The organism is Akkermansiaceae bacterium (genome assembly GCA_024233115.1).
Classification (GTDB): domain Bacteria; phylum Verrucomicrobiota; class Verrucomicrobiia; order Verrucomicrobiales; family Akkermansiaceae; genus Oceaniferula.
On record JACKQB010000003.1, the window covers coordinates 576,715 to 692,057 of the forward strand.

A 115,343-nucleotide genomic window follows, 5' to 3' on the forward strand; every position below is an offset into this window, starting at 1 on the left:
CGGCATGATTTCCGCTGGTTACCTCGGTGGACCCGGCATCGGCTACAAGCAAGACTACTTCGCTACCCAATACATCAAGGAAAAAGCACCCCAGACCTACGAGCGGGTCAAGGCTCCTGACGAAAACGGCTTCTTGCTTTTCCCGAAAGTTGTCGCTGTCGATGGTGCCAAGGCGGGTATGCTCGCTGACAACGCAGAGCGCGTTCTGAACGATGTTAAAATCGCGGGCGACGCCATTGAAAATCCCGAGTTCAAAGGGCTCCGTGCCCAACGCGACTGGTGGATTGCCAACAAGCAATTCGCCGAGACTGATGCCGGCCCGGTCGGAGAAGCCACTCTCCACGGAAGCCGCATGGCCATCAGGTTCACCGCCCTCGTCCCGGCCGCCATGGCCGTGCTTTACATCCTCCTCATCCTTCTGGGCAGAACCAGACCTATTCAAACAGAGGAATAAAACGATGTTCCTGGGACTCGATTGTTCTACACAAAGCCTTTCCGCGCTCATCATGGACGCGCGGGAAGGCTCCATCCTCCATGAGGTGTCGGTCAATTTTGAAAAGGACCTGCCTCATTACCAGACCACATCCGGGTTCGTCCACGGTGACGCCCCCGGCGAGGTCTTTTCCGATCCGCTGATGTGGCTCGAGGCCCTCGACCTGCTCTGCGCCCGTATGGTCGAACAAAAAATCGACCTCTCAGCCATCGAGGCCATTTCCGGCTCGGGCCAGCAGCACGCAACCGTCTATCTCAACGACAAGGCGGCGACCACCCTGCCCCGTCTCGATAGCGCCCTGGGCTTGAAAGAGCAAATCGCCCCCTGCATCAGCCGCGCTCTCTCGCCGATCTGGATGGACAGCTCCACCCAAGACGAGTGCGATGAAATCGCCCGGGCGATGGGAGGCAACGATGAAGTCTGCCGCAGAACCGGCTCCATTGCGACCCAACGCTTCTCCGGCCCGCAAATCAGACGTTTTTCAAAAACCGACCCCGAAGGCTGGGCGAACACCGCCACCGTCCACCTCAACAGCTCCTTCCTCGCGTCCATCCTCGCGGGTGCATCCGTGGCTATCGACCACGGTGACGGCGCCGGCATGAACCTGATGAACCTCGCCACCGGAAACTGGGACAGCGGTCTGGTCGAGGCCACCGCGCCCGGCCTGGCCGACAAGCTCCCGCCCCTCGCCCCCTCCAACACCATCACCGGCACGGTCAGCCGCTATTTTGTAGAAAAATACCAGTTCAACCCCGCCGCCAAGGTCGCTCTCTGGTCGGGTGACAATCCGTGCAGCCTGGTCGGCATGGGGGCGGCATCCAGTGGCAAGATGGTCATCTCGCTCGGCACCAGCTACACGCTCTTCGCCGCCATGGAGAACCCGCTCACAGATCCTAACGGCTTCGGTCATGTCTTTGGCAACCCCTGCGGCAAGTTCATGAGCCTGATCTGCTTCAGCGACGGCGCCCTCTCCCTTGAAAAACTCCGCAGCGAGCTCAACATCACCTGGGATGCGTTCAGCGACATGGCTCTCGACCGGAAGAATCCGGACGGCAACCCCGTCCGCTCCCTGCTCCATGCCCAATTCTCCAATATGAAGAAGCACAGCGACTGGATGGGCGAAACACCCGACACCATCTACGTCACCGGTGGAGCCTCCCAAAACGAGGGCATCTGCCAGACCATCGCCGACATCTTCAACGCCAGGGTCCAGCGCATGGGCACCAGCGCATCGGCCTCCCTCGGCGCCGCCATGCGCGCCGCCCACGCAATCGGCCACTTCCCCCTCAGCCAGCTTGAGGAAAAATTCACCCGCCCCGCGCCCAATTCCCTCATCACCCCAACGCCACCCCCTTACCCTATTAACAATTAACCAATAACCATTAACCCAACAACCATCATGTCCAGACCCGTCACACTCTTCACCGGCCAGTGGGCCGACCTCCCGCTCGCCGATCTCCTGCCGAAAGTCTATGAAATGGGCTACGACGGCGTCGAACTCGCCTGCTGGGGCGACCACTTCGACGTCGATGCCGCCCTTGCCGACGATTCCTACATCGCCGACAAATGGAAGCTCCTAACCGACAACGACCTCGATTGCTACGCCATCTCCAACCACCTCGTCGGCCAGGCGATCTGCGACAACATCGATGAGCGCCACAAGGCCATTCTCCCCCCCGCCGTCTGGGGCGACGGTGACGCCGAGGGCGTACGCACCCGCGCCGCCGAGCACATGGCGAACGCCGCCCGCGCCTGCCGCAAGTTCATGGACGCACGTCCCGGCGGCAAGCACCCGATCACCCCGGTGGTCAACGGCTTCACCGGCTCGTCCATCTGGCACGCGCTCTACTCGTTCCCGCCAACCTCACAGGAATACCTCCAGGCCGGCTTCGACGACTTTGGCAAACGTTTCACCCCGATCCTCGATGCTTTTGAGGAAGTGGATGTCAACTTCGGCCTCGAGGTCCATCCCACCGAGATCGCCTTCGACATCGCCTCCACCGAGCGCGCCATCGAGGCGGTCAAGGGACACAAACGCTTCGGTTTCAACTACGACCCCTCACACCTCGGCTACCAGGGCGTCGATTACGTCAAGTTCATCCGCACCTTCTCCGGGCGCATCTATCACGTCCACATGAAGGACGCCTGGTGGGGCCACGGCGACGGCACGGTGGGTGTCTTCGGCGGCCACACCGACTTCGCGGACGCGCGCCGCTTCTGGGACTTCCGCTCCGTCGGCCGCGGCGACATTGATTTCGAGGAAATCATCGTCGCCCTCAACGACACCGGCTACGAAGGCCCCCTTTCCGTCGAATGGGAGGACGCCCGTATGGACCGTTTCCACGGCGCCACCGAGTCCTGCGAATACACCCGCGGCCTCGATTTCCCGAGAAACTCCGGCGGCCTCTTCGACTCCGCCTTCGACCAGGACAACCAGTAATCATCCCTCATTTCTTCATTCATCCATTCATTCAATCATCCATTAAAAAAATGTCTTCTCCACAACCACTCAAAGTAGCCATGATCGGTGGCGGTGCCGGCGCATTCATCGCCAACCCGCACCAGAAAGCCATCCACTTCGACGGCACCCGCAGGGTCCACTCCGTCGCCCTCCACCCGGACCCGGAAATCGCCATGAACGAGGCCAATAACTGGCCCTACCCCGTCAAAGGCTACAAGTCATACGACGATCTGTTTGCCGACCAGGCGAGCTTGCCCGAGGACCAACGCGTCGATTACGTGCTCATCGTGACCCCCAACTTCGTCCACTTCGACCCCGCCATGAAGGCGCTCGAACTCGGACTCCCCGTGATGTGTGAGAAACCCCTCACCGTCAACCTTGAGGAAGCCGACCTCCTCGTCGCCAAGGCGCGCGAGAAAAACGTGCCCTTCGCCGTCGCCCACACCTACCTCGGCCACTGGAGCAGCTGGTTCAGTCGTCACATCGTCCAGAGCGGCCTCCTCGGGGAAGTCCGCTGGGTGGATTCCTACTACATCCAGGGATGGCTCGCCGACAAACTCGAGGACTCCGGCCAACAGCAAGCCGCATGGCGCACCGACCCTAAAAAAGCCGGCGGCAGCGGCTGCGGCGGCGACATCGGCACCCACGCTCTGATGCAACTTCGTTTTGTCACCGGACTCGACGTTGAACGTGTCTCGGCCAGACTCGACAAGTTTGTCCCCGGACGCCCGATCGACGACCACTTCACCACCTACGGCGAACTCTCTAACGGCGGCAAGTGCCTCGTCCGCGCCTCGCAAATCTGCATCGGTCATAAAAACGACCTCGGCATTATGATCGCCGGCACCAAGGGCGCGCTCAAGTGGAGCCAGGAAGACCCCGAGAAAGTCACCATCTTCCTCCAGGACCAGCCGGACCGCACCTACTGGCGCGGCGCGGTTTCCGCCAACGACGGATTCCTGGGCGACGTGCCCCAGTGGCTGCTCGACGAACCCACCATCCCCAGCGGCCACGGCGAAGCCTTCCACGACGCCTATGCCCGACTCCACCGCGAGTTCGAAAAAGACGTCCGCGCCTATCAGGCGGGTGAAGCCTGGAGCTGTGACGGCAGCAAATACGCCAACATCGACGACGGTCGCATGGGCCTCGCCTTCATCGACGCCGCTCTCAAGTCCGACGCCGCAGACGGTGCCTGGGAAGTGGTGACCAAGGGCTGACAAAAGGTAGGACAGCTTTGCAAGCTGTCGACAAGCCAAGCACACATCCTGCCAACAGCTTACAAAGCTGTCCTACTCGGCTGAGCATTCAACTCCCCGAGTATATCCCGTCCCGATATTTCACCTAACATTTCAAGCTCGGCAGCCAATACCTGCCGGGCTTTTTTTCCATCCTCATCTGGTCGACCACAATGGGTGCATGACGCGAAGCCTGGATACCCTTCCGTTTTTTGTGGGTCATTATCGGGTGCAACCAGGGTCAGCAGAGGCCTTGACCGACTGTGGTTTGCCGGCATCACCACAATCGGATGAATCCAACAGGTCAGTGGTTTATCAAACCACGGCTGCCTACCCAGCTCCATCGATAAACGCTGAATGCCGCACCGCCCTTCGCGATCCAGAAAAACACATCTCGTTGTTGGAAAATGATCCGGGAAATCGGTAGCCAATTCCCCGTCTTCAACGATACGCGTAGCGGTCTTCCATGACTTCCCTCCCCTTACCGCGACCACGGGTTCCGTGGGTAATGACAATCCATACTCTGCGAGTTTCTCCCCATGCTGATCCAGGATGGCTTCAATGCCTTCCGCCTCTTCCGGTGACAGATACACGCCATCGTGACAGCACGTCGCCCGGCAATTTGCCAATTCACACGGTTTTATCCTCTGTTCGAAAGCCTCATGATCCACCTGAGCCTCGCGCAGCTGCGCAGCCAGTATTCCAGCTGTTTTTTGATACGCGGTGTTCTTCTTGCTCACGGGATGACTTTTTATGTGAATAGGTGGGCTTGTAAATAAGTTAGTATCCATCCACAGAGCTCACTTCCCTCTCAATCCGTTTTTTGACCTTTCGTTCAACTTATACTTGACCGATCGGTCAAACCAGCTACTTTGCCGCCCGAGACGAACAACCCGATGCCTGGACGCCCGAAACATTTTGATGAAAACCATGCCCTGGAACAAGCGATGGAGCTGTTCTGGGAGAAGGGATACGATTGCACGGGTATCCGCGATCTCGAGAATACTCTCGGGATCGGCCGCCAGAGTATCTACAACACCTTTGGTGACAAACGCAGCTTGTTCATCAAAGCCTTCCACCACTACGCCCAGAGTAGAAGTGGTGCCATGATCTCCATCTTGCAACAAGACGGATCGGCTGAGGAAAAAATCGACCATTTCTTTACCACGCTGATCAACGCACAATGCAGCGACAAGCGCTCGGGCTGCCTGCTGGCCAATAGCGTCAGCAGCTCCATCCAGGCGGACCCTGAAGCCGCGGCCATCGTCAATAACTCCCTGAAACGCCTCCATCAGGCGCTTTCCGCCTGTCTCGAAGCAATAGCTCCTGATGCCACTGAACGAAAAAAAACCGCCTGGTTGTTGGTCAACACAGCGCAAGGACTCTGCATCCTTTCCAAGTCGGGACTATCAAAAAACATCCTCAACGGCATCAAAAACCAAACCCTCTCACTCTTCTTCCATGTAACCAATCACCCCGCGTAAAAAAATTTCAGATATTTTTGACCGTTCGGTCAAGTCTGATCAACCCGGTCATCAAGACCAATAACAAGAACCCAAGTAACCATACAATACCATGAACAACACCATATTCACCGCCGAAACAGCACCCGAAAAAAGCCGCCCTCTGCTCGAAGGGGTTAAAAATAAAATGGGCATGGTCCCTAACATTCTAGGTGGAATGGCTGTCGCACCAGCCACCCTCCAAGCCTACATCGGACTGTCAGGAGCCTTTGCCCAGACCTCCCTGAGCCCGGCCGAACAGCAGGTCGTGGCACTCTCCATCAGTCACGTCAATGGCTGCGACTACTGCATGGCAGCCCACACCACGATGGCCAAAGGCGCTGGTGTCGCCCAGGAGGTAGTGGATGCTGTCCGCAACGGCACAGCACTTGAGCCCAAGCTCGAAGCTCTCCGCACCTTTGCCCTCCGCATGCAGGAATCCAAAGGCCATCTCGAAGCGGGTGAACTGGATGCTTTTCTCGGAGCCGGCTACAGCGAAGCCCAGGCCTACGAAGTCATCGTGGGCATTGCGCTCAAGGTGATCACCAACTACAGCAACCGCCTGCTCAACACTCCTGTTGACGCCGCCTTTGCCGCCAATGCATGGAAAAAGCCAAGCTGTGAAACTGCCTGCGGGTGCAGTGCCTAGGCACCAAATGATTTCGGGTTAAGAGAGAAGCCCATCATGACAAAAGTGGCTCCGGGAAACCGGAGTCGCTTTTTCTGTTTTCCCTCAATGGCTATTTGGAGTTTGGTTTTTGGTATTTGGAGTTTAAGATCAAAGCATGGCCCTCCCTCTGAAAAAAAGTGAAGTGATCTGTTTCTACGATCTCCAGTACCGTTGGACAAAACGCAGCACGGAACGTGGTGTCGAAGTAAGGATCGAGCTCAACGAGAACCCTGACGGGCAAATGATCATCGCCCAATGCCCCCGCGTCTTCCGCCCCGACATGGTCGAAGACGTCATCGAACATGGTCGCAAAATGGGTTGGAAACCCGAGACCAAGGGCGAAGCAATGACCGTCAGGCTCACCAAACGTGGGTTAACGAAAATAGAACCCAGTTGATCGGCATGCATTGCTATGCAGTGCGGATGGCTTGCCTACGCTTTGTGGCCGGGTGGAGCTTGCTCCATGCGGCGGGGGGTCAACGGGCCCGGGGTGAAGATAGAAAGGTAGCCAGCTACTTAGGGCGAACATTTTTTATATCCTGGTTCACTACTGTGAGCAACGCCCCCAGTTCCTTGAACAACTGCTCGGTGACCTGGGATTCGGTCGTTGAAAAAGCGGTATATTCAGGGTTTAGATCGAATAGCTTATTCTCCGCTACCCAGTGTTTTTCCATCGCATGATAAACGGGAATCTGCAGAGCCATCACCACTGAGGCTAACAGATACACCTTGATAATCAACTGACCACGCACCGCCTTTGCAATCGAATACTGCACCTCAATCGGCTTTCTCAGCATGGCGACAAACGGAGTCGCTAACAGCAGGAGCATGGCCATTCCTTGAAAACTGAACACGCACATCAGGTTTTTCTGCACGCCAAAATCGAATACACCCACAAGTCCGAAGAGCGGTATGGAAACAAGGATAAGTATCACGGCCGCCCAGATCATCCGTGGTGCCGGCATGACCTGAAGGGGCAGCACCTTCTTCAATCGGTGTGAAATGGCGAGTATCGGAGCTAACACTAACAGCAAGAGCAGGCCAGCGGACTGCCCTGCCGGCATCAGCATGGCAGTGTATCCCGGATTGTATCGCCGCACACTCATCACAGTATCCGTGCCATTCACAAGCCAGTAAAATCCGACCGGGGCAAGCACTCCCCAGCACACCACGCAGGTCCAGTCGCGCCACGAAAACAAGCACGCAAGCCTCTGGCCAAGCTTTCGGATCAAGCCATTGCTGCGGTAGCGCCAGAGGGCGGCAAACAGGCTGCACAACAACATCAATTTCCATTGGACCGCGGAAACCATCCTGCCCCAGAAGGCATGATCTGAGAGTCTGTCCGGTTGTGTGTCGGGTATGGGGATTGCACTGGCGTCGTTGACTTGCTTATGCAATACGGGTAGCCCCATAGCAGAAAGCATCCCACCCTCTTTGATCAACCCATCACCCCAATCGTCCAGTTTTGCCTGTTCGTCACGGGCATCCTTTTCATCTAACATCCTAGTATCGAGGTCCGTAAAGTACTGCTCCAATGCACCCAGTCCACACGCTTTGGCAGCAGCCGCAAAATCCTTGCATGGCGATTGGATGGTGGCCCGCAACACCAAGCCATCGATCAAACTTTGCCCTGATCTTTGCAGATGCCGGCAGTAAAGCAGCCAATCGGCGATCAGTCGCTGCAAGGCGGCGGCATCCTTCTCCTGCTCGCACCGGTAAGCCTCCGCTCGAATAACATCGGTGACCTTCATCAATGGCAAGCTAGGGGTCATCTGGGATGACAGGTAGACAACAGGCAAAAGCCGGGACACCCAGTCGTGACCATCCCTCTGCAGCAATGGCAGGCGTCGCTGCATCATCTCTTTGGTATAATTGTTACACATCGGCATGCTTGCCACCTTGTGGAACATGGCCACCGCCTCGCGATGCAGCTCTACATCCGTGATCGCCTGATGCGTCCTGGCTACCGCAGGAGCGGCGGGCGGTGTTGGGACAGACGCCCCGCGACGACCACGCCTTGTGCTTCGTGAACGACTTCTTGATGGATAAACCCGCTCCGTACAATCATCAGCTACCACGCCGATGTGCAAGAGCTGGAAAATCGCGTTGTCCGGGTCCAGCGCTTTGCCGGTTTCCAGCATATCTTCAGGGTAGGCGCTATACTCCGACCGGTAAGCGGACAGGTATTCGATATAAGCCCCCACGTTCTCTGGCTCGGCATGCCAAAATGCCTCACGCCGACCAACCTCGTCCGGCACATCCGTATCCCCGAAAAGCAACAGCCTTTCCTCCTTGCCCAGATCATGAAAATAGTAAGTCCATGGCTCATACTCACGTGATGGTATCGGCATCCCCATAAAGCTGTCACCACCTATGATCCCGGCCATGCGGTAGAGGTGATAGGCTGGAACCAACACCATCAACAACCCGGCGACTATCAGTGCCACGGGAATTGCCCATCCCCACCACTGGGGCCGTCCGTCAGAGGCTTCCATCTTCCCGGATGCCTCGGCCATGAGCTTTTCATCATTGGAAAGCTGGCTCTCCAGCAGACTTTGTGCAGAATACCTCTTTTCGATATCCTCTCCAGAAACCTGGCTCGCCCGATCAAGAAACCTGGATTGAGTTTCGCTCATGTTTTTAGATCTATCCGCTGTCCCTTTAAGACTCAAGGCGTAAAGAGTCCACTACCGCCAAAACCAACATGATGGGCCGGGCAACAAGGGGGACCCTGATAGAAAAAAACGCCGCCGGGAGTGACCTCCCGACGGCGTGATGATTGAATGATTGTCAGTAGCGTTATGCTTACTTCTTGTCAGAGCTCGGGCTCCATTCCTCGGATGATCCAGTGGATGCGAGGTTGAAGGCGTGCTCGAGACCAACGAGGTCACCAGACGGACGCAGGGTCTCGAAGCTGGCGGACTCTTTCTCGAGTTGCTCTGGGTCGTAGTTGACTGCCTTGATGGAAAGACCGATGCGACGCTCGACTTTGTCCACCTTGATGACGCGGGCTTCGATTTCGTCGCCCACCTTGATAACATCCTTGACCTTCTCCACATGGTCCTCGCTGAGTTGCGAGATGTGGATGAGGCCGTCGATGTCGTTCTCAAGGTTCACAAAGGCACCGAAGCTGGCGATCTTGGCAACCGATCCCTTAACGAGATCACCCACCTTGAAGCTGTTTTCGATTTCCGACCATGGGTCGCCGTCAAGCTGCTTGACACCAAGGGAAACACGCTGGTTTTCCTTGTCGATGCTGAGCACGATAGCCTCGACCTCGTCGCCCTTCTTGATGACCTCGGACGGATGGTTGATCTTGCGGGTCCATGAGAGGTCGGACACGTGGATCATACCGTCGATACCTTCCTCCATACCGAGGAACGCGCCGTAAGGTGTGAGGTTGCGCACCTCGCCCTTGACGGTTGCACCGATTGGGTACTTGGCTTCGAGTTCGTCCCATGGGTTGACTTCGAGCTGGCGTACGCCGAGGGAGATCTTCTGTTCCTCGATGCTGATACCGAGCACAACGGCCTTGATTTCCTGGTCGAGTTCGAGCACGTCGCTCGGGCGGTTGATCCGCTTGACCCAGGAGAGTTCGGAGACGTGGACAAGTCCTTCGACACCGCTTTCCATCTCGATGAATGCACCGTAGGGAAGAAGCTTGGTGACCTTTCCGGTGACTTCGGTGCCGATCGGGTAACGGGCTTCGATGTCTTCCCATGGGTTTTCCTCCATTTGCTTGAGGCCGAGGGAGACTCGCTCCTTGTCGCGGTCGACGTCGAGGATAAGCACCTCGAGTATCTGGCCGATGTGGAGAAGGGCGGACGGGTGGCTGATACGCCCCCAGCTCATGTCGGTGACGTGAAGCAGGCCGTCCATGCCTTGAAGGTCGACGAATGCACCGAAGTCGGTGATGTTCTTGACCTGCCCCTCCACCTTGTCGCCCACCTTGACGGACTGGAGGAAGTTCTGGCGCATTTCAGCACGCTCGCTCTCGATCACTTCACGGCGGGAAAGAACGATGTTCTTACGCTCGTCGTTGACCTTGACGATTTTAAATTCGTAAACCTTGCCAACGTATTCGTTGAGGTCCTTGGGCGGGATGATGTCGACCTGCGAGCCGGGAAGGAATGCTTCGACACCGACGTTGACCATCAGGCCGCCTTTGACAGCGCTCTTGATCTTGCCTTTGACGAGTCCACCTTCGTGGTAAACGGCGACGATTTTTTCCCAGTTCTTGCGGTGTGCGGCTTTCTCTTTGGAAAGCACGACCATTCCCTCGTCGTTCTCGAGTTTCATGAGAAGCACTTCGACTTCGTCACCTACTTCGATTTCCTCGTCTTCAAATTCGGAGGATGGGATGGCCCCCTCGGATTTGTATCCGATGTCCACGAGGACAACCTGGGGTTTGATAGCGATAATGGTTCCGTTGACAACGGATCCTTCTTCGAATACGCGGAACTTTGAGTCGATCAAAGATTCCAGTTCTGCTGTAGCAGTCATTTTGTTTTTTGTTGGGTTAAGGTTAGGTTCCTTGGTTAATTTCTTTCCAGTTTTCCTGCTTCCGTATGTTAAACTTGGCAGGTGCCCCGGGGAATGCCGATGGGAACGGGGCGCCAACACCCACCGGCTGAAAGAAAATCAGAGGCGGGAAGTTACAAAAATCCCCCTGATTGGCAAGAAGAATGCCCGTCTTTCTGAAAACGCGCGAAATACGACAACTCGTTCACCCTCAGCCACTTCATAAACTTAACCCGACTATTCACCTGTCACATTGCGAGCCAAGGTCAGCCGAATCCTGATTTTAACGTCCTTTCCGTAGCGTTTTCTGGCAATCACGCGAAACTGCTCCACCATGCCGCCAGGTGGGAACCCGGGGCCCCAAGGTGGATCTCCAAGTAACCCGGCTGGTTGTTTTTATGAATCATCTGAGCCGAAACGACCGTGTATTCCATCCCGGAGACGGAGCTTTGCAGGTTAACTTTTGCCAACCTATCCCAGCTTGAGCAACCACGTGCGCCCTTCCTTTGTTTCGCGCGCCCATTTTTTGGCCGCGCTGACATTACTCCTATGGCCCATATGGAGCATTCCTGCGATCCACTCGGTTCCCACCAGCGTTTGCGTAGCAAGCCAAGCGGCCAACGCCTGTTTTTCAGGCGAGAGTTTCAACATGCCTTCCAGTTGCTCTGGCTCTAGACCGAGCTTCTCCATTCCTTCATCAAGCAGTTTGACAGCCTCCGCCTCTCCGTGTTCTCTTACCGCTGCACCCATAAGGCTTTCACGCTTTTTATCCTTCAAGACACTCTCCGCCTTATCTAACATTCTTTGCCTGAAGCCTCCGTCTCCAAGACACCAGCCACGCCTCAGCTCCTCGTAGCCGATACCAGGCTCCGCTCCCTGCACCTCCTCTCCACGCGCGTCCATATACTTGCCGTAAGACTCGCGTCCCGCGGTGTTGTCTTTGAAGCTGTAACTTTCCAACACCTTGTCCACCACCAGCCAGCTCGGGCGTTTAGCCTTCCAGCCACAATACAAATCGACACTGCTCCATGGATAGTCGCGCAACCTCTCCCAGCGTTTGCCCTCACCTGTCATCCCCGCTCTAGCAGGATTGAGATGGATGTAATCAGAGACGACTTGAAAATAGTTCTCGTCGCGTTGCTCGCTGTTAATGAGCTGTGCCTTGTAACGCCCCTGGTAAAGATGCCCACGCCTTCCCTGCCATGCGTTGATCCTCTGTGTGTAGGTGCCTTGAAACCATTTCATCCCGTCCACAAGGTTCCCCTCGGGCGTCTCCAGCATCATGTGGTAATGGTTGCCCATCAGCACATAGGCATGCACTAACCAGCCTGATCGTATGCACGCCTCGTCGAGGGTATCGAGGAATTTTTTACACCCATCATCACCAAAGAAAATGTCTCGTCCGTTGTTGCCGCGACACATCACATGATACATCGCTCCTTCGTATTCTATCCTTATCGGTCGCGCCATGCACAACAATCAATCAGGGTTTTGCTGCCCCGTCAATCCACAATCCACGGACTGACCCCTCTCCGGACTGACCCCTCTCCGAAACAAAATCCCCCTGCTGAACCACAGCCTGAGCGGTAAACACTCAGCTCATATCTGAATCGTTCAAGATGTGAGGCGGTCTCGGCTTGTATGACTTTGCATATTTTGCTTTATTGGGATCATCGAAAACCACTCCCTGCTATGTGCCGATTACTATTCCTCCTGTTGTCTCTTTCTCTTTGTTTGCAGACCCTCGCTGCGCCACCAGTCATTACCAATGTCCGGGCTTCCCAAAGGCCGGGGACGAAGCTGGTGGATATTTATTACGACTTGTCTGATGCGGATGGCGACTTGCAGGAGATTCGAGTCCAGGTTTCAGGTGATGGTGGTTTGACCTACACGATTCCTGCTTCCACTTTCACAGGTGCCTATGGGCTAGGGGTCTCTCTCGGGGTCAATCGTCATGTCGTGTGGAATGCTGGAGCCGACTGGGACGGCAACTTCATGGATACCACAAAGGTCCGTGTCACCGCATTTGATGGTACAACCCCGCCAGCGCCTCCAGGGATGGCTTACATCCCGCCAGGCCAGTTTCAGATGGGTGATACCTTTCAGGAAGGTGATAGCGATGAACGGCCACTCCACATGGTGACTGTGTCCGGTTTCTTCATGGAGTTGAAGGAGGTGACGTATCAATTATGGAGCGACGTCTCGACTTGGTCCCGCCTACATGGATACAATTTTTCTGGGCCTCAAGGCGCAGCGCTGCAACCTGAGCAGGCGGTAACCTCTCTCTCATGGTACAGTGCTGTGCGGTGGTGCAACGCTAGATCTGAGATGGAAGGATTAGAGCCGGTCTACTACCTTGATGCCTCCTTAACGGAAATAATGAGATCCCAATCAGGAAGTATTTGGCACGCCCACATGCATCCGACGGCCAATGGATACCGACTACCGACGGAGGCGGAGTGGGAGCGCGCTGCGCGAGGTGGACTTCATGGGAAACGGTATCCAAACGGAAATAGCATCGCGCTTGATGATGAGAATTTCCTTGGAAGCGGCGACCCCTGGGAGTCTTTCGACCCGCCGGTCTCGCCACCTGCTCAGTACGCCCCTAATGGCTTCGGAATCTTTGATTTGGGAGGTAATGTCTCCGAACACTGCTTCGATCTCTACGGAAGCGATTTCTATGGGTCAGACGAGAACATTGACCCAACCGGTCCGTCAACTGCTTCGGTGAAGATCAACAACAGTGGATCTAGAGCCCACGTCGCGCGTGGAGGGAACTTCCGAGGTGCACCCGATTCCGCTCGAGTTGCGGGACGATTTTGGACGGACTCCCCAAACTGGAGTGAGTTTGTCGGGCTTCGATGCGCTCGAAGCGTGGCCCCTAATCCGTAAGAACATGGTTGGTTAACCATGGCAAAGCAATGATAAGATTTCACACCATGAACACGGCCATTGTAATAGCTACTACCACAGCAGAGATTGTTAGCGTAGGGGAGTTTGTAGTTGTTTAACTTCGCATATTTTGCTTTGTTGGGATTGTAGAAAACCACCCCCTGTTATGTACCGATTGATATGCCTCCTGTTGCCTCTTTCTCTTTGTTTGCAGACTCTTGCTGCGCCACCAGTCATTAACAATGTCCGTGCTTCACAGAGGCCGGGGACAAAGTTGGTGGATATTTATTATGACCTGTCTGATGCCGATGGTGACTTGCAGTTAGTGCAGGTGGCCGCATCATCGGACGCTGGCCTGACTTACGGGATTCCCTGTGTGACGCTGACTGGTGCGGTGGGAGCCAATGTTAGCCAAGGCACAAACAGGCACATTGTTTGGAATGCGGGTGCCGACTGGGATGGCAACTGGGTGGCCCAGTGCAGAGTCCGAGTGACGGCGCATGACGGCACGACTCCGCCGGCTCCTCCTGGGATGGTATATATTCCACCAGGGCCGTTTCAGATGGGGGATAATCTCGATGATGGATCAACAGATGAGCTTCCAGTTCACACAGTTCAGCTCAGTGGCTACTTCATGGATAAGAAGGAGGTGACCAAAGAATTATGGGAGCAAGTCAAGGCATGGGGGAATAATAATGGCTACTCAATCGCTGGAGGTGCTGCCAAGGCAAGCGGTCATCCTGTGTATGGGGTAAATTGGTATAACGCGGCAATATGGTGCAATGCTAGGTCGGCAAGGGAAGGGCTGACTCCGTGTTATTACACGGATGAAGCACAGACGATTATTTACAAGGGAGGCTCAGTCAACCTAACAAATACCATGGTAAAGTGGAGTGCTAATGGATACCGCTTGCCCACAGAAGCGGAGTGGGAAAAGGCCGCTAGAGGAGGCAGAACTGGACAACGGTTCCCTCATGGAAACACTATAAGCCACTCAGATGCAAATTTTGCCAATAGCGGGAACGAGCCTTATCAGTCAGGAACTACCGGTTTCCATCCGGCATATGTCCCCTACTCCCCGTTTACCTCGCCAGCTGGTTCATTTCCGCAAAACGACTATGGCCTTTTCGATATGGCAGGCAACGTTCCTGAATGGGTTTGGGATTGGTACGATGGAGCATTTTATGGAAACTCTGATAGTCTAAATGACCCCGTAGGTCCCCAAACGGGTTCAAGTCGGGCGATACGTTCCGCCGACTGGAGAGACTATGCGACAAATTGTCGATGCTCAGATCGGTATGCCCTTATCCCTTCGTCAAGCAGCTGGAATACTAACAGTCCCCGCCGTCTTGGTTTCCGAGCCGTCCGTAAGTAAGTAATCACAATCTGTATCAGGATACCCATGAGAATCGATCTGCTAGTCGTTACATTGCTTGTGCTGGGCCGTGTTCATGGGGGGACAACAGAAGCGGAGTCGAGTGTGTTCTCATTCGACACCCGTGACTCGTCAGGAACCACTGCGTCCGTATCGAATGTCTTTGGGGTGGATGCACGTGACCTTGGTAATGGAGACAGCCAGGCATCAGGTACGTTTGCCCTGAATACGGTAAGCGGTGCTCCTGTAGAACTGGAAATTGTCGGGCCCTCCCAAGTTGCCTCTGGCAGTGTGACCAGCTATGCGGTGAAATGGCACACCGCGACATCGGTGCTGGATGTGACAGACAATGTGCGCTGGAAATTCCTGACGGGGGCGCCCGGGAATACGGGAATGGTTCCGCCTAATTTCTATGCAGGGGAAACGCCGATAGGTGCAGCCACGACGATTGTGGCGTCCTACATCGGCCCCAATGGTAAAGGTATGCAATCAGCCCCATTCACCATCACCATCCTACCCCGAATGCAAGTGGCACTGGGAACAAGCAACCCGGGAGGGCAGCAGGGAGTCCGGCTGTTGGATGCCGGCGTGGAAGGAGCCTCAGGAGCAACGACCATCAACTGGGATTTAGACGGTGACGGCCAGTTTGACGATGCCACAGGGGCAACTGTAACCCGTGATTACGGCACATGGACAGGAACCACAACGGTGAAGGTAGAGGTGGTGGATGCCCAGGGAAACCGCAGGATCGAGGAACGGCAGGTGGTTCTAAACAAGGCACCTGTAGCGAATCAACCGGTTGTTAAACCTGCCTACGACCCCACAGGCTTTGACCTTTACCTGCCCGATATTGCGAAATCTAATTTTGTGTTTAATGCTGGGGGTATTACTCGGCGCGATAGCGGTCTGGTGGTGATTGCCCATGGACTGTATTCGGGTGCAGACAAAGCTTGGCTTGGGGAGATGGGGCGAGCCATTGAAAATAGATGTGGGTATGAAGGGATAGATCCTCCAGATATTGCGCTTATGGACTGGTCGTCGCTTGCGGGGAACCCCTCGGAACTTCCTTTTTGGCTGAGGTTTTCAATCCAGACATTAGTAGAAGAGAGTATAAAGAGCGGCGATGGCCTTACCGCAGCTGTCGGCGTGGGTACTGGCGCGGCAAGTACCATTATTAACTTTGGTTTCGATCTCTACTGGGTCAGGGAATTTGGTCTCATTACCGGGCAGCAACTAGCAAACTGGATCTATATGAACAGCTCGATAGGTGGGGCTCCCCAAATCAACAAGACCAAGCCGATTCACCTGATCGGCCATAGTGCAGGAGGCTTTGTAGTGGGGGAGGCAGCCAAATTTCTCAAACATCCAGCCAGTGGTCATGCCCAAGTGTTGGTGGATAGGGTGACCATGCTTGATACACCATTTGTAGAAAGATCCCATATCGCTTCAGGTGCGAAAAATTACCCTAATCCCGGAGTTGCCGAGCGCTATATTTCATCCAAGTGGGGAGGGCTGAGTTTGGGAGGGCTGCTTACTTTTCCAAACAGTTATTACCGTCGTGTCAATGTATGGAGTGCGGGGGTGCCGCTCTTTAATCTGGCATCACATGGGTATGCGCATGACTGGTACACGAAGCACACAATATGGGGTGATACGATATTGGATCGTCTCGAAACAGACGGATTTTATCATTCCCCTATCATAAATGAGAATACTAGAATACAGAACAAAGGCTCAGCCTCAGCGTCATCTTTGACTGTCCAGTCATCCATGAAGCAGCAAGCGGCTGCCGTAGCCTTGCCTGATGTCTTACCAGCGGCATGGCAGACATTTGGCAACGCCGTCGAGTCAGCAGGGACGTGGACGGCGACGGAAGCCGATGATGCGGGGATGTGGTCGGATATTTCAATCACAGCAACGAGTAAGACGCTGGCCTTCGACTTTCATTTCAGTGGATCGGGCGATGGAGATTTTCTGGCAGTGCACCTTGGTGATCTGCCGGTCTTGTTCCGTGGGCTCGATTTAAGTTTGTCGCGTGACTCGTGGTTGCCTGTAGAGATACCTCTGGATTTGATTCCGGTAATGGATGGCAAGCTGGTGTTCACCTTGGTAAGCCGGGGCGAAGTCAATGCCCAGGTGCAGGTGCGTAACATCCGTATCATCCAGAGCGACGACGCCGATGAAGACGGGTTGACGGTGGATGAGGAAACCCTCGCCGGAACCGATCCTCGCTCATACGACAGCGATGGTGATGGCCTGAGCGATGGCGAAGAAGTCAATACCCACCTCACTGATGCAAACCGGAAGGACAGTGATGGTGATAATCACTGGGACGGTGATGAGCTACGTGCAGGTACTGACCCGCTGCAGAATGGTTCCTATTTCCGTATCCATGCTCTTACACGTGAGCCAACCGGGACTATAACCATTCGCTGGCCCGGCAAGGTGGGGAATCGTTACACAGTGTATCGATCTCAGGAACTAGGGACTGGAAATCTGGATGTCATGGAGACAGGAATAGAAGGTGAGGAGCCGGAAATGACGTGGTCGGATGACAATCCCCCTGCGGGTCATGCATTCTACTGGGTGAAGTATGAGTAGCTTTTGAGCATAGTGCCATTCAAGCCTAACTGATCAATACATGGTTCGTGTCTTTAGGTATTTAGGCAAATGGCCCAAAATATATTTGCGTGGAAATACATAGAGGCTATTTGTGGTAGTAAATGGCAACGGTTTACCTTAGAAATGGGATCTACTACGCTAAATTCGTTGATGAGAACGGGAAGCGTACGAGTAGGAACACCGGGGTGTCTAGGAAGCGTGAGGCGCAGCGTATTGCGGCGGGGATGGAAGCTGATGCTCTTGAGTTGCGTCGAAATGGCCAGAAGATGCAGCGGGCAGTAAGCGATCCGTGAAGAGCCTTCTGAGTAGGCTTGATATTCACGATGAAAGTGTGGTATGTGTGACACTTTCAGTTTTTTCCGATAGCCGCTATCAAGCTGCTGCTTCTTTTTCTTCGTCCAGTGTCTTCACCCACGCAGCGGGGAGCAGTTTGTGCAGGTCGTCCTGGTTGGTCATGGTCAGGAGTTTTTCAAAGACCCATTTCAAATGCGCGTAGGGGTCTTTGCCGAGGATGCGGCAGTTCTCCACCATGGTGTAGAGCACGGCACTGCGCCAGCCGGTTTCCCCGCCTCCGATGAAGAGCCAGTTCTTGATGCCTATTTTTGTGGGACGCACGCCGCGTTCGACGGAGTTGTTGTCGATGTGAACCTCCCCGTGGTGAAGGTAGACGATGAGTTTGCTCCACTGGTTCAGTGCATACGCCGCCGCCCCACCCAGGCCGCTTTTGGGCAGGTGTTTGTTTTTAACTTTGGTGATGAGGTGGTGGAGGCGTTTGGTGATCAGGCGGCTTTGCCGTCGTCGGTAGTATTTGCGGACTTCAGGAGCCGAGTCCTTATATTTTCCTCGATCCGGTAGAGTTGCTGGATGAGGCGCAGGATCTTTGCCGCAAGCAGGGGTCTTCCTCCAGTTGTCGTAAAATTTGCGACGGGCGTGTGTCCAGCACCCCGACTGGGTGATGCCTTCGTTGTCGCCGGCCCATTTGTTGTAGGCACCGTGGCCGTCGCTCTGGAGGATGCCCCGGAAAGTATCTTCTTCGTATGCGTTTCCGAGGATGGCGGCGAGGCAGCTGGAGTCGCGGCCTGTCTGCCAGTCGTAGACGATGGTGTTGTGCGCGGGGTTCTGGTAGAGCCAGAGGTAGCCTTTTCTTGTACTGCCGTGTCCGGGGCTGAGGTAGTCGATGGGGGTTTCATCGGCTTTGACGTAGCTGCTTTTCCGGAGGTCGCTGACGAGGAGTTTCCAGAGGGGCTGGAGGAGGTCTGCGCCGACTTCCATCCAGTGGCTCATGGTGTTGCGGGGGATGTTGATGCCGTAGCGACGCGACATGATTTACTCCCTGCCGCAGAGAGCGGGAGGTGGTCGCAGTATTTGCCGGTGACGATGTGGGCCAGCAGCGAGGGGGTGAGGATGCTGCCCTCGAGGATGGTGGGCGGCAGGGGCGCGGTGTGGATGCTTGGTATGGCCTCGTTCTTTTTGACGTAGGTGGGCCGGATGATGAGTCGGCGGGTGTAGCGGCCGGGTTCGACATCGAGCCGCTCGCTGGTGCGCTGGCCTATGCGGCGGTAATCCCCCGGGTTGGCGCGGACTTCATCGGGGATGATGACTTCCTCGACGGTGGGGAGGTTGGCGGGCAGCCGGGGTTCGCGGGGCTTGCGCTTACAGACAGGTTTGAGCTCGCGCTTGAGTTCTTCAGCCGCCTGTGCGTCCTCTTCGCAGTCGGCGGCGCAGGGCTTTTTTGCCGCGTCGGGGTCGAGAAGGAGTTCAAGCTGGGCGGGGTCGAGCTTTTCGCTTTTGCTGCCGTAGATGATGCGGATGAGATGGTCGACCTTTTTTTCAAGCAGGGCGATTTGCTCGCGCTGGCTTTCTATAATCTCACGCTGTGAGGCGATGATTTTGTCTTTGTCCTCCTCCGTTTGGCTCACATACTAACAACGTAAGCGGTAATGGGGTCAGGCATAGAAATGGTGCATCTTAGGAAAGGGGTCAGTTGGCATGAAAGGCGGTAGCGAAGAAGCCCGATAGCTGCGATAATGGTAGTGAAGGACTAACAACCACCTTCGCACAGAAACCATGAACCAGCAAAACTACTACAGCATGGGCATCGACGCGCATAAGCGTTTTTGCCAAGTCCACGTCCAAGAAGCCCGGGCGACCATTTCTTTTCGACCGAAAGAACCGTGAGGTGACGGCTCCGGGTGGCGATCATACAGACATTGACATCAAGTGTGCCGCTGTCGGCGAGAGCATCCGATATCATGGCCCACTGTGGATCATTTCCAACCATGGCAGCACTCCATGGCAGCCATACAAGATCATCTGCCCCCCTGTGTTCGGTGCCTGATTCCACCCAAAGGATATGCAGCACCGCGCCAGTGGCTTTCGCGATGCGGACACCCCAGCGTGCCATGGCAGCCGCCTCGGATTGTTTTCTAATAACTAACAGCATGAGGACATCACTTGCCGAATTTACGGTCGAGTTCGTTGAGGGAAATATGGATCAGGGTAGGCCTTCCATCCGGGGTGCAGTAGGGCAGATCACAGGCGAACATCGAGGCTAACAGAGCCTCGGCATGGTCAACCCTGCATGGTTCCCTACGCCCAATACGCCGTGCAAGCCCCGCCGCAAAGGCCTCGTAGGCCATCGCCTTTCCCTTGCGGGTCCCCGCTGTTTCGTGAAGCTCATCGACGAGTTCCAGAAGAAAGCCCCTCACATCAGAGACTTTGAGAAAGCCTGGCAGGCTGCTTACCTTGACCGTACTTCCGCCAAAGGACTCCACGGTCATACCGGCATCGGCAAAGTGATCCGAATGTCGCATCACAAGATCCGCATCCAGTGCTTCCAGCTCCAGTAATTCGGGGACAAGCAAGCCCTGGGAATCGATTCCCCCGCCATGTTCTGAATGACCTCCCCTATTGAGAAGCTGCTCATAGACCACGCGTTCCCTGGCTGCCACGGGATCGAGGAGCACCACTCCCTGCTCGCCTTCAAGCACAATATACCGGTCGTGCAAGGGGCCTATCAGATTAAACGCAGGCCTCTCCACCCACTTCCGGCCTGATTGGTTGGCGAGATCTTCCTGCCGCTCGGTTTTGTGTGGAAATGGGCGGGGGGCGGATGCCGGAGAAAAGGGTGCGGGTGGATGATACGGGGGCGGTTTCCCGACATCCCCCCCATCAGCACGCCTACCTTGAAACACAGGATCAGGCTGGGGTGGGACAGGGGGAAAAGGGGAAAAAGGGGGGGGAGTTTGGTTTTGGTGCTCAACAGGAGCCACCGGCTTGGGTGGCTTTGGCTGCAGAGCCTGCTCGACGGCACTCGCCACCAGAGCACGAACTTCATGGGGGCGATGAAAGCGCACCTCACGTTTGGCAGGGTGCACATTGACATCCACCAATGCGGGGTCCATTTCCAGCCATAGCCAAGCGGCGGGATAAGAGCCATCCGCAATCGCACCACGATAGCCGTCCCGGATGGCGCGTGACACGGCAGCATCCTCGATGGGCCGTCCGTTGAGGAACACAAACTGCTGTCGGCGCCCCTTACGCGCGTATTCGGCTGGAAGCAGGTAACCTTTGAGCATCATTCCCCTACCCTCAGTATCCGGAACCTCGATCAGTTTCCCCGCTGCATCAGAGCCGGCCAGACCGGAGATCCGCACGCGCCAGTCCTTGGTGCCCGCCAGATCAAACACAGTGCGACCGTCCCTGACCATCGTGAAGCGAACCCCGGGAGACGCCAACGCATGAAGCCTGACCTGGTGCTCGACGTGGGCGGACTCCGTGGTCTCGGCGCGGAGAAACTTGCGTCGGGCCGGGACGTTGAAAAAGATTTGTTTCGCCTCCACGGTGGTTCCCTCGGGCACACCGGCATCGCGGACGTCCTTGAGGGTGCCACCATCAACGACGATTTCCGTACCGGCCACACTGCCTTTTTCCCGCGTGCAAATACGGAACCTGGAGACACTGGCAATACTGGGAACCGCCTCACCACGGAAGCCCAGGGTAAGGATTGTCGCCAAGCCCTCACTATCTTGCAACTTGCTGGTTGCGTGGCGTTCGAGCGAGAGCAGGGCGTCCTCGCGGCTCATGCCGCAGGCATCATCGGTGACGCGCACCAGGGCCGCCCCGCCGCGCTGGATCTCCACGGTGATGTGCCGGGCACCGGCATCAAGGCTATTTTCCACCAGTTCCTTCACCACACTGGCCGGGCGCTCAACAACTTCCCCGGCCGCCACCTGGCTGGCGAGGATGTCATCGAGAACGCGGATCTTGGGCACTTCGGGAAATGGGTGATTAAAAATTGAACAAATGAACAATTGCCTGCGGCAACAAGAGTCTAAGTGGAGCCTGTGGCAATAGCCAATAGTAGTTTTTCACTTCATTGGATTTTTTCATTGTCGATTGTCGGCGATCCACTATCCATTGACCCACAATCCGCAATGGCACGAGATCCACAACCCACATTCATGGAACGTATGGCCAACAGCAGGCCCCCGTGGTTCTGGTGGTTTCTGACGCTGATACTGGCATCATGTTTCGCCACACTGTGCTGGTCGCTGTGTATTGCCATATTCAACAATCCAGAGGAGCCCCGCAATTATGAGATCCTGCGGAAGCTGGGTCGGCTCCCCGAGCACAAGGCATACACGTCCCAGACCGCGCCCAAGCACCCGACCACCTCGGCACAGACGCTGAGAAAAAGCTACCTTGTCTTCTCTGATGAAGAGCTGGCAACGATCAACCGCAGTCTCTTGCACAGCTACCTGACCAATTTCCGTGAAACCACCTTCTGTACTTACTTGGAAGGCGATTACCAGGTTGTCGGCACGCGCAAGCTAACCAAGGACGATTTTATCAGCGAGGGTTTTGCCGTGGAACTCCGGGCCTACATCCAGCCGGATGAATTCAGCGATCCGGCACCCTATCCCGTGATTGCGGAAATCATTTTCCCCACCCCTTATGCCAATTCCTACAAAGGGTTTCACAAGGGAGACATGCTTGAGCTGGGTATCACCCCTCAATTTGCCTCCCTGCTGCATGTGGGAAAGATCATCCAGGAAAATGATGATACCATCGTCGTAGTCACGGCGGTCAGTCTGGCCAGCAGGTTGCGCCCGCCGCACGAAGGCCCGTTTGATCTGGTGCCGCCGAAGGAAGTGAACCTCGATGCGAAGTTCCCCGTGTTCGGGAAATAAAAAAGCCTCCACCCTCTTGAGGATGGAGACCTGGTTGATGGATGGATGCGGGCAGGGATGCCCACGCTCCCTTCTAGCCGTAGATGGCCTCTTCACAAAGAGCTTCCTCGATACGGAGCAGCTGGTTGTATTTGGCAATCCGGTCGGAGCGGCTCATGGAGCCGGTCTTGATCTGGCCGGCGTTGGTGGCCACGGCGATGTGGGCGATGGTGCTGTCCTCGGTCTCGCCTGAACGGTGCGAGATCACGGAGTTATAGCCATTGACCTTGCCAAGCTCGATGGCATCGAGAGTCTCGGTCAGGGTTCCGATTTGGTTCACCTTGATGAGGATGGAGTTGCCGACACCGAGGTCGATTCCCTTCTGGAGGAAATCCACGTTGGTGACAAAGAGATCGTCGCCGACGAGCTGCACTTTGTCGCCAATCTTGTCGGTGAGAACCTTCCAGCCATCCCAGTCGTTTTCATCACAACCGTCCTCGATGGAGTCGATGGGATATTTCTCACAAAGCTCGGCGAGGTAAGCCGCCTGCTCCTCGGAGTTACGCTTGGCGCCGCCTTCGCCTTCGAACTTGGTGTAATCGTATACACCGTTCTCGAAGAACTCGGAGGAAGCACAGTCGAGCGCAAAGGTGATGTCTTTGCCGACAACGTAACCTGCTTTTTCAACCGCAGTGCAAAGTGTGTCGAGGGCGTCTTCCGTGCCTTCGAACGTGGGAGCAAAACCACCTTCGTCACCGACAGCGGTGCTGAGGCCGCGGTCGTGGAGGACTTTCTTGAGGTTGTGGAAAACCTCGGCACCCATACGGATGGCCTCTTTGAATGAAGGGGCACCGACAGGGCGGATCATGAACTCCTGGAATGCGATGGGAGCGTCGGAGTGCGAGCCACCGTTGATGATGTTCATCATCGGCACGGGAAGCACCTTGGCATTGGGGCCACCGAGGTATTTGTAAAGAGGCAGACCGACAGCGGCTGCCGCGGCACGGGCGCATGCCAGTGACACACCGAGAATGGCGTTCGCTCCGAGGTTCTTCTTGTTAGGTGTGCCATCGAGCTGGATCATGGTCTTGTCGATGAAGGTCTGGTCGGTGGCGTCCTGCCCGAGCAGGGCTGGTGCGATTTGTTCGTTGACGTTGGCGACAGCCTTGAGAACGCCTTTCCCGAGGTAACGGGCTGGATCTTCATCGCGCAGTTCACATGCTTCATGCTCACCAGTGGAGGCACCGGATGGGACGGCAGCGCGGCCAAAGCCACCTCCTGCGAGGTGAACGTCAACTTCTACAGTGGGATTTCCGCGCGAATCGATGATCTCGCGGCCAATAATGTTAGTAATAGTCGTGTCGGACATTAGTTTGTTTTTTGTTAGGAAAAGAGATAGTGGACGGGCACGCGCCTCATTCGATCGAACCGGGCGTGCGGCCCCGGAGAGCAGCATCGTTTACTTGTAGGCCTCGATACTTTTCAGGGTTAGGTAACGGTATTTTTCCGTTTCCATATCGCGGACCTCCATACGGTCGCCTGGCTTGGCGCCCATGAGGGTCATACCGATTTCAGAGAGGTAGGAAACGATGTTTTCTTCCGCCACGGAGTCCCACGCACCAAGGATGGTGTAGGAAACCGGCTGGCCTGCGTCATCCTCGAGATGGACGATGGTTCCGATATTCACGCTGGAGGTATCCGCACCTGAGAAGTCGGTGGCCTGCACGTGGGCAAGTTCTTTCTCCAGCTGGGACTTCCGGCGCATCAGCACAGCCTGCATCTGCTTGGCCGCCTTGAATTCAAAGTTCTCACGCAAGTCACCGTAGGAGCGGGCCACGGCGATCTCCCTGGTATTCTCGGGAATTTTCACCTTGGCCAACTCATCGAGATCCGCTTCGCGCTTGGCGATACTTTCGTGTGAGGAAATGACCCCCTCGATCTTCTTCTCGAACTCACCGGTCACCAGATCCTGGGTTTCAGGACGGGCTTTGATCACCCGGGCCATCAATGATTTGCGATCCAGGTCGGTAAAGACCGGGCTAGCGTAAAGCTTGCGACCAAACTGGCGGGCCTCCGCCTCACCGGCGTCAGCCAGGAGGTCGGCGATGAGTGTTTTATCATTCATCAGCATGGTGCGGAGCCTGGCGCTCTTGCTTGGGCCGTCGGCGACGTGGTCACGCTCAAGCAGGTTGAGGACCGAGTTACCGACCTCGAAGGTAAACACCTCGGCGGATGATTTTTCGCGTTCACGGCAGATCCAGATCAGGGCGTCAGGTCCCAGGCTGCGGTTGGCGATCGATTTTCCCAGATGGGAATGAAACTCCTCGTCCGCCCCGTTTTCCTGGAGATACTTGGCGATCTCGGTGACTCCTCTTGAGCCAACCTCGTCGAACACCTTGAGCATTTCCTCAGGCCATGTCTCCCCAAAGGCACTAGGAAAGCTTTGGAAAATACTGCGTTGGGTGGCGGCGGAGCGCCCCTTCAGACTACCGACCAGGCGTTCTTGCTCGGTATGAATGACATCGGCCAGGCGGAGGTCGCTATCGGCAAGTTCGATACCGGCGAAATGATGGGTAATCTCGTCGCGGGCTACCAGGAACTCGAGCACCAGACTGAGATGCAGCTTGCGTCCCTTGAGGCAGAAGGCATTGATATCGTCAATGAGGCCCTTGATCTGGGACTGGTCCTCCTCGAAAACCGACAGGTTTTTGCGGATGTTCTCCAGCGCCTTGACCTTGACCTTGGGGTCGCGTGTATCGGTGAAATCGGCCACCAGTATCTCAGCCGGGCTGAGTGATTCCCCACGGAGGACAAGCGGGTCCGTGCGTTTGCTGGGTACGGAGAAGATATGGCTTTCGCGCAGTGCCTTTTTGGCTTTTTCCCACCATTTCTTGTAATGTTTTTCGGGGACCACGCTGCCGCAGAGTTCACGATCCAGTTGATCGAGCATCATGCTGTCACCGTGGCTGGCGAGGGTTCGCTTGACGAGTTCGGCGGGATCGTTGTCGACCAATTCCCGTAATTCCTCGATATTCTCGAGTTTGCGAGCACTGAAGTGCTCCGGTTCAAGGGGTTCGGTTTTCTGGATGGCAAACTGGAGCGCCATCTCCTGGTCGGGTTGTTTTTCAAAATCGATGACGACTTTGCCACGTGACAAGTCCCAGCTTTTGACTTTTCCCGCCCCCCAATTTTTATGAGTGCAGAAGTTTCCGGGAGATATTTCTGACAATCTCTCTCCAACGGCCTGCGGGATTCTTCCCGCCTCTACGAGCTTCGCTACGTCTGGATGCATGGCTCCAGCATGGAAAGGCCAAGCCGAAATAGCAACCCTATTCTCTTGTTCTGATGAATCAAGATTATTATTCTCTATTCGGATCCTGCTTTGGCGGCCTACTCACCACCCGCAATCCGCTGTTTGGGGGTCGGGACACGGCGGACGCGGGGCAATCGGCGGAGCCTGATAGACTCCTCCAATGACCGCTGGAGTATGGGTAAACGGCTGCGCCAGGCGATCGGAACCCGCGAGATGGCCTCGGCATCGCCCACCGGACCGTTGTAGGTCTCCACGCCTTGGCTGGTTTCAACGTGCAGCCATGGTTTGCCTTCCCTGAATATCAGGGTGGCCGTGCCATTGTTGTCGCTGATGGATGCGGAGCGGTCCTCGTAGCTGATGACACGCATTGGCAGGGCGGGGAAATCGGCGGCATGACCGTTTGAATCCCCCTTTGAGTATCCCCCCTGGGAAGCCTCTGCCGGGGCGCCGGGAAACGGAGGGGTGATCGCGATGTCACCTGGTTGCATGTGGGCCGGTTTGCTGGCCTGAAGCAGAAGTGTCGCGCTCTTCTCCACCCCCGAGTGGAAGTAAGAGACAGTGACCTCATCGCCCGGGCGGTGGAGCGCGAGCAGGGTCATCAGTTGGTTTTCATTGATCAACAGCTGGTCACCCAATTTCCAGATGACATCCATGGGCTTCAGGCCGGCCACATCGACCGTGCCTCCAGCGGTGACGCTCTGGAGAAGAAAGCCGGTTCCACGCGGCAACCCGGGGAGCTGGGCGTAGACAGCGGCACCGGGTTTTGCGACGGTGACACCGAGTTGCACAGCCTTGGTTTGCAATGGATTCAGCTGGCCCGGGATGGGGGGGACAGGAGCCGTCGACTGGGCGGCCAGGGTAAAAACACTGGCGCACCACACAGCGAATACCTGCCGCCATGGTTTGACGAGGGAAGTGGAATTCATTCGTTTGTTGGGGTAAAGGCTCATATTAAAACTCGGTTACGGGGATGGTGACCACTTCCTGGCGAGGTTGGCGAAGTGTGATGACGGTGCCTGTTTCCGGATCGCGGACCAGTTCTTCGTCGGTAACATGGTAGCGGTAGCGGAAATGGGGAATACTGCCGTCGTCGGGAATAATCAGTCCGTCATCCTCACTCCCGTCGATCCGGTTGGTGGTTTTTAAAACAACAAGAACCGGGTTATTCCAGGCCTCCGCCGCAGGATGGTTGCTTGCAAGAGATGGGTTTGACGGCGCTTCCCCGGGCTTGAACATCACCGCTGGCACAGCAAGCAATGCCAGTGCGGCAGTCGCCTTCCATGGCCAGTTGCCCGTTGTGTCGGCCGGGACGCCCCCTGGTTCCACGTCGGGATGAGGGGTGACCCTCGCGAGTTGATCGATGGTTTCCTCAAGCCTCCCTTGTCCGGCTTCGCTGACGGAAGGTGGAACCAGACGGTTCAGCTTATCTTCGATGGATTGGAAATTACCCATGGCCTTGGTGTTTGAGGATTTCAAGTTTCCGTTCCAGTTGCTCCAGTGCGTAGCGATATCTGGAGGCTGCGGTGTTGGGGGATATGGCCATGGTCTCGGCGATCTGGCCGAAGGTGAGGCCACCCCATATTTTCAGGGTCACAACCTCGCGAAGCTTCTCGCCCAGGCCGTCGACAGCTTGGCGCAACATGACTGACTCCTCGTCATCCTCAGCGCTGGTATCGAGCCAGTAGTCCTCACGGTCATGGAGGAAAACAATCGTCTCCTCCTTGCGTTTTTTCCGCCCCTGTTTCTTGCCGTGGTCCATGGCGACAAAGCGCAGTACGGAATAGGCCAAGGGCAGGTCGGGAGGGGCGTTGTCGCGCTCTTCCTGATAACCCCAAAGCCGGACCAGGGCATCCTGGATCATATCTTCCGCATCCTCGCGGCACGAACAACGCTGACGGGCGTACATGTAAAGACGTGAGCTGTGCTCCCTGAGCCAGTCCTTCCATGCAGAGCTGCAATCCAGCCTTGCCTGGTATCCGTCGCTATCGGCCATCTAGTCTAATAATGCCATCAACCGGCTTATTTGTCTGTTATTTTATCCCGCCCTATTATCGCCAGAATCGCGCCATAAACATCCTCTGCCGATCTGATTTCACTATCATGCCGTGCAATCAACACCGGCTGTTCGGATACCGGCACCTTGTCCCTGCCGTGGGAACCTTTGACCAGGCCGGCATCCAGCGGAATCACATCAAGCAGTGCCCGGAAGCCCAGTTTTTTCTTGAGTAAAAACGCCGCGATCCTCGCTTTCGGAAACGGGAGTCCGGGATCGAGGAACAGCTCCACTGGATCATATCCTGGCTTGCGGTGGATATCGACACAGCGTGCGAAGTCTGGGGCCTTGGCATCATCGTTCCAATAATAATAGGTAAACCACGCATCCGCCTCAGCGACGGCGATCAAGTCCCCCGCCCTGTCCGTAGCCACCCCCTCACCCCACATGCCGGACGGTGTGCGCACCTCTTCCACGCCTTCCAATTGATCCAATAACCCGACGACCTCTGTGCGAATCGACGGATCGTTGATGTAGATGTGGGCTACCTGGTGGTCGGCCACCGCAAAGACCCGGCAGCCCCCGCAGTCGAGCGTTTCCAGACCAAGTTCATCCTTCACCTGGATCCAACCACGCCTGCGGAATTCCCGGTTGAGGTGGATCGCGCGATCCACCCGGGAAATACCATACTCGGAAAGCAGCACCACCTCGACACCATGATTCTGGTAGAAGGAAATCAAATCGCCTACGATCTGATCAATCGCCGCGAGCTCCGGAACGACCTCTACCGCATCAGGACCGTATTTCTGGAGGCAGTAATCGAGGTGTGGCAGGTAAACCAGGTTCAGAGTCGGACGCTCATGGTTTTCGATCCACTTGGCGGACTCCGCGATCCATTGCGACGATGCAATACCCGCCGCCGGTCCCCAGAATGAGGGAAAGGGAAACTCGCCGAGGTCGGACTTCATCCGCTCGCGCAGATCCATCGGCTGGGTATGGATATCAAACACCTTCCTGCCGTCCGCCGGATACATCGGCCTCGGGGTCACCGACCAGTCGGCGGTGGAATACATGTTATACCACCAGAACATCTTGGCGCAGGTGGCACCAGGATTTTCCGCGTGGAGCCGATCCCAGATCTTCTCTCCCCGCACCAGGTGGTTGCTCTGTTTCCAGAACCTGACCTCGGCGGCTTCGCGGTCATACCACCCGTTGCCGACGATACCGTGCTGGCCCGGCCCCTTACCGGTCAGGTAGGACGACTGCGCGGTGCACGTCACCGCAGGAAACGCGGGCGGGAACGAGTGGACAGCCGCCGAATCTGCAAACGCCCTGATCGCCGGTGTATGTGCCCCGATGAGACCTTGGGTAAGGCCTACGACATTGATGACTGCGACGCGGTTCATTCTCTGGGGTGCGGGTTCCTGACCTTCATAGCCTTGGCGGCGTAGGTTGTAACCCGCGACAGGATATGCACGTTGGTTGCCGCGGGTTGTAAACCCGCGCTCCACACACTACCTTCTCGTTGGGTATCGTATGGAGGGTCGCTTTGAAGCAGTGGGAATATCGCCTTTGGAGCTCGATTTTTTCCTTGGGGCAGCCGTCCTTGAGCCGGGTTTGGCAGGAAGTACACCATCCGCAAAATCACGGGTGGCGGGTGCAACATCGTAGCGGCGTTCCATATCGGATTGTGCTTCGTTTTGACTATCTTCGCCATCTACTATTTGCGGCTGTATAAAAACGAGGAGTTCACGTCGATCTACACTTTTTGTCGTCCGACTGAATAATCTTCCGACCCCCGGAATCCGGCTTAAAACAGGCACTCCATTTTTGGAATTGCGCTCCGTTTCTGTCACCAAGCCGCCAATCACTACAGTAGCGTTATTTTTCACGGTAACTGTAGTAGTCACGGTTTCAGTACCAATGGAAGGAACTGTTAAATCACCAACAGTTTGATCCTCACCGACTGTGTCATTGATTAAAGAGATACGGAGAGTCACCTCCTCAGCGGAATTTATTAAAGGAACCACTTCAAATCGAAGTAGCACATCTCTATACTCGATATTTGTACTTTGCCCAGTGGCACCACTGTTAAACTGGTTAGTTGGCACTGCTATACGTGTTCCTGAGGATATCACAGCCTTCCTATTGTTCGCTGTGTAAACCGTCGGCCTTGAAAGAATTTTAAAATCCGATCTTGTTTCAAGAGCTCGTAATACCCCGGTAAAATCATTAATTCTCCCATAAACATTGAGGCCTCTCACCAGATCACCGGCAGAAGCCGTATTCAAACCTGCATTAGAGAGTAGCTGCCCAAAATCAGGCAAAACGCCTCCACCTCCGGTTGAGCCTGCACTATCACGATCTCCGCCTCGACCAATAGCACCGAGACTGACTCCGATATCTGTACCGTTGCCCAGTGAAACTTCACCAAAAACGGTAGAAATCATGACCTGTTGGGGACGACCATCCAACTTGTCGATCAGCTCGGTGACGATTCGGATACTTTCTGGTGGGCCCTGAACCAATATGCTGTTAGCCAGGTTGTCGGCCACAATGAAAGTCTTTCCTACGACAATGGACTCAGGCACATCGCTGACGTTGAACTCCTGAACAGACTCCGCACTAGAAGAACCATTTGCAGCTTGTCCTGTTGATCGATTATTCTGTGTAGGTTGACTTCTATTTTGTGTACTTTGCTGGCGGGTGTTTGTCCTGGCACCGCCACCTTGTCCGGTGCTGCTTGAGGTATTATTCGCCTCGAGCGCGTCTGCCGCCACTTGCAGAAAATCACTGGCGATCATGAAACGCAAATTCTGCTTAATGAATGTATTTTTGTTCGGCGGGGCATCGAATTCTCGGGCGAGGCCTTCGACAAAAACAATATCCACAGGTCGTCCCATGATAAAGATCTTGTTCAAGCGTGGGCTGGCGACAATTTGCACCGGGATATCCTCTCCTGCCGCAGTGGTACTGCCGTCGACGGCTGTCGATGGTGTTGTTTTGACGCCGGGAACGGGAGGCCGATTGTTGGACGAGGTGCTGGTCCTGCCAGCGGTGGTGACACCAGCCGTGGTTTTGCGCTGCTGCTGGGCGTTCATGATTTCGTTGAGGGTGGCTGCGATTTCCTCGGAGTCCGCATATTTAAGGGCGACCCATGCCGTACCCACATTGCCCGTCGGTACATCGATGTATTTCTGCTGGTTGATCAGCTTGCGCACGAAGGCTGCTTTACCGGTGATCAGGACAGCGGATGCATTGGGGACAGGAGCGATTTTCGCCCCGGGATCGAGGCCATGAATACTCTGGGTAAAGGTGCGCACCGCTTCCTCCGGCTTGATGAAACCTAACTTCATGAAGTAGGAAATGTAGTCGTCCCCTTTCGGGATGTCATTGACATCATCAATGATGCCTTCCAGCTCGGCGGGACCATTGGAACCGGTTCCCTGTGCTTTAGGTAATAACTTCACTTCGTTGGCGCCACTTGGGACAAACACAAAACCTTCCATATCCAGAACCTTGACTAACAGGTTCGCCGCCTCACGGTTGGTCAGTGGCCCGCGTTGATAGAACCTGATTTCCAGATTCTGGGTCGCGGAACTGAGCAGTACGCGTTGACCTGTGTATTTGGTGTATTCATCAGCCACGTCCTGGTCATCCCAGTTGCTGCCATCAATCACCTGGCCGGCTTTGGCGGCCATCGCATCGGGCCCTGTCGCGGGTGCTGGCTGGGCGGCCGGGTTCACAGCAGGATTGACTCCGGGAATAGCGCCTGCGGGCAAACCGGGGATACCCGGGGCCGGAGGCGTTGCAGGATTGGGCACGGCCTCCGGCACCGGTGGCTTGGGCGAAGGAACCGTGGGCACCTTTGGCTCAACAGGCTTTGCAGCCGGGGTTCCGGCCGGGTTCACAGGGCCGGCCGGAGCGGCGGGTGTCTGGGCATGCAGCGAAAGAGCCAGGCCCAGGGAGATGAGAACAGGGATAAATAATTTCATACGTTTTTAGCGTGATTGTCAGGTTTGATGATTCGTTTAACGCCCGGATCTGGGGACGTGGCGGACGCGGGATGTTGGGGCAGAGCTGGACGACCTGCCTGGAATTGGAGGACCACCACGGCTTGATGAGGCAGATGGTTGTGGGTTGGGAGCCTTGGATGCGACAGATGGACGGACCTTGATAAGTTTCTCATCATAGGTGATCCACCCCGTGAGAGAACCTTTACGGATATGGACTCTGGAGTTTTCCTCGGATCTGGGGTCCTGTTTCACCTCAAGAAGTTGGAAATCGCCTGCGGAGAAACCAGGGATGAGGCGGATGCGTTCTTTGCGGTCTTTTTTATTGATCAGGGTAACTGACCATCCGTTACCGCTGGGCCGGATACTACCAAGCATCCAGTCGCGCTCCAAGGGGGTGGTAACCCCTCCTGGTTGAGTTGGGGCAGGTTTGATTGTAAACGGAGACCTGTCGATCAAGGTATTGAACTGAGCCAGGTTCGGTTTTTTAGGAGGCGTCGCGGTGGCGATCCCCGCCATGGCAATGGAGAGGGCAGAGGTAATCAGCGCCGATTGGAAAAGGGTAAAACGCATGGGGAGTAAACTTGATGCTTATAGTGGTAATAACGCCGGTGGGATGGTTTATTGTCTGTCTGGGCTTATGGCTCGTTCGGAAACCTGATGATCAATTGGTGGTAACCGCCTCCTCTTCCACTTTGGGGGTAAACCATTGAGTCACCTCGATCTCGCAGTCAACCCGGGTCGGGTCATCACGCTGGGGCCAGATACGGAGGAATGTGATGGAGCGGCCTTTCTTAGGATCCTGCAAGTCGGTCAGCCATAAATAAAGCTCTCTATCCATGGCATTTCCCTGCACCTTGACACGGGCACTGCGGTAAGCTCCCGTCTCCTCGGGATCTTCACGTTGCGGGGTCGGCCGCTTCTTCATGGTCACCCGGTAGCGGTCGGCGCTTTTCTCAGTGTATGTCGCCAACTCAGCGCCGATTTGTCCATGCGTCCCCTCGACGGGAGGGTTTTCGTTCAGCCAATTGACATCTTCCGCCTGCGAGTCCCATGCCGAGAGTTCCTTTTCCATTCGTTTAAGGTCCTTCTCCCCTTGCTTGAGCTGGTTCCCCTTCTTCTGCATCGCCGTATTGTAGGAGGTGAAGAGAAAAACATTCAAGATGACAAAAGCCGCCCCGAAGAGGATGAAAACCAATTTCTTTTCGCGTGCATTCATTCCACTGATTCCCCTTTCAACATACCGACGTAGGTGAATTTCCAGCGGTTCGTCTTGATGTCCGACGTCGCTGGTTCAATTTTCCAGTCATAATCCGAGAGGGACCGGCGAATTTTCTCCCCGAAATCACTGGCGAGCTTGAGGTCCCCGGTTTCGCCGACCAGGGTGATACTCTCCCGTGTGGCTTCAAATACCTTAAATCGCAGATCCTGTCCTGGCGGAATGATTACCGACGACCGGTAGAGGAGCTGCAACGGCCAGTGCTGGCTGTCAACGACAGGTGCCAATTGATCCCAGTCGGCATTAAATAACCCGATGTCACCGTGCTGCAGCTTCACGATTTTTAATTGTTGCTCCTGTTTCTTCAGTTGGTTCCCGAGCTGGATGTAGTTGTAGGCCAAGTATCCGGCGATACCGAAGTAAACGAGGAGAACAGCGGCAATGATGAGGTTGCGCTTCTGCCTTTCCGCCTTGAGTCGTTGTTCTGCCCGGACATCGGCGGGAACAAGCCGACTCAACGGGTTGGGCAGGACCGGGCGGGGTTTGGGTTCTGCCGACACCTCTGCGCCGAGTTCTTTGCCAAAGGCTTGGATTTCATCGTCACCGGGGTCCGAGTTATGCCCCGATGTCCAGACCACCGCCTTCTCCATCACCATGTTCACGCCCTGCAAGCTGAGCTGGGTCAGTGCCAGGCGGATATCACGGACGGCCTCTTTACCCAGAGATGCCCCGGGAAGGGCCTGAAAATAGGTAAGATGCCCCTCGCTGGTGACAGCAAACACCCAGCGGCCAAGCTCACGCCACAGGGTCACGGCATTCTCAGCCATGTGGAAGAAACGTGGCGAGATATCAAACTTGCCGGGCGCCCTCAGCGGCATCGTCCCATCAGCCGGAGCAGAAAGCACCACACTGAGAAGCGTCGTCTGCCCATCTTCACCCCCGGGATGCCCTGCGACAAAGACATCGGTCAGTCGACCGGCAGCCGCATCAGGCCGGATTCCCGATTTCTCCAGATGCATCGCCGCCAGATCCTCGAACATCGACTGGTCCTGGGTCTGGACTTTGAACGGTATGGCCAGGGCTTCACGCACAGGAAAGCTCATCAGGAGGCGACCGGCGGGGAGTTTTTCGATCCCTGATGCCCGCGCAGGCCCGTTCTCCAGGCTTCTCCTGAATCCTTTTTCGCCACTACCCTGCCAAAGCTCCCAACCATCGGGGCCGGGGATCAAGAGAGTGCTGTCTGTTTTACTGCTCAATGGTTTTGAAATGAATGATTGGAGAAATGAACGAATGCATCAATAAGGCAACTACGGAATGATTTCTTCTTTTCGTTCGAGGATGGCGGGTTGGCCGGTTCTGCTTCTGAGAATCAGTGTGATCCGGCGTTTCACCGTTCCAGCGCGACCGTCGCTCACGATACGTGTGGTGGTGTCACTTGTTGTCAGTCTTGGCGCGACCGTTTGCTGCTGGAACTCAGAGACTCCTAGCAGACTTAGGGCTTCCGTCAAATTCTGAAATCGCTGATCGTCCTCAGTATCGCGCTCAAGGTCAGGCCCGAGCACGTGTTCGACGAGATCCTGGGCATCGTCGATGGATACTTCAGCCGCAGCCGCAATCAGCTCGGCCCGCGCCTCATTGACATCAAGCTTACCATTACTCCAGACCGTGAACCAGTTTTTCCAGTGAGGATTGACCTGTTCAAGCAGTTCCATGTCTTTGACCAGACGCATTTCATCGAGATTGTAAAACGGCCGGTTAAAGGGGTGGTTGGGGCGGCCCTGGTCTTCATACCAATCGATCTCGGCACCATTGAGCTCGGCCAGGTCACCGGCATCCACCCAATCGGTCAGATTATCGACAAGCGTTTGTGCCGCCAATAGCTCCATCCCCCAATCGGTAAAGATATCAGTCAACAGGGTTTTGTCTTTGCGCATGAGGATAACATTGATGTTAAACCTCGCTGCCTCCGATTGGATGCGTACTTTATACGAAATATCCCGCTCCTCATCATACCAATCCAGAAGCGGGTCCATTTTATCCACCGCAGGATTCACCGCAACCGCGATGCCCCGTTCCGCCACCTGCAAGGCTTCAAAACCATTGATCTGCGACGCCGCAACATCCGCATCGTAATACACCACCCTGACAGCGGCAAACACGGCAAGGGCCAATACGGCCATAATCCAGAACACCGCGACCAGTGCGCTTCCCTTTACCTTGGAACCGACACAGCGAACCGGCTCCTTAACATAGGAGTTCACCATGACTGGATATGGATCGTCTGTTCTCATGTCTATTACCTACCACCGCGGCCACCAACACCGGGGATGCCATTGTTATTTCCACCTGGACGATTGCCACCGCCACCTCCTCCTGCGCCACCACCGGGACGGCTCGGTCCACCTCCACCGTTACCCGGAATGGGGCCACCAGGATTGATGATGACCGGAGGCACCTCAGCACCACCACCGCCCTCACCCCCCGGGACACCACCGGTATCAGCACCTGGTGTCGCCTGAGGACCCGCTGGATTTTGCTGCATGATTTGTCGGAAAACAACTTCCGGGTTCTGTTTCGGCACCACCCAGAATGTTTGTTGGATAATATCGGCAGTGGGTTCGAACCGACAATAGAATTTCACTTGCAGGGGTAGTTGCCCGTTGTTTTCCCACTGGGTCAGGTACTCCAGTGTCCTGCCGTCAACCACTTCGCAGTCACACATCCACAAACCCCGAATCAATGTGATTTCAGCCACCGGTTCGACATGGTCATTCCCCGTGGAGTCACTGTCTTCAAGGATCTGCTCATCATAAAACCTCAAGACCACGTCCACAAATCCATCGCGTTGCTCCACCGTGGCCAGCTCAACCGCCTCCGCCGTCATCGGCGTTTCCCCCCAATTAAAAGACATTGGAACATTCTGGAATGTCAGGGTGAACATCGTCCGGGACACCGCACCATTTCTTGAATCGTAACTTTCCAATCGCATCACCGCATTCCCTGGAATCTGCTCGAAGTGATTCTTGAGCAGATTAAAAAATGCATTGCGCTCCATGGTAACATTCTGTTCATCCACCACCGACTGGCTAAGCTGCATGGATGATCTTGCCACACGGAAGATCATCCCGACCAACATCCCCATCAGCCCCAGGGCAATAACCACTTCCACGAGAGTAAATCCCCTCCTGCGCAGTTTGCTTTTCTGATAGATCTTAGTGTTCATCAATCCAGTCACACATTATGGTCGGTAAAGATTGGCGTAGCGCCAGGTTTCCGCACTTTGCTGCTGCCACTCTCCATCAACTTGCCAATAAAAAATCACCTCGATCCGGAACATGTTCTGGAGCAGTTGCCCGTCCTCGTTTTCCAGCTCCAAAGGTTCCACGATGGTCTGTATCTGACCGGTGAAAAATGATTCCTCATCCCCTGTAATACTTGTCAGATCTTCGGTATCATTCCGTTCTTCCAGGTTTGGATTACTAAGGGCATCGGTCATGGCACTACGCAGAATAAGCTCAACACGCATTTCATTCTGTATCGTTGCCGCCGTCTGGCTGGTCATATGCAAGGCTTTGACCAGAGAGACAGCCACCGCAGAAAACAGCCCCAAGGCAATGACGATCTCCATCATGACATAGCCTGCTGATCTGCAAAATTGGTATTGGGTATTTGGAGTTTGGAATTTCATCACAACTTCATATCAATCATCCTCAATACTCATTTCCTCATCCCTGATTCCCGCCGTCAGCGGGTGCAACTCATGGATAAGCCAGCTTTTCCCGATACTACAACGGATGGATATCGGCTCCACCAGTCCTACCGGATCGAGGGTGATCACCACTTTGGTATCCCCCTTGATCAGCTGCCACTCATCCGACCTCCAGCGTTTGATCTCGTAAGTGACTTCGGCATCTGTCTCTTCACGCGTCGTGATATCCTCAAAGTCATCCCTGGGAGCCGGCTCCTCGTTTTCCTCAGGTTCAATCAAGTGCTCACCATCTGAGATCGAGGTAAACTGGGGAGCAATCGACACCGCTTCCTCCGTGATCGTCAGTTGGTAGGCCCGCTGTTGCCTCACCGCAATATTGCGTGCCTGCTTCGCCAGGGTCTCGATACTTCCCGATGCCTCCCGCAGCCGTTGCTCTGTCTGAACAGTCGTCACACTCAAGGTAAGCCAGGTAGCCAGAACAGCCACCATGCCCAGTACAAAGACAATCTCCAGGAGGGTGAAACCTCCGGCTTGCGTCCCCCGTTTATGACATCCGGCTTGCTGCATGATCACTTGGGATCCTGACTAGACATATCGTCTTCAGTGCCTTCAAGTCCATCTTTACCAAGACTGATAATTTCGGGGCGTGAACGGTCCTTGGTCCCGGGATACTTGTAGATGTAATCATTGTCCCATGGATCTTTCGGCACATCATCCATAATCTGTGTCCAACGGCGTGGCCGTGGAGCGGAAGTTGGTTTTTCAACCAGCGCTTTCAAACCTTGCTGCTCGGATGGATAATTCCCTGCGTTCGTTTTGTATGACTGCAGCGCATTTCCGATGGAGGAAAAATCCCCATCAACGACGGTAATCGCACCGCTGTCGGAAATCCTTTGCATGGTAAAGATCGCGCCTCCCATGATCATGGCGATGATCCCCAGTACGATGACCATTTCCAGCAGGGTGAAACCTGATTGGAGGGAACGGGATGAGACTCTGACGGGTGCTGAATGTGATGTTGTTTTCATGGCTATATAACAATTGGGATAACTAGAGGTCGTTACCTCAAGGGATACGGAAGGTGTTATGAATTATATCCTGTCAGAGTAAACGCCGATTATCGGAAAAGTTGTCTGATTTTTTCGTCACCGGTCATTTATCATACGATTACAAACCAATTGCCACAGAAACACACTGGATGTCCGGGCAAAAAAAAGCCCGGTTTTGTCGGTGAAGACAAAACCGGGCATAGACCTGGCAACGACCTACTCTCACAGGGCCTGTCGCCCCACTACCATCGGCGCAACAGTGTTTCACTTCCGGGTTCGGAATGGGACCGGGTGGTTCCACCATGCTATGGTCACCAGAGTTCGCGCTTTGCGCTCGGGTTGTGAGTGTTGAGTTGTGAATGTTGAGTTCATAACCACCCATCGTCAGAGTAAAATGCGAGCTCTAATTACCTTAGCTACCATGTTGGTGATTGCTGGATGCAGAGTATGTGTTGTTGGTCCTGGGAAAGAGGGTTTGGAAGTGATCCTTATGGTCGAACTAAAAGGCGTTCCTTGACAACTGTAGAGGGATATTTCCTATTGTGTTCGTTGCAAACAATACAAGCTTTTGACGGCTTCAGTCCATTGTCCTTGGTGTTTTACTCGTTTCATATGGCTTTCACCACACCAAACCTCTTCATTTTCGAACTCGGTCCGCCCCGGACTGCTTATGTTCCGGGGTTTTCCTTTTGATTCCGATGTTCCAGATGTCGTGAATGCTCATCAACTATGTTGGTAAACATACTTCAAACTGGAATTTCGAAGGAATCAAGCCGGACAGACGATTAGTACTGGTGAGCTGCATGCATTGCTGCACTTCCACCCCCAGCCTATCAACGTGGTGGTCTTCCACGGTCTTTCAGGGAAAACTGATCTTGAGAACTGCTTGGCGCTTAGATGCTTTCAGCGCTTATCAGTGCCGCACTTAGCTACCCGGCCATGCCCTTGACAGGACAACCGGAGCACCAGAGGTGCGTCAAACCCGGTCCTCTCGTACTAGGGTTTGAACCTCTCAATTTTCCTACGCCCACAGAGGATAGAGGACCGAACTGTCTCGCGACGTTCTGAACCCAGCTCGCGTGCCGCTTTAATGGGCGAACAGCCCAACCCTTGGGACCTGCTCCAGCCCCAGGATGCGACGAGCCGACATCGAGGTGCCAAACCGCGCCGTCGATATGAACTCTTGGGCGCGATCAGCCTGTTATCCCTAAGGTACCTTTTATCCGTTGAGCGACGGCAATTCCACTTTCTACCGCCGGATCACTAAGGCCTACTTTCGTATCTGCTCGACTTGTGGGTCTCACAGTTAGTCTGGCTTATGCCTTTACACTCGAAACACGGTTGCAGACCGTGCTGAGCCAAACTTCGCGCTCCTCCGTTACTCTTTAGGAGGATACCGCCCCAGTAAAACTGACCGGCTGCCACGGTCCCCCGGCCGGATGACGGCTCGGGGTTAGATTATCCAATGTCAAAGGGTGGTATCTCACTGACGACTCCGGGCGCGCCTAAACGCGCCCTTCAAAGTCTCCCACTTATGCTGAGCATTAAAATCGAATAACCAGTAACAGCTTACAGTTAAGGTCTATAGGGTCTTTCCGTCCTTCTGCGGGTAGCCGGCATCTTCACCGGCACTACAATTTCACTGAGCTCCTGGTCGAGACAGTGGTCAACTCGTTGCACGATTCGTGCAGGTCGGAACTTACCCGACAAGGAATTTCGCTACCTTAGGACCGTTATAGTTACGGCCGACATTCACCAGGACTTGGACTCGAAGCTTCGCCTCAAGGGCTAACATCTCATCGTAATCTTTTGGCATTGGTCACGTGTCACATCCTATACATCGGCTTGCGCCTTGGCAGAATGCTGTGTTTTTGCTAAACAGTCGGTTGACCCTTTTCACTGCGGCCCCCCGAGGGGGGCACTCCTTATCCCGAAGTTACGGAGCTATTTTGCCGAGTTCCTTGACCAGGTTTCACTCTTGCGCCTTGGTATACTCTACCCACCCACCTGTGTCGGTTTACGGTACGGGCTGCTTTTGGTCGTGTCGGCTTTTCTTGGCCCTTCTTCATGCAATGCGGTTCGGCACAAGGCCTCCCCTCGGAATTCAATAACCTGGTTGCAATCCAAAAAGCGTCCCCTTCACTTCGCAGGTGCAGAAATATTAATCTGCTTACCATCCCCTACGCCTGTCGGCCTCGGGTTAGGTCCCGACTAACCCCGGGACGAAAAACGTTGCCCGGGAAACCTTGGGTTTACGGCGGCCGGGGATTTCACCCGGCTTATCGTTACTAATGTCTACATACTCTCTAGTCAGCAGTCCACGGTCGGTCGCCCTTCCGCTTCAATCCGGCTGACTATGCTCCTCTACCACGCCAGAGTCCCGCAGGACTCTGACATCCAGAGCTTCGGTATCATGCTTATCGCCAATCATTTTCGGCGCAGGGTCTCTCGATGAGTAAGCTATTACGCATTTTTTAAATGGTGGCTGCTTCTAAGCCAACATCCTCACTGTCTAAGAAACCCCACCTCCTTTCCACTTAGCATGATTTTGGCACCTTAGCTGCTGATCTGGGCTGTTTCCCTTTCGACAATGAAGCTTATCCCCCACTGTCTCACTGCTGCGCTCTATTGAATGGTATTCGGAGTTTGATAGGGGTTGGTAGGCGGGTATGCCCCCTAGCCCTTTCAGTGCTCTACCCCCACTCATCAACACGCAACGCTGCACCTAAATGCATTTCGAGGAGAACCAGCTATCACGGGGCTTGAATAGCCTTTCACTCCGACCCACAGCTCATCCGAGCGTTTTTCAACACACAACGGTTCGGTCCTCCACGTCGTTTTACCGACGCTTCAACCTGGCCATGGGTAGGTCGCCTCCGCTTCGGGTCTGGCGCCTGCAACTATGTCGCCCTGTTCGGACTCGCTTTCGCTACGCCTGCGTCCCAGAAGGACTTAAGCTTGCCACAGACACCAACTCGTAGACTCATTAAGCAAAAGGCACGCAATCACCGGAACGAATCCCGGCTCTTACACCTTGTAGGCACATGGTTTCAGGTTCTGTTTCACTCCCCTCACAGGGGTACTTTTCACCTTTCCCTCACGGTACTTGTTCACTATCGGTCGCTAGTTAGTATTTAGCCTTACGCAGTGGTCTGCGCAGATTCACACGGGGTTTCACGTGTCCCGTGCTACTCAGGAACTCCCTAGGGCCTTCGAGGATTTCGGTTACGGGGATCTCACCCTCTCTGTCGCATCTTTCCAAATGCTTCACCTATCCTCTCCGGTCCCACGGCGGGGTCCTACAACCCCGGGGAATAAATCCCCCGGTTTGGGCTCTTCCGTTTTCGCTCGCCACTACTCACGGAATCGATTTCTCTTTCCTTTCCTCCGGTTACTGAGATGTTTCACTTCACCGGGTATTGCGTATGCTTGCCTATTTTATTCAGCAAGCAACGACTGGATATTACTCCAGCCAGGTTACCCCATTCGGAAATCTCCGGGTCAAAGCCTGTTTGCGGCTCACCGAAGCTTATCGCAGCTTATCACGTCCTTCATCGCCTTCTAGCACCAAGGCATCCACTATGTGCCCTTTAAAGCTTGATTCCTGTTTCGAAAATTCAGCTTTGTCATCCCCGACCTAGGTCGAGGGTAACGAAATTTATTGCCATAAATTTTTTGGTTCCTTCTCTCCTCCCATCACTTTGACATGACGGTCGGATCGTTGGTTTGTCAATCATGGCCGATGATCCGCATTGCTGCATGCCACCGGCCGTGCTTGGTTTCGCATCATCAGGAATGATGATGCGGTTTGGTTGGTTTCGAGTATTTCCAAGGACTGCAGGACTAAAGCTCAAATCAAAATTGTATTGTTTTTCTTTTGAACCGTCCCCACCGCTCGCGCGGCCCGGACAGTCATACAGAACAGGAAATATCAATGACTTCAGACTTTCAATCCCCTACCGAAGTAAGTTCATGAGGCTCGCCCGAAATCATTTCTCTACAGATGTCAAAGAACTTTGCGAATGAATGATTTCAGATTGCAGAATGAATAATTGGATTATTCTCGCTGCGCTCGTCTTTTTTTAACTGTGCTTTTTTTAAAACCTCCCTGAACAACGTGGGATCGGAGTCCGGATAAATCATCCATTCTGCAATCTGCAATTATCCATTCTGAAGATGGTGGGCCAGGCTGGACTTGAACCAGCGACCCCACGCTTATCAAGCGTGTGCTCTAACCAACTGAGCTACAGGCCCCTTTGGAAATGAACGATTGAATCATTGAATGATGAATCATTTATTCACTTCTTCATTCTTCATTCCTTCATTCAGAAGATGGTGGAGGTAACCGGGTTCGAACCGATGACATCCTGCTTGCAAAGCAGGCGCTCTACCAACTGAGCTATACCCCCTTCAGGAGGGCGGTTTTTGTGAAGAGTTCCAGTTCGTTAGAACCATTGAAAGATTGAATTGTACGCTGCGTTCATGCCTTAACACATGGTGCGCCATAATAATTAATAAGTCGTGAACCGCTTTCGCGTCTTCACTCAGACACCCTGGCGACTTGCGTCACTTTAGGCGCCGACCTTCGGCAGCGGGCGCGTGAACGCCTTGCCGATTACTCCATAGAAAGGAGATGATCCAGCCGCAGGTTCCCCTACGGCTACCTTGTTACGACTTCATCCCAGTTACCAGCTACACCTTAGGACCTTGCTTCTTAAAAAGTTAGCGCAGATACTTCGGGTGCGACCGGCTTCCATGATGTGACGGGCGGTGTGTACAAGACCCGGGAACGTATTCACGGCACCGTAGCTGATGTGCCATTACTAGCGATTCCAACTTCATGGAGGCGAGTTGCAGCCTCCAATCCGAACTGGGCCCAGTTTTGCAGATTTCCTCCACCTCGCGGCATCGGTTCTCATTGTACTGGGCATTGTAGTACGTGTGCAGCCCAAGGCGTAAGGGCCATACTGACCTGACGTCATCCCCACCTTCCTCCCAGTTGACCTGGGCAGTCTGAATAGAGTCCCCGCCATTACGCGCTGGCAACTATTCACAGGGGTTGCGCTCGTTGCTGGACTTAACCAAACATCTCACGACACGAGCTGACGACGGCCATGCAGCACCTGTGTAAGGTCCCCGAGGGGTCACACGCTTTCACGTGCTTAGCAATACATGTCAAGCCTTGGTAAGGTTCTTCGCGTTGCATCGAATTAAGCCACATACTCCACCGCTTGTGCGGGTCCCCGTCAATTTCTTTGAGTTTTAGTCTTGCGACCGTACTCCCCAGGCGGCGCGCTTAACGCGTTAGCTCCGGCACGGAAGGGGTCGAGTCCTCCCACACCAAGCGCGCACCGTTTACTGCCAGGACTACAGGGGTATCTAATCCCTTTCGCTACCCTGGCCTTCGTACCTCAGCGTCAGTAAATGTCCAGCAGGCTGCCTTCGCCATTGGTCTTCCTCTTGATATCCACGCATTTCACTGCTACACCAAGAATTCCACCTGCCTCTCCATTACTCCAGTCTGGCAGTATCGGGTGCAGTTCCGGGGTTGAGCCCCGGGATTTCACACCTGACTTACCAGACCGCCTACGTACTCTTTACGCCCAGTGATTCCGAATAACGCTCGGGACCTTCGTATTACCGCGGCTGCTGGCACGAAGTTAGCCGTCCCTTCCTCTTATAATACTATCAAACATACACGACTCTTAATCACGTATGCCTTACTCTTATATGACAGGAGTTTACGACCCTAGGGCCTTCATCCTCCACGCGGCGTTGCACCATCAGGGTTTCCCCCATTGTGAATGATTCTCGACTGCTGCCACCCGTAGGTGTCTGGACCGTGTCTCAGTTCCAGTGTTGCTGATCATCCTCTCAGACCAGCTACCCGTCGTCGCCTTGGTGAGCCGTTACCTCACCAACAAGCTGATAGGCCGCGAGCCCATCCCGGAGTGACACCCGAGGGCGTCTTTGATCCGTAGATCGTATGCGGTATTAATCTTCCTTTCGGAAGGCTATCCCCCGCTCCGGGGCAGGTTGCTCACGTGTTACTAACCCGTCCGCCACTGGAAACACAATTAGCAAGCTATTCATGTTCCCCGTTCGACTTGCATGTCTTATCCACGCCGCCAGCGTTCATTCTGAGCCAGAATCAAACTCTCCGTATAAATGCCGTCCATAGGACGGGCTTTTTAAACAGTTACAGGCTTTGTATTTTATATTCTCCAATTGCTTGGAGCGTAAATTTACGTTTACCAAATTGACAAGTAGTAGAGCTCCGGGCCGAAACCCTTTTCTCCCTACATGATCTGCGCACCATTCTTCAACAGTCGCGCAGCGCACAATTCAATCTTTCCTCTTCCATCCTGTCCACACCGTCCGGACAACACTCCAATGCAACCGTGGTGGTCGCACCTTCATCGTCTCATCCGCCTTGCAGCCAGGACCGCACTGTTAAAGATCACTTCAACGCAGAGGATAAAAAATCGACCGGTAAACTTCGCTCCTTCAAGCTCTGTTCGCGGTCGACTCACTGTCTCTTGCGTGCCCTCCGTTGGAGCGGCGGGCGGAACCTACTAGATTTTCCCTCCACGTCAACACCTTTCGACACTTTTTCTCCATCTTTTTTCACCCCTCCCCACAACCCCCTTATTTTCAATGGTGAGGGAATGAATAAAAAAGAGCATCAACGGCACACAGGAACGATTAAGGAATCAAAAATTCCTACTTTGATGCAATGTTATACCGGTTTTACCAGCCAAATGGGTATGGCACCAGGAGTTCTGGAGTCGATTATTGAGTCGATTACATAGGCGGTGGAATCTCTTGGGATGCCTGACCTAAGCAAACGACATGCCAACTCCGGAAAGATCAACTCCCGAAATAACTAGACAAGGGCAGGTATGTGTTGTTCTGTGCCGTCGGTTAATCAACCACCACAACCCATGAAACGAAAACGTATATTCCAAGGTGTCGGTCTGGCATCCATCATTGCAGGCGCAGTTGTCATCAGCAGCTGTGGAGAGAACAAAGAAGAAAACCAAAACGCGGAAAACCAGGGAGAGAAGGTCCTACGGTTTTCAGCGATTCCCGACCAGGACACCACCGCCCAGGCCGAGAGATACAACCCCGCCGCCAAGTGGCTCTCAGAGAAACTGGGGATCAAGGTGGAGTTTGTGCCATCCAGCGACTACGGCGCATCCGTCGATAAGTTTGTCACGGGAGATATTCAACTGGCATGGTTTGGTGGTGTCACCGGCGTGCAGGCACGCAACGAGGCACCCGGCTCACGGGCCATTGTGGCAGGAGCCAAGGACCTTCAATTCAAATCCTATTTCATCGCCAACGAATCGACAGGCCTGACAAAGGCCGAGACATTCCCCCAGGGAACCAAGGGGATGACGTTTACCTTTGGTAGCGCAGGCTCCACATCCGGTTGTATCATGCCCGCCCATTTTATTGTAAAAAACACCAATCAGGGACCGCTCGAGTTCTATAGCAAGGTGGGTTTTTCGGACTCGCACGATAAGACGGCATACCAGGTTCAGGACGGCACCTATCAAACGGGTGTCCTCAACTACAGCACCTACGACGGCTTGGTGAAGGATGGAAAAATCGACCCTAACAAGTGTCGTATCATCTGGGAAACCCCTGCGTATGCCGACTACAACTTCACGGCCCGGGCCGATCTGGACAAGACCTTTGGTGAAGGTTTTACCGATAAGCTACAGCAGGCGCTGATTGAATGCACTGACGCAGCCGTGCTCAAGGCCTTCGACCGCGACAAGTTTGTCAAGGTGGACAACAGCACCTTCCAAGGCATTGCTGATGTCATGAAGAGTGTGAAACTGAAATAATCCTGTAACGACCAGCTCATACAGGTCGGGGTGATGCTATTGCCCTGGCCTGTTTTTATGTCTATCACTAGTCCATATGTCACTGCAGCTCACCCATGTTTCTCATTCCTTTGGTGCCACGGAAGCGCTGAAGGATATTTCGCTTGATATCAAAACGGGCGAGCAGGTTGCGCTTATCGGGCCGTCAGGATGTGGCAAGACGACCCTGCTCCGGCTGATGGGAACCCAGCTCACGCCCAGTCAGGGTGAGATCAGTTCACTGGAGTCCAACCCGGCCGCACTCGGTCCGCGTGATCTCAAGTCACTCCGCACCCGGATCGCAATGATCCCCCAGCACCTTGGACTGGTGCCCAATGTCAGTGTGCTCAGGAATGTCCTCAATGGTGGCTTGGGGGAGATCAATCTGTTGCAAACCGTGAGGCAGGCTATTCGACCTTCGCGCGCAGAGGCCCACCGTGCTTACAAACTGTTAGACCGCACGGGTATACGGGAGAAAATCTATGACCGCACCGACAGCTTGTCGGGTGGACAGCAGCAGCGGGTGGCGGTGGCACGGGCCCTGTATCAAAATCCGGCCATCATCCTGGCGGATGAACCGGTTTCCGCCATTGATCCGGCGCGCGCGCGCGACACCATTGAACTGCTCATCCAGCTATCCAGGGAGGAGGGACTCACGCTCATCGTTTCACTGCACAACCTGGAGCTGGCGCGGGAGTTTTTCCCACGGCTGATCGGGTTACGTGGTGGCAGGGTGGTTTTTGACAGTCGTCCCTCTGAGTTAAACGACCAGGAGTGCCGTGAGCTTTTCGAATTTTAATCATGTCGGCACGGACTAACAGACCAGGCAAAGCACTTCTCAAAGGCGACGGCAGGAAACTGACCGTGCTCGTCCTGCTGTTGATATTCCTGGTCTGCCGATGGGTGTTAGGACCGATGCCCCCCACCCCTCCGGGGAGTTCCGAGGGTTTTTTCCAGGCGGCGCTGCACCCTGCGTTCACGGATCAGAGCCAAAGCCTGCCCGACGATGCGAGTCCCTTTGTGGCCAGGATCTTCAAGGAAATGGGAACCACGCTCCGCTATGCATTTATTGCCATGAGTATGGCTGTTCCGGCGGGTTTGTTTTTTGGCTTTTTTGCTTCTACCACCTGGTGGCCCCAAGGGAAACGAGGCAGGGTGATGAGGATCTTGTTACGCCCCCTTCATTGGGGAACCCGGCTGCTCATCACCCTGATGCGTTCGATCCACGAACTCATCTGGGCGATCCTCTTTCTGGCCGCCCTGGGACATGACCCCATCACAGCTTGTGTTGCCCTTGCGTTGCCCTTCACTGGCACACTTGCCAAGGTGTTTTCGGAAATCATTGATGAACAAACCACCGAGGCTCGCGACCATCTTGTCAGCACGGGAGCAAGCCCGGTGCAGGCTTTTCTAACAACCTTGGTGCCTCAGTCGCTACCTGACATGGCTACCTACACGCTGTATCGGTTTGAATGTGCTCTACGGTCATCGGCGGTGCTTGGATTCATAGGCATAGAAACCATTGGATTGTCGATCCGCAGATCGTTTGAAAACAACTTTTACAATGAACTCTGGACAGAGCTCTATTTACTGTTAGGCGTAATCATCATCGTGGATGTTCTTGGTGCGCAGTTACGCAAGCGACTCAATACGATCCCCCAGCGGCAACGGCTTGGCAACCTGGATGGATCAGTGGAAACCAACATCAGACAACTCAGGAAAACCGCACCCAAGTGGCGGATGACACGCGTGCTGGTGTGGACGACAGTGCTGCTCACATTGATCTCCTGGTTTCCCGCTCTGATCAGCATCCAATCAGAACCCCTGACCCGGGATATGGTACCGGGGAGTCGAGCCGAGCGAGTCGCTCACTTCCTGACCAAACTCACCCCCGAGCCGGTCAGGGAAAGCGGCTCGTGGGGGGACGCCGCACCCTGGGCCGCCGAGCTCTGGCGCGAAAATGGCGAGGTCGCCCTGGGCAATACGATCGCGATGGCCACGGCGGCCATCATCATCTCGGCTTTCAGCGCATGGTTACTGCTTCCATGGGCTAGCCGCACCCTCGCCAGCAGCCAACCTCTGGGTGTTTCCGGAGGTCGAGTGAGCCAACTCAGAAACGCGGTCTGGAACACCTGCGGACTGGTTACACGCCTGTTTTTCATCGTCAGCCGTGCTATCCCGGAATACATCTATGCGTATTTGTTGATCGGATTGTTAGGCATCAGTGCATGGCCACTTGTTTTTGCCCTGGCACTGCATAACCTGGGCATCCTTGGTCGCTTGTGGGGGGAGGTCATTGAGAACCAGCCACAGGATTCGGGTCGACAACTCATCTACTCCGGGTCGGGTCGACTGCAGTGTTATTTTGCCAGTTATATGCCTGTATCCTTCAACCGTTTCCTGATGTATCTTTTCTACCGTTGGGAAACCTGTGTGAGGGAGGCTACGATTCTAGGGATGCTGGGGTTTGCTTCGCTGGGCTTTCACATTCAGCTCGCGCGCAATTTTTCACGTGCCTATGACGAGATGTTTTTTTATGTCATGCTCGGGGCGGCGGTTATTTTCGCAGGAGACCTTATCTCCTTTTTCCTACGCCGGTTCCTAACGAAGGCATAAGTCCGCGTAAGTATCGACTTGAATTTTTCTGCTTCACCGTGTATGAGGCGACCCAATGCCACATCGTAAAGAAACGGTTCTGCGTGAAAAGACAGCAACGCTTCACCTCCCGCCCACGACGAGAAAAATCGGATTGATCGGCATCGCCTTCGCGCTCTTTTTCCTCATTAAATACTGGTTACCACTGGGGAATCCGGCGGCAGGGCAAGATCCCGACACCGTGCGCACGGGGCTTGCCATCCTCGTTCTGGCTGCGGTGCTGTGGCTTTCCGAGGCACTGCCCCTGGCTCTGACCGCGCTCTTGATTCCCGTCCTGGCATCGCTCACGGGCGCACTTGATGTGAGTGGTGGTTTTTCGGGTTTTGCCCACCCGTTGATCTTTCTCTTCCTAGGTGGGTTTGGCTTGGCTGCCGCGCTCTCCCGACAAGGGCTGGACCGGTGGATCGCTATGCGCATTGTGGTGATCGGCCGGGGGAGATTCCAAGCTACAGCCCTCGCCCTGTTTTTGGTATCGGCCCTGTTATCGATGTGGATATCCAACACGGCAACCGCAGCCCTCCTGCTACCGGTGGCACTTGGCATCCTGGCCAATATTTCGGATCAACACGGCGAGGCTGCGTCGACCAGGGCGGCACCTTATTTGCTGTTAGGAATTGCTTACTCGGCAAGCATCGGTGGCATTGGCACCCTCATCGGAACGCCACCCAACGCGATTGCAGCGGCGCAATTGAAAATCAGCTTCACCGAGTGGCTTGCCATAGGCATTCCCTGTGTGCTTATTCTCCTCCCTGTATTGTTTGTCCTGCTGGGATTACTGGCAAAACCGGGAAAGTTACCTGTGGTGGCAGTTCAACCCGAACCCTTTTCATTCAGTCAAAAACGTATCGTGACGCTTGGCGTCTTCCTTCTAGCAATCTGTGGATGGCTTCTCAGTGGGCAGATGACGGAGTGGTTCGGTATTTCAGGCTCCTTCGACACCATTGTAGCCGTCTCAGCAGTTCTCCTTCTGGCCGCCTGCCGGTTGGTTGACTGGAAGGATATCGACCGGGCCACCGACTGGGGGGTCCTGCTCCTCTTTGGTGGCGGCATCACCCTCAGTAAAATCCTCAGCAGCACGGGAGCAAGCTACTATCTGGCCCACGAAATCCAGATCCTCACGACCGGATGGCCTGTCATTCTGCTCATCGGGGTCGTTGTCGTGTTTGTCATCTTCCTCACCGAGCTCTCCAGCAACACGGCAAGCGCGGCATTGCTGGTACCCATTTTCACCGCTGTGGCGATGGATATGGGTGTGCCGCCCCGCCAGATTGTCCTGCCGCTTACCCTTGCCGCGTCGTGTGCCTTCATGCTGCCTATCGCCACGCCACCCAATGCGATCGTGTTTGGATCGGGAAAAATCAGGCAGCGTGACATGATACGGATCGGTCTGGTCCTGAACCTGGTTTTCGCGCTGATCCTCACCCTGCTAGGCAATCTCTATTTCTAAAAACAAGTAAGATAAACAACTACCAGCCCGTAGACCAGTCATGCCCTCATCTGGTAGAACCTTGGCTCTCATAGCGCCACTGATACTGGCCACGTCACCAGCGGGATCAGCTGCCCCGGTTCAACATCCTGGCGGGAATACAGCCGATACATTGAAGTCGGCCATACAGGATCTCCAGTCCAGATATGGCAAACGCTACCCTCTTGCCGAAAGCTATCTGAGGCGACTGGCAAAACCGGAGAACAGGACAGGTGAGAGCTTCACCCGACTCCAGTATGAAGCGCTGGTGAATCATCCGCTGGTTGGCGGCAATCCGATTCTTTTTGTCGCACGCTCACAGTATCTTCCCGACCACCACAATACGGAAACCGTCTTTCAAACCGGGGAATTAAACACGGGAAAATACCGCCCCGGAGGACCGCTGAAAGCGATTGACCTGAGAAGTGGCGAGATCCGCATTATTTTCGACCCCGGGCCAACCGGACTGGTGCGAGATCCCGATGTCAGGCCCGACGGAAAGCGTATTCTGTTTTCCATGCGCCGAAGTAAGGATGACGACTATCATGTTTATGAGATCGATGCCAGCGGCACCAACCTCCGGCAATTGACTTCGGCCAAAGGTGTCTTTGACATAGATCCGTGTTACCTTCCCGATGGAGCCATCGTCTTCACCTCCTCACGCGAACCCAAGTATTGTGGCTGCAACAGACACATCATGGGCAACCTCTTCAGGATGGAAGCCGACGGCGCCAATATCCACCAACTCGGCAAAAGCACCCTGTTTGAGGGGCATAGCAGCGTGATGCCGGATGGGCGGGTGCTTTATGATCGCTGGGAATATGTCGACCGGAATTTCGGCGATGCCCAGGGACTCTGGACGATGAATCCCGACGGCACGAATCACGCCGTTTTCTGGGGTAACAACACCCCGTCCCCAGGCGGTGTGATTGATGCCAGAATCATTCCTGGCAACGATCGCTGTTTGTGTGTCTTTACCTCCTGCCACGATCGCCCATGGGGAGCGCTAGCCATCATCGATCGTAACCGGGGTGTGGACGGTGAAGAACCGGTCATACGCACCTGGCCGGACAACGCGATCCACCTCGTTGGCAAAGGAGGTTTCGACACGTTTAAAAAAGTCAGCCCTAAATACGAAGACCCATGGCCCGTGAGCGAGACAACTTTCCTGGTTTCCAGGCAGCTTGGTCCCGGGACCGAAACAATGGGCATCTTCCTGGTCGACACCTTTGGCAACGAAGTGCTGCTGCACCGTGAAAAACTGGGATGCTACGACCCCATGCCCCTCACAGCCCGCAACCACTCCCCGACCCGACCGGTCAAGCGGAACTACAGCAACGGCCACGGCACCTTCTACGTCCAGAACGTGCATGTTGGCACGCACATGAAGGGCGTCGCACCTGGGGAAGCCCGCTACCTGCGCGTGGTCGAATCACCCGAAAAGAAAAACTGGACGAAATCGGCCTGGGGAGGACAAGGGGCACAGGCGCCTGCCATGAACTGGCTCAACTTCGAAAACAAACGTATTCTGGGCACCGTGCCGGTCGAGAAAGATGGCTCGGTGCATTTTGAGTGCCCTCCGGACAAGTTTGTTTTTTTCCAACTGCTCGACGAAAATAAAATGATGATCCAGTCGATGCGCAGCGGCACGATGATCCAGTCGGGCGAAACACAAGGCTGCGTGGGCTGCCATGAGAGCCGGACCGAAAGCATCCCGCCACAACATTCTGTGTCCATTGCGCTTCGACGCCCGCCATCGAAGCTGGGTGGGTGGCGTGGCCAAACAAACAACTTCGGATACCAGCGAGAGGTCCAACCCGTTTTTGATAAACACTGTGTGAGTTGCCATGACTTCGGCAAACCTGCTGGTGAGAAACTCAATCTCGCTGGCGACCGCACACTGGTATTCAATGCCTCCTACATCGATCTCTGGAGTCGGGGCTATATCAAAGGTGTCGGTGCTGGACCTGCCAGCATCCAAGAAGCCCGCTCATGGGGTTCCAGTCAGAGCAAACTGATCGATGTCTTGCGCAAGGGGCACAAGGATCATACCGAGGTAAAAATATCCGCAGATGAGCTTGAACGACTGACCACATGGATCGACCTCAATGCACCTTATTATCCCGATTACGAAAGTGCCTATCCGGACGGCGTGGCTGGGCGTGCCCCGCTCAACAAGTCGGAACTCGATAAGCTCACATCACTCACAGGTAAGGAGTTCACCCTACGCCATGGACCTAACAAACGGGCGCAGGTAAGCTTCGAAAGACCGGAGCTCAGCCCGTGTTTGCGTCAACTGGATCCAAAATCAGAAAACTACCGCAAAGCGCTGATGATCATCAAACAAGGAGCGGCGCGGCTCAAAGAGACGCCACGCTGTGACATGGATGGTTTTGAACCGTCCGCGCAAGACCGCAAACGGCTGATCAAATATACCGGGCGTATGGACATCGAGAATAAGAACCGCCAAGCTATTCGTGACGGCAGGAAAAACTACGATCCGGGCATCCCATCCAATCCATAAACCTATGAAAACAAGCGTCATCACCACACTTGGTCTGTTAGTAACATTCTGCCTGCCTATATACGCCGAACGTCCGGTCATGGAGGGCACACCATCCGGTCAGATCCTCGCCACCGGTGCCAAACGGGTGATCATGATGAACCCCAAGGGGGAAGTCGTGTGGCAACACAAGGGGGACAACGTCAGTGATTGCTGGATGCAGAAAAACGGCAGGGTTCTCATTGCAGACAACCGGATCAAGGAGATTGATGTCGAGACGGGCAAGGTCACCTTCATGTATGCGCCCAAGGTGGCCAAGGGCGGAGGCACCTACGGCTGCCAGCCACTTGAAAATGGCAATATCCTGGTGGGCGAGAATTCCACCGGTAAAATCTATGAAATGCAACGCGATGGCAAGGTGGTGTTTGAACTCCAACTGCCCCTCTACCAGGCAGGCAGTCATCACAACCTGCGTATGGTTCGCAAACTGAAAAATGGCAACTATCTCGTCTGCCATTCCGGGAAACACACCGTACGCGAATACACCCCTGAAGGAAAAATCGTGTTTGAAGTCAAGGTCGGCAACCTTGCCTTTTCCGCCTCCCGACTAACTAACGGAAACACACTGGTCGGCCATATTGACCAAATCACCGAGTTTTCACCCACAGGCGAAGTCGTCTGGAAATTCGCCAACACGGACATCCCGGGATTAACGCTCGGCCCTCTCTGTGGTGTGCATGTGCTGGACAACGGCAACCTCGCCGTCGGGGTCTACGCCGCCTATAAGGGAGGGGGGGAAGCCGGACTGTTTGAAATCACCCGGGAGAAAAAACTCGTCTGGTGTTACTCGAATCCCAAATCCGATCGTAGCATGATGAGTATTCAAATGCTGGATTCCGATGGCAAACCGCTTCCTGGTGATATTGTTAGATAATCGTAGGGCAAGTTTGCAACTTGGTGGCAGGCTTGGTGGATTACTCCTTGGGAGGCCGACAGCTTGCAAAGCAGTCCTCCTTTCAGCGCCAGTCCGGGTTTTGGTCCTGATCCTGGTCGATCCGGTCGGCCAGGTTTCTGGCTTTGATGCGGTGATCCCGCTTGGCCCGACGCTCTGAGAGCTGGCGTCGTTTTTTCTGCCTTTTCTCAAGTTTAGCAATCTCCTCGTCGAGTTTAAGATAGCTTTCGTAACGAGCTTCGTCGAGTGCACCGCTTTCGACGGCGGCGCGGATGGCGCAACCGGCGTCGTTGCCGTGTTTACAATCGTGGTACTTGCACTGACCTGCCAGCTCTTCGACGTCGAGGAAGCTTTCACGAAGCGTGCGTTCATCCGTCCACATCTGGATTTCGCGCATGCCCGGATTATCGATCAGGATACCTCCATCATCCAGCAGGATGAGTTCGCGGGCCGTGGTGGTATGCCGACCTTTGCCCGTGGTATCGTTGACGTCACTGGTCCATTGGAACTCCTCACCTAACAACTGATTTACAATCGTCGACTTCCCTACCCCGCTGGACCCGACCAGGGTCAGGGAGACTCCGGGCTTAAGGTATTTTTTCAGCACTTCGAGACCTTCATTGCGAGCGGCCGAGGTGAGGTGGACATCGGCATCCTCGCTTAGGCCCCGGATTAAATCGGCAGCCTCATGGTTTTGCCTGTCGGGAAAAAGATCCGATTTATTGACCAGAACGACGGCTTTCGAGCCACTGCGCCTGATCAAGGTGAAATAGCGTTCCATGCGCCGCGGGCTGAAATCCGAGCCGGCATCAGTAACGACAACAACGACAGTAACATTCGCTGCAATCACTTGTTGCTCGGCACTTTTTCCTGGAAGCTTTCTGGAAAAACAGGTCTGACGAGGCAGTCGGGCACGGATCATGTTTTCGCCATCCTCGTCCTTGGCGAGTTCGAGCGCCACCCAGTCGCCTACCGCAGGCAGCTCAGCGTCCGTAGCGGCGTCGTGGTAGACCTTGCCACTCATGACGACCTCGCGTTCGCAGACATCGCCGTCAACGTCGATGAACAGCGCGCCGTAGGTGATTTTATTGTCGCGGATCAAACGCGCGGGCACGCAGTTTTTCAGCGAAAGCCTGTCGATGTCTTTTTGGAATTCACCGTTCCAACCTAGGTCGTATAGAGTCACTTTCTTTTTTGTAGCGTGATTCTGGCCCCACGTAAAGCGATGCTGCATGGAAGTATCAAATCCCTAGTGTTTTGCGAATCATTTCCATACTACGAAAGCTGTTTCCGACGCATAACCCATATCCACATGGGGTTCAACTACGGATATGACGTGTAAACGAACCGTATCTTTCTACAAGCGGCCGTCGTCGGCGTCGAGGTAGTCGAAGAATGACTGGATGTCATCGCGATCCTGCCAGCCTGCCTCCTCCTTGCGGAAGATCAGTTTTTCAGTGAGGTCGTCGCGGAACCCACGGTTGCGCATGTAGCTGCACCACCACTCGAGTTCGTGCTCGTTGGGTTTGGTCCCGTTTTTCCAACACCACTCAAGGGCTTGTTCATCGGTGGCTCCGTCGAGGATGACTTTTTGCAAATCCGCATAGTCGACGTGCAGGAACTGGCAGGTCCAGAGGTCCATGGCCTTCCCCATGTTGGGGTGGAACTCGGGATCAAGTTTTCCAGCGGCATGGAGACGGACTTTGCTACAGAGTCGGGCAAAGTAGACGTAGCCGTGGACTTCATCGCGGGGGCTGGCGGGCGGGGTGTAGTCGGGCATCTTATTGACAGGGTTTAGAGGTTTTTTCTTGGGTTGATTATTCCTTGGGTTGCCGACAGCTTGCAAAGCTGTCCTACTCTCCGTATGCCTCCATACCTGCGCAGGAGCAGACAAGGTTGCGGTCGCCATGGACGTTGTCGATACGTCCGACGGATGGCCAGAATTTGTGGTCGCGGAGAGAACTGACCGGATAGGCCGCCTGTTCGCGGCTGTAAGGGTGGCTCCAGCTGTCGGAGATGACCATTTCAGCCGTATGCGGGGCGTTTTTGAGTACGTTGTCCTCCTTGTCGGCGCGACCGTCGATGACGGCTTGGATTTCACCGTGGATGGAGATCATCGCATCGCAGAACTTGTCGAGCTCGGCTTTCGACTCGGACTCGGTAGGCTCGATCATCAATGTGCCACCGACGGGCCAGCTCATGGTGGGCGCGTGGTAGCCGTAGTCCATGAGACGTTTGGCGACGTCTTCGACGGTGATGCCGCTGAGATCGGAAAGCTCGCGCAGATCGATGATACACTCGTGGGCGACAAGTCCTTTGTTACCCGTGTAAAGCACGGGGAAACAATCGTTGAGTCGCTTGGCGACGTAATTGGCATTGAGGATGGCGATCTTGGTGGCCTCGGTGAGTCCCTCGGCCCCCATCATGGCGATATACATCCATGAGATCGTGTTGATACTGGCACTTCCGTAAGCGGCTGAACAGACAGGAGCTTCTTCGTTTTCCATGCTGGCATGGCCGGGAAGGTAAGGGACAAGTTGCTCGGCCACACCAATCGGTCCGACACCGGGGCCACCCCCGCCGTGTGGGATACAGAAGGTTTTGTGCAGGTTCAGGTGGCAAACATCGGCACCGATGAGGCCGGGGCTTGTCAGGCCGACCTGGGCGTTCATGTTGGCGCCATCCATATAGACCTGCCCCCCGTTGGCGTGAATCAATTGACAAATTTCCACGATGGTGGACTCGTAGACGCCGTGGGTAGACGGGTAGGTTACCATCAGGGCGCCCAGCTTCTCAGCGTGCTGTTCGGCTTTTGCCTTGAGATCGGAAACATCGATATTCCCCTGGTCGTCACAAGCTACGGGCACCACCCTAAAACCAGCCATCACTGCGGAAGCCGGGTTGGTTCCATGTGCGGATGTCGGGATGATACAGATATCGCGCCCGGTATCACCCTTGGCCAGATGATATCGGCGAATGGCTAACAGACCTGCATATTCCCCCTGTGAGCCTGCGTTGGGCTGGAGTGAGACAGCGGCAAAACCAGTGATGCGTGCCAGCCAATCGGATAACTCATCGAGCATCTCGCGGTAGCCGACGGATTGATCGTCCGGAACGAACGGATGGATATTTCCAACCTCCGGCCAACTGAGGGGCATCATCTCGGCGGTGGCGTTGAGTTTCATGGTGCATGAGCCGAGAGCGATCATCGACTCGTTGAGCGCAAGGTCCTTTTTCTCAAGACGCGCCAGGTAGCGCAGCATCTCGGTTTCAGAATGGTAGCTATTGAAAACAGGAGCCGTGCAGAACTCGGAACCACGGTCGTGAATGCCATCCCACGCCGTTTCATTGTATTCGGGGATATCCGCGTCCTCGACGCCAAAGGCTTTGAGCACGAGCATACCTTCCATGCAGCCCATGGTTTCATCACATGCAATGCCCACGTGGTCAGCATCGACGCGACGCAAATTGATGCCAATGCCGACAGCCGCGGCGAGAATATCGTCGGCTTTGCCAGGTGTCTTTACCGTGATGGTGTCGAAGTAGCTTTCACTGGTGAGTTCGAAGCCCGCCTGCTTCAGGCTTGCCGCGCAAATGCGGGCGGCAAAGTGGGTATTGTAGGCAATTTGTTTGAGCCCTTGGGGCCCATGGTACACAGCATACATCGATGCCATTACAGCCAGCAGCACCTGCGCTGTACAGATGTTGGACGTTGCCTTGTCACGACGGATGTGCTGCTCCCGGGTTTGTAATGAGAGGCGGTAGCCAGGTTTGCCTTGGGAATCGATGGATACCCCGATCAGGCGGCCCGGCATCTTGCGCTTCAGATTATCCGAGCATGCCATAAATGCTGCGTGGGGACCACCGAAGCCGAAGGGCACGCCAAAGCGCTGGCTATTTCCGACACAGATATCAGCGCCAAATTCACCGGGTGCCCGGAGTACCGTGAGCGCGAGGATATCGGCGGCGACGATAGCGAGAGCACCGGCCGCATGGGCTTTATCGATAAATTCCGCGTAGTCTTCTATGGCGCCATTGGTATCGGGATACTGGACCAAAACCGCAAAAATGCCATCGCATCCGGCGGGATCGAACGCTTTCCAATCGCCTACTTCGATCTGGATACCGAGCGGCTCGGCGCGCGTCTGCACGACTTTGATGGTCTGGGGGTGGCATGTATCCGCGACAAACATGGTCGTGCCACGGGGCTTGCCGGATTTGGCAAGGGTCATCGCTTCGGCGGCAGCCGTCCCTTCGTCGAGCAGTGATGCGCCGGCTACGTCAAGACCGGTGAGATCGGCGATCATGGTCTGGAAATTGAGTAGAGCTTCCAGGCGCCCCTGGGCGATTTCCGCCTGGTAAGGTGTGTAGGCGGTGTACCAACCCGGGTTTTCGAGGATATTGCGCTGGATCACAGCCGGGACAATCGTGCCACTATAACCTTGGCCGATGTAGGACTTGAGCACCTTGTTTTTGCTCATGATACCCTTCAGGCGCTCCAAGGCAGCGGTTTCGCTCAGAGCGCGTGGTAGTTCCAACGGATCGCCACCACGGATATTGGACGGCACGGCATCATCGATGAGGTCGGCAATGCGCTCGTATCCGAGACCTTTGATCAACCCCTCGCGGGTATCCCCGACACTGCCGACATGGCGGCTACAGAAATCATTATACATCTTATTGGTTAGTTGGGTAAGTGGAGTAACAAAATACAGGCGTGCTCAAGCAAAGCCGGCACGCCTGTTAGAATATTCAGTGGTTCATGACGGTCTTAGCCAAGCAACCCACGGTAGGCATCCGCATCCATGAGGTCGTCTGCGGAAGATGGATCGTTGAGTCGGATTTTAAAAATCCAGCCCTCGCCGTAGGGGTCCGTGTTGATGAGTGCGGGGTCGGCTTCAAGCGCCATATTGCCTTCTACGATTTCACCGGCTACCGGGACATAGATATCACTGGCGGCTTTCACAGACTCGACGACAGCGACGGGGTCGCCGGCATCGCAGCTGCGTCCCATTTCGGGCAATTCAACAAAAACAACATCGGTGAGTTCTTCCTGGGCGTGATCGGTGATACCTACTTTGGCGATGTCGCCCTCGAGAAGAAGCCACTCATGGTCTGAGGTGTAACGGAGATTTGCTGGAACGTTCATAGGTAGTGTGGTTGGTTGGCTGGTTGGCGTGTTGATTGATTGGTTGGCTTGTTTCTTGCAGGATCAGGGTTTTTTGTAAAAGGGTTTTTTAACGACTTTTGCCTCGAATCGGCGGCCCCGGACATCGATATCGACCAATGTGCCCGGCTTGGCCAATGCAACAGGCAGGTATGCCATGGATATCCCCTCTCTCAGACTCGGTGAGAGCACGCCACTAGTAAGCTCGGAGATGCATTCCCCCTCTTTGGTATAGACCTCGTAGTGCGCACGCGGAGGCGCGCCCCTACCAGTGTATTTGAGGGCGACCAAGCGTTGTTTGAGACCTTCCTCTTTCTGTTTAATCAGGGCATCGCTACCGATAAACCCCCCTTCTTTATCGAGGGCACAGAAAAAGCCGAGGCCCGCCTCAAGGGGGGTTCTAGTAGGTGAGAGGTCCGAGCCATTCAAGGGATAGCAGACCTCGAGCCGCAGGCTGTCGCGGGCACCGAGGCCGCAAGGCTTCGCGCCAGCATCGATAAAGCGCTGGAACCAAGCACTGCCATTTTCCGCCGAGCTGAAGAATTCAAAGCCGTCTTCGCCGGTGTAACCGGTGCGACAGACGCAGAGTGACTCCCCTTCACAGGCCCACATCTTCATGCCGTTACGGGCGGGTAGTTCCTGCCCGGGAAAAAGTCTGGCAAAAGTATTGGACGAGTTAGGACCTTGGACGGCCATACCTGCCCATGCGTCACTTGCGTTGGTAAGGGTCAAGCCCTCCACCAGGTGCTGGTTGAGCCAGCTGTAGTCCTCCTCGATCATGGATGCGTTGACCACAAGGAAGATACGGCCTTCGGCTTGCCGGTAAATGATGAGGTCATCGATCACGCCCCCGTTTTCATTTAACATGAACGTGTATTGTCCTTCACCCAATCCCAGCTTGCCGATGTCGTTGGCGAGGATTGAATTCAGCCAGGATTCCGCACCATCGCCTTCGAGAAAAAACTGTCCCATGTGGGAGATATCAAAAATTCCGACATCCTCACGCACTGCGGTGTGCTCGTCAATAATACTGGTGTATTGCACCGGCATGTTCCAACCGGCAAAGGGGACCATTTTCCCTCCGAGTTCAACGTGCAGGGAGGCCAGAGGGGTTTCTTGGATAGTGTCGCTCACGGGCATAGATTGTGAGTCATAAGCAACCTTGTCAAATCCGTAAGAGGCGTTAATTTTCCTGCCATGGCATCAAATCACCAATCCTTGAGCGCACTTCCTGCTGTGGAGATCCTAGCCAAGTCACTTTCGACCGACAGCCCGCTGCCACGCGCCCTGGTTACCGCCTTTGTCCAGCGTGAGATCAGCCGCATCCGGCAGGACATCCTTGCAGGTAAATCCCCTACCCGCGAGGAGGTGGAGGCTGAGATTGGCAAGCGGCTGGATACCTTCGCGACAAGCCGTTTGCAGTCGGTGATCAATGCCACCGGCGTCATCATCCACACCAACCTGGGGAGATCTCCTCTCGGCGCTCTTTCGGCCACCAAGCTGACTGAGATCGCCACGGGCTACTGCAATCTTGAATTCAACCTCGTGGCGGGCACCCGTGGAAAACGGGCGGGTTATCTGGAGACAGCGCTCGCCTCACTGCTGGAAGCCGAAGCCGCCACGGCTGTCAACAACTGTGCTGCGGCACTGGTGCTGACGTTGAGGCATCTTTGCAAGGAGGGTAAAAACGAAGTCATCGTCTCCCGGGGCGAACTGGTGGAAATCGGCGGCGGGTTCCGCATTCCGGAAATCCTCGAGACCTCAGGCGCCAAACTGGTGGAGGTGGGGGCTACCAATAAAACGCACCTCAGAGACTACGCCAAAGCGATCACCCCCAGAACCGCGATGATCCTGAAAGTGCACCAGTCTAATTTCTACATCGGCGGCTTTACCGAGGAGCCGGCCATCGTGGAGCTCTCGAAGCTGGCACACAGCCACGGCCTTCCGCTGATCGAGGACATCGGCTCGGGTGCCATGATGAACATCGATGAACTGGCCCCCATCGACCACGAACCGCGCCCCCAGGAGGCCCTTGCCAATGGAGTCGACCTTGTCTGCTTCTCAGGCGACAAACTGTTAGGAGGCCCGCAGTCGGGAGTTATCGCGGGGAAAAAGGAGCTCGTCGAAGGCATCAAGAGCGAGCCGTTTTTCCGTGCAGTCCGCTGTGACAAGCTCATCCTTACCGTGCTCCAGGAATGTATCGACACCTACTTGCAGACCCGGTCGGAAACAGGCACCTGTGGTGTGCCGGCACTCGATTTCATATCCACCGACGTGGCCACCTTGGAAGCACGGGCGAAGTCGATACTGCAGAACATCCCCGGTACGCTCCCTGCCAGATGTGGGCTGACCAGCAGCACGGCGCGCACAGGTGGCGGCACGATGCCGAAATCCGGAATCCCGTCGGTGGCACTCAACATCACTCCTGAAAACATCTCCGTCACCCGACTTGCCAAACGACTCAGGACCGGCAAGCCAGCCGTGGTAGGCACTGTGGTGGATGGCAGCCTTCTGCTTGACCTGCGGACCGTCTTTGACCACCAGGATGCGTTACTGACCGGAGCCCTTGTCGCCGCGCTCCAAGGGTAGAAACCAGGGTAAAAAATAGCCCCGGCGAGTAGGCCGGGGCTAGAATCGTCGGGCGATGCACCAGCCATCAACTAACCGGCATTGTCACCCTTGGGAGCGCTGTATTTGAGGAATTTGTTATACTCAGGCAGGAGCGGGGTGATTTTATCGAACCCGGCCTGCTTGTAGAGTTTTACCAAGGTATTGGCCTCTAAAAGCCGTTGATGACCACCACTGTTAGGGTTCTCGTCTTCGGTCTTCCAGAGGGTCATGGCCAGCTTGACCTCGGGGTCACTGGAATAGACGCGAAGCGCATTGTTAGCGGCGTTGAGTACGATCTCCATCGACGCGGTAAAATCAGCACTGAGGGCGCGGTTGTATGCGTTCAAGGCCTCGCTAATACGCTTGGGGTCTTTTTTGGCCAGATGTTCCAGTGCCAAGCCATGGCAATAAGCAATCTGGGCACGCTGGCTACCTGTCACCTTGCGTTTATGCCATGCCTGGGCAAGGCGATCAAGGCGCTCCCAGTCCTTCAGCCTTACTGCCTCCCAGAACGTGTTCACTTCCAGTTGCTGGAGGTGCGTTTCCCGGGACAGTCCTTTTTTGCGATACTTCTCCATCTCGCTACTCAGGTCGTCGAGCTTGTTCATGCGGCGACTACACTCCATCTTGTAGAACCCGGCGAGTGATGCGTAGTTATTCGGCGATGTATCCATATCCCGAAATGCGGTTTCGCATTCGGCAAACTTCGGTTTCGCCTCTTCATAGTTCCTGCCGCGGTACAAGTCCATTGCTTCGGAAAAGATTTTCGGTTCGTAGTAGTAGACCGCCTGGAGTTTGGGCCTGCCAACACGCACGATATTCAGCGCCCGCTCATTCAAACGGTAGGTGACCACACCATTGGCGTAGTTGATGACGAGCACGTCATCGTGGGAGCCGTCGTTATAGAGCAACCTGGCCGCTGCCTGTTCTGCAGAGGCCGGTGCCCCTGACCAGAGCATCACGGCAACAGGCAAGTATTTGAAAAATGATCGGATATTCATGATTGTTAGTAATTGGGTTTTGATTTTCAATATGGATGAGCGGGGGCAGGATTAATTGCCTCTGCCACGGCGTTTGTTTTCCAATTCCTCGGCACGGACTTGGTCCATCGTCTTGATCTGCCCCGATGTCTCGTATTGTTTAACGAGAGCAGCGACCTCGTCCCATATCTCTTTCTCGGCATCGGTCATATCTGGATTGGTTTCGCGGATGCGGCGTGTTCCGGTGATGTATGGCCAGCCGATTTTCTGGTAACAGGCCTGTCGGTCGGCCATTTCCAGAGTAATCTCCTTGTCACCCACACCAACGGTTTGGCCGGCGGCGAGGTTGCGGTCCCACATGATTTCCAGGATCCGCTTCACGGAAGGAGCGGAGATGCGGATGAAGCCACGGTAGCGGTTATAGACCATGCCGTAGTAAAACAGGGCATCGTTCTCGTTGCCGCGTTTATCAAAGGAGAGGGCAAAGAGATAGCTGACTTCCGCCGACTTCTTGGTGTACTTGGCATCGAGATAGGCTCTTGCCGATTTTTCACACTTTTCCCAGTCGCTGATCTTGGCACTGATTTCGACGACGCGGAACAGGGCATCCTCCTGTGTCTTGGGATCGTCCTTCGCCCGGTCAATGATGTCCTCCAGGCTTATGATCGCCTTTTTGTTGTCGGCAGCACTATCGGACTGGCCAAGCACATCGGCGATTCCGAGACGGGCCTTGAATTCACCGAACTTATCGTCACGCTGCAACAGTTCCTCGTAATAGGCGAGGGCCTGCTTGGGTGCCGATGTCTTCTCGCGAAGATAGTCACCGACGCGAAGTAATACGAAGTTGGTAAGATCCTTGGGATCGAACTCACTCTTGAGGTCTTTGAACAGAGCCTTGATCCCTGCTGTGTAACGGAGTATGCGGTCGCTGTCTTTCTCAGCCTCCGCCTTTTTGATCTGCTCTTCATAGACACCGATGATGGCGATGCGCAGGAGGGCAAGGACACGTTTGTTAGCGAGGTTGATGCCGGGGAAGTTGTAATACAGCTCCTTGAGTTTCTCCGCCGTATTCCCTTTCACCTCGAGATAGAACTTGGAATAGGCATTCACACATTCCTCAAGGTAATACGGTTCCTCTTTACCAGCGAGCTCTGTGATCATCGCCTGAAGGTTATCAAGTCCCTCCTGCTCGCGATCAACAGCCCTCATGGCGGCCATACCGTGCACCACCACCTGCGGTTTGAAGGGGTTGGTACGGTATTCCTTCATGAACTTGTCATACCATGGCACTGCGTCCTTGATGCGTGGATTGGGCTCTTTCTTTTCACCACGTTTTTCCACGCCCAGCATACCAACGAGATAGCTCAATGCCTCGCCGGCCACGATTTTGTTTTCGCGCTTCTCGGCAATCTCAAGAGCGAGTTTGTAGTATTTTTCCGCTTCCTCAATCTTGGCCGTGCTTTCCAGGATGTTGCCCTTCATGTTGTATGCCATGTCGATGACTCCCGTGTCGGGGAACTCATTCTCAAGGCGATCGAGCAGGACAAGCGCGGGTTCATACTGACTTTCGGAGAAGTGGCAGTTCGCACGGTCATACAGGGCGTTGGGCAGGTAAATATTCTTGCCGGGCTCGGGGTATTTCTTGAGGAACTTGTCGAGCAACTCAGCTGCTTTCTCCCAGTATTGAAGGCGGGTCAGGTTCGAGCCCTCGAAGTACTCGGAGTGCATGATGAGCTTGCTCTTGGGGTATTCCTTGACGTGCTGCTCCAGGAACGGCTGCGCTTTTTCAAACTGACCCAGGTAGAAATGGCTACCACCGAGGACAAAGAGACAGATGTCATGTTGCTCGGATGGTTTGGGAACCTTGTCGATCAGCACTTCGGCGACCTCAAGACTCTTTTGATACTCACCGCCGAAAAACAGGCTGGAGAGCATCATCCGGCGAACGCTTTCGACCTTGTCACTCTCGGGGAAGGCCTTGAGGAAAATGGATCCATAGTGTTCGGTGGCCATGATTTCTCCGATGAGCGAGGAAACGCGCACGAGGTTATAAAGATTGGTTTCACGCTTCTTGCTCTTCGGGTAATAGAGTTCAAGCTGCTCAAGGGCACCGTAGACACCGCGCTGGTTGCCGGCTTGATCGTGCAGGTAGCACATGGCGGTAAGCACTCCGACGTCATCGGGGTCACCGGAGCGGAGTTTGTTTTCCATTTTACTCAGCCCTTTTTGCAGGCGGTCAGTTTCAATAACCTTGCTTCCATCGACGATGCCCCGACGCTCGGGCAACTGATCCAGACGCACTTTGATATCCTGGATGACATCCTCTGTGCCGGGGATGAGCGCGTAGAGATTAAAGGCAGCGACGTACATGTCGGCTTCGAGGGCATTGCCAGCCAGCTTCATAAACACAGGTGTGAATTCATACATCTGGTATGGCTCGAGAGTGATGTCCGCACGATTCTTGTTGAGGAAATCCACCATGGCCTTCTCATCCTTTTCCTGGATAACCGCTTGGGAAAGGGCGAGGAAAGCGGCTACGATCCCTGCATCGGCCGTGCGCATTTTCTCTTTATTTTTTAATGAGGTCTCGAAGTGACGGATACCGTCCGCAATCTTGGGCTGCTCCATAAGGAAGTGGCAGATGGCGAGATTGATGTAGAATCCACCTGGTGTTGGCAGGATTTTGTCCTTGTTGGGGTCGCGTTCGGCGAGGAATTTCTGGTAGAGCTTGATGGCCTCTTTGTATTCACCCATACCCATACTCGCCTCGGCCCAGCGTTGCAGGGCCGCTTTGTGCGAGGTATTGATGGTCTGGGGCATCCCTTTCGCGCCGTTGGGATACTCCTTGTAACAGCTTTCGAACGACTTGGCTGCCAGCTCAAACCACTTGGCCGCCCCCTTGAGCTTGTTGTCGCGTTTCTCAATGCCGGCCAGCTTGAGTTCGCACAGCCCTTTACGGTAGTAGATCAAGCCGAACTTGGGGCCGTAGAGCATGGGGGCACGTTTGCCGTAGGATGATACGATACGGGTAAAAAGCGCCTGGCACTTTTCGTATTGACCTTCTTTCCAGGCAGCATTGGCCTGGGACATCTGGGTTTGCAAGTCCTGCGCCTTCACAGTCCCCGTCATCGCCATAACAGCGAGAGAGACGCCAGCGAGGGCTTGCGTGAATGATTTGAGCTTGAATATCGTATTCATGGTTTAACTTTGTTAAGTGGTGAGTAGGGGGGAGTTCGTAATGGACGTGTTATTAGCGACTCTGAATTCTGATGCGGGGGATGATGCAGGGGATTGCAGACCCTCCCAATATCGTCATTTTCGTTCTAGCTTCAGTCTTCTATCCGAAATGGAAAACCTCGCCATAGCCGTTGTATTATACAACGCATGACAATGGCAATCCATTAGGGGAAAAACTGGAGTGTAAAAAAAGCTCCCCACCGCGATGATGCGAATGGAGAGCCTGAGATGACTTAGGGAGTATCCACCAGATCGGTGAAGGTGACCTTGGAGATCTGGACACCGGCGAGACAGTTGAGAACATCAACGATGCGCTGCTGTTCAGCTTCGCCGTCCGCCCATATCTGGACAATGGGCTCCTGCGCACCTGCTTTGGCGGTGGCCACGTATCCGTCGAGACGGTTACGCAGTTCCGGTAGCTTGCGGCTGTCAGGGTCCGACTCCACAAGCTCCTGCGCTGGCCCGGTGTTGATGTAAACATCACCACCTTTGTCCACCTTGATAAACATGGGCGCCAGAACGGGTGGGGTTTCACTGGGAGCCGCTGCGGGCAGCGACATTTTCAGATCCTGCTCACGGGGCTGGATGGTGGTGGTGACTAGGAAGTAAATGAGAAGAAGGAAACAAACGTCGATCAGAGACGAGATATCCAACCCTGGTTCATCTTCCTCCAAATGGTCGGCTTTCTTTTTGCGAGACATGGTATGTAGGTAATTCTTTTCTTGGGTTAGTTTCTCTCGAATCCGTAGACCGAGAACACAACGTTATCGACGCCGGCCTTGGCGGCGGCGCGTATCACGGTGCGGACGTATTTGAACGAGACCCCTTTATCACCACGAAGGTGGATAATGGGAACCAGGCCCTTGCCTTCTTCGATCGCTTTCTGCTTTTTAACGTAATCCTCGATCCCCTCGGCATCGGTGAACTCCGTGGTGGTTTTCTCCGCGCGGAAAGTGCCATCCTTGCGGATGTTGATCACGATACGGCCCTTGCCGTCTTTCGCCTTCTTAGAATGCTTGGCTACTGGAGGCTGCACCTCCGGATCTTGTTTCACCACAATCACCGTGGAGGCAACAATGAAGAAGATGAGCAGCAGGAAGACCATGTCGATCATGGGCGACATGTCGACCTTCAGTTCATCGTCGTTAGCTGCGGCTGATGCGCGTAATTTTTTTGATGCCATAGTTAAGATTCCTTTCGTGGTTTGCTGTTTGGTAGATGATGCCCCGGTTTCCAGGCCTCCCCTGAAGGGGGGGCCCTGTGTGCGGTTGGAGTGGATTGCCCCTCTCTTTGACCTCACACAGGTCTGGTTTCCGAAGGCACCCGTGGCTTAAACGGCGATACCCTCGGGAATCTTAGCCAGATGCGCGTCTCCGTTGACCGTCTGGATCGAGGCGTTGAGTAACTCCTCGGCTGTGTGGTGGCACTCGGCGACGAGGTTGTTGAGTTTGTTCTTGAAGAAGAAATAGGCGGTCAGTGAGGGAATGGCGGTCACCAGGCCCCAGAGAGTGGTCAGCAGCGCCACGGAGATGTCACCGGCGAGAGCGGATGGATCAGCCGATCCGTCACCACTGGCGAGAGTTCCGAAAGCACCCACCATACCAAGAACGGTTCCGAACAGTCCCATCATCGGGGCTGCTTGGGCGATCAGGGAGATGTAGTTGATGAGTGTCATGCTTTTACGATTCTCGTTGATGGTGAAGTCGGCAACAGCGTCCTCGACGTAGTCACGTCCGAGATCCTCCGGACGGCGGGCGTCCACATTGGGAAGGGCGTAGGCCATCATGCGGCCAAGATAGCTTGGGTGGGAAGCTCCGAGTTCAATGGCGGAGCGGATACGACAATTCAACATGTGATCCATCAGACCGGCCTTGAGGTCGTCCGGCGCAAACTTGGACTTGGTCAGGTTCATGAAGTTGAAGACGCAAAGCGCAATCAGTGCGAGGATTAGCAGTCCAATCAGAATCATGGGCCAGCCACCATCAAGCACGTATCGCTTCAGCACACTTCCCTCTGCCGGAGCGGCAAACAGCGAAGCTGATGTTAGAAATACAGTGGAGGTTGCAATGGCTACGGTCTTAACGGATCGGTAGGATGTTTTGTTCATGCTTGTCATAGGTTGATGTGTAGGTCGGGGATTTTGCGATGATTACTTTTTCTTGGTTGCAATCACTGAGTGAAAACGATTCTGCTAATCATCTTCTTAGAGTAAAGGAGGAAATTGCGAAAAAGATCATTTCCTTGATTCTCCAAACTCACCTCTTGACTAGCTATAATTTGCACAGTAGGCATCTCCCGCGACTGCGAACCTTCCTTCCAAGAAGGCACGCTGAGCTGACTCACCGTCGGTTGTGAGCCATACGGGTCCATAGTACAATGGATAGTATAACGGCCTCCGAAGCCGTAGATCCAGGTTCGACTCCTGGTGGACCTACCATCGTTTCTCATCTGTCGTTTCTCATTTGAAAACCAAGGGTTGCTGCACGGATCAAGGGTTGCAGCACAAATCAACTGCCCGGAAACCAGGCTACTTGCGCACAGTCACCGTGACAGCCTCCGAACTGACTTTTCCAGTCCAGACGTGTTTTTGTTTTGATTCCGCAGTCTCTTTCACCTCATAGACAACCGTCAGCTTGAAGGCGGATCCAGGTAATTCCTCCAGTCCTTTCCAGACCTTGCCGGCCAGATGAACCTCGAAAACATAGGATTTCCCGGCCCGGACGAGTGCTGCATCCGGGTAGGACCTGCCCCAGTTTTTAGTCGCGGTGGTGAGCAATACCTTTTTCCCGTTATCAAGCTCTGCGTGTAAAGAAAGGTTGTGATACCCCCAGGGACACCAATCCCGCCAGACGCGTTGGTCTTGCCCCGAGGTATTATGAAGCACGATGTAGAATTTATCCAAAGGCTTGGTGGCATAAAGAACCTGGCCTTTTCCCTCGGAATGACGGCTCGGCACCAATTCAACACGCCAATCAGCCGCGTGGGCAAGCGAGGAAAGACTCACGGCGACGACAACAACCAATACACACACACCTGGTATTTTCATAGCCCTCACCTTAACACACCCCTCCCTGTGCTGGCCAAGAAAAAAAACCATACCCGGCACTACTTGTCTAACATCGAATCAAACACATTCCAACACTCGATGAATCCACTGGCAAAATCCTGTGGTCGCGCATGCACCCACTGGCGGAGCTCATCCAAGGAAAACCACTGGCCGGCCTCCACTTCACTGCATGGGAACCGAACGGCACCATCATGGCGGGCGAGGTAGAGCCTGACATGCTCCCAGCCGGTATTTTCACAAGCGGCGACCCGCCCCACCTCCTGCACCTCGGTGCCCTTGATCCCCATTTCCTCATCAAGCTCGCGGACCGCCGTTTCCTCATAGTCCTCACCCGCGGCAAGATGTCCGGCAGCACTCGAATCCCAGACACCGGGATGCCTGTCCTTGAGCCGGGAACGCTTTTGCAGAAAGAGCTCTTTGCGTTTGTTAAATACAAAGAGGTGTACCGCCCGATGGAGCAAGTTTTGCTGATGCACTGTATCGCGCGTTGCTTGTCGCAAGACCATGTCGTCGTCGTCAACCACGTCAAATAACTCGTCACCCTGCTGCGCAGTGTCCTTGAGCGGGTGGTCATCGTAAAACCGGGTCAGCCCGATCCATTGGTCGAGGCTGATTTCCTCGGCACGCGCGGTCTCGGCCACTCCGACAAGCTTGGCGGCCTCCTGCCAGCTACCGGTGTCCGGCATTTGCTTGCGCACTTGTTTCCGGCGCTGCGCAAAACCACGCCTAACAATTTCATCAAACAAGCGGGCATCATAAACGGGAAGGTCTTCACCACGAGGGTCGCAGACCATGACGGTGGAGTCGATCAGCGGCCGCGGAAAAAACGCCTGCGGCGGAATCGTTTTCACCGGTTTGCTCACCCACTCGCTTTGCATCCGCAGGGACAGCACTCCATAAGCCTTGGTTTTTGGAACGGCAATGATACGGTCGATGAATTCCTTTTGCAGCATCAGCACGGCTTTGCACACGGGTGAGGGGCGCTTCATGAAATTCCGCATGATCGCGCCACCCGCAGAGTAAGGCAGGTTACCTAACAACTTGACCGGCTGGTGCTTGAACAACTGCCGCACATCAAACCTGGCACCGTCATGGTGGTGGACCTCGACCTGATCATTGCCATCGAATCGTTTTTTCAACCCCTCGGCAAGCCGGGCATCAAATTCGACGAGTATCACCCTGGCCGCCGTCTGCACCAGGTGCTCGGTGAGAGCGCCCGTTCCGGGACCGACCTCCACCACCGTATCCCCTGGCCTGACTTCAAGCTGGTCGACAATCCAGCGGGCGACATTTTCATCGATGAGAAAATTCTGTCCGAGTTTCTTGGATGGGGTAACGCCCATGGCATCGAGCCGCTCTTTGATTTCCGTCTGGTTCACACACGCATCTGAGGCTTGTTGATGGAAAATAGCAACACTTGACAGTGAAAACTTGAAACTTGAGAATACGTCCATGACCCTGGCATCCAAAATCACCCTTGGCCGCCTGTTCTGCGCCCCGGTTTTCGCAGTGCTTGCCGTTTATTATGGCGAAAGTGTCAAGGCGGGAACCCCCAATGAAACCATCCGCTGGTGGGCGGTGGGCGTGTTCATCTTTGCCGCCGTCAGCGACGGCATCGACGGCTACATCGCGCGCCACTTCAACCAACGCTCCAAGTTCGGCGCGTTCATGGACCCGTTTGCCGACAAGACCCTGCTGCTCACCGGCATCGTCTTTCTCACCTTCGTCCCCTGGGGCGAGGGCTGGCACATCCCGATCTGGTTCACCGCACTGATGATCGCGCGCGACATCATTATCATTGTCGGCATCTGGATTCTGCACTACTTCAACTCCCACGTCCCCATCCGGCCACACTGGACAGGAAAAGTCTGCACCGTCACCCAGATGGTTCTGCTCGGCTGGGTGATGCTGAAAATCATCCCCCTCGACCCGCTTTACCCCACCATCGCCGCCACCCTGTTCACCGTCTGGTCCGGCATCGAATACTTCCGCCAGGGACTGCACATGCTCCACGACCACCACCATCAGGCGGAGCCTGGAAGTTCCAAGCTCTAAATCCAAATACCAAACTGCCCCTCATTCCTTCATTTATCCATTCCTTCAATCATCCATTCCCAACATTCCCAACATTCCCAACATGCCCACCGTAGCCATCGTCGGCCGACCCAACGTCGGTAAATCCGCCCTTTTCAATCGACTCGCCGGTCGCCGCATCGCCATCGTGCACGACCAGCCGGGGGTGACGCGCGACCGCATTTCCGCGCCCTGTAACATCACCCGCAGCCCCTGCACCCTGATCGACACCGGCGGCATCGGCTCCACGCTCGAGGATGGCTTCGCCGCCGCCGTGACCACCGAGGCGGACATCGCCATGCAGACCGCGGACCTGATCCTCTTTATCGTCGACGCCCGGGACGGCGTCACCTCCATCGACCAGGCGCTCGCCCAGAAGCTGCGCAAGTCGAAAGCTCCGGTCCAGCTCGTCATCAACAAGGCGGACAACGAGAAACAGGAGCAGATCTCCGGCGACTTCGCCTCCCTTGGATACGGCGAGGGCATCCCGACCTCGGCGGAGTTGGGAAAAAACATGGAGCTACTCGCCGATGCCATCGACAAGGTGGTCGAACCACTCCAGCGTGACATCGAGGAAGCGGAGGAAGTGGTCAAAAAGGAGGGACTCAAAATCGCCATCGTCGGCAGACCCAACGCCGGTAAGTCATCACTCATCAATGCCATCCTGAAAGACGACCGCACCATCGTCTCGGAAATCGCCGGCACGACCCGCGACGCCGTGGACATCCCCTACGAGTTTATGGGGGAACTGCACACCTTGATCGATACCGCCGGGATACGTCGCCGCACCAAGATGGACTCCTCCGTCGAGATCTTCTCTGCGATGCGCGCCGAGCGCTCGATCCGGCGCGCCGACATCTGCCTGCTGGTCATCGACTGCGCCGAGGGTATTTCCGCCCAGGACCGGAAGATCGCGCGTATGATCCAGGACGAGAAAAAACCCTGCCTGATCGTACTCAACAAGTTCGACCTCTATCAGCCTGGCAAAGGCAGGACCGACCGGTTGGAAGATGCGACCGAACACGTCCGCAACGAGCTCTTTTTCCTCGCCTACGCACCGTACGTGTGTGTTTCCGCGCTGAAGCAGCAATCCATCGGTCTGGTTTTTGCCAAGCTCGCTGAGATTCGCAAAGCGGCCCAGAACCCGATCACCACCGGCAAGCTCAACCGCTTTCTCGGCGAGGCTTTTGAAAAGAAACCACCGCAGGCGCGCAAGGGCCAGAAACGCCTCAAGCTGCTCTACGCCACCACCGCCGTCAACGACCGCTACACCGCCATCCCGGTGCCCACCTACATCCTCTTCGTCAACGACAAGCGACTGATGCAGGAGAATTACGAGCAATACCTCTCCAACCGACTCCGCGAGGCCCACCCCACCCCCGGCATCCCGATCACCTTCTCGGTGCGCTCGAGGAATACGAAGGATGAAAAAAAACGGGGCCGCTGAATTTTTCAAACCAGGACCCCGTCGCCATGAATACCCCACTGATCGTCCGCTTACCGGTCATCACCTGCCTCGCCCTGGCAGGCTGCGGCACACCGTCATCCGACCCCGCGCTGACCAGGGGGCCGTCGATGGAGACCGGGGAAATGGCGGTGGCCAACCAGCCGCCTGACATTTTCACCACATACAACGCCTCGGGCCGGTCGAGGCTCAGCCAGGGGTGGACCTCCAAGTTCGACGCCTCGGGCATCTCCTTCAACGACAAACGCACCTGCACGCTGATCACTCCCCGGCATGTCGTCATGGCAAAACACTACACCCGGCCACTGTTCAGACCGGTCGTTTTCCACGACCGCCGGGGCAAGCGGGCGGAGCGGCAGATTGTTTCCGTCAAATACCTCACCGGCGACGTCGCCGTGGGCCTGCTCGACGAGGCGCTGCCAGCCAATTTCACCCCCTACCCCGTGCTCAGGCCAAGCCCCGACCTCGCCTCCCGCCTGGTGAACGGCTATGCCCTTGTCACCGACCAGAACCGCCGGATTTTCGTCCACCAGGTCGCCGCCATCCGCAATGGAGCCATCGCCTTCAAATTCGATGTGAACAAGAAAAACGGCTACTATAAAAAACTCGTCAGCGGCGACAGCGGCAATCCGAGCTTCGTCATGCGCCGCGGCCACCCCGTGCTGATAGAGACCCACACCGGCGGTGGCCCGGGCCTTGGCCCGTTCTACGGCGACGCCTCCGTGCAGGCCGAAATCGCCCGCGCCATCGCGGAAACCGACAAGCGTTACTCACTGCGCAAGGTGGCCTGGTGAGGGGACGCCAACCGGCGGGCGGCGGCAATGACTCCCCCGGCTTGCCTCGGGGCGCGAATGCGTCCATACTCGCCGCCAGCACCATGCCTTTCCAACTCCATCCACGCCTCGCCGCCGGCGGCTTCGACTTCGGCACCCACGGGAAATGCCGCGTCCTGCTCAAGGACAACGCCGTTTTCCCCTGGTTCATCCTGGTTCCGGAAGTCGATGATACAATCACGGAACTCCATCAGTTGGAGGCCACCGACTACGCCTCGGTCATGTTCACCATCCGTCAGATGAGCGCCTTTGTGGAAACACATTTCCATCCCGACAAAATCAACGTCGCCGCCATCGGCAACATCGTGCCCCAGCTGCACATCCACATCGTCGCCCGCTTCGCGTCCGACCCCGCCTGGCCGGGCGTCGTCTGGAGCTGCGACGCAAAAAGCAACTACGGCAAGGAGGAGGCCCTCGCCATCCACACGGCCTACCAGCTCCACATGCCCGCGTCACCCTGATAAGATTGGCACCCCGCCGTGATGACATCACCAGCAAACCCACCCGCACCACCGGAAAGAACCATGGCCAACGATTCCTCCAAAAAACAAATCCGCAACTCCACCGCGGAGTTCCTGATCTTTTCCGCCCAATCCGGCGGAGACGACCTGGAAGTGCTCTACGAGGACGAGACCATCTGGCTCACCCAGAAGCTCATGGCGCGGCTCTTTGAGGTCTCGGTAAAAACCATATCCGAGCACCTGGGTAACATTTACGAATCAGCCGAAATCACCCGTGAGGCAACTATCCGGAAATTCCGGATAGTTCAACCCGAAGGCACCCGCGAGGTGGCGCGCGTCCTGGATCACTACAACCTGGATGCCATCATCTCCGTCGGCTACCGCGTCAACTCGCTGCGCGCCACCCAGTTCCGCCAGTGGGCCACATCCGTGCTGCGCGACTTCGCTATCAAGGGCTACGTGCTCGACCGCAAACGTCTGGAAAACGGCTCCTTTCTCAACGAGGACTACTTTGAGCACCTGCTTGAGGAGATCCGCGAGATTCGCCTGAGTGAGCGGCGGTTTTACCAGAAAATCACCGACATCTACGCCACCTCCATCGATTACAACAAGGACGCGCCCAGCACCCGCAACTTCTTCGCCAAGGTGCAGAACAAACTCCACTATGCCATCCACGGCAAAACCGCGGCTGAACTCATTCAGGATCGCGCTGACTCGTCCAAAAAAAACATGGGCCTGACCACCTGGGAGGGTGCCCCCGGCGGCAAAATCCTCAAGTCCGACGTCGGCGTGGCCAAAAACTACCTCACCAATGACGAGCTGGCCTCCCTCGGCAGTATCGTCACCGCCTACCTCGAACTTGCCGAAAACCGCGCCCGACGGAAAATCCCGATGACCATGGAGGACTGGGCAACGCGACTCGATGCCTTCCTGGAATTCGACGACCACGAAGTGCTTCAGGATGCCGGCAGCATTTCCGCCAAAATCGCCCAACAACACGCCGAGTCGGAATTTGAAAAATTCCGCCCCCGGCAGGATCTGGAATACCGCTCCGACTTCGACCAGGAAGTCAGCCAACTCCAACACAAGGACCAGCCTTCTTGACGGAGTGCTGCGGCCCATGGCACTTGAAGAAGCCCATTTCGGCTTATGTTCTGGCGTGGCATGATACGGCCCACAGCCAGCTTATTCAAGAAACATCGAGCCGCGGGAGAAGCTGCGGCTCTTTGGTGCCGGTTCAGGATTTGTTAGAACTTCAGTCCAAACCACGCGCCGAGCACGATGGCGTCGTCCACGGCACCGGTGCCGCCCGGGTTCCGGATGTATTGCACCGATGGCTGGAGGTAGCAGGACGGGGTGAGCTGGAAGCGGTGGCCGAGTTCGTAAACCATCTCGTGGCTCACGCTCTGGCCGATGGCGTCGCCATACTCGTCACTGAGCTGGCCGTAGGTGGCGAAGAGGAAGGTGTGGTCGTTTCCACGTCCGGGGATCATGCCCCTGTAGTTGACGCCGGCACTGATCTGGAGCGGTGTCTTGGCCACCTTGTCCTCGGCGGAGTAACTCGCCATAGCGAAGACTTTGAGGCCATCTGCCACCTCCACCTCGGCGTGGGCGTAGGCGCGGAACAGGAAGTCGGTTGTGCCGCCGTTGAAGTTGTCGAAGTCACGGAAGGAGTTGATGGCACCGACAAAGATCCTGGCGTCGCGACCGCAGACCTGCGGTGTCCAGTCGTACTGCAGAAGCACCGACACCCCGTCGTCGTCACGGAAGCTGAAATCCAGTCCGTTTTTGGTAAAGTCCCACTGGTCCGGGCCGGTCTGATAGACACCGAGCTGGAACTGGTGTTGATCGTTGTGATTATACTTCACCCGACCACCCCACACCGCGTAGGGGAAGGAGGTGATGGAGTTTTCTAACAATGTTGCACGGATTGGTCCGTTGATCGCGGTGCTGAGTGAGTAGCCGTAGAGCGGGGACTTGGCGAAGTCGGTGTCCGCCGAGACCCGGCCGAGTTTCAACGACCACTGCTCGTTGAATTTTTTCTCAATGAAAAACTGATAGAGGTAGGTCACCTGGCCGCCGTAAATGGTCATCGGGTCATAGATGCCCCCCACCGAGCCGCTGATGGTGTTGCCGTGCCGGTTCACGGTGGAGATCTTCATCGTGGCCCCCTGCCAGCCGAGCAGCTTCTCGAGGTCGAGATCCACCCCGGCGTAAACCTGGCCGGCAAATTGCCGGTCGTCCTGGATACCTCCGTGCACGTTGGCTCCGAAGATGGAATCGTAGTAGAGAAACGGGGTGACACCCTTGTCGATGAGCTCGGGACGAAGCCCGCCCCAGTCGCCGGTGAGGTAGTCGCCGGCATTGAACGGATTGTTCTCAGCGGAGGCGGCCGTGATCAGCGCGGTCATGGCGATCATTGTGCGTTTTTTCATGATTTTAGTGTGGTTCGTGGTTGGTCGCAGTGGTGCCAGGGGTGGTGCTTAACCGGTGTTTTTTTACTCTCGTCCGAATAACAGGGCCTGCATGAGCCGTGAGATATCCGGGCTTTCATAGAGGGTTTTCACCATGCTCTCGTATTCCGTGGTAAAAGTCCTGTTGCGTGCGAGGTCACCGAAGACCGGCTTGAGCTTGAGAAAGGACAAGGAGTCCTGTTGGGTTCCGGCAGCGGCCTTGTGCAGCTCCGCTTTCATCTCGTCGGTGATTTCCAGTTTCCTGCCGTCCCTGTTCACCCCCTTGTCCGAGTAGTAACACCAGGCGGCGATCACCAGGGTGGCGTATTCGATACTGCCGCCTTGCTCCAGGTTTTCGGTGATGGTGGGGATCAGGAATTTCGGCAGCTTCGAGGAGCTCTCCAGGCAAATACGCGCGAGCTTGTCCTTGATGTTAGGGTTGCCGAAGCGCTCGATCAACGAGTCCTTGTAGTCCTCAAGGTCAATCCCCTCCACCGTTCCCAGCACCGGGGTGGCCTCGAAGTCCATGAAACGACGCAGGTAGGTGGCGAAAAGCGAGTCGGACACACACTGGTCGATGGTTTCGTGCCCGTGGATGGACCCTAACAGCCCCAGCACCGAGTGACCGGCGTTGAGCAGGCGGATTTTCATTTTTTCATAAGGAGTGACGTCGGGAACGAACTGCGCCCCCACCGTTTCCCAGTCCGGCCTGTCGTCGGAGAACTTGTCCTCGATCACCCACTGGCAGAACGGCTCGCAGGTCACCGGCCACTCGTCTTTGACACCCACTTCGTTTTCGAGGTATTCGATGTCGGCGGGGGTGGTCACCGGCGTGATGCGATCGACCATGGCATTGGGAAAGCGCACCTCACGCTCAATCCACTGCGCCAGCCCGGGGTCCTGTTTTCCGGTGAAGGCGAGCAGCATTTCCCGGGTCATGTCGCCGTTGTGCTGGATGTTGTCGCAGGACTGCACGGTGAACGCCGGAGTGCCCGCGGCGCGGCGTTTACGCAGTGCCTCGGCGAGGTAGCCGAAGACGGTTCTTGGGCTGCGGGGATTCGCGAGGTCGTGTTTGACATCGGGGTTTTTAAAATCGAACTGCCCGGTGGCGGCGTTGAAATTGTATCCGCCCTCGGTGATGGTCAGGGAGACAATCCTGGTGGACGCGCTCGCCATTTTGTCGATCACTGCCGTGGCATCATCGCAGCCTAACATAAAATCGACCAGCGAGCCGATCACCCGGTTCTCAATTTTCCCGTCCGGATGTTTGACGATCAGGGTGTAGAGGTAGTCCTGGCGTTTCAGGATGTCGGCGATCTTGCGGTCGGCGTCGCGCAGCCCCACGCCGCAGATGCCCCAGTCGGTGACACCGGTTTGCTGCATCAGCTCATCGGTGTAAAAGGCTTCGTGTGAGCGGTGGAATCCCCCCACCCCGACATGCACGATGCCGGCGGTGAGTTTGCTCCTGTCGTAGCTCGGCAGGGTGAGCGATGCTGGTAGGCGCGATAAGTTGCGCTGGTTGAGACGGATGGGTTCTTTCATGGTTCCGGAGTTTGGGTTGATGGTTTATCCTTGGATGGCTTTTTTGCGGCGTAGTGCCCAGTAGGCGGCGATGAAATAGACGAGGGTGCAGATGAAGGCGTAGAGGTAAAAGCGGTCGCAGTTCTCCACATAGCCGGACATGTCGGAGCTGCCGAACATGGTGACCAGCGCCAGCACCAGGGTGATGGTCAGGCTCGCACGCGCGATCCAGTGCAGGCCGCGTGATAGTGCCGACTCATCCTTGACCGGGGGCGCGGCGTTGTCCGCCTGGTGTTGCTGGAAGGCCTCCACCGTCCGGTCATACTGCTTCAGCTCGGCCTCCTCGGCCGGGTAGGAATCGGCGGCACCGTATTTTTTCGCCAACAGCGTGTAGGTGATCGCGGTGACAAACCAGGTCGGGATGAAGAGGTAGTAAAAGGACATCACATCCAGGGTGTTGAGACCGAAACCAAAGACCAGCCCCACACCCCACGACGCCACCGCCGGGGTGCTGTGGCTCAGTTTCCTATACTTCGCCCAGTAGCGGGTGAGGCCGATGCGCGGGAAGATCACGTGCTCGGTGAAAACAATCGCCCCGACCGGCACCACTAACAGACCGGCGTAGGTCAGCATCGGCAGCATCTTGGTAAAGACAAAGGGAAAACAGGCGACACCCACGGTGACCATGCCCACGACGAGGGTGGTTTTTTTCCGTGAGTGCTTGTTGAAGATCGCCTGCGCGGCGAGACCGGCGCGGTAGAGGTTGGCGTTCGCGGTCGTCCATCCTGCGACGATGACGATGACAAACCCTGACAGCCCCAGCGCATGGTAGGCGACGTCACCCGGGTCGAGGGTGATAATCGACTGCTTCACCAGCACCGCGGTTCCCGCGCCCATGATACCGGCCGCGATCCAGGCGATGTAGTGACCGAAGAGCATCCCCGAGCTGGTGCAGAGACCGTAGATCGGCTTCTTGGCGTAGCGCAGCAACGCCATGTCGATCAGGCCGACGTGCGTGATCGTGTTGGCCGCCCAGGCGAATCCTATCACCTCCAGCAGCCCGATCCCCGGTTTACCGGCGGCGTTGACCCCCGTCCAGATCGATGCGTCACCGATGGTGATGAAGTCACCAAAGCTCTGCAGCATGGTGCGGCCTAACACAGCCTCGGACAAAGCCGGCATCATCACCAGCGCACCGGCGCCGAACATCACAAACAGCCACGGCCCGCAGATTCCCGAGAACTCGGACACCGCATTGAATCCATACATCGCCACAAACACCACGATCGCGCCCACCAGCAGCACCACCAACACAAACCAGGCATTGGTGGGATACCAGTTCAGCTGGGCGGGTATTTTGAAAAGAAACCTGACCGCCGTGCAGGAAACCGTGATCATGGCGGCGGAGATGACGGTGAAAATCACCACGTTGGCCCAGTTGTAGAGCTTGGTCATCGAGTCGCCCGCTATCTTGTTCAGGTAGGTGTAAAGACTCAGCCGCGTCTGGGTGGCGATCGGTGAGGTGATCAGCGTCCAGCTGAGAATCGCCAGGATGTTGCCGATCAGGAGACCTAACAAAATATCCATCGTCTTCGCACCCAGCGCCACAAAGGTGGCGCCGATGACAAATTCCGTGGCGGCGACATGCTCCCCGGCGTATAGCCCCATGAAGTGGGTCCATCCGTGCAGCTTGTGTTTAGCGACCGGCAGCTGCTCCTCGCTGACGCGCTCCAATGGTTCGAAACTAGGGTTTGGGTTCATATTTTTTATGGGGTGTTGGGTTGGATGGTTTTCAAGGACTCAGGCAAAATGGGGGTTGCTCCGGCTTTGGAGCAGACAAAGGCGGCCACGCGGTTGGCGAATTGGTTCACTTCCGGCAGCGGCATGCCTGTTAATAAACCGATGCACAGGGCGGCGGTAAACGAGTCCCCTGCCCCGACGGAGTCCACCGGCGTCACCGCAACGCCACCGGTTTCCTGCACGCCCCCGGCGGTCACCAGCACACTGCCGTCCGCGCCGCGCGTGTAGGCCACCAGCTTCAGCGAGAAACGCTCCCGCAGCCCGGCCAGTTGCTCGTTCACTCCACCTGTTAGTTCAAAATACCCCGCCAGCACGGGCAGCTCCTCGTCACTGAGTTTGACCACGTTGGCCAATGCCAGCGACTCCTCGACCAGTGCCCTGGAGAAAAAGGGTTGGCGCAGGTTGACGTCGAGGATTTTCAACGCCCGCTCCGGCATCCGCTTCAGGAAACCGCGGATCGTCCGGCGGCTGACCTCGGAACGTTGGGCAAGGGTGCCGAAACACACCGCATCCAGCGAACGCGCCAAGGCATCCAGCCCGTCCGTGAACTCCAGCTGCTCCCAGGCCACGCCCTCCAGGATCTGATAGTCGGGTTTGCCGGTTTCATCGAGCTCCACCAGAACGCGCCCGGTCGGATATGCGGCGCTCGTTTGCAAATGACGCACATCCACCCCCAGCCGCTCCAGCTCCTCCACGGTGCGGCGGCCCAGGGCATCGTCGCCGACGCAGCTCACCGGGAAGGCGGTCGCGCCCAGCTGCCGGCAGTGGCAGGCAAAGTTCGTGGGCGCGCCGCCGAGTCGCTGCCCGTTCGGAAACACGTCCCAGAGGACCTCCCCGATACCCGCCACGCGAAATCCGCCCGGCGCGTCCGTCTGTTTGCTGCTGTTGCTGTCGTTCATGGTTTTCATGCATTCCATTTGTAATGCTCACCCAAACACACCCACTGGAAATGTAAACAATAAAAGGTAACATTTCCCTTGACATACAGTGACATTTTAATGACATTCCCCCCGACATGAGCGACTCCAAACCAAGGTATCTCAAGATCTACGAGGAAATCCTGCTGAAAATCCGCGAGCAAAAATATTTACCCGGCGAGCTGCTGCCCACCGAGGCGCAGCTGTGCAAACAGTACAAGGTGTCCCGCCCGACCATCGCCAAGGCGCTCAGAATGCTGAGCGATGAAAAGCTGGTGAAACGCACCGCCGGCTTCGGCAGCCAGGTCCTGGCACCGGGAAAGGCGACCCTGAAAGTCGGTTTCCTCATCCCCCGCCTGCAGGAGACCGAGATCTTCGAGCCGATCTGCATCAGTATCGCCGAGACCGCCGGAGCCGCCGGTGTCAGGATGATGCTGCCCTCGGAGATCCATCCTGCCGACGACTTGAAACAGCAGACCGAGGCCATGGCCGCGCAGTTGATCAAGGCGAAGGTCCACGGCGCCTTTTTCGCCCCCGCCGAACACGTCGATGAGCCGCAGGCATTCAACCAGATGATCCTCGACCGACTCACCGACCACGGCATCCGGGTGGTGCTGCTCGACCGCGACCTGTTCCGCTGGCCGCGCCAGTCACGCTGCGACCTCATCGGCATCGACAACATCGAGGCCGGCTACGTCGTGGCCACCCACCTGCTCGACAGCGGCTGCCAGCGGCTGGCATTTGTCACCCGCGGCAACCCCGCCATGACCGTGCAACTGCGCCGCATGGGCTGCCGCGAGGCGCTGGCCCAGAAGGGTCTGCTTGCAAGCAGTCTCTACACACTCGACTACCACGGCGAGGAGCCGGGGGAAAATATCGACGCCATGCTCGAAAACGGCGTCGACGGCATCATCTGCGCCAACGACAGCACGGCGGCGACCCTGATGCGGAATCTGTTAGACCGGAACATCGACATCCCCGGCAAGGTCAGGGTCTGCGGATTCGACGACGTCAAATACGCCTCCCTGCTCAGCGTGCCCCTGACCAGCTACCGGCAGCCGTGCCGGGAAATCGGCCGGGTGGCCGCGGAAACCATGATCGACCGCATCAAACATCCGGACTCCCCGGTCAGGCGCATCACCATGCAGGGCGAGCTGATCGAGCGGAAATCCTCCGCATCCGACTGAGCCCCCACCCTCGCGTCACACCAACGCCATTTCGTCGCCATTTCCGCGAAATCCACCCATGCCGCCCTCCAATGCTTTACGCGGGCGGAAATCCCGTCTAGAAAACATGACGTCATGCCCCTGCTCGATGTCACCAACCTCACCACCCGCTTCCACACCCGCAACGGCATCGTGCGCGCGGTGGAGGATGTTTCCTTCTCCGTCGATAAAGGCCAGACCGTTGGCATCGTCGGCGAATCCGGCTCCGGCAAGTCCGTCACCTGCTACTCACTGATCGGCCTGATCCCCCAGCCTCCCGGGAAAATCCATGCCGGCAGGGCGATGTTCGACGGCACCGACCTTCTCCAGGCCGACCAGAAACAACTGCGCAAAATCCGCGGCAAGCGGGTCTCGATGATCTTCCAGGACCCGATGACCTCGCTCAACCCGTTTCTGAAAGTCTCCACCCAGCTCACCGAGCCGCTGGAAATCCACGAGGGCATCAAGGGGAAACCCGCACTGCACCGCGCCATCGACGCCCTCGCCGAGGTGGGCATCCCGGAGCCGGAGAAACGCATCCAGTCGTACCCGCACGAGTTCTCCGGCGGCATGCGCCAGCGGGTGATGATCGCCATGGCGCTGATCACCCGGCCGGAGCTGCTGATCTGCGACGAGCCGACCACCGCGCTCGATGTCACCGTGCAGAAGCAGGTGCTGGACCTCATCAAGGACCGCCAGAGCGAGCTCGGCACCGCGGTGATCCTCATCACCCACGACCTCGCCGTGGTCCACCAGACATGCGACGACGTCAATGTGATGTACGCCGGACGCATCGTCGAACGCGCCGAAACCAAGGAGCTTTTCAAAACCCCGCTGCACGCCTACACCCGCGCGCTGATGAAGAGCATCCCCGCCACCCACGAAAAAGGTGAGCGCCTCTACACCATCCCCGGTATGCCGCCCGACCTCTCCGACCCGCCCGCGGGCTGCGCCTTCCATGCCCGCAACACCCTGGGCGACGCCAGCAAGTGCCGCACAGACTCCCCGCCGCCGCTCACCGAGATCCACCCCGGCCACTTCGCCCAGAACTGCCCGGGCTGCCTAAGCGCCTAACCAGCATGCCCACCCGCCGCCAGTTTATCCAGACCACCGCCGCAACAGCCGCGGCCTACGCGCTCCCCCTGCGGGCGCAGGCGCAAAACGGGGACAGCGACACGACCTTTTTTATCGCCTCGGACACGCATTACTCGTCCGTCGATGAAAACCATCCCGCCAGCCACGCGATGGTCAACGCCATCAACCGCATCGCCGACGGTAAAACACTCTGGCCGGAAACGCTGGGCGGAAAAGCCACCGGCTTCAGTTGCGCGGGCCAGCCGGTCGCCCCGCCCAGGGGAATCGTCCACCTCGGCGACATGACCGACCACGGCAGCCCGCGCGAACTCCGCGGCGGCAGGGGCTTTCTGGGGATCAAAAACTACTACGGCTTCCGCCAGTTCTGGGAGCATGACGGGCCGGGCAAACTCAAGGTGAAGTACCCGGTCCACTGCGGCCTCGGCAACCACGACCTCGATTTCGGAAACAACAACCGCGAAACCATGTGGCGCTACGTCACCTCCAGGCACCAGGGGAAAATGGCGCCCGTGCCGGTGCGGGATTTCGACCCCGACTCGCTCTGCTACGCACTCCACTGGGGGCCGCTGCGCATCCTCCAGCTGCAACGCTTTGCCACCGACACCGTTTACAAGCGCAAATCCGGCCTCCCCTGGCTCAAGAAACAACTCGCCGCCGCCGCGACGGCCGGGCAACACGTCCTGCTCTGCCAGCACTACGGCTTCGACCCCTTCGGCCTGCAAAAACGATGGTGGACGGAACGCGACCGCCAGCAGCTCCTCGACGCCACCAAACCCCACCCCAACATCATCGGCCTCTGCCACGGCCACAGTCACGCCACCGGGCTCTACAAACAGGACCACCTCCGGATTCTGCGCTGCAACAACATGGGCTGGGAACTCGACGCCGGCAACAAGGACGGCCACGGCTCCTTCGCCGTCGTCCACGCCAGCCACGGACACTTCAACCTGGTGCACGTCGATTGCACCGCCGCCGACGGCAGCTTCAGGTTCCGCCCGGAAAACCATTTCTCCGCCGCCCTAACATAATCCCACCCCACGGCTCCCTCATTCCCGCCATGCCGTCGCAGCCCGTCATCGTCTGGTTCCGCCGCGATCTTCGCCTGCAAGACAACCCGGCCCTGAACGAAGCCATCCGCCGGGGCTCGGCCGTCGTCCCCCTCTACATACACTGCCCGCGCGAGCAAGGCGCGTGGAAACAGGGGCGCGCGTCGCAGTGGTGGCTGCACCACGCACTGTGCGATTTACAGGCGCAGCTCCGGCAGCTCGGGCTCAAGCTCGTCATCCGCAGCTCGACTAACAGCCTGGACAGCCTGCGGGAGCTGATCCGTGAAACCGGTGCCGCCTCGGTATTCTGGAACCGATGTTACGAACCCTCCATCGCCCGGCGCGACGGCCAGATTCAACAGGAACTCGACGCACAAGGTGTTAGAACCGAATCCTTCAACGGCTCGCTCCTCCTCGACCCCCAGGAAATCACCAACAAATCCGGCAAACCCTTCCAGGTTTTCACCCCCTTCTGGAAACATTGCCGCGCCCTAACACCCGCGAGACCCGAAACACTACCAATCGCCGCCTCCCCCACCCTCGACCCCAGCCCGGAAAGCATCGAATCCCTCGGCCTCCTGCCCGCCATTGCGTGGGACAAGGGAATCGACGCGTTCTGGACCCCGACCCGCCGCGGCGGCATCGACCTGCTCGAACAAGCCGCCGCCAAAAGCGCCCGCTACGACACCCAGCGCGACATCCCGGCGGTGGACGGCACCAGCAGGCTCTCCCCCTACCTCCACTTCGGACAAATCAGCCCGCGCGAGTTTTTTCACGCCGTGCGCAAAGGCTCAAATCATCAGGAAAATGCCGACCTCGGCATGCTGCGCCAGCTCTACTGGCGGGAGTTCTCCGCGCACCTACTCTACCACTTCCCACACAGCCAGGACGCCGCACTCAAACCGGAATACGACCTCTTTCCGTGGCAGTTTCATACCGACCACCTGCGCGCCTGGCAACGCGGACTAACCGGCTTCCCCATCGTCGACGCCGGGATGCGTCAGCTCTGGCACACCGGCTGGATGCACAACCGCGTCCGCATGATCGCCGGCTCCCTGTTAGTCAAACACCTGCTCCAGCCCTGGCAGGAGGGAGCGCGCTGGTTCTGGGACACCCTCGTCGATGCCGACCTCGCCAACAACTCGATGGGCTGGCAATGGCTCGCGGGCTCCGGCGCCGACGCCTCCCCCTACTTCCGCATTTTCAACCCCGTCATCCAGGGCAAAAAGTTCGACCCCACCGGCGACTACGTGAGAAAATGGATTCCCGAACTCGCCAAGATGCCGGATGCACACATCCACACGCCATGGGATGCCCCGCCGCTGGAACTCGCCGCCGCGGATGTCACGCTTGGAAAAGACTACCCGCACCCGCTCATCAGCCACAGCGACGGCCGCCAACGCGCCCTGGATGCCTACGCGCAGTATAAACTCCAAATAGCAAACTCCAAATAGCAAACTTATAACGCATCACTCAACAAGGGCACGCCGTAGCCCCGGCGGAAGCTGTTCCGGGCCTCGCGGAGCCAGCCATGCGCCGGCTCCGCTCCGTGAATCCTCAGCGCCTGGGCAAGCAGCGCTTTTTCACCTTTGGAAATCCGACCGTCCACCAGCACCGCAAGCACGTAGAGATCTAACACCACCTCACGCTCGTGTTGTTTTAAATCGGACAGGTTTCTCAGGAACTCCTCATGATCATCCGCCAGCTCGGTGACTTCGATACCCGAGACCTCACGCATCATTTCCAACATGCGCAGGTGGTTCGGGTGCAGGTCCCTGCTCGCCAACACACAGCAGCCGACGGCCCGCTGCGCCGCCTCCGCCGCTTGCGCATCCACCTGTGCCAACAGCTCCGGCAGCACCTGCTGCAATGCCGACGGCCCAATCGCCCGGATACGCGCCTCGCGCAGCACCCAGAAGCAGACCACCGCGTTCCACGCCGCCGTCACCGGCACCGCGACAAATTCCAGCCAGGCACGCGCCGCGCCGCGAAGCAGGATCTTACGCACCACCACCTTCGCCAGCGCGTTGGTCACCAGGATCTTCCCCTTGTAAACCAGCGCACCTAACAAAATACGCCACTTCGACGCCCGCCGGAACGGGTTCACGTAAGGATCGCGGTCGGGCGGGTTCGGCAGCTCCATCGCCGCACGCACCATCACCCCCGCCATCCGCGATCGCTCGTCGCCCTGCGGAAACAGCTCAACGTCCGATGCCGCCGAGATCCGGTGCACGGCACGCAGGGCGTCGAAGTAGAGGAAACCCACTTCCAACACCGCCGCCAACAGGGACACGCCGCCGAACACCAGCCAGTAAGCCACCAGCTCATCGCCGAAACGCCGCTCCGCATACACCGCCGCGCAGGCCGCCGCGACCGCCGACAAGGCACCCGCCAGCGCCGCCCTGAAAACCGTCCAGCGCACAATCTTCTTCAGCAGCAACTGCTCGTCATCGCTGAGCACCCGCTGCTCCTCCACCGACGTCCCGCCCGGACACGTCGGACCCATACGGCGCAGGACCGCATGACCGATCTTTTCCAGCGGCCCCGCCTTGCTTTCGATGATGTTTGTATCAGACATTTATTCTAAACCAGCCTACTTCGCCGACGTGTCCTCCGTAGCTTTAGCGAAGGGGAAGGCTACGAAGGCCACGCGGAAGGAACGAAAATTACGGAAGTTCATATCCTTTGGATTCGTGTGATTGACCGCTAAATACTCTAATTACGCGAAAAATTCATATTCTTTGAGTTCATTTAACATGCTTGAACACACTAGCCTTTCGCGTCGTTAGCGTTTTTCGCGGTTGTCAAATTCGACATTTCGATAACAGTGAAATCGTCCTCCATCCAGTCGATGTTGGTCGTGGTGATCAGTTTCTGGGCTTGCTTGGGTAAGGCAGCCATCAGCGCGTTGCGGCGGCCAGGATCGAGCTCGCCGAAGATGTCGTCGAGCAGATAGACGGGCATTCTGCGGGCTTCCTTTTGTAACAACTCCCCCTGGGCGAGCTTCAGGGAAAGCGCCATAGTGCGCTGCTGGCCTTCGCTGGCGAAATCGGCGGCGGCCATCCCGTTGATGGTGAGCCGGACCTCATCCCGGTGCGGGCCAGCCACGGTCTGCCCCACCCTGCGCTCGCGCTCGTGCGTCATTTCCAGGCTTTTGACGAGGTCGTCACCCGATCCGGCACAATACTCCATCCCCACCCTTTCATCACAGGCACTGATCCGGTGTTGCGAGCAAACAGCCTCCGGTTCGAGTCGACCGACCAATTGCCGTCGGGCAGTCGTCAGGAAATCGCCATGTTTGACCAATAGCTCGGTATAGGCAGCGATCTCCGCCTCACGCAAGACACGGTCCTTGAGCAAAATATTCCGTGCCTTGAGCACCCGGTGATAACGGTTCAAATGATCGCGATAGTTCGGATCCAACTGGCAGCCGAGAAAATCGAGATACCGTTGCCGCCCCCTACTCGATCCGCGCACCAGATCAAGGTCATCGTTGCCCATCCATACGATCAGGCCGCCGGAACGCAAGTAGTCGCCCTGCTTGATGACCACTTCCCCATCGAGCTTCATCTCCACCCCTTTTCTCGGAGTAAAACCAACCCGCTGTTCATTCCCCCAGCACTCCCCCGCCACACCGAAACCCGGACCGGCTCCAGCCTCACTCGCCTTGACCAGTTTCCCCATCCTCTGGCTACGTGGCGAATGCAAACGGACCAACACACAAACCGCCTCAAGTATGGTTGTCTTCCCCTGTGCATTCGCCCCCACCATCACCGCGCCCGACGCCGGAAATTCCAGCGCCAGCGCGTCAAAACAGCGGAAGTTTTGCAGTCGGAGAGTCGAGATCACGGGGGGATGTTAAGTTTTAAATTCCAAACTCCAAATACCAAATTGAGGGAAATCACGACAATGATGGAAAACTCTACATAGAGTCATGTTGTGAAAATGAGCGCCAAAGGTGCAGCCTAACGTAGCCTAGGGCAACGCCCTGGGATTCGGCCCCACCCACAATTCATAGCCCTGAAGGGGCGGTCTAACACCTCAACCATACCCTGCCCACGAGAATCACCCTTGATACGATCATCACCATCATCCCTCAAAACCAACTCCCTCGCCACCAAAAACCTCACCGACTTTGTAAAGTGCTATGGAAAGAAAGCGGGCGGGACGCCCACGCTCCCCTCTCGGCAAGAAACCGACCGATTCAAAAAATTCACCTACGACGAGATCGTCGCCCGCGACAAAGCCAACCTCGACATCCTCTGGCTGAAAGACGAATCGTTAGAAGACACCGAAAACCTCCCCGCCCCAGCGATCCTGGCCGCAGAAATCATCGAAAGCCTGGAAACCGCCCTGGGATCAACTCATCCGCCCTATTCTCGCATTTGCTTGTGAGCAAGCGATGACACGCAATGAAATGAACAAGCATTTCGTGAATGTGACGAGGGGGGCAAGGATTTAGGCGACCCCTTCAGGGCTCGTGATTCTTCTGGGATCTGGCCACCCAGGGCGTTGCCCTAGGCTACGTTAAGGTTGCCCCGTTGGGGCGTGGGACAATAAAGCCATTTGGGGCGGGTTCTTGGGCATGAAAAAACCCAGGCTCCTTGATCGGTGCCTAGGTTTGTGTTTGAACCTTCCCCCTTCGCCGAGGCTACGGAGGACACGTGGGTTGTCGGCAGGTTGAAAACCCCCTACTTTTTGACCAGCATGCTTTTACCCGTCATCTCGGCGGAGGGCTGGAGGCCCATCATGTCGAGCAGGGTCGGGGCGACATCGGCTAGGATGCCGTCGTTGACGGTGTAGTCGGCGTGGTCGTCGGCGACGTAGATGGCGTGTACGAGGTTGGTGGTGTGCGCGGTGTGTGGCGAGCCATCGGCGTTGATCATTTTCTCGCAGTTGCCGTGGTCGGCGGTGATCAACAATTTCCCGCCGAGGCGGAGGACCTCCTCGGAAACGAGTTTCACTCCCAGGTCGATGGTTTCAACGGCCTTGATGGCGGCCTCGACGATACCGGTGTGGCCGACCATGTCGGGGTTGGCGAAGTTGAGGATGCAGAGATCGTAGTTTTTCACCTGCTCCACGACTTTAGCCATCACTTCGGGGGCGCTCATCTCGGGTTGGAGGTCGTAGGTGGCTACTTTCGGTGATGGCACGATGTAGCGGTCCTCTCCCTTGTTAGGCGTTTCCTTTCCGCCGTTAAAGAAATAGGTCACGTGCGGATACTTTTCGGTTTCCGCGATCCGCATTTGGTTTTTGCCGGCGGCGGCAACGACTTCGCCTAACACGTTTTTAAGATCCTCGGGCCCGTAGGCGACGGGCACACCGTAAGTCTCGTCGTATTCCGTCAGGGTGACGTAGTGCACCTTGGGAGCACCGTGGGTATCAAAACCGTCGAAGTCGGGCTTGAGGAAGGCGTCGGACAGCTGGCGTGCGCGGTCGGCGCGGAAATTAAACCAGATCACCACATCACCGTCGTTGATCCGGCGTTGGTTATGTTTGCAGAAGGTCATCGGCAGGAGAAACTCATCGGTTTTATCCATCTCATACTTCTCGGCAACGGCCTCGCTTGTCAGGACATCCTGGCGCTCTCCCTTGCCCTCGACGATGGCGTCCCAGGCGAGCTGGTTGCGGTCCCAGCGCTTGTCGCGGTCCATAGCGTAGTAACGGCCGATCACGGTGGCGATACGCGCGCCGGACCTGGCGATGGCATCCTCGACGTACTCGAGGTATTTCACGCCACCCGTGGGTGAGGTGTCACGACCGTCAGTGATCGCGTGCACGTTGATATCGTCGCAGCCGTTCGCCTTGGCCATTGCACAAAGGGCGATGAGGTGGTCCTGGTGACTGTGCACACCACCATCTGAGACCAGGCCGATGAAGTGCACAGCCTTGCCGTTTTTCGCTTTGCCGAAGGCTTCCTTGAGCACCTTGTTTTCGAGCATGTCCCCATCCTTGATGGATTTATTGATACGGGTGAGATCCTGATAGACGATGCGGCCAGCACCGAGATTGAGGTGGCCTACCTCCGAGTTACCCATCTGGCCATCGGGCAGGCCAACGTCCTCACCTGAGGCGCTGACAAAGCTTTTGGGATAGGTCGACCAGAGCATGTCGTGGTAGGGGGTATCGGCCAGAAGCACGGCGTTGCCGTCTTTTTCAGCGGTTGCTTGTCCACCGGGATTGACACCCCAGCCGTCGCGTATAATGAGAACTACAGGTTTTTTTGCCATGGCGCGGAAGTTCTAGCGCGTTATCGACAAATTCCAATGACGAATACTTGAAAATCATGCCATTCACTGAGCATATTGCCGCATGCCCGCCATTCCAGAGTTGATTCCCGACGGTGCGACGGCCTGGCTGCTTGTCGCCGTCGCTGCATTCTGTATTGGCGTGTCCAAGGCGGGCTTCTCGGGTATTTCGCTGATCTCGGTATTTATTCTGGCGGATTTGATCGGAGCCAAGGAGTCGCTCGGCTTCGCATTGCCCATGCTGATCATCGCGGACTTGCTCGTTTATCCGGCATTCCGGAAGTACGCGACCTGGAAAAACGTCTGGCGGCTGACCTGGCCGGCGCTGGTCGGTATGGCCATTGGTGTCACGGTGCTGGGGAACGTCGATAATGGAATGATGCGGAAAATCATCGGCAGCATCATCCTGCTGATGTGTTTTATCCAACTCGTCAGCAGAATCAACCCGGAGAAGTTTTTCGCCATCGCCTGCACGCGGCGGTTTGGATTCTTCTGCGGCACGGCGGGGGGGATGGCCACGGTGCTGGCGAATGCCGCCGGCCCCATCCTGCAAATCTACATGGTGTCGAGGCGGATGGAAAAAATGGAACTCATCGGTGTGGGCGCGCGGTTTTTCCTAGTGATCAACCTGCTCAAGTTGCCGCTCGGCGCCGGGCTGAACCTGATTACGCCGGGGAGTTTGTTGACCAACCTCATTTTGGCCCCAGCCATTGCGGCGGGGGTTTTTGGCGGTCACAGGCTGATCAAGATCATCTCGCAGCGGGCCTTTGAAATCACCGTCATCGGCTTCGCCACTGTGGCGGGAATCAGACTTTGCTTTTTTTGACCGCTGAATACGCGAAAAACGCCGGGCTGGATCACTCATTTTGTTGACCGCGAATCTTGCGAATTGCGCGACCTCAAATTAATCTTTAATCACCTCAAGCGACTTGAAGAAGCGGTCGAAGGCGTCGGGGAAGCGGAGGCGCAACTCATCGGCATAGGCGGAGGCGTTTTTGAGTTTGATCTTTTTTCCATCCGGACCGAGCATGTATTCTAACACCATCTCGCTCGGCACTTGGGACTCCCAGTATTGTTCCCAGAAAAAGACCGCCTCGTAACCGGAGCGTCGCAGCACCATGGTTTCGCCACTCTTCCCGGCAAAAGCGGTGGTCGAGATGGATGTTTTTTCACCATCTTCATCGAGCAAATCCCTCCCGGCCATACCCCGGATGCTGTCTTGCGGCATCCCGAGCGCGTGCATGAGCGACGGCATGACATCGATGTGGTTGACGTCTTTTCTTGCAGGACCACGACCCATCGACGCCGGCCATTTGATCAGAATAGGCACCCCGGTTTGCGCCGGCCGCAGTGACGAGCAATGGAACCAACTCCCCTGCTCCTGGAATTCCTCACCGTGGTCGCCGGTGACGATGATGATACTCTCGTCGTAGCGGCCCTGTGCCTTGAGAAAATCACAGAACTGCTTCACCTGAAAATCCACCCAGGCCACCGCGTTCCAGTAGCGGTTCACCACCCGCTGCACCTCGTCCTTGGTGGGGTTCAGTGGAAAGCGGGTGTCCTCGTCGTATTCCTTGAAGGGGGGCTCAAAATCATTGTGCCAGTAGTAGTTATAGTGCGGCGAGTCGAGGGCGGTGTAGTAAAAGCCACCTCCTTCAGGCCGATTAATGACCGCTTGTTGCAGCCTCTCGAAACTCACCCTCTCGCGCTCGCCGATGTTGAGCCGGTCAAGCTCGTTGCCATCCCTTGCTTGGTCTAACACGGAAGCCAGATTCTTTTCGTAGCCGAAATTGGATAGCCCGAAATCCTTGTAGTCGAAGTCGCAGACTGCACGCACTTCGATCTGGTAGCCTGCTTGTTTAAGCTGCTGCAGTGGCACGGCGCCATGGAATTTTTGCCGGTCAGGGATGGACTCCAGCGCCTCTCGCCAGAAAATCGGCACGCGACTGTGAAAAAAGCCAAACCACGACAAGTGGGTAGCGTTGGACGCCGACCAAGTGCCGTCAAAAGGCTGGCACTCGGTATCGCGGAACGCACTGAGAAAAGGGGCGACGTCAGGACGGATCGCGTCACTGCGCGTGCTTTCTAACATAAAGATGAAAACATCCGGTTTGGAGTCGAGTGCGGGAACCGTCCCCTGGTTCTCCGCCAGCCCTTGGTAGAAAGCAACACGGAACCTGCCGACTCCCTGCGGCGGAGCAAAGACACCCAGGTGAAGGTCAAAGGCCTTACGCTCCTCCTGCCAGACCGTGACAGGTTTCCACTTCGACCCGACCCCCTGCTCTGCGACCACACCCAACCAACAAAACACCGTCATCAGAAGGGCCGCCCCCACGGAAACCCTGGTGTCAAATCTCTTGGAAATCAGCCAGCAGCCTCCGGCCATCAACATCGCCAGGGCGAAGACCCCCAGAACAATCAGCCACGCCCCCAGCGGCCCGACGTCAAGTCCACTGGTCTTGAGTTCAACGGCAAGATCGAGACTCCCTGACGAGGTGAGCGCGTTGACCACATTGAGCAGGGGGCGGTTCCACATGATGCCCAGCAGTTGATCAATGACGACCAGCAATGGCACCAGGCCAAGCACCAGCCAGGGGAGCCAACGGAAATACCTCGGAGCCGCGCGCATGGTCATCTCCGCCAGCAGGAAACACACGCCCACCATCACAGCATGGGTGAAGATGCGACCCAGAAAGACACTCAGCTTTTCGCCAAAGCCCGCATCCATCCCCCATGTGAGCCCCAGGTTGTTGACGATGAGAACGATGAGCAGAATCAGATAATAAACCGCATTGATGGGTTTCCGGGCACTGATCCAGTCGATAAACCCATCAAATGACGGCCAGTCACGGGCTTTGATCCCACGAAACACAAAGGCGAGGATCAACCCTAACAACAAAACGCCGGCAACAAGATACAGAAACACACCATCGAGTGCCGGGGTGGCGACTCCGGCCATACCGAGAGCCAACAAAACCACCGCCGCCGCGGTCATCACGCCATCATTTTTCCCCAGCAGCCATTTTCCAATCCGCCACCAGTAACCACCCACCAGCGCGCCGAGGGTACACAGCCCGGTTCCGATCAGCAGGTTGAAACCGAAGTTACCCGAGCCAAAACGAACCGGCACCTGCATAGGGCCGACCTCCCACGCTCCGATAAATGGCACCAAGGCGCAGAGGATGCCCCCCAGCCACGCCAGTAGGTGCTGCCATTGGAAGGGGTCCGATTTCTTGGGTTGACCGATACGCATACAGCCGTGGCCTTACCAAGGCAGGCTGAGATAAGCAAGCACGGGTTAATCAGAACAGTCGCCTCGCTCTTGCTGTCACTCGCACCGAAAGGCGTCTGACGCAAGCCTGCTGGAACTCACGGATCTGCACCCTAGCGATGCCTCAAAATAACAATGGTTGAAACCATTCTGGAACTCTGTGAACGGTACTACTTCCGCTTGGACTGCCTGGCCGAAATAACCAACTGTTATGTGCCCCCCCTTTGCAAGGACAACCCCTGACCCAGTTTTGCCGTGATCAGCAGCTACGCACGGCTTGGGCTACGGCGACTACCTTGTGCAACCCACCTCCTTGATCTTTCTAAAAATGGCGGACGAGTATGGTCAGGCACCTTACGATCTCGATGTCGGTGTGCCGGAGGAATTTTCATCGGCGAGACAATTTTCTCAAAGGGGCGGATTGGGAGGCGCAATACATGTAAACCCTACGAAACCCTACGTGAACCCGGCAAGGCCAAGGGCATGCCGGGTAGATCTCCACCAAGGCGCAAACCAAGATCCGGGAGGCGGCGAAGCTCTCGCGGCTGATCAAGCAGCAGGGAGTGCCGACACGCCTGTCCGCATTGTTGCTTGGGTTGCCGGTGGACAGGAGTGTCCACCCTCCCCAAGGTAATCAGTGGCCCAGCACTTCCTTGATACTTGGCATGAGTTTGCCGGTGCGCTCGTTACCCTGCATCCAGGACCAGAGCTTGGTGGTTTTCATCTCGGTGGCACCGCCGGTCTGGAGGAAAAAACCATCCCCCTCCTTGCCCGCATCCACATTGGTGGCGGGGTTGCGGTCGCCGGTGAAGCGCGCCCGGGTCAGGGCGGTCCATTTCCCGTCCAACCCCATGGCCCATGTATTTTGATAACGGGCACGGCGGATGATCTTGGCGGACTCGTAGTTTCTCCTGAAGTCCTCGACAAAGGAATATCCGCCGCGCAGCCTGATCCCGGTGGTCGGGGTGCGCAGGGCGGTCATGAGCTGCCACTTCCTGCGGGTGTTGTCGTAAAACCAGCCACGGAAGTCGGTGAACTGGGTGCCCCCGTCCTCGACCTGTTTGGCCTGAACCAGAAAACGGACAGTCTCGCCGGTTTTCCAGTCGTAGTCATAAAAACTCTGTGCCCCGGTGCCCTCGCCGCCAAACCTGCCGGTGCGGACACCCTCGCCGGTTTCCAGCACACGGGCACGTTTGGACTCGCCGACCGCATGTTTGTCGTTGGTCTGGCTGTTATCCCAGACTGAGAACAGGATCACCTTCTTGCCATTGGCGAGTTCCTGCATGCCAAAATAGCCTTTATTGAAGCCCAGGGCGCAGAAGTAGGTGCCGGGAGCGGATTGCTGCACCACGATCTCGTTGTAGAGGACCGTGGACTCCTTCATTTCATAACCCAGGTGCACCGACCGGCATTGGCGTTTTTTCTCCATCTCGAGGTCGGGAGCAGAGGCAACGGAGCCCATTGAGGCCGCAAGGGTTAATGCGGGAAGAATCGTTTTGTAGGATATCATGTCGGAAGAATAAACGAGGTCGACCACCATAGTTTTGCAAATTTCTGATAAAATTCGCCACAAATCCGCGAAAAACAGTTGCAATCCCATAGTTGATACGCTAGTTCTCCCGCCCGCTCGCAGCTCCCCCCAGTGCTCGGCACCCATTTTCAAACTAATTTCCAACCAGAGGTAGATATGAACATCATCGACAAAATCGAAAACGAGCAGCTCAAGGACGTCGCAGACTTTAACGTCGGAGACAGCTTGAAAGTCCACACACGTGTTGTGGAAGGAGGCAAAGAGCGTATCCAGATCTTCGCCGGCCTTTGCATCGGCAGAAAAGGCAGTGGCCTGAACGCATCCTACACCGTCCGCAAGATTTCCTCCGGCGAAGGTGTTGAGCGTGTGTTCCCACTGCACACACCACGTGTCGCCAAGATCGAAGTCACCCGCAAGGGCAAGGTGCGTCGCGCCAAGCTCAACTACCTCCGCGATCGCGTGGGTAAGCGCGCCCTCTATGTGAGGCCCGCTGACGCCAACGAGAAGGAGTAGTTCCAAACACACCGACTCACTCGCTCTGCGAATCTTTCAAAAAGCCTCCTATGCCGGGAGGTTTTTTTGTGTAAGGTGTCCTCGTCCGACAGAGTAAATTTCCCCGTCCCGTCCCAGCTCTCCATGCGTATTCCCATCCCCATAGTCATCGTTGCTTGCCTCCTCGCTATCGTGGTGGTCTGGATGATTGGTACACGCAATACAGATTTCACCACCCCTCCAACTCCCCAGGATCTCGTGGAAATCTCCAGGCAGTGGGAAGAAAGCCGTCCCAACATCCCTCCGCCGAAACCCATCAATGCAGGATTGTTAGAGGACAGGGATGACACCATCCCGCAAACCCCCGTTACCCCGGCCCGCCCCCAACCCGAGAAGCTGCCCACCGGCAACCTTCTCCACGCTCCCGCCCTCTCCGAGTATGGCACACTGGGGAATAAAGGTGGCGAGGCGATGGTGGCGCTCGCCACCCACCTCGAAACCAAGGGTGAGCTTCAGCGCGCGCTGTTGGCTTGGGAGAGGGTCATCGACACCTCCGGCCCCACCGATGACGAACGCCAGCTTGCCGTGACTGCCATCAAGCGGTTAAAATCATCGCTCCCCCCGTGGAACCCAGATCCCGCCGCGGACCTCTCCCTGACCCTCCACGCCGGTGCCACGCTGAGGGACAAAAAGGCCCTTGAGGATGCGATGAGCACCGTAGCCGACCTTATCAGCGAGGCCTCCGGCAATGTGGTGCAGGTGACCACCAAGACGTCGATTGGAAATAGCCGCGGGCTCAAAACCCCGCGCATCCCGATCGCGATATGGTTTTCCCGTCCGGGAACAACCGATTCCGGCGCACGCGCGGAAACTCCCCCGATTTCCTTTATGGCCGACCCCAGTGAGAAGGAAATGCTCGCCAGCCAGATCGAAGCCGGTGTCTACGCCCTCCTGCGCGCCCACATGGCCAGTGAGACCAGCTTCTCGCCGCTGCCCGAGTATCCAGCCGGAGTCAAACCGGATGACTTGCTCAAACATCACATCACCCGCCTCATGTGGCGCGAGTTCGTCAAGAGCATGAAAGAGTAGGTCGGGTGTCGGGTGTCGGGTGTCGGGAAAAAAGATGCCCCGTTACCTTGGAGGCAGCGGGGCGTGTTAGCATGTTTTGTTTTTGAACCCCGCGGCTGCGGGATTGGAGTTTAACCTGAATAGGAGTCTTCCACGCGTTTGGCGACATCGCGGTAGCCGTAGTCGACTTCGTAGATCTGTTTGAAGCTATCGAGGGCGGCGGCCTTGTCTCCCATATCCTCGTGGATAAGCCCCTTTTCATACAGCACCTCTTTTTTGGTTCCGTCCATTCCGACGAGATCAGCAAGTGCGTCTGAAAGCTGCTTGATGGCAAGGTCGTGCATGTGTTTGGCCCGGAAGGTCTTTCCTAACAACAGCAGCACGCGTGTGCGTATGTGCGGGTTTCTGGTCGCCTGCTGCAAGTGGGGGATCGCATCGCTGTGGTTACCCGCCTTGTAGAGCGCCAGACCGAGCTCGTAGCGGAGCTGCGGGTCGGTGGGATTCCGGTCGACGCGCTCCTGGGCCTCCGTCACCTGTTCAGCGATCCGCTGGGCTAACATGCTGTCGTATTTCGCGCGTAACTCGGCATTCTCCGGATCGGCGGCACAGGCTTTCTTAAGCTCGCTAAGCCCAAAGTCGGCGGCCTTGTCCTTCATATAGGCCGCCTTGTTTTGCAGTGCCACGTCCTTGCTGCTCAACTCGTAGGCGTAGTTGTAAAACGAGTAGGCATTGGGCCAGTCCTCCAGTTGTTCATACAGGCTGGCGACCTTTTTCACCAAGGCCAGGTTCTGGTTGTCAGCCGCATACTCTTCAGAGAGTTTGGCGAGCTTTTCCAACAACTGGTCGCGCGTCATGGCAGCACGGTTAGATGCCTCGAGCGCCGCGGTCTCATCACCGCTCTTCATCACGTCACGGAAACTCTGGGCTTCTTCCCACTTCTGCTTCTTCATCGACGCACGGGCTGTTGCGTCCTTGGAGCCTTTCACCGCATGAATATCGGTAGCATCCTGTTTGCAGATGTCATTGTAGACATCCGCCGCCTTGTCAGGCATATCCCGGGCGAGGTAGTGTTCGGCCAGCTTGTGCAGGAGCTTGGTGTTTTCAGGAGAACCACTACGCACAGTCTCCAAGGCGAAAGCTGCCGTGTTGAGCATGTTGAGACGCAGGGCACAATCGAACAGCAGATCGTTGGCCGGACCGTCAAAGGGTGACTTGGCGAGTTCTTTTTCGAGTGCCATCATTGCCCCTTCCGGGTCTTTTTTACCTTGGGACGGAATTTTCATCAGCGACAGACCACTGCCGCCAAAAAGTCCCTTTTTAAGCTTCTTGCCCGCCAGGTTGGACGCCGCACTGTTTCTGGCCAGTTTACGCGCATCCAGGAATCCGGGCGCCTCCTTGAGCACTGCATGACAAAGACTGATCGCATAGGTGAAGTTCCTCATCTCATAAGCGCTCTGTGCCTTCAGCCAGAGGGATTTGATATTCGATGGAAGTTCTGCTTCGGTTACTTCGGTAAGGTCGTCACTCATTGTTGTTCGTTCTAGGTTCATTCGTCGGACATGGATACGCCCGTCTTTTTACGAAGTGCATCATGTCCAAATGAGGCCCCTTGGCAAGCCCCCTTCCGATACTTTTCAGAAGATCTTTATCAGGCATATACATTGCCATGACGCATGTGTGCATTTTGCGTGCTTTTGCACGTCATCAGGGGCTTTCCTGGGAGTCCCACATTCACGTGTAGCCCACTCGCCGCAGTGATATCGCGGCAACCATTGCGCCCGTTGTTGTTTCATTTGGTTGTTTCATTTGGTTTGACAATCCGCAATATACGTTGAGAGTGGCGGGGATGCGCAAGATTGGCTCATACCTTATCATCCTGGTCTTCCTCACCGCTTACGGGCGCTGTGTGGCCGACCAGTTCGGTATGCTGCACAACAGCGAAGCATCGTGCTGCGTGACTCTTTGTGATGTAGCCGCTCATTGCCCAACTGCCGGCGAGGATCACCCGGCCGATACGGGCCACCCTGATTCAGAGGCTCCGGACGACCGGGAACAACCCGCCCCCTGCCAGCTCTGTTTCATTCTGGGCAGCGACAGCATGCTCCTAGAAGACGGTCTCCAGCTCCCCTCCCCGACCCTGCTAGAGCTTTCTGATTTTTTCTCATTCACTGCGACGCTTGATGATATCCTGCGTGCACATGGGACCTCATTGACCCGGGAGCTGACTCCATCGGGTTACCCGGACCCCTCGGCTGAGCATCGCTCCCGACTTATGCGTATTGGCGCAAAAACGACACCCGTCCGTGGGCCGTCGCTTGCTTGATTAGCGTGCCCCGCGTATGCTGCGTTACCCTTCTCGTGGTGCGCGGCCATTGTTTGGTGTGGGTCCGCCATTGAACTATTGAAATACCGCAGGGAGATTCATCTCTTTCTGCCTGGTTCTCTTATTTCCCCATCGGTTTTCCCGGTCCCGATTTCCCGACCGACGATCCATTACTTGAAATCCATGAAATTCCTTACCCAAGATCACGCCGCTCGCTGGAGCCACGCAAGATCCCTCCTACTCACGTTCCTAACAGCATCATGCCTGGCTGCACCGGCTCATAGCGCCGAGGCCTTGGTCGTATCACTGCACTCGATCCCTGATCGCATCAAAAAACAGAACCCCGAACTCGCCGCAGCCCGCTACCGTATTGCCGAAGCCGTGGGCCGGCTCAACCAATCGGGGCTCCATAGCAACCCCGAACTCGGTGTTGATATCTCGCACAATCCCAGCTTCCGCGAACGCGCGCTCAATGTAAGCATTGCCCAGAAGTTTCCCGTGACCAATCGGCTTCAACTCGAAAAAGCCGTTTCCCTCACCTCTCTCCGTGCGGCGCAGGCGGAAGTGCGTGATGTCGAGCGGCGACTCGTCGCCGAAAGCAAAGAACTCCTGATCAAGGTGCTGGCGCTGCGCCAACAAAAAGAGTTAATCAAAAAACAGGAAACCGTTGCCAAACAACTCGCCGACTACATTGGCGAAGCGGCCAAAAAAGGAGAAGGCTCGGTTCTTGATGCGGGCCAGGCCAGGCTTGAAGCCGCGCAGTTTGCCAACCAGCTACGCCAGCTCAATGCCCAGTCGGCCAGTCTCAGTGGCCAGCTCAAACCCCTGCTTGGCATGTCGACCACAGATCCGCTCGTCGTCAGCGGCGACCTGCCTGAAATCCCCCCGCCTGCGCGCTCGGTCAATCCTGACCAACGGCCTGATTTACAAGCGGCCAAACTCAATGCCAAGGCTGCCGCCGAAGCTGCGGCACTGGAAAGAGCCAGGTCACGCGACGATATCGAGCTGTCCGTTTCTGCCGGGATGGAACGCTCGGAGGATGCGCCCGACGGGTATGACACCGAGGCCACTGTCGGGGTAGGTATCCGTATCCCGCTGCCACTTTGGAATAAAAATGAAGGTGCCATCCAGGAAGCTGATGCGCGTAGGGCACGGAAGACAAAGGAAGTCACCGCCCTCGCCCACAACATCCGTCACGAGGCCTCCACGGCCCATGCCGAGATGACCGAGTGGATCCAACTCGCACGCGAGATCTCAGAGAACCTGCTACCCCTTGCCCACAAGCAGGCTGATCTGGCGGTCAAAGCCTACCGCGAAGGCCAGGGCGACCTCCAGGCCACCCTGCGCACCCGCGAGCAACTCCTCAAGCTGGCATCCGCCAGACTGGATGCGTTGCGCGATTTCCATCTCGCCAAGACCCGCTACGAGGCCGCGCTCGCCAAGTAGTTTCACTTCCTTACCAGCACTCAATATTCATGAACAAATCAACCACCATTCCCTCTGCCCTGGTTCTTATCGGCAGTTGCATCACACTCATCTTTGCCGCCGAGGAAAGCCGGCCTGGATCAGATGGATTCATCTCCCTCCAGCCCGAGGGGATCAAAAACCTCGGCATCCAGTATGCCGTGGTCGAAAAAAAAGACTTCGAGACCACGGTATTTGCCATCGGGCACATCCGCGAAGTCCCCAAAAACCATTCCGTACTCAGTAGCCGGATCTCCGGACGCATCATCGCCGTCAACGCCTTTGAGGGCGATATGGTCAAAAAAGGGGACGTGCTCGTCAAAGTAGAAAGCAGGCAGCCCGGCAGCCCCCCGCCCGTCATCGAACTCAAGGCTCCCCGCGACGGACTCGTTGTCACCAGCCACATCCAACTCGGCGAGCCCGTGGAACCCGATAAGGAATTGTTAGACATCATGGATCTCAGCGAGGTATGGGCCACTGCCCAGATCCCAGAGGATGCGGTCAGCAAGATCAAGCCCGGCACCAAGGCTCACCTGCGCATCCCGGCACTCGGCGGTGAGACGATCGATGGTGTCATGCTGCGCTTCGACCCCAAGGCCAACCAGGAAGGCGGCACCATCGGCGCCATCTTTAAAGTACCCAATCAAGACCTCCGGCTCCGCCCTGGTATGCGGACTGAATTTTCCATCGTCACTTCAAGCCGCCAGGGTGTCATGGCTGTTCCTCGCGAAGCTCTTCAAGGCGACGCCGCCAATCGGGTCGTTTATGTCAAACACATCGAAATCAAAAACGCCTTCACCCGCCTTCCGGTGCAGACGGGGGAAAAAAATGATCGTTACGTTGAGATCATCAGCGGCCTCTTCCCCGGTGATGAGGTCGTTACCACCGGTTCCTACGCGCTCAGCTTCTCCAGCGGCACCGGCCTGTCGCTCAAGGAGGCGCTCGATGCCGCCCATGGCCACGAGCACAACGAAGACGGCTCCAAAATGAGCGATGCCCAAATCAAAGCCAAACAAGAAGCCGCAGAAGGTGGTAAAACGAAAAAAACCAACCCCTACACCCTGTTCTTTGCGGCGACCACCGGGGTGCTCCTACTCCTGCTGATCGTCAGCAGTGTCAGACACTCCCGCCTGAACAAGCATGTAACCACTTCTCACTAGCACACGACCATGCTCAATTCACTCATCCGCTTTTCCCTCGCTCAGAGAGGGCTGATTCTGACGATTGCCACGGTATTGCTGGCCATGGGTTACTACCGCAGTACCCAGCTCCCCGTTGAGGTCTTACCCGATCTCACCAAGCCCACCGTCACCATCCTAACAGAATCACCCGGACTTGCGCCAGAGGAGGTGGAAACACTGGTGACCGTCCCGCTGGAGAATACACTCATGGGTGTCACTGGCGTCACCCGACTCCGCGCTACCAATGATATCGGACTTTCGCTCATCTTCGTCGAGTTCGACTGGGGAACGGACATTTACCAGGCACGTCAATTCGTTCAGGAACGCCTGTTAGGGGTCACCGACGACCTCCCCAGGGGAGTCGTTCCCTACATGACACCGGTTGCCTCCCTGATGGGCAATATCATGCTCCTGGGCGTTACAGATCCCTCCGGACAAATGGAGCCACGCGACCTCCGCTCGCTGGCCGACTGGACCATTTCCCGTCGAATCCAAGGCATCCGGGGTATTGCCGAAGTGCTGTCGATGGGTGGTGGCATCAAACAACTCCAGATCCAGCCCGATCCAGAACGCATGCTTTCCCATGGTGTTAGTTTTGACGAACTCCGTGAAGCCTCCTCCAAAGTGGTCAGCAATACCACAGGCGGCTTCCTCACGGAGAGTGCCCAGGAGATCATGGTTCGAAACCTGGCCATGACCACCGATCTTAACGCGATCGGCAATACCGAAGTCCGCCGTGTGCACGATCGCTCGATCCGGATCAAGGACGTTGCCGATGTCGTATGGGACACCGAGGCGATGCGTGGTGACGCCTCAGCCAATGGCCAGCGTGGTGTTGTCATCAGCATCACCAAGTCACCCGGCTTTGATACGCTCGCGCTCACCAAGGAGGTGGAGGCGGCACTGGCCGACATCCAGAAAAACCTGCCGGAGGGTGTGGTGCTTACCCCGATGTACAAGCAATCCGAGTTTATCAACCTCTCCTTCCATAACCTTGTGGAGGCACTCTGGTTGGGTGGTGTGATGGTCTGTGTGATCCTGTTCCTTTTCCTGATGAACTTCAGGGTGACCCTGATCACCCTCACCTCCATCCCCCTGTCATTAGGTATCGCGGTGTTGGTCTTCGATTTGTTTGGCCTGAGTGTCAACTCCATGACCCTGGGCGGTCTCGCTGTCGCCATTGGCATGGTGGTTGATGATGCCATTGTGGATGTGGAAAACGTCTTCCGTCGGCTCAAGGAAAACGCCCTGCTTGCCGCCCCCCTGCCTCGCCTGGAGGTTATCGCCAAAGCATCATCCGAGGTCCGCAGCTCGATCCTTTATGCGACGATCCTGATCATCCTAGTCTTCGTCCCCCTGCTTGCCCTCAGCGGCGTGGAGGGCCGCCTATTTACCCCCATCGCCATTGCCACCATCGTCAGTATGGCCGCATCTTTCGTGGTCTCGCTCACAGTCATCCCCGTGCTTGCCTCCTTCCTGCTCCATCCCGGCAAACACAAGAAACCGAAGGACAGCCCACTGGTCACAGGCATGAAATGGGTGCTTAAAAACACCTGGCTCCGCCTCGCCCTGAGCCACCCCTTCGCCGTCCTTGCCATCGCCGCCATGCTGCTCCTTGGAGCCGCCACCTTGTATCCCGGTATGGGAAACAACTTCCTGCCTCCGTTCCGCGAACCCACAACGGTGATCGCCACCACCACCGCCCCCGGTACTTCACTGAAACAAACCACCGAACTGGCCGACACGGCGAGTAAGATGCTCATGGAAATCGAGGGCGTCAAAACCGTTGGCTACCGTGCAGGCCGTGCCGAACGGGGCGACCATGTCGTGCCGGTCTCCACAGTCGAGTTTGAAGTCAATTTCGACCCCGACACCACACGCGCCCGTGGCGAAATCATTGAAGAAATCCGCACGGTGATGAGTCCGGTCAACCTACCCGGCACCTTCTCTGCCATCAGCAGTCCACTGGCCGACCGCATTGGCCACATGCTCAGTGGGGTGTCCGCCAAGATTGCGATTAAAATCAAGGGTGACAATCTCAACGAACTGCGTCGTATCGGCACGGAAATCCAAACCCTCGCCCGGGAAATAAAAGGCCTTGAGCAGGCACGGGTCGAGCAGCAGGCGCCGATCCCCCAGCTCAGGATCGAGGTCGACCGTGAACGGGCACGGGCCTACGGCATCACCCCGGGCGACCTCAATGCCCGGCTCGCCACACTGCTCGGGGGTGAAGCCGTCACCGAGCTCTACGAGAACCAGCGCATCTACGATGTCGTTGTCAGACTGCCCATCGAATGGCGTGAATCGCCGGAACGCCTTGCCAATATGTATATCGACACCTCGAGCGGTCAGCGTGTGCCCTTGAAGAACCTTGCCGACATTCGCCAGGCGAAAGGGCCTAACACGATCATGCGCGAAAACACCCAGCGCCGGTTTGTGGTCAGTATCAACCCGACCACTGACAACCTCGTCTCACACGTGGAAGAGCTGCAGAAACAGATCGACGCAAAAATAGAGCTCCCTACTGGCTATAGCATTGATATTGAAGGCGAGTATCTGGCCCAACAAGATGCCTCGAAACGGATTGCCCTGATGTCGGTGATCGTGTTAGTCATCGTGGCTTTCCTGCTCTACAGCTACTTTGGAACACCCGTGTTTACCCTCCAGGTTCTGGCGGACATCCCCATCGCCCTGATCGGCGGCATTATCCTGACCTACCTGACCTTGCAGAACATCAGTATCGCCACACTGGTCGGATTTATCGCCGTGGCCGGAATCGCAGCACGTAACAGCATCATGATGATCTCCCACTACCTCCACCTCATGCGCCATGAAGGTGAGGGTTTTACCCGGGAAATGATCGAGCGCGGCACCTTGGAACGACTCGTCCCGGTCCTGATGACCGCGCTCTCCGCCGGCATCGCCCTGCTGCCACTGGTCGCCAACCTCGGGTTTATCCCGGGTCTGCCCGACTCGAATCCTGCGGAAGCGCCTGGAAAGGAAATCCTCAACCCGGTCGCCATCGTCATCGTTGGGGGGCTCGTGACATCCACCCTGCTGGGACTTGGGGTGACTCCCGCTGTGTTCTGGCTCTTCGGACGCAGGGCGGCCCTTCAAGCGGTCGAGAGAAGCGCCCCGGCATCGCAGTAACCCTGAAGTTTTAAGCTTTAATTTCCAAACTCCAAACCACAAACTCCATAGACCAAACAACACCATGAAACCAACAAAAACAATCGTCGCCACAATCACCGCACTCACCTTCGCTCTCGTCGGATGTGAAGATAAAAAAACAGCCGTCCCCCACGACCATGATGGTGACGGCAAGCCCGACCATGGCCCCGGCGCCCACCCCAAAGCGGTGCCTCACGATCATGATGGCGATGGCAAACCTGACCACGATGTCCATCCCGGTGAAAGTGACGATCACGCCGGCCACGACCACGCCAAAAAAGAGGCAGGCCCCAATGGTGGCAGGATCATCACCACCGTCGAACCCCACGCCGAGTTTTTTGTCACCGCCGATCACAAGATCCGTATCACGTTTCTCAGTGCCGACAACAAAGCCGTGGCTGTCGGCGCACAAACCGTCGATGTCGTCTGCGGCGACCGGAGCAACCCCACCATGCTTGCATTCACCAAGGCAGCCGATGGCAACTCGTTGATCTCCAGCGGAGTCCTTCCCGAGGGTAACAATTTCCCCACCATCGTCACCATCAAAACCACCGCTGAGGCGGCACCTGTGCGGGATAAGTTCACCCTCAATCTGAGCGACTGCCCGACGTGTGAGTATAAGGAATACGCCTGCACCTGTGAGCACGGCCACTAACAAAAACTTGATCCATCCACATCCCCTCGTGGCCACACGGGGGGATTTTTTTATTTTACGGCCAGTAGATGACGCAGACAAGACCCCTTCCGCAGACAGGGAAATGTCGATCAAATTGACCGCGAAAAGGAGCGAAATGCGCGAAATTTTCATATGCATGCAGGCCCAGAAAGACAGTGCGATCAGCGGTATCATTTGAAACCAACCGGGAAGTCTTTCCCTCATGTACGAACCCTGACGAATAGCCCCTATTTCCTTGCCAAACACGCCAAACATGTTAGCAAAGACCATCGTGTATTCCCGCGCATCCATCCGCCGAGCCATCCTCCTGCTCGTCATGTTTCTATGCGCCACCACCCGTGGCGGTGGTTTCCAACCACCACGCCCAACCACCACCAACGCCTACGCTCCCCCCCACCAATCCACCACCACCGTAGTTGCATACGCTTACGCCACCAATACCCTCACCTCGCGTCAAGGCACCACCCAAAACCAAATACCCAGAACTAAAAACCTCACGCCCTACGACTACGATACCACCGTCGCCCCCCACCAGCGTAACACCCCCACAATCCCGCAACCTACCGCCCCGTGGGCGGTAGCGGCTCTTGTAACACCACTAACGCGGCGTCGCCGCACAAGCAATCCCGCCCCAAACAACACCCACGACGACATCACACGCCTCCGCCCGCGGAACAGTCCTCACCCCCACTACAACTACGCCGCCTCCAGAACCCAAACCGTAGCGGCAACCTCCGGTCGCCCCGCCAAGCCCCTTGATCTAGAAACCGGCCTCTACTACTACGGCTACAGATACTATGATCCGGTGACAGGCAGATGGCCATCCAGAGACCCCATTCAAGAGCAAGGAGGAAGTAATCTTTACGCATTCGTCAATAATGATGGAGTTAATGATATTGATGTTTTAGGAAAATTTACGGGAGATATATTTATACGCAATCAGCGCATGACAATTGATGCTGATGGAGCTCCTACTGCTTATCATCCGGCTGGAACAGGTATTGATTTTCTGAAAAACGGGGGATTTCCCAGCAATACCGTAGAAGCAACTGCGACATATAGACGATGCCCTTATGGAGTTGTTTGCAGAAGGTTAGGTAATGGACGTTATCAACCATATATTCAAGGGCAGAATGGAGCTAGAGGTCCATCACATGGCTACTTCATTTCAGGTACAGCTTGGTCTCAAGGGCCTGCAAATGACCAAAATAGTTACGTGAACAGTAGTGTAATACCTTATGTTGTAGTGAGGACTCGCAGACATCTTGGCAAATTGGTGTCGGTTGTTGAAATGGATGGGTTTTTCCCCATTGTAAACCATGGTGTTGCAGCGGATATAAATGGAAGAACCCAAGGAGAGGCTTCGATAGCCATGGCTCAACTATTTGGTTTGTCAGGAAGTCCAAAAAATGGGGGAACCAATAAGCGTAAGTTTTGCTACATCATCTATGATGAGAAAACAGCCTTCCCTGGTTCCGGTGCATCAAGTAGTGCTGAAACATTGTATGACTTGCTGCCTAAAGATGAAAGAGGCTTCCCATGCGGATGTCTTGGGGAGTGAATGATATGAATTGCTGTTTAAACAAGTTGATACCCTTATCAGGGCGGGTCAGTCGTCTCGTTTTTGCAGTTGCAGTGCTTGCCTGCAGCCCCAATGTTTTTTCTCAAAATTCCAAGGGGCGCGTGGAATTCAATGTTCCTAGTGATACCGTTTTAGTTAAAAAGTCTGACAAGCCCTCTCTGTATGTATTCAACAACCTCCTCAAAGAAAGTTTGGAATTTCGCAAATTTCTTGCTGTGAATAAAGAAAAGGTTGTTCAAGGATCAAGAGTAGATCCTGAAATCAGATTGTCTACACTACTACTCATGAGACAAGATTATACAACAGGAGGACTTCCTGCTATTGGAGGATCGGTTCGCCAACAGTTCGAACTATATGCAGACTATGTTTCATTCACTGGACAGGCACACCATGCAAATTTTTTATCAAAGGGTTTTTTCGTGGTTTACGAACGTGAGAAACTTGTTCACGCAAATTCTTCTATAAAAAGAAATCGAGACAAAATTTCCATTGTTGGATTTTCCGAAAAACTTAGTGATTTGGTTTATTCAAACGAAGAATTTATTGAACGAGCTTCCAAGAAGCTCGAAACTTATCTGTCCACACTCCCCAAAGAATGAAAGAGAGGTTCCAGAGAGATAACATGGGGATAGGAAAGATAACAGAGAGGGGTCAGTCCGTGGATTGTGGATTGAAGGATTGTTAGATATGTATGTTAGTCTCCCAAATATCAACCTTTCAAATGCTAGCCGCTGACGCGGGAGGCTGTTCAACTGCCGCCGAGCCCGGCATCCACCGACGGCCTGATCACGCGTCGTGCTTGGCTGACATCGCACAACGGGCGTAATGAGGGGTGGTGCCTGAAGCTGTGGCTGCCTTCCCCAAAGGGGCCCCTTCCACAGCGGCACCGGACGCAGCTCCGGCAGATCGCTCCCCCCCTCCGCCGAGGCTTCGGGGGGCACGCTCACCGCCTGCGCCCCGTCCTCCACCTCTCATTACGCGCAGTTGTGCGAAGTAAGCCGCACGCCCCGCGCCAGTCCGGAATCAGGCTCCTAACGTCGCGTCCAACAGAATGAGGCTCCGCGCCGCGCATCACACCTGCCGGAGCGGCAGGAGAGATGCACACACCCCCCGGCTCCGGCTGCACCGCAGGGGCGGTTTCGCCTCCGCCCCAACCACGCTCCGCACCCCGCTCCGCCGTCGTGCTCGTCCCTCACACCACGGCTCCGCCCCGCCACCTGCAGCAACCATTCCAGAGCGCGCATCGGCAACCAGCAAGGGCGAAAGGAGTCGAATGGCTCGCGCCGCCGCCGCGTGTCGCCGCATCAAGTGGAACCTTTTCTACTCCAGACCACTATTCCACTTGACCCGCCGCCCCACGGCGGCAATGGGCACGTATCGTTTCGTTTTCGAGAAAACAAAACGTAGTTTTGCAGAGAGGGGTCAGTCCGTGGATTGTGGATTGGGGGATTGTTAGATATGTATGTTAGCCTCCCAAATATCAACCTTTTCAACTCTAGTCGCAATCGCGAAAGCTGTCTAACTGCCGCCGAGCCCGGCACCCCGCCGACGGACTGGCACGCGTCGTGCTGTGGCTGACATCGCACAACGGGCGTAATGAGGGGTGGTGCGCACGGGCGAGCTTTGCGAGTGCAAGTCTCTCCCTGATTGTGGCTGCCTTCCCCGAAGGGGTCCCTTCCACAGCGGCACCGGACGCAGCTCCGGCAGATTGGTTCCTTCGTCACGGGCCAATAAGGGTCCAGGAAGAGATTTGTTGCATTCATTCAATCCCCTCTCATTTCAAACCGTCAAATACACGGCATGCAACAAATCCCATCCTGGACCGCCTTCCCCCTTTTTTCTGTTTTCATGACTACACCAGTATCTTTCCTCACAACATAGAGTGCACCAACGTCACAGACAAACATCACTGCTCCACCGCGATCAGTTCCACCTCAAAAATCAGTGTTGAGTCAGGGGGTATCTTATCCCCAGCTGCCCGATTACCATAAGCAAGTCCGGGGGGAATGGTAAATCGATAGATGGCTCCCACTGACATCAATTGCAGACCCTCGGTCCAGCCTGGGATCACCTGGTTGAGTGGAAACGAAATAGGCTGGTCACCTGGGGAGCTATCAAACTCCGTACCGTCTATCAGAAATCCTCGATAGACCACCTTGACCTTATCCGTCGGCCCCGGCGAGGCCCCGTTCCCCTTTTTCAACACCTGATAGATCAAGCCGCTATCGGTACGGATTTTTTGTGGAGGCGCGATGGCCTCACGCGCTTTGCGCTTTGCGGGTCGGGCTGCCGCGTCATCATCCCCCACTGAAACCCCGGCACTCGATGCCGAACCCGTATCAGCAGCACGACTCAGCTCGTTCCCCCTCATCCGCTTGACATCCATGATGAAAATGGCGGCGAAAATGGCCACCACGATGGGCACGATAATGAGATAAGGTTTGCGGGTCATAGGAGCAACAGCATCGCCAACCATGGCACACCTGCAAACATTAAGTTCCCTCACCAGGCCGACACCTGCCACTCCTCGGTCAGGTCAGTGGGAATGGCATCGAGGAAACGGGAGGGTTTGGTCATGTATTCACCGGTGTAACTCTTGGGGTTGGTCATCGGATAAGTCAGATAGAGCTGGTCCTTGGCACGGGTGACAGCCACGTAAAACAGCCTGCGTTCCTCCTCGAACATTTCCATGTCTCCGGAATCGATCACACGCCTGTTAGGAAACATGCCGTCGGCAAGCCAAACCACGAACACCACCTTCCACTCCAGCCCCTTTGCCTGGTGGATGGATGAGAGCATGATGCTGTCGTCTTTTCTCCCGTCCTTTCCACCCCGGCCCGGTTTGCCGTCAGGCTCGCCATCGACCGATGACATCAACGACAGCTGGGCGAGAAACTCGAGGACGTCCTCGTAGTTCTCACCATATTGCATGAGCTGCTCGATGTCCTGCTTCCGGTGTTCGTAGTTATCGAATGTGCCGCGCATGTAGTCCTCGTAGACACCCTCGAGGATGCTGAAAATCATGTTCGACGGTCGCTCGAACTCACCGCCCGGTGCAAGTTCATCGAGGGTGTGGCAGAGCTGCTCCCAGGTGTCCTTCGCTTTTGCCGGCACGCGGAAAGTGAGCAAGGTTTCGGAAAACGACACGGGGACTTCGACACTTTGCCCGGCGGCGGAGTTCGCCCAGGCAAGCCAGAGGTTGTCGGCTGTTTTCGAACCAATCCCCGGCAGCAGCAAAACAAAGCGCTTGAAGCTGACTTCGTCCCGGCCATTGACCACAAACCGAATCATCGCCGAGACATCCTTGATATGGGCCTGCTCGAAAAACCTCAGCCCACTGGTGATCTGGAAGGGCAAATCGCGGCGCGTCAGCTCCATCTGGATCTCCATACTCTGGTAGTGGGCGCGGTAGAGCACGGCGATCTCGTTGGGTTCAATCCCCTCACCGATCAACTCGTCGATCCGCTCAGCGAGAAACCCGGCCTGGGTCGACGGGTCATCGAGCGCCACCAGCGCCGGCACCATCGCCCCCCCTTCGCGGGCGGGTTTGAGCTCTTTCTCGAATTGGGTTTTGTTAGGACGGATCGCGGCATTCGACAGCTCGAGCACCTCGGGAACCGACCGGTAGTTGGTCTCGATTTTAAACACCTGGGCAGCAGGATACTTCTCCTGAAAACTGAGGATGTTCGCCATATCGGCACCACGCCACGAGTAAATCGACTGGGCATCGTCGCCCACGACCATGAGGTATTGTTTTTCACCGACCAACAGATCGATCAGATCGCACTGCACCTTGTTAGTATCCTGATACTCATCGACGAGTATGTGGCGGAATTTCTTCTGATAGAGCTGGCGCAGGTCCTGATGTTCCTGCAGGAGTTTGAGCGTCTGGATGAGAAGGTCATCAAAGTCCATCGAGTTGGTGGCCTTCTTTTTCTTCCGGTAGCCCTTGCGGACTTTCTTGATTTCCTCCAGCCACTCTTCAAGGTGGGGATATCGGAGCTCGATAATATCATCGAGCGATTCGTAGGTATTTTCCGCCAGACTGAAAATGGAAGCCAGCAAGTCGGCCTTCGGAAAACGCCGGCCACCGGTATGGATGTTGAGTCCCTTGACCACTTCGGTCAGCAAGGACTTCTGGTCGTCCCGGTCGAGGATGGAAAACGACCGGGTAAAGCCAAGGTCATCAGCGTGCCGGCGCAGGATGCGGTTACCGATCGAGTGGAAGGTGCCGCTCCAGAGGTTGCTGATATCCTGTGGCACCAACTGCTCGACCCGCTCCAGCATTTCACGCGCCGCTTTGTTGGTGAATGTCAGCAGCAGGATATTGCCCGCATCGACTCCCTGATCGAGAAGATAGGCTACCCTGTGGGTCAGCGTACGGGTTTTTCCGGACCCGGCACCGGCAATGACCAGGGCGGGACCGGGCTGGGAACTCACCGCGGCGTACTGTTGCTCGTTGAGTTCGGCTGCATAATCGATCCCCGACGGGTTACCGCCTGTCTGTTTACCAGATTTTATCCTGTATTCTCGCGCCATGGATGGGGAATTTAGCAGCGAAGCGGCGAATGAGAAGTGGCAATATGAGACAATATGAGACAATGTCTACAATCCCACACCCTTCCAAACCATCAGCTTTGGAAAAATGTCACCAACCGTGCCGCTGCCTTACAACGTCAACCGCATCCATGTAATGCTGCCACTGCCGCGGCTTACAGCAATTGATTGAACGTATAGGAAAGCGGATTTATGCCGCGATCTCGTAATGCTCGGCGATGTCGCGGAGAATACGGTCACGACGGTCACGGGCGCTATCAAGGTCACGTGTTTTCAGGGAAAACCTGAGACGCTCGGAGGTGGCGTCGTTTTTGTGCACCGTGAGGTGGCACCACCACACACCGCGGTTGTTCCACAGGTGATGGTTGGGGTTTTCTTCATTCACACGCAGAGCTAATCTTGTTTTTGATTTGGCCATATTGTTGTTCTTGTTAACTGGGTATCTGTCGTTGCGTCCACCCGCGCCTCCATTGTTTGAGGCTCCGGGGCGGATGGGGTGTATTTTTCCGAAAGGGGGTCTTTTTTAGGGGCGGCGTCATATAGTGCTTTTCCCGCAGGCTTGCAACCCTTTTTATTCTGGGAAATCAGAGCTTTCAAGTGTTTTTTGTTATTACCTTAATGATTTTACTAATGTTTCACCGGTTTGTCAGGTCCACAGCCTTCTATCTCCCCTTCGCAGCAAAAAACGTTCCATCTTTGCAAGATACGTATTTGAGCCGCTAAACAGCTGTCGGAGCGGCCCCAAGGCCGACTCCCGTCGAGCCCATCAATCCAGGCCTCGTCAGATGGATTCGATGGCATCACTGACACGGGCAATCAGGTCGTCCGGTGCTTCCGAGCCCACCGAGATCCGGATTAAATGCCTGTCGACCCCACAGCCCTCGACCCATTCCAACTCATCATAGTGAGCCAGCAGGGTGTATGGACACGCCAAGGTGAAATCAGTCCCCAGGCTCGGCCCCTTGGACAACCTCAGGGCATCAAAAAACCTGGCTGATTTTTTCCGGTTTTTCAATACAAAGGAAATCAGCCCACCAAAGCCCCCACCCTTGCGTTTGATGGCATTGTATTGCGTGGTCGTTGTGTACTTAGGATACCAGACAGCCTCGACGGCGGGACAGGTGATCAAATAATCAGCCAGTGCCTCGCCCCCGGCATTCGATTCCCTCATCCGGCGCGCAAAGCTACTGATATTACGGGCCAGCACCCGCGCATCAGATGCATAGAGGCGTGAGCCGCCTGGGCAATCACGTTCAAAAAACTCACGCAAGTCAGAATACATCGGCGATCCGGGGCACAAGGTCACCTGGCCCGCCATGACATCACCTTTTCCTGACATCCACTTGGTCAGGCTGGTGGTGATCATATCGGCATACTGATCCACCTGGATATTGGCAACCGAGCAGATGGTGTCATCGACCACCAGCGGCACGCCGCCTTCCCGGCAAGCATGGGAAACGGCCTCGAGGTCAACGGTCCGCAACAGCGGATTGCCGGGAGTTTCACAAAAAACGGCGGAAAACTCCCCCTTGCTGATACGTCTCAGTGCCTCCTCCAATGACTCACCCGCAGCTTCGTTGAGGAACACCACGCCATTCCCAAAATGATTCTGCACCCTCATCGTGTCGACGTAGGGAAACTCAAGTTGCAAGGTCTTGCGACCAGGAAGCAGCTGGCTAATAGCACGGTGGGTCGCAAAAACTCCAGCCATGCCGTTTTCATAGAGGAACACGTTCTGCGGAGCAAATTTGCCAAACTCCGCAATCCGCTTGCGGAGACTGCCGGTTGGAAAGCCCTTGCCTCCCTCCCCATTCAAAACATGCTCGGCTTGTCGGCTGCCTACAATCTCACCCGTATATCGCCAGTATTCCATCGCGACCGGTAAATCCGCCTCGCTGACGATCAATGCCTGAAGCCCTTCATAACTCGCGATCCTCGACGCCGAACCACTGCGTTTTTCCACATACCGCTGCGCCCGCTGCGCGGCATCACGGCTGGGGAAGACCACCACCTTCGAGCCGTTGTCAGCCAATGCCTGGGTCGCCTCGGCGAACAATCTCGTCGTTGACGGATGGAGAAAAAACCGGGGGTATCCGGCCAGCAAACGGCGTATCACCTTATCGCGCTTTTCCTCGTAACCAAGCACGGAGTCCCACGTAGGCAGGCATACGGAACAGGCATGCTGCGTCTTTGGCAATGGCATACCCGTATCCGCCTCCGTCCACGCAGGCTCTGTTTTCAAATCTCTCAAAATCTGGCTGGGCAATAATGGTTGCTAACACAGATTGCAAGCCCATATACCGCATGCTGTGATAAGCGGCTGACCGAATGCCATCCAACCCATATTGATGGCAAGCAATTTCTCGAACAAACAGCCCGGCACTCAGCGGATTGAGGATGTGATTGGCTGTAAAATCCACCATGACTCCAATAAATCGATATTTATGGACAAAAAATCCCCGCTGACGCCGTTACTTTTATGACAAAATCCGCTGGATATGGAACTAAGTCCATGACAGCTTCCTCCAATTGGAAGTCATACCATTAGCAATACCATTAGCAATACCATTTGCCCAAGCCGCCTACTTCGACGAGACTTACACCTAACGCTCCTCCACCAGCTCCTCATTCACCGCCTCATTCACCGCCTCACCCAAGCTCCATGCCCGCGAATCATACACCTGACCAACCGCCCCACCAAGCACCCATTCCCGAGGGTTTGCGTATTCAACTGGAGCAGTTTAAAAAACGCCTTTGGCACATCAAAATCGCCGAAGCCATCCTCGCGGGCTTTTTCGGCCTCCTGTTCTCATTCCTGCTGGTCTTCGGGCTTGACCGCTTCCTTGAGACACCCAACACCATTCGCCTCGTTATTCTCGTAGTCGGAGTCTCTCTCTTCGCCCTCTTTGCCCCCTACTGGATCCACCGCTGGGTTTATGGCCACCGCCGGGAAAACCAACTCGCACGGCTTATCTCGCGCCGCTTCCCCAAACTGGGCGACCGCCTCCTCGGGGCCGTGGAGCTGCAAGACCAGACAGAAGGAAAAGACACCCTGTCACCAGCCCTACGTGCCGCCGCCATGCGCACCGTTGCCGCCGAGGCTGCAAGCCGGAACCTCGACAATGCACTGCCAGCTGCACGCCACCGCAAGTGGTCGCTCGCCGTTTTGGCGCTGTTCATTATCGCGGTGGGCACTCTCGTCAGTGTCCCCGATGCCGGCATCAACGCCCTCAAGCGCTGGCTTATGCCGCTTTCCAGCACGGAACGCTACACCTTCACCCAGTTGGACCTCTCAGGCATCAGCACCCCTCACCGCATCCCCTACGGCGAAGCCTTTAGCCTGACCATCCCTTTGGCAAAGGATACCCACCGATCCCCAGAAACCGCACGAGCACGCTACGGCAACGGCGAGTGGGTTGAAGCCCGGCTGGTCGATAATGCCTACACCTTCAACTTCAAAGGACAGCGCGCCCAGGACAATCTCCGGCTCGAAGTCGACGACGCCAGGCATAGTCTGCCATTCGAACCCGTCATCCGCCCAGCCGTGGAAAATATCCGCGCCGCAGTGAAACTCCCCGCTTATCTGGAACGTCCCGACATCAGTGCCGACCTCCGCTCCGGATTCATGACCGTCCTTGAAGGCAGCGACATCAAGATCCAGGCCACCGCCACACGGGCGCTTTCCGCTGCTGATGCCGAGGTCATCACACTCCCCAAAACCATCGAGCCAGAACCCGGCGACGCATTGACCCCTGAAACCCCGGAGCCAGGCCCTGCCGAAACCGCTCAAGCGACCGAACCAGACAAAGTGGCGCCACCACGCAAGATCGCCCTCAAGGTGGATGGAAGAAAAATCACCACCCCCGGGATCACTGTTGGCTCAAACTCACTGGTCATCCCCATGCAGTGGCAAGACATCTACGGGCTCAAGGCCGACCCCCCCCTGAAGCTGCGCATCGAAACCACCCAGGACCAAATTCCCTCGACCTACATCCAGGGCGTCGACAGGCAACACATCATGCTCGCTGAAGAGACCATCGAGTTTGAAGTCCTTGCCGAGGACGATTACGGACTCAAGGCGTGCGGTATCTCGTGGCAAGGCGAGTTCACCAAACCCACCGGAGGCACTCCGGCCAAGGGCGAACTTACCATCGAACAAGGA

88 protein-coding genes, 3 tRNA genes and 3 rRNA genes (2 of these 94 only partly in view) are annotated in these 115,343 nt (G+C 56.1%); 40 read left to right on the plus strand and 54 right to left on the minus strand.

Features of this window, described 5'->3' with window-relative positions; all coding sequences use genetic code 11:
* The 4 genes in view from H7A51_10430 to H7A51_10445 are tightly spaced (at most 50 nt apart) and all read left to right on the plus strand, a layout consistent with a single transcriptional unit that may run on beyond the window.
* Nucleotides 1–454 carry the 3' end of an MFS transporter gene (locus tag H7A51_10430; GenBank protein ID MCP5536632.1) on the plus strand. Its footprint begins 1,043 nt before the window's first position, so only the last 454 of its 1,497 coding nucleotides appear in the window; its start codon lies off the left edge, out of view; it ends in the stop codon at nt 452–454.
* A 4-nt stretch (nt 455–458) separates the two neighbouring features.
* A complete protein-coding gene (locus H7A51_10435; GenBank protein ID MCP5536633.1) occupies nt 459–1,865 on the plus strand; it encodes a carbohydrate kinase in 1,407 nt (468 codons plus the stop codon).
* Between the two features lie 27 nt (nt 1,866–1,892).
* A complete protein-coding gene (locus H7A51_10440) occupies nt 1,893–2,933 on the plus strand; it encodes a sugar phosphate isomerase/epimerase (protein MCP5536634.1) in 1,041 nt (346 codons plus the stop codon).
* Nucleotides 2,934–2,983: 50 nt separating this feature from the next.
* Nucleotides 2,984–4,171, plus strand: a complete 1,188-nt coding sequence (locus H7A51_10445) for a Gfo/Idh/MocA family oxidoreductase (protein ID MCP5536635.1) — start codon at nt 2,984–2,986, stop codon at nt 4,169–4,171.
* A gap of 59 nt (nt 4,172–4,230) precedes the next feature.
* On the opposite strand, the gene H7A51_10450 is transcribed toward H7A51_10445, so the two are convergent.
* Nucleotides 4,231–4,929, minus strand: coding sequence for a DUF3109 family protein (locus tag H7A51_10450; GenBank protein ID MCP5536636.1), 699 nt, complete (start codon nt 4,927–4,929; stop codon nt 4,231–4,233).
* A gap of 156 nt (nt 4,930–5,085) precedes the next feature.
* On the opposite strand from H7A51_10450, the gene H7A51_10455 reads away from it, so the two are divergent.
* The 3 genes from H7A51_10455 (at nt 5,086) to H7A51_10465 (ending at nt 6,758) form a co-directional block, all read left to right on the plus strand.
* Nucleotides 5,086–5,673, plus strand: a complete 588-nt coding sequence (locus H7A51_10455; protein ID MCP5536637.1) for a TetR/AcrR family transcriptional regulator — start codon at nt 5,086–5,088, stop codon at nt 5,671–5,673.
* 91 nt (nt 5,674–5,764) lie between these two features.
* The gene (locus H7A51_10460) at nt 5,765–6,340 is read left to right on the plus strand and encodes a carboxymuconolactone decarboxylase family protein (protein ID MCP5536638.1); all 576 of its coding nucleotides are present in this window, start codon (nt 5,765–5,767) and stop codon (nt 6,338–6,340) included.
* A 136-nt stretch (nt 6,341–6,476) separates the two neighbouring features.
* Nucleotides 6,477–6,758, plus strand: coding sequence for a hypothetical protein (locus H7A51_10465; GenBank protein ID MCP5536639.1), 282 nt, complete (start codon nt 6,477–6,479; stop codon nt 6,756–6,758).
* A gap of 115 nt (nt 6,759–6,873) precedes the next feature.
* Here H7A51_10465 and H7A51_10470 read toward each other — a convergent pair whose 3' ends face one another.
* The 3 genes from H7A51_10470 to H7A51_10480 all read right to left on the minus strand — a co-directional run bounded on the left by H7A51_10470 (nt 6,874) and on the right by H7A51_10480 (nt 12,352).
* Complete coding sequence (locus H7A51_10470) at nt 6,874–8,997, minus strand: hypothetical protein (GenBank protein MCP5536640.1); 2,124 nt, start codon at nt 8,995–8,997, stop codon at nt 6,874–6,876.
* 169 nt (nt 8,998–9,166) lie between these two features.
* Nucleotides 9,167–10,864, minus strand: a complete 1,698-nt coding sequence (locus H7A51_10475; protein ID MCP5536641.1) for a 30S ribosomal protein S1 — start codon at nt 10,862–10,864, stop codon at nt 9,167–9,169.
* 489 nt (nt 10,865–11,353) lie between these two features.
* The gene (locus tag H7A51_10480; protein ID MCP5536642.1) at nt 11,354–12,352 is read right to left on the minus strand and encodes a transposase; all 999 of its coding nucleotides are present in this window, start codon (nt 12,350–12,352) and stop codon (nt 11,354–11,356) included.
* Nucleotides 12,353–12,574: 222 nt separating this feature from the next.
* Between H7A51_10480 and H7A51_10485 the strand changes: the two genes are divergently transcribed.
* The 3 genes from H7A51_10485 (at nt 12,575) to H7A51_10495 (ending at nt 17,750) form a co-directional block, all read left to right on the plus strand.
* Complete coding sequence (locus H7A51_10485) at nt 12,575–13,774, plus strand: SUMF1/EgtB/PvdO family nonheme iron enzyme (GenBank protein MCP5536643.1); 1,200 nt, start codon at nt 12,575–12,577, stop codon at nt 13,772–13,774.
* Nucleotides 13,775–13,940: 166 nt separating this feature from the next.
* On the plus strand, nt 13,941–15,149 hold the full coding sequence (locus H7A51_10490) for an SUMF1/EgtB/PvdO family nonheme iron enzyme (GenBank protein MCP5536644.1): 1,209 nt from the start codon (nt 13,941–13,943) through the stop codon (nt 15,147–15,149).
* 27 nt (nt 15,150–15,176) lie between these two features.
* Nucleotides 15,177–17,750, plus strand: a complete 2,574-nt coding sequence (locus H7A51_10495) for a hypothetical protein (protein MCP5536645.1) — start codon at nt 15,177–15,179, stop codon at nt 17,748–17,750.
* Nucleotides 17,751–18,143: 393 nt separating this feature from the next.
* Here H7A51_10495 and H7A51_10500 read toward each other — a convergent pair whose 3' ends face one another.
* The 4 genes from H7A51_10500 to mutL form a co-directional block, all read right to left on the minus strand.
* Nucleotides 18,144–19,094 (minus strand): IS66 family transposase, encoded by a 951-nt coding sequence (locus H7A51_10500; GenBank protein ID MCP5536646.1) that lies wholly within the window; start codon nt 19,092–19,094, stop codon nt 18,144–18,146.
* Nucleotides 19,052–19,690, minus strand: coding sequence for a hypothetical protein (locus tag H7A51_10505; GenBank protein MCP5536647.1), 639 nt, complete (start codon nt 19,688–19,690; stop codon nt 19,052–19,054). Before H7A51_10505 ends, H7A51_10500 begins: the two co-directional genes overlap by 43 nt.
* A 122-nt stretch (nt 19,691–19,812) precedes the next feature.
* Nucleotides 19,813–20,214, minus strand: coding sequence for a hypothetical protein (locus tag H7A51_10510; protein MCP5536648.1), 402 nt, complete (start codon nt 20,212–20,214; stop codon nt 19,813–19,815).
* A gap of 7 nt (nt 20,215–20,221) precedes the next feature.
* Complete coding sequence (gene mutL / locus H7A51_10515; protein MCP5536649.1) at nt 20,222–22,045, minus strand: DNA mismatch repair endonuclease MutL; 1,824 nt, start codon at nt 22,043–22,045, stop codon at nt 20,222–20,224.
* A gap of 162 nt (nt 22,046–22,207) precedes the next feature.
* On the opposite strand from mutL, the gene H7A51_10520 reads away from it, so the two are divergent.
* The gene (locus H7A51_10520; GenBank protein MCP5536650.1) at nt 22,208–22,963 is read left to right on the plus strand and encodes a hypothetical protein; all 756 of its coding nucleotides are present in this window, start codon (nt 22,208–22,210) and stop codon (nt 22,961–22,963) included.
* A gap of 73 nt (nt 22,964–23,036) precedes the next feature.
* Here the strand turns inward: H7A51_10520 and eno are convergent, their stop codons facing one another.
* The 20 genes from eno to H7A51_10620 all read right to left on the minus strand — a co-directional run bounded on the left by eno (nt 23,037) and on the right by H7A51_10620 (nt 44,403).
* A complete protein-coding gene (gene eno, locus H7A51_10525; GenBank protein ID MCP5536651.1) occupies nt 23,037–24,311 on the minus strand; it encodes a phosphopyruvate hydratase in 1,275 nt (424 codons plus the stop codon).
* Between the two features lie 90 nt (nt 24,312–24,401).
* Nucleotides 24,402–26,234 carry a GreA/GreB family elongation factor gene (locus H7A51_10530; protein ID MCP5536652.1) on the minus strand — a complete coding sequence of 611 codons (1,833 nt, stop codon included), beginning with the start codon at nt 26,232–26,234 and terminating at the stop codon, nt 24,402–24,404.
* 98 nt (nt 26,235–26,332) lie between these two features.
* Nucleotides 26,333–27,181, minus strand: coding sequence for a PDZ domain-containing protein (locus tag H7A51_10535; protein MCP5536653.1), 849 nt, complete (start codon nt 27,179–27,181; stop codon nt 26,333–26,335).
* Nucleotides 27,182–27,206: 25 nt separating this feature from the next.
* The gene (locus tag H7A51_10540) at nt 27,207–27,731 is read right to left on the minus strand and encodes a hypothetical protein (protein MCP5536654.1); all 525 of its coding nucleotides are present in this window, start codon (nt 27,729–27,731) and stop codon (nt 27,207–27,209) included.
* Nucleotides 27,700–28,248: a sigma-70 family RNA polymerase sigma factor gene (locus H7A51_10545; GenBank protein MCP5536655.1), complete on the minus strand. Its 549-nt coding sequence runs from the start codon at nt 28,246–28,248 to the stop codon at nt 27,700–27,702. The genes H7A51_10540 and H7A51_10545 overlap by 32 nt, the downstream gene beginning before the upstream one ends.
* 26 nt (nt 28,249–28,274) lie before the next feature.
* Nucleotides 28,275–29,654, minus strand: a complete 1,380-nt coding sequence (locus tag H7A51_10550) for an alkaline phosphatase family protein (protein ID MCP5536656.1) — start codon at nt 29,652–29,654, stop codon at nt 28,275–28,277.
* Between the two features lie 108 nt (nt 29,655–29,762).
* A complete protein-coding gene (locus H7A51_10555; protein MCP5536657.1) occupies nt 29,763–32,243 on the minus strand; it encodes a hypothetical protein in 2,481 nt (826 codons plus the stop codon).
* Nucleotides 32,244–32,279: 36 nt separating this feature from the next.
* Nucleotides 32,280–32,834: a hypothetical protein gene (locus H7A51_10560; protein MCP5536658.1), complete on the minus strand. Its 555-nt coding sequence runs from the start codon at nt 32,832–32,834 to the stop codon at nt 32,280–32,282.
* A 91-nt stretch (nt 32,835–32,925) separates the two neighbouring features.
* Nucleotides 32,926–33,480, minus strand: coding sequence for a hypothetical protein (locus H7A51_10565; protein MCP5536659.1), 555 nt, complete (start codon nt 33,478–33,480; stop codon nt 32,926–32,928).
* Nucleotides 33,477–34,736, minus strand: coding sequence for a hypothetical protein (locus tag H7A51_10570; GenBank protein ID MCP5536660.1), 1,260 nt, complete (start codon nt 34,734–34,736; stop codon nt 33,477–33,479). The genes H7A51_10565 and H7A51_10570 overlap by 4 nt, the downstream gene beginning before the upstream one ends.
* Before the next feature lie 51 nt (nt 34,737–34,787).
* Nucleotides 34,788–35,771 (minus strand): general secretion pathway protein GspK, encoded by a 984-nt coding sequence (locus H7A51_10575; protein MCP5536661.1) that lies wholly within the window; start codon nt 35,769–35,771, stop codon nt 34,788–34,790.
* 5 nt (nt 35,772–35,776) lie between these two features.
* Nucleotides 35,777–36,703, minus strand: coding sequence for a prepilin-type N-terminal cleavage/methylation domain-containing protein (locus H7A51_10580; protein MCP5536662.1), 927 nt, complete (start codon nt 36,701–36,703; stop codon nt 35,777–35,779).
* A 15-nt stretch (nt 36,704–36,718) separates the two neighbouring features.
* Nucleotides 36,719–37,168 (minus strand): hypothetical protein, encoded by a 450-nt coding sequence (locus H7A51_10585; GenBank protein ID MCP5536663.1) that lies wholly within the window; start codon nt 37,166–37,168, stop codon nt 36,719–36,721.
* A gap of 12 nt (nt 37,169–37,180) precedes the next feature.
* Nucleotides 37,181–37,756 carry a type II secretion system protein gene (locus H7A51_10590; protein MCP5536664.1) on the minus strand — a complete coding sequence of 192 codons (576 nt, stop codon included), beginning with the start codon at nt 37,754–37,756 and terminating at the stop codon, nt 37,181–37,183.
* Nucleotides 37,757–37,758: 2 nt separating this feature from the next.
* Entirely contained in the window at nt 37,759–38,217 is a 459-nt protein-coding gene (gene gspG, locus H7A51_10595) for a type II secretion system major pseudopilin GspG (protein ID MCP5536665.1), read from the minus strand.
* Nucleotides 38,218–38,441: 224 nt separating this feature from the next.
* A 5S ribosomal RNA gene (gene rrf, locus H7A51_10600) occupies nt 38,442–38,557 on the minus strand.
* A 444-nt stretch (nt 38,558–39,001) separates the two neighbouring features.
* A 23S ribosomal RNA gene (locus tag H7A51_10605) occupies nt 39,002–41,842 on the minus strand.
* A 573-nt stretch (nt 41,843–42,415) separates the two neighbouring features.
* Nucleotides 42,416–42,492 (minus strand) — tRNA-Ile (locus H7A51_10610).
* A 79-nt stretch (nt 42,493–42,571) separates the two neighbouring features.
* Nucleotides 42,572–42,647, minus strand: a tRNA-Ala gene (locus tag H7A51_10615).
* A 206-nt stretch (nt 42,648–42,853) separates the two neighbouring features.
* A 16S ribosomal RNA gene (locus H7A51_10620) occupies nt 42,854–44,403 on the minus strand.
* The 16S, 23S and 5S rRNA genes sit together here with 2 tRNA genes alongside, the layout of an rRNA operon.
* A gap of 779 nt (nt 44,404–45,182) precedes the next feature.
* Here H7A51_10620 and H7A51_10625 point away from each other — a divergent pair.
* The 6 genes from H7A51_10625 to H7A51_10650 all read left to right on the plus strand — a co-directional run bounded on the left by H7A51_10625 (nt 45,183) and on the right by H7A51_10650 (nt 53,669).
* The gene (locus H7A51_10625) at nt 45,183–46,094 is read left to right on the plus strand and encodes a putative selenate ABC transporter substrate-binding protein (GenBank protein ID MCP5536666.1); all 912 of its coding nucleotides are present in this window, start codon (nt 45,183–45,185) and stop codon (nt 46,092–46,094) included.
* A 76-nt stretch (nt 46,095–46,170) separates the two neighbouring features.
* Nucleotides 46,171–46,911, plus strand: coding sequence for an ATP-binding cassette domain-containing protein (locus tag H7A51_10630; protein ID MCP5536667.1), 741 nt, complete (start codon nt 46,171–46,173; stop codon nt 46,909–46,911).
* 2 nt (nt 46,912–46,913) lie between these two features.
* Nucleotides 46,914–48,728 carry an ABC transporter permease subunit gene (locus H7A51_10635; GenBank protein ID MCP5536668.1) on the plus strand — a complete coding sequence of 605 codons (1,815 nt, stop codon included), beginning with the start codon at nt 46,914–46,916 and terminating at the stop codon, nt 48,726–48,728.
* A gap of 55 nt (nt 48,729–48,783) precedes the next feature.
* On the plus strand, nt 48,784–50,214 hold the full coding sequence (locus tag H7A51_10640; GenBank protein MCP5536669.1) for an SLC13/DASS family transporter: 1,431 nt from the start codon (nt 48,784–48,786) through the stop codon (nt 50,212–50,214).
* A gap of 151 nt (nt 50,215–50,365) precedes the next feature.
* Nucleotides 50,366–52,756 carry a hypothetical protein gene (locus H7A51_10645; GenBank protein MCP5536670.1) on the plus strand — a complete coding sequence of 797 codons (2,391 nt, stop codon included), beginning with the start codon at nt 50,366–50,368 and terminating at the stop codon, nt 52,754–52,756.
* A gap of 4 nt (nt 52,757–52,760) precedes the next feature.
* A complete protein-coding gene (locus tag H7A51_10650) occupies nt 52,761–53,669 on the plus strand; it encodes a hypothetical protein (protein MCP5536671.1) in 909 nt (302 codons plus the stop codon).
* 82 nt (nt 53,670–53,751) lie between these two features.
* On the opposite strand, the gene rsgA is transcribed toward H7A51_10650, so the two are convergent.
* The 5 genes from rsgA to gcvT form a co-directional block, all read right to left on the minus strand.
* A complete protein-coding gene (gene rsgA, locus H7A51_10655) occupies nt 53,752–54,921 on the minus strand; it encodes a ribosome small subunit-dependent GTPase A (GenBank protein MCP5536672.1) in 1,170 nt (389 codons plus the stop codon).
* Nucleotides 54,922–55,044: 123 nt separating this feature from the next.
* The gene (locus H7A51_10660; GenBank protein ID MCP5536673.1) at nt 55,045–55,467 is read right to left on the minus strand and encodes a DUF5069 domain-containing protein; all 423 of its coding nucleotides are present in this window, start codon (nt 55,465–55,467) and stop codon (nt 55,045–55,047) included.
* 73 nt (nt 55,468–55,540) lie between these two features.
* Nucleotides 55,541–58,363: an aminomethyl-transferring glycine dehydrogenase gene (gene gcvP / locus H7A51_10665; protein ID MCP5536674.1), complete on the minus strand. Its 2,823-nt coding sequence runs from the start codon at nt 58,361–58,363 to the stop codon at nt 55,541–55,543.
* Nucleotides 58,364–58,458: 95 nt separating this feature from the next.
* Nucleotides 58,459–58,836 carry a glycine cleavage system protein GcvH gene (gene gcvH, locus H7A51_10670; GenBank protein ID MCP5536675.1) on the minus strand — a complete coding sequence of 126 codons (378 nt, stop codon included), beginning with the start codon at nt 58,834–58,836 and terminating at the stop codon, nt 58,459–58,461.
* A gap of 63 nt (nt 58,837–58,899) precedes the next feature.
* Nucleotides 58,900–59,988: a glycine cleavage system aminomethyltransferase GcvT gene (gene gcvT / locus H7A51_10675; GenBank protein MCP5536676.1), complete on the minus strand. Its 1,089-nt coding sequence runs from the start codon at nt 59,986–59,988 to the stop codon at nt 58,900–58,902.
* A 63-nt stretch (nt 59,989–60,051) separates the two neighbouring features.
* Here gcvT and H7A51_10680 point away from each other — a divergent pair, with 63 nt between their 5' ends.
* Nucleotides 60,052–61,443, plus strand: coding sequence for an L-seryl-tRNA(Sec) selenium transferase (locus tag H7A51_10680; protein MCP5536677.1), 1,392 nt, complete (start codon nt 60,052–60,054; stop codon nt 61,441–61,443).
* Between the two features lie 71 nt (nt 61,444–61,514).
* Here the strand turns inward: H7A51_10680 and H7A51_10685 are convergent, their stop codons facing one another.
* From H7A51_10685 to H7A51_10705, 5 genes are all read right to left on the minus strand, one after another.
* The gene (locus tag H7A51_10685; GenBank protein ID MCP5536678.1) at nt 61,515–62,465 is read right to left on the minus strand and encodes a hypothetical protein; all 951 of its coding nucleotides are present in this window, start codon (nt 62,463–62,465) and stop codon (nt 61,515–61,517) included.
* Nucleotides 62,466–62,516: 51 nt separating this feature from the next.
* Nucleotides 62,517–65,642 (minus strand): tetratricopeptide repeat protein, encoded by a 3,126-nt coding sequence (locus H7A51_10690; GenBank protein ID MCP5536679.1) that lies wholly within the window; start codon nt 65,640–65,642, stop codon nt 62,517–62,519.
* A gap of 272 nt (nt 65,643–65,914) precedes the next feature.
* On the minus strand, nt 65,915–66,382 hold the full coding sequence (locus H7A51_10695; protein MCP5536680.1) for a biopolymer transporter ExbD: 468 nt from the start codon (nt 66,380–66,382) through the stop codon (nt 65,915–65,917).
* 26 nt (nt 66,383–66,408) lie between these two features.
* On the minus strand, nt 66,409–66,864 hold the full coding sequence (locus H7A51_10700; GenBank protein ID MCP5536681.1) for a biopolymer transporter ExbD: 456 nt from the start codon (nt 66,862–66,864) through the stop codon (nt 66,409–66,411).
* Between the two features lie 147 nt (nt 66,865–67,011).
* Complete coding sequence (locus H7A51_10705; protein ID MCP5536682.1) at nt 67,012–67,788, minus strand: MotA/TolQ/ExbB proton channel family protein; 777 nt, start codon at nt 67,786–67,788, stop codon at nt 67,012–67,014.
* 255 nt (nt 67,789–68,043) lie between these two features.
* On the opposite strand from H7A51_10705, the gene H7A51_10710 reads away from it, so the two are divergent.
* Nucleotides 68,044–68,118, plus strand: a tRNA-Arg gene (locus tag H7A51_10710).
* Between the two features lie 90 nt (nt 68,119–68,208).
* Here the strand turns inward: H7A51_10710 and H7A51_10715 are convergent.
* Nucleotides 68,209–68,727, minus strand: coding sequence for a hypothetical protein (locus H7A51_10715; GenBank protein MCP5536683.1), 519 nt, complete (start codon nt 68,725–68,727; stop codon nt 68,209–68,211).
* Nucleotides 68,728–68,786: 59 nt separating this feature from the next.
* Entirely contained in the window at nt 68,787–70,127 is a 1,341-nt protein-coding gene (gene rsmA / locus H7A51_10720) for a ribosomal RNA small subunit methyltransferase A (GenBank protein MCP5536684.1), read from the minus strand.
* Between the two features lie 73 nt (nt 70,128–70,200).
* Here rsmA and H7A51_10725 point away from each other — a divergent pair, with 73 nt between their 5' ends.
* The 5 genes from H7A51_10725 (at nt 70,201) to H7A51_10745 (ending at nt 74,684) form a co-directional block, all read left to right on the plus strand.
* Nucleotides 70,201–70,803 carry a CDP-alcohol phosphatidyltransferase family protein gene (locus H7A51_10725; GenBank protein MCP5536685.1) on the plus strand — a complete coding sequence of 201 codons (603 nt, stop codon included), beginning with the start codon at nt 70,201–70,203 and terminating at the stop codon, nt 70,801–70,803.
* Between the two features lie 73 nt (nt 70,804–70,876).
* Nucleotides 70,877–72,268, plus strand: a complete 1,392-nt coding sequence (gene der / locus H7A51_10730) for a ribosome biogenesis GTPase Der (protein ID MCP5536686.1) — start codon at nt 70,877–70,879, stop codon at nt 72,266–72,268.
* A gap of 26 nt (nt 72,269–72,294) precedes the next feature.
* Complete coding sequence (locus H7A51_10735) at nt 72,295–73,080, plus strand: hypothetical protein (protein MCP5536687.1); 786 nt, start codon at nt 72,295–72,297, stop codon at nt 73,078–73,080.
* Nucleotides 73,077–73,580 (plus strand): HIT domain-containing protein, encoded by a 504-nt coding sequence (locus H7A51_10740; GenBank protein ID MCP5536688.1) that lies wholly within the window; start codon nt 73,077–73,079, stop codon nt 73,578–73,580. The genes H7A51_10735 and H7A51_10740 overlap by 4 nt, the downstream gene beginning before the upstream one ends.
* Before the next feature lie 63 nt (nt 73,581–73,643).
* Entirely contained in the window at nt 73,644–74,684 is a 1,041-nt protein-coding gene (locus tag H7A51_10745) for a virulence RhuM family protein (GenBank protein ID MCP5536689.1), read from the plus strand.
* Between the two features lie 143 nt (nt 74,685–74,827).
* Here the strand turns inward: H7A51_10745 and H7A51_10750 are convergent, their stop codons facing one another.
* The 4 genes from H7A51_10750 to H7A51_10765 form a co-directional block, all read right to left on the minus strand.
* Nucleotides 74,828–76,015 (minus strand): carbohydrate porin, encoded by a 1,188-nt coding sequence (locus tag H7A51_10750; GenBank protein MCP5536690.1) that lies wholly within the window; start codon nt 76,013–76,015, stop codon nt 74,828–74,830.
* A gap of 63 nt (nt 76,016–76,078) precedes the next feature.
* Nucleotides 76,079–77,575 carry a mannitol dehydrogenase family protein gene (locus tag H7A51_10755; protein MCP5536691.1) on the minus strand — a complete coding sequence of 499 codons (1,497 nt, stop codon included), beginning with the start codon at nt 77,573–77,575 and terminating at the stop codon, nt 76,079–76,081.
* A gap of 24 nt (nt 77,576–77,599) precedes the next feature.
* On the minus strand, nt 77,600–79,315 hold the full coding sequence (locus H7A51_10760; GenBank protein MCP5536692.1) for a hypothetical protein: 1,716 nt from the start codon (nt 79,313–79,315) through the stop codon (nt 77,600–77,602).
* 5 nt (nt 79,316–79,320) lie between these two features.
* Nucleotides 79,321–80,262, minus strand: coding sequence for a carbohydrate kinase (locus H7A51_10765; protein MCP5536693.1), 942 nt, complete (start codon nt 80,260–80,262; stop codon nt 79,321–79,323).
* Between the two features lie 107 nt (nt 80,263–80,369).
* Here H7A51_10765 and H7A51_10770 point away from each other — a divergent pair, with 107 nt between their 5' ends.
* The 4 genes from H7A51_10770 to H7A51_10785 all read left to right on the plus strand — a co-directional run bounded on the left by H7A51_10770 (nt 80,370) and on the right by H7A51_10785 (nt 85,071).
* Entirely contained in the window at nt 80,370–81,458 is a 1,089-nt protein-coding gene (locus H7A51_10770; GenBank protein MCP5536694.1) for a GntR family transcriptional regulator, read from the plus strand.
* A gap of 114 nt (nt 81,459–81,572) precedes the next feature.
* Nucleotides 81,573–82,550 (plus strand): ABC transporter ATP-binding protein, encoded by a 978-nt coding sequence (locus H7A51_10775; protein MCP5536695.1) that lies wholly within the window; start codon nt 81,573–81,575, stop codon nt 82,548–82,550.
* A gap of 5 nt (nt 82,551–82,555) precedes the next feature.
* Complete coding sequence (locus H7A51_10780) at nt 82,556–83,599, plus strand: hypothetical protein (protein ID MCP5536696.1); 1,044 nt, start codon at nt 82,556–82,558, stop codon at nt 83,597–83,599.
* Between the two features lie 29 nt (nt 83,600–83,628).
* Entirely contained in the window at nt 83,629–85,071 is a 1,443-nt protein-coding gene (locus H7A51_10785) for a deoxyribodipyrimidine photo-lyase (protein MCP5536697.1), read from the plus strand.
* Nucleotides 85,072–85,076: 5 nt separating this feature from the next.
* Here H7A51_10785 and H7A51_10790 read toward each other — a convergent pair whose 3' ends face one another.
* Together H7A51_10790 and H7A51_10795 are read right to left on the minus strand one after the other, a co-directional pair.
* Complete coding sequence (locus H7A51_10790; GenBank protein MCP5536698.1) at nt 85,077–86,195, minus strand: hypothetical protein; 1,119 nt, start codon at nt 86,193–86,195, stop codon at nt 85,077–85,079.
* 191 nt (nt 86,196–86,386) lie between these two features.
* Nucleotides 86,387–87,466, minus strand: a complete 1,080-nt coding sequence (locus tag H7A51_10795) for a DNA replication/repair protein RecF (protein ID MCP5536699.1) — start codon at nt 87,464–87,466, stop codon at nt 86,387–86,389.
* 222 nt (nt 87,467–87,688) lie between these two features.
* Between H7A51_10795 and H7A51_10800 the strand changes: the two genes are divergently transcribed.
* Complete coding sequence (locus tag H7A51_10800) at nt 87,689–88,012, plus strand: hypothetical protein (GenBank protein MCP5536700.1); 324 nt, start codon at nt 87,689–87,691, stop codon at nt 88,010–88,012.
* Between the two features lie 296 nt (nt 88,013–88,308).
* On the opposite strand, the gene H7A51_10805 is transcribed toward H7A51_10800, so the two are convergent.
* Nucleotides 88,309–89,847, minus strand: a complete 1,539-nt coding sequence (locus H7A51_10805) for a 2,3-bisphosphoglycerate-independent phosphoglycerate mutase (protein ID MCP5536701.1) — start codon at nt 89,845–89,847, stop codon at nt 88,309–88,311.
* A 103-nt stretch (nt 89,848–89,950) separates the two neighbouring features.
* On the opposite strand from H7A51_10805, the gene H7A51_10810 reads away from it, so the two are divergent.
* On the plus strand, nt 89,951–90,691 hold the full coding sequence (locus tag H7A51_10810) for a sulfite exporter TauE/SafE family protein (GenBank protein ID MCP5536702.1): 741 nt from the start codon (nt 89,951–89,953) through the stop codon (nt 90,689–90,691).
* 78 nt (nt 90,692–90,769) lie between these two features.
* Here H7A51_10810 and H7A51_10815 read toward each other — a convergent pair whose 3' ends face one another.
* Together H7A51_10815 and H7A51_10820 are read right to left on the minus strand one after the other, a co-directional pair.
* Nucleotides 90,770–93,118, minus strand: coding sequence for a sulfatase-like hydrolase/transferase (locus H7A51_10815; protein ID MCP5536703.1), 2,349 nt, complete (start codon nt 93,116–93,118; stop codon nt 90,770–90,772).
* Nucleotides 93,119–93,770: 652 nt separating this feature from the next.
* Nucleotides 93,771–94,646, minus strand: a complete 876-nt coding sequence (locus H7A51_10820; protein ID MCP5536704.1) for a DUF3472 domain-containing protein — start codon at nt 94,644–94,646, stop codon at nt 93,771–93,773.
* 177 nt (nt 94,647–94,823) lie between these two features.
* Here H7A51_10820 and rplS point away from each other — a divergent pair, with 177 nt between their 5' ends.
* Together rplS and H7A51_10830 are read left to right on the plus strand one after the other, a co-directional pair.
* On the plus strand, nt 94,824–95,180 hold the full coding sequence (gene rplS, locus H7A51_10825) for a 50S ribosomal protein L19 (GenBank protein ID MCP5536705.1): 357 nt from the start codon (nt 94,824–94,826) through the stop codon (nt 95,178–95,180).
* Between the two features lie 123 nt (nt 95,181–95,303).
* Nucleotides 95,304–96,248 carry a hypothetical protein gene (locus H7A51_10830; GenBank protein ID MCP5536706.1) on the plus strand — a complete coding sequence of 315 codons (945 nt, stop codon included), beginning with the start codon at nt 95,304–95,306 and terminating at the stop codon, nt 96,246–96,248.
* A gap of 110 nt (nt 96,249–96,358) precedes the next feature.
* On the opposite strand, the gene H7A51_10835 is transcribed toward H7A51_10830, so the two are convergent.
* Nucleotides 96,359–97,756, minus strand: a complete 1,398-nt coding sequence (locus H7A51_10835) for a hypothetical protein (GenBank protein ID MCP5536707.1) — start codon at nt 97,754–97,756, stop codon at nt 96,359–96,361.
* A gap of 317 nt (nt 97,757–98,073) precedes the next feature.
* Between H7A51_10835 and H7A51_10840 the strand changes: the two genes are divergently transcribed.
* The 7 genes from H7A51_10840 to H7A51_10870 all read left to right on the plus strand — a co-directional run bounded on the left by H7A51_10840 (nt 98,074) and on the right by H7A51_10870 (nt 107,223).
* On the plus strand, nt 98,074–98,550 hold the full coding sequence (locus H7A51_10840) for a hypothetical protein (protein ID MCP5536708.1): 477 nt from the start codon (nt 98,074–98,076) through the stop codon (nt 98,548–98,550).
* A gap of 183 nt (nt 98,551–98,733) precedes the next feature.
* On the plus strand, nt 98,734–99,996 hold the full coding sequence (locus H7A51_10845) for a TolC family protein (protein MCP5536709.1): 1,263 nt from the start codon (nt 98,734–98,736) through the stop codon (nt 99,994–99,996).
* A 29-nt stretch (nt 99,997–100,025) separates the two neighbouring features.
* Nucleotides 100,026–101,174, plus strand: a complete 1,149-nt coding sequence (locus H7A51_10850; GenBank protein MCP5536710.1) for an efflux RND transporter periplasmic adaptor subunit — start codon at nt 100,026–100,028, stop codon at nt 101,172–101,174.
* Between the two features lie 9 nt (nt 101,175–101,183).
* Nucleotides 101,184–104,345 carry an efflux RND transporter permease subunit gene (locus tag H7A51_10855; protein MCP5536711.1) on the plus strand — a complete coding sequence of 1,054 codons (3,162 nt, stop codon included), beginning with the start codon at nt 101,184–101,186 and terminating at the stop codon, nt 104,343–104,345.
* 64 nt (nt 104,346–104,409) lie between these two features.
* Nucleotides 104,410–105,021 carry a hypothetical protein gene (locus H7A51_10860; GenBank protein ID MCP5536712.1) on the plus strand — a complete coding sequence of 204 codons (612 nt, stop codon included), beginning with the start codon at nt 104,410–104,412 and terminating at the stop codon, nt 105,019–105,021.
* Nucleotides 105,022–105,295: 274 nt separating this feature from the next.
* A complete protein-coding gene (locus H7A51_10865) occupies nt 105,296–106,603 on the plus strand; it encodes a hypothetical protein (protein MCP5536713.1) in 1,308 nt (435 codons plus the stop codon).
* A gap of 26 nt (nt 106,604–106,629) precedes the next feature.
* Entirely contained in the window at nt 106,630–107,223 is a 594-nt protein-coding gene (locus H7A51_10870) for a hypothetical protein (GenBank protein MCP5536714.1), read from the plus strand.
* A gap of 1,307 nt (nt 107,224–108,530) precedes the next feature.
* On the opposite strand, the gene H7A51_10875 is transcribed toward H7A51_10870, so the two are convergent.
* The 4 genes from H7A51_10875 to H7A51_10890 form a co-directional block, all read right to left on the minus strand.
* Nucleotides 108,531–109,100 carry an FKBP-type peptidyl-prolyl cis-trans isomerase gene (locus H7A51_10875; GenBank protein ID MCP5536715.1) on the minus strand — a complete coding sequence of 190 codons (570 nt, stop codon included), beginning with the start codon at nt 109,098–109,100 and terminating at the stop codon, nt 108,531–108,533.
* 26 nt (nt 109,101–109,126) lie between these two features.
* Nucleotides 109,127–111,163 (minus strand): ATP-dependent helicase, encoded by a 2,037-nt coding sequence (locus tag H7A51_10880; GenBank protein MCP5536716.1) that lies wholly within the window; start codon nt 111,161–111,163, stop codon nt 109,127–109,129.
* Between the two features lie 208 nt (nt 111,164–111,371).
* Nucleotides 111,372–111,599 carry a hypothetical protein gene (locus tag H7A51_10885; GenBank protein MCP5536717.1) on the minus strand — a complete coding sequence of 76 codons (228 nt, stop codon included), beginning with the start codon at nt 111,597–111,599 and terminating at the stop codon, nt 111,372–111,374.
* 363 nt (nt 111,600–111,962) lie between these two features.
* Nucleotides 111,963–113,432 carry a PLP-dependent transferase gene (locus tag H7A51_10890; GenBank protein ID MCP5536718.1) on the minus strand — a complete coding sequence of 490 codons (1,470 nt, stop codon included), beginning with the start codon at nt 113,430–113,432 and terminating at the stop codon, nt 111,963–111,965.
* Between the two features lie 411 nt (nt 113,433–113,843).
* On the opposite strand from H7A51_10890, the gene H7A51_10895 reads away from it, so the two are divergent.
* Nucleotides 113,844–115,343 carry the 5' portion of a hypothetical protein gene (locus H7A51_10895; GenBank protein MCP5536719.1) on the plus strand. 1,230 nt of this gene lie beyond the right edge of the window, so only the first 1,500 of its 2,730 coding nucleotides appear in the window; it begins with the start codon at nt 113,844–113,846; its stop codon lies beyond the right edge, outside the window.

Bases quoted from the DNA above. Each gene is read 5' to 3' on its own strand.
- H7A51_10575 (MCP5536661.1), bottom strand. From the start codon at position 35,771: ATGAGAACAGACGATCCATATCCAGTCATGGTGAACTCCTATGTTAAG.
- gcvP (MCP5536674.1), bottom strand. From the start codon at position 58,363: ATGTATAATGATTTCTGTAGCCGCCATGTCGGCAGTGTCGGGGATACC.
- H7A51_10685 (MCP5536678.1), bottom strand. From the start codon at position 62,465: ATGAATATCCGATCATTTTTCAAATACTTGCCTGTTGCCGTGATGCTC.
- H7A51_10650 (MCP5536671.1), top strand. From the start codon at position 52,761: ATGAAAACAAGCGTCATCACCACACTTGGTCTGTTAGTAACATTCTGC.
- rsgA (MCP5536672.1), bottom strand. From the start codon at position 54,921: ATGCAGCATCGCTTTACGTGGGGCCAGAATCACGCTACAAAAAAGAAA.
- eno (MCP5536651.1), bottom strand. From the start codon at position 24,311: ATGTCCGACACGACTATTACTAACATTATTGGCCGCGAGATCATCGAT.
- H7A51_10785 (MCP5536697.1), top strand. From the start codon at position 83,629: ATGCCGTCGCAGCCCGTCATCGTCTGGTTCCGCCGCGATCTTCGCCTG.
- H7A51_10880 (MCP5536716.1), bottom strand. From the start codon at position 111,163: ATGGCGCGAGAATACAGGATAAAATCTGGTAAACAGACAGGCGGTAAC.
- H7A51_10860 (MCP5536712.1), top strand. From the start codon at position 104,410: ATGAAACCAACAAAAACAATCGTCGCCACAATCACCGCACTCACCTTC.
- H7A51_10715 (MCP5536683.1), bottom strand. From the start codon at position 68,727: ATGAAAATACCAGGTGTGTGTGTATTGGTTGTTGTCGTCGCCGTGAGT.
- H7A51_10770 (MCP5536694.1), top strand. From the start codon at position 80,370: ATGAGCGACTCCAAACCAAGGTATCTCAAGATCTACGAGGAAATCCTG.
- H7A51_10760 (MCP5536692.1), bottom strand. From the start codon at position 79,315: ATGAACCCAAACCCTAGTTTCGAACCATTGGAGCGCGTCAGCGAGGAG.
- H7A51_10530 (MCP5536652.1), bottom strand. From the start codon at position 26,234: ATGCATCCAGACGTAGCGAAGCTCGTAGAGGCGGGAAGAATCCCGCAG.
- H7A51_10580 (MCP5536662.1), bottom strand. From the start codon at position 36,703: ATGAACACTAAGATCTATCAGAAAAGCAAACTGCGCAGGAGGGGATTT.
- H7A51_10640 (MCP5536669.1), top strand. From the start codon at position 48,784: ATGCCACATCGTAAAGAAACGGTTCTGCGTGAAAAGACAGCAACGCTT.
- H7A51_10550 (MCP5536656.1), bottom strand. From the start codon at position 29,654: ATGAACCGCGTCGCAGTCATCAATGTCGTAGGCCTTACCCAAGGTCTC.
- H7A51_10490 (MCP5536644.1), top strand. From the start codon at position 13,941: ATGTACCGATTGATATGCCTCCTGTTGCCTCTTTCTCTTTGTTTGCAG.
- rplS (MCP5536705.1), top strand. From the start codon at position 94,824: ATGAACATCATCGACAAAATCGAAAACGAGCAGCTCAAGGACGTCGCA.
- H7A51_10560 (MCP5536658.1), bottom strand. From the start codon at position 32,834: ATGCGTTTTACCCTTTTCCAATCGGCGCTGATTACCTCTGCCCTCTCC.
- H7A51_10445 (MCP5536635.1), top strand. From the start codon at position 2,984: ATGTCTTCTCCACAACCACTCAAAGTAGCCATGATCGGTGGCGGTGCC.
- H7A51_10765 (MCP5536693.1), bottom strand. From the start codon at position 80,262: ATGAAAACCATGAACGACAGCAACAGCAGCAAACAGACGGACGCGCCG.
- H7A51_10585 (MCP5536663.1), bottom strand. From the start codon at position 37,168: ATGAAATTCCAAACTCCAAATACCCAATACCAATTTTGCAGATCAGCA.
- gcvH (MCP5536675.1), bottom strand. From the start codon at position 58,836: ATGAACGTTCCAGCAAATCTCCGTTACACCTCAGACCATGAGTGGCTT.
- H7A51_10535 (MCP5536653.1), bottom strand. From the start codon at position 27,181: ATGAATTCCACTTCCCTCGTCAAACCATGGCGGCAGGTATTCGCTGTG.
- H7A51_10465 (MCP5536639.1), top strand. From the start codon at position 6,477: ATGGCCCTCCCTCTGAAAAAAAGTGAAGTGATCTGTTTCTACGATCTC.
- H7A51_10480 (MCP5536642.1), bottom strand. From the start codon at position 12,352: ATGGCGCGACCGATAAGGATAGAATACGAAGGAGCGATGTATCATGTG.
- gspG (MCP5536665.1), bottom strand. From the start codon at position 38,217: ATGAAAACAACATCACATTCAGCACCCGTCAGAGTCTCATCCCGTTCC.
- H7A51_10475 (MCP5536641.1), bottom strand. From the start codon at position 10,864: ATGACTGCTACAGCAGAACTGGAATCTTTGATCGACTCAAAGTTCCGC.
- H7A51_10500 (MCP5536646.1), bottom strand. From the start codon at position 19,094: ATGTCGCGTCGCTACGGCATCAACATCCCCCGCAACACCATGAGCCAC.
- H7A51_10680 (MCP5536677.1), top strand. From the start codon at position 60,052: ATGGCATCAAATCACCAATCCTTGAGCGCACTTCCTGCTGTGGAGATC.
- H7A51_10845 (MCP5536709.1), top strand. From the start codon at position 98,734: ATGAAATTCCTTACCCAAGATCACGCCGCTCGCTGGAGCCACGCAAGA.
- H7A51_10635 (MCP5536668.1), top strand. From the start codon at position 46,914: ATGTCGGCACGGACTAACAGACCAGGCAAAGCACTTCTCAAAGGCGAC.
- H7A51_10885 (MCP5536717.1), bottom strand. From the start codon at position 111,599: ATGGCCAAATCAAAAACAAGATTAGCTCTGCGTGTGAATGAAGAAAAC.
- H7A51_10855 (MCP5536711.1), top strand. From the start codon at position 101,184: ATGCTCAATTCACTCATCCGCTTTTCCCTCGCTCAGAGAGGGCTGATT.
- H7A51_10805 (MCP5536701.1), bottom strand. From the start codon at position 89,847: ATGGCAAAAAAACCTGTAGTTCTCATTATACGCGACGGCTGGGGTGTC.
- H7A51_10775 (MCP5536695.1), top strand. From the start codon at position 81,573: ATGCCCCTGCTCGATGTCACCAACCTCACCACCCGCTTCCACACCCGC.
- H7A51_10840 (MCP5536708.1), top strand. From the start codon at position 98,074: ATGCGCAAGATTGGCTCATACCTTATCATCCTGGTCTTCCTCACCGCT.
- H7A51_10745 (MCP5536689.1), top strand. From the start codon at position 73,644: ATGGCCAACGATTCCTCCAAAAAACAAATCCGCAACTCCACCGCGGAG.
- H7A51_10835 (MCP5536707.1), bottom strand. From the start codon at position 97,756: ATGAGTGACGACCTTACCGAAGTAACCGAAGCAGAACTTCCATCGAAT.
- H7A51_10510 (MCP5536648.1), bottom strand. From the start codon at position 20,214: ATGCTGTTAGTTATTAGAAAACAATCCGAGGCGGCTGCCATGGCACGC.
- H7A51_10690 (MCP5536679.1), bottom strand. From the start codon at position 65,642: ATGAATACGATATTCAAGCTCAAATCATTCACGCAAGCCCTCGCTGGC.
- H7A51_10820 (MCP5536704.1), bottom strand. From the start codon at position 94,646: ATGATATCCTACAAAACGATTCTTCCCGCATTAACCCTTGCGGCCTCA.
- H7A51_10455 (MCP5536637.1), top strand. From the start codon at position 5,086: ATGCCTGGACGCCCGAAACATTTTGATGAAAACCATGCCCTGGAACAA.
- H7A51_10790 (MCP5536698.1), bottom strand. From the start codon at position 86,195: ATGTCTGATACAAACATCATCGAAAGCAAGGCGGGGCCGCTGGAAAAG.
- H7A51_10520 (MCP5536650.1), top strand. From the start codon at position 22,208: ATGGCACGAGATCCACAACCCACATTCATGGAACGTATGGCCAACAGC.
- H7A51_10815 (MCP5536703.1), bottom strand. From the start codon at position 93,118: ATGCGTATCGGTCAACCCAAGAAATCGGACCCCTTCCAATGGCAGCAC.
- H7A51_10435 (MCP5536633.1), top strand. From the start codon at position 459: ATGTTCCTGGGACTCGATTGTTCTACACAAAGCCTTTCCGCGCTCATC.
- H7A51_10875 (MCP5536715.1), bottom strand. From the start codon at position 109,100: ATGGTTGGCGATGCTGTTGCTCCTATGACCCGCAAACCTTATCTCATT.
- H7A51_10495 (MCP5536645.1), top strand. From the start codon at position 15,177: ATGAGAATCGATCTGCTAGTCGTTACATTGCTTGTGCTGGGCCGTGTT.
- H7A51_10470 (MCP5536640.1), bottom strand. From the start codon at position 8,997: ATGAGCGAAACTCAATCCAGGTTTCTTGATCGGGCGAGCCAGGTTTCT.
- H7A51_10485 (MCP5536643.1), top strand. From the start codon at position 12,575: ATGTGCCGATTACTATTCCTCCTGTTGTCTCTTTCTCTTTGTTTGCAG.
- H7A51_10700 (MCP5536681.1), bottom strand. From the start codon at position 66,864: ATGGCATCAAAAAAATTACGCGCATCAGCCGCAGCTAACGACGATGAA.
- H7A51_10555 (MCP5536657.1), bottom strand. From the start codon at position 32,243: ATGAAATTATTTATCCCTGTTCTCATCTCCCTGGGCCTGGCTCTTTCG.
- H7A51_10660 (MCP5536673.1), bottom strand. From the start codon at position 55,467: ATGCCCGACTACACCCCGCCCGCCAGCCCCCGCGATGAAGTCCACGGC.
- H7A51_10545 (MCP5536655.1), bottom strand. From the start codon at position 28,248: ATGGCCGATAGCGACGGATACCAGGCAAGGCTGGATTGCAGCTCTGCA.
- H7A51_10850 (MCP5536710.1), top strand. From the start codon at position 100,026: ATGAACAAATCAACCACCATTCCCTCTGCCCTGGTTCTTATCGGCAGT.
- H7A51_10460 (MCP5536638.1), top strand. From the start codon at position 5,765: ATGAACAACACCATATTCACCGCCGAAACAGCACCCGAAAAAAGCCGC.
- H7A51_10590 (MCP5536664.1), bottom strand. From the start codon at position 37,756: ATGCAGCAAGCCGGATGTCATAAACGGGGGACGCAAGCCGGAGGTTTC.
- H7A51_10780 (MCP5536696.1), top strand. From the start codon at position 82,556: ATGCCCACCCGCCGCCAGTTTATCCAGACCACCGCCGCAACAGCCGCG.
- H7A51_10630 (MCP5536667.1), top strand. From the start codon at position 46,171: ATGTCACTGCAGCTCACCCATGTTTCTCATTCCTTTGGTGCCACGGAA.
- H7A51_10440 (MCP5536634.1), top strand. From the start codon at position 1,893: ATGTCCAGACCCGTCACACTCTTCACCGGCCAGTGGGCCGACCTCCCG.
- H7A51_10830 (MCP5536706.1), top strand. From the start codon at position 95,304: ATGCGTATTCCCATCCCCATAGTCATCGTTGCTTGCCTCCTCGCTATC.
- H7A51_10755 (MCP5536691.1), bottom strand. From the start codon at position 77,575: ATGAAAGAACCCATCCGTCTCAACCAGCGCAACTTATCGCGCCTACCA.
- H7A51_10625 (MCP5536666.1), top strand. From the start codon at position 45,183: ATGAAACGAAAACGTATATTCCAAGGTGTCGGTCTGGCATCCATCATT.
- H7A51_10725 (MCP5536685.1), top strand. From the start codon at position 70,201: ATGACCCTGGCATCCAAAATCACCCTTGGCCGCCTGTTCTGCGCCCCG.
- H7A51_10865 (MCP5536713.1), top strand. From the start codon at position 105,296: ATGTTAGCAAAGACCATCGTGTATTCCCGCGCATCCATCCGCCGAGCC.
- H7A51_10735 (MCP5536687.1), top strand. From the start codon at position 72,295: ATGAATACCCCACTGATCGTCCGCTTACCGGTCATCACCTGCCTCGCC.
- H7A51_10705 (MCP5536682.1), bottom strand. From the start codon at position 67,788: ATGAACAAAACATCCTACCGATCCGTTAAGACCGTAGCCATTGCAACC.
- H7A51_10750 (MCP5536690.1), bottom strand. From the start codon at position 76,015: ATGAAAAAACGCACAATGATCGCCATGACCGCGCTGATCACGGCCGCC.
- H7A51_10565 (MCP5536659.1), bottom strand. From the start codon at position 33,480: ATGAATGCACGCGAAAAGAAATTGGTTTTCATCCTCTTCGGGGCGGCT.
- H7A51_10695 (MCP5536680.1), bottom strand. From the start codon at position 66,382: ATGTCTCGCAAAAAGAAAGCCGACCATTTGGAGGAAGATGAACCAGGG.